The sequence below is a fragment of the Paenibacillus sp. J31R109 genome, assembly GCF_059692055.1.
Genome location: NZ_JCAUAR010000012.1, coordinates 115,343 through 206,800, shown reverse-complemented (window position 1 = coordinate 206,800; position 91,458 = coordinate 115,343). Strand labels below are relative to the sequence as shown.

The window sequence follows — 91,458 nt, the reverse complement described above, 5'->3', positions numbered from 1 at the left end:
GACCCCTTGTAGACGACGAGGTTGATAGGTTCGAGGTGGAAGTGCGGCAACGTATGCAGCTGACGAATACTAATCGGTCGAGGGCTTAACCTAATCCCAACCAAGTGAAGATAAGCTTAGTAGCGAATTCCGAATACTTGATTGGGGCCCAGAAAATCCTAAGTAAAACTTACGTTGAAATTTCGTATCTAGTTTTCAAGGCGCAAACAAAACGCTTTGACTGTTTGGTGATGATGGCGGAAGGGATCCACGCGTTCCCATCTCGAACACGACCGTTAAGCCTTCCAGCGTCGATGGTACTTGAACCGCAGGGTTCTGGGAGAGTAGAACGTTGCCAAGCAGACCCACTTGTGGGTATTTTTTTTGTCTGGGGCCATAGCTCAGCTGGGAGAGCGCCTGCCTTGCAAGCAGGAGGTCAGCGGTTCGATCCCGCTTGGCTCCACCATTATTCCCTGATAGCTCAGTTGGTAGAGCACTCGACTGTTAATCGAGTTGTCACAGGTTCGAGTCCTGTTCGGGGAGCCATTTTCAAGGCCCGTTGGTCAAGTGGTTAAGACACCTCCCTTTCACGGAGGTAACAGGGGTTCGAGTCCCCTACGGGTCACCAATAATCCTTAATCCCATGGAGGCTTAGCTCAGCTGGGAGAGCATCTGCCTTACAAGCAGAGGGTCGGCGGTTCGATCCCGTCAGCCTCCACCATTTATTATGGTAGAGAAGAGATTTCGGCGCTATAGCCAAGTGGTAAGGCAGAGCTCTGCAAAAGCTTTACCCCCAGTTCGAATCTGGGTAGCGCCTTGATATATAAGCCGGAGTGGCGGAATCGGCAGACGCACAGGACTTAAAATCCTGCGGTAGGTGACTACCGTACCAGTTCAAGTCTGGTCTTCGGCATTTTTACACAACTTAGATGCGCCCTTAGCTCAGCTGGATAGAGTATTTGACTACGAATCAAAAGGTCGGGAGTTCGAATCTCTCAGGGCGCGCCATCTTCACTTCAACAAACTACGCGGGCGTAGTTTAATGGTAGAACTTCAGCCTTCCAAGCTGATCGCGCGGGTTCGATTCCCGCCGCCCGCTTACACGAAAAAGACCACCCTAGGGTGGTCTTTTTCATTTTAATACCTGGATCTCATTTGCTATACTAAAGATTATAAGCGGAAGATCAGTGAATGGGGATGAACGTATGGCTCGGCAGCGATATAGTAATTTAGATCCAAATGCGAAAACGAAAACCTGGAAAGAAGTACGTCGTTGGCAGAAGGAGCGGAAGGGTAAAATCAAGGATTTGAGCTTCCGAATCGGTCAATCGGAACATAAGCAGCAAGAGCTGCTGAAGAATAATCAGAGTGAAGTGACGATTACCTGGATCGGACATGCCACCTTTTTACTGCAAATGGGTGGTATGACAATTGTGACAGATCCTGTCTGGGCCACTCGAATGGGCTTTACGCAGAGACTGGAGGCGCCAGGGTTAGCGATAGAGGAGCTGCCGCCAATTGATGTTATTTTGCTATCCCATGCGCATTATGATCACTTGCATGTGGGCTCGTTGAAGAAGCTAAGAGGCACGCCTCTCGTGCTTGTTCCCGAAGGGCTTGCCTCCAAGGTGCGGAAACTGGGATTCAGCACGGTTCATGAATTGCCATGGTGGGGCAGCCACACGATCGGCCAATTAGAGTTCCACTTCGTTCCTGCGCAGCATTGGACAAGACGTACGCTAACCGATACGAATACCTCGCTATGGGGCGGATGGGTATTGAAGAGAACCACAGAGGCTATGCCAGTAGGAGAAGGGGATACCCCTACGATTTACTTCGCTGGCGATAGCGGGTATTTCGAGGGATTCCGAGAGATCGGGGCTAGATTTCCCGGCATTCACTACGCGCTAATGCCAATTGGTGCCTACGAGCCGGAGTGGTTTATGGGGATGCAGCACGTTTCCCCTGAGGAAGCGATACAGGCATTTATAGATATGGGAGGGAACGAGTTCATTCCGATGCATTATGGGGCATTCCGACTTGCCGATGATACGCCAAAGGAAGCGCTAGATCGGTTGTTAGCGGAATGGCAGCGGAGGGAGCTTGAACTTGGCCAAAGCAAACTCCGCTTATTAAAGCATGGAGAAACACTTGTGGCAGAGCGATCAGGGGATTAGGTTGAATATAAAGGTGTAGGTGGATTAGCTCTTGCTAAATGCTGCCGACACCTTTGTTTTGTTCCAAACAACCTCAATGAGATAATCCCCTTTAGGTAAATTATTGAAAGTCTTCGAATGTGGGAGCCTCGGGTCTTAAGGGGGCGGTATATGGTTTGATTTTATTCGCGAATGACAAAAATCAAAAATTGTCATTTGATATTTGTCATTTTGATATTTATAATAAAGTTATATGGTTAGGCGGCGTTCAGGACAGCAGAAAATTAAACCCATTCGAAAGGTGGAGTAGGAAATGGAACGTAAATTAGTAGGTAAAGTAGCACTAGTAACAGGTGCCTCCAGAGGCATCGGTCAGAAGATCGCGGAGGAACTGGCCCTGCAGGGGGCGAACGTTGTCGTGAACTACGCAAGCAGTCCAGCTAAGGCGGAGGAAGTCGTTAACGGCATTAAACAACAAGGTGGGGAAGCTATCGCGATTGGGGCAGATATTAGCCAAGTGGCGCAGGTAGAGCTTTTGTTCCAGAAGACGCTGGAGGCGTATGGGCGGGTTGACATTTTGGTCAATAACGCAGGAATCATGATTACGAAACCACTACTCGCCATTACGGAAGAGGATTTCGATAAGCAGTTTAATATTAATGTGAAAGGGACGTTCTTTGCGATTCAACAAGCAGCACTGCATATGAAAGAGAATGGTCGGATCATCAATTTCTCTACTTCGGTTAATGGGCAAATGTTCCCTGGGTACAGCTCATATGCGGGTACGAAAGGCGCTGTAGAGCAGTTCACACGTCAGTTGGCCAAAGAATTAGGACCCAAAGGCATTACGATTAATGCGGTAGCACCGGGACCGGTGAATACCGAACTGTTCACAGTAGGGAAATCGGAGGAACAAATCAAAGCTGTTGGCAGTATGAATTCGTTCGGTCGTATGGGAGAAGCGGAGGATATTTCTCGGGTTGTGCTTTTCTTAGCGAGCGAGGAATCGCAGTGGGTTACCGGGCAAACACTTCGAGTGAATGGCGGTTTTGTATAAAATGATGAAGAATGAGTTGCCTTTATCGAAAGATGAGATTTTAGATGCAGCTGAGCAAGTGCTTCGGCGTTATGGACCGGACAAAACATCCGTTGTCGATGTTGCCAAGGTGCTGCAAGTGAGTCATGGAACGTTATATCGGCATTTTGAAAGTAAAGCGGCGCTGAGGGAGGCCGTGACGTCACGCTGGTTGCACACGAGCATCGTCGTTCCTTTGGAAGCAATTGCAGGTGAGATTGGCGGTAGTTCGGTTGATCGGTTGCGTTTGTGGTTAGATACGTTGATTCAAACCAAGCAGAAATTCGCTGCCGAAGATGTTGAAATGTTCGCCATGTATGCCAATGTTACGGTTATTGAAGTTGAAATGATAAGCACCCATGTGTATCGCTTAATAGGGCAGCTAGCACGGATCCTTGAGCATGGGATGGCGAGCAAAGAATTGAAGCAAGGCGACTCGGAATCGATTGCTAGAGCTATTTTCTTGGCTACCTCACGTTTCCATCATCCTGCGCATGCTGCAGAATGGGGGATGGGGAGTATGATGGAGGACTTTGAAAATGTTTGGCAGTTATTAGTAGGAGGGTTAACATGATCAAACCTAAACGATTAAGGTCAGGATCCAAAGTAGCTATTATTTCCCCTTCCAGTGGGCTGCCTTCTTTGTTCCCGGATATTTACGAGCTTGGTCTGAAGCAGCTTCAAGAGGTCTTCGGCTGGGAAGTTGTTGAAATGCCATCGGCAAGAATGTCACCAGATGAGTTGTATAAGAATCCGCGGTTGCGTGCCCAGGATATTAATGATTGTTTCGAAAATGAAGAAATAGACGGAATCGTGACTTCCATCGGCGGGTATGAGTCGGTGAGGATTTTACCTTTTTTAAATACGGAAGTGATTTTGAAAAATCCTAAATTTATTATGGGGTTTTCAGATGCCACGACATTCTTAACGTACTTAAGTAATTTGGGAATGGTTACGTTCTATGGGCCATCGGTTATGGCTGGATTTGCGCAACTAAAAAACCTACCAGAAGCGTTTACGGAGCATCTTCATGCGATATTATTTGAAGAGCAGTTCCCTTATCGTTTTGAGCCGTATCAAGCATGGACGAATGGCTATAAAGATTGGAGCCAACTAGAGACGTTGGGCGAGTGTCTGCCATTTTCAGAGAACCAGAATGGATGGACGTTTATACAGGGCGAAGCGATGGAGCAAGGGTATTTGTGGGGAGGCTGCATCGAGGTTCTAGAATTTATGAAATCGACGGCTTATTGGCCGAAGGATGATTTCTGGCAGGATAAAATCTTGATTTTCGAAACATCAGAAGAGAAACCATCTCCCATGCAAGTGGGCTATATGCTCCGAAATTATGGGATGCAGGGTATCTTTTCACGCGTTAAAGGCGTCATATTTGGTAGGGCGAAGGATTATAGTGCAGCTGAGAATGTAGAGCTTAGAGAAATCCTTTTGAATATTATCGGAAAAGAGTTTGGGGCTGCTCATGTACCGATTGTTGTTGATTTTGACTTTGGGCATACAGATCCGAAATTGATTCTGCCTCTCGGCGGGAGGGTGGAGTTAAATCCGCGGACGAATGCGGTTATTTTGTTGGAGAGTCCTTTTGAATGATGGAGATGTGGGAAGAGCGTAATCCATGTATAATTGAAGGGTGATCCTAATAACAACATGAGAGGGTAACAGATTACTATGAGTGAAACGGTCAGTTTGAGTCTCGGAGGCTCGTATGTTGTGGCTCCAGACAACCCCAGAAAGACTAAGAATCGTGGTCGGAAATGTATGATTCTTTCTTTTGAGATGAATGACGAGGAATTGGACATAAGGGTTATTTATTTGGATACGAGCAGAGAGGTACTGCTAAAATTCAGTGATTTGAAGCCAATTACGGAGTGATACATAGTGAGCGGAGGTATTTCGCATGGCTTCCCCTATTGCAGTCGTCGCGTACGATCCAGAATGGGTTGTGATTTTCGAACAGATAAGAAACTTCGTACTTCCCGCTGTAAGTGATCTTGTGATTGGAATTGAACATGTCGGAAGTACTTCTGTTCCTGGATTAGCGGCAAAACCGATCATCGATGTGGACGTGGTGGTTAAAGCACCTGAAGATGTGCGCATAGTTGTTCAGAGGCTCGCTGTGTTGGGGTATGTACATGAAGGCGATTTAGGCGTTACGGGTCGTGAGGCTTTTATCCCTCCCCAGAGCATGATATGGCATCATCTATACGTAGTACCTGTGGATAACTTGGAGTTACAGCGGCATCTTCTTTTTCGAGATTATTTGAGGAGTCATCCAGAAGAAGTTATTGCGTATGGAGAATTAAAGCGTGAGCTTGCACATCGATTCCGCGATGATCGCGGAGCCTATTCGCTAGGTAAGAGTGAGTATGTCACAGGGGTACTGCAACGCGCGGGATGGCATTAGGGAGGAACCGCCAGTGAGAGTATATGGGTTTCTTTTAGTAATCAAGTAGTTTGACCCAAAATAAAACCGCCCTAAAGTAGAAGCATCTACTCACAGGACGGTCTTTTTGATTTAAGCGAGTTATCCGCTAATATTTCCAGCCATTTTAAGTCTCGCCGCGATTTGTTGGAAGTCCTCTGGCGAAATGCCAGGAGCAAATTCCTCATCGACAGCCGGAGCTTCAGCAATGGGGTATCCTTGCGGTGTACCTGGGATGACTTCCAAAGCGGAGCCATCTTCGGGATGGGTACCTTTCCAAATCTGGCCGATTGTGGTGAAGTCATTGTCGCTCCACGTGTAAAGCTTGGTATGCACACCTTTATCTTCATACTTCCTTGCTTCATTAAATGGTTTGTTGTTCAAGGAAGGTATAGGGACTAATTTAGTGACATTTACACCCGTAGCGACTTCCAATGCCTTGGCATATGCGACAACATGAACGCCACCACGAACGAGCAGGTAACCAATTACAGCACGGGCAGCAGGATGGTCGGTCATTTCATATACTTTCATTTTATGGGTACGAGCACCGCATTCTAAGAAGAAGTTATGAAGCAGATCCTCTACCAAGTTACCGCTGTTAAAAACATTTGCACCTGTCCATGGATGGCCCATGGAGTCTACAGGCATCGCCCCTTGCGCTCCTGCCAAAAAGTGATACGAAAGACGAGCATCTTTGACCACATCTAGTGGTGTCTGTTCAGGCTCTTTATAGCTCGTCGAGCCCCTTAAGCATTTATTAATCGCGTGTGATACCAACTCTACATGGCCCAGTTCTTCGGCCGTAATACTCATAATCAAATCGTAAAAGGGCCTGAGCTTTTCCTTTGAACGAAAATTAAAGGATTGATACAGATAATTGTTCAAAGTGGACATTTCACCGAATTTGCCACCTAACAATTCCTGTACAGCGGCCGCGGCATTCGGGTCAGGCCTCTCAATGTCAGGAATCTCAATCGAAATTTCATCCATTCGTTTAAACATGGCTTCAACTCCCTTAGATTTTTCACTCCTGTACATTGTTTACCTTAAGGTCTATATCTAACCATCCCGCAGCACCAATTTGAATGGCAACTTTCCATAAGTAATGTGCGTCTAATTCACATGGGAAATATTTTCAAATTTGAATGGGACTGGTGCTTCGATGATCAGACAAGTAAGTAGTGGATTGCTTATAGCTGTCATACTACTTGAGGGGGAATCTCACCGTTGAATCGACTATATCGAACGGCGCTAGGTATTCTTATCCTAGGTGGATTCACATTTTTCATGTATGTGATCGTTGAATCCCTTGTCTTTGAGAAAGAGCATAGGATTCAAGTGAATGTCGTACAGTTGAATGAACATGATTACTCTGATCACTGGCAGGGGATTGCCACCACGCTGGGGATGGATGAACAAGCCAAGTTGGAAGATTTTCAGTTGTTTTATAACGAGCAGGGCGAAGTTCAGAAGTTATCTTACGAAGTCGTATGGCGTCGTCCGGGGCAGCATGATTTTATTTTTTACTATATAGATTATGACCTTATAACTAGTAAAGCCATTGTCAAAAAGCAAAAGATTGAGGGGCCATGGTTGCAATATGATCGTTCGATGCAAGTGAGCTATTTCTTTAAGCGATTGGATGAGATGGATTTGACGATAATGAAACCGAATAATGACGATCCGATACGTTACATGCGAGTTCATGAGAATGGCGCTCGTATGACTTATGCTATAAAAAGTATGATGAAATACCGCATAGACAAGGATCAAATCCATGAAATTACGGATACCCAACTTCCGGTTGAAGGGTATTGGCTATCTGTATGTGGCATGGCAGAGGAAGCTGCACCCGATTTCGCGTCATCTTGTGAGGATCGAATCGATTATATCTTAGATGCTCGTACGAGCGATAATAGGTAAAAGAGGTTGCCGATGAAGAGAATCGGCAGCTTTTTTTTTCGTGAAATGGAGGAACAATTATTTTATTTCTTTCACAATTTGGACATAATATCCAGAAAAGGGTGTCATTCCTTGCTCTGTCTGAAATAAATTGCAAATGATGATGGCTCCTCTCTGAAAATTTGACACTTTTGTGTAATAAAGCTCAGATTATAAAACAATTGGTGGTTGGGCTTGGATTAACAATAATAAAGTATGTTATCATGAAGTAACATTATATAAGTTAAAGGTAAGTTTATACTTGGAGGTAATTACCATTAGTACCGATACTGTAAAAGATGCAATGACCATGTTAAAACAAACGAGCCGCACCTTTTATATACCGATTAGCGGTTTGGATGCAGGTCTGAAAGAAGCGGTAGCATCTGCCTATCTGTGCATGCGGGCTATTGATGAAATCGAAGATCATGAGGAACTGGCAGACGCTTTAAAAATAGAGCTGTTAGCTGGTGTGCACGGGGCATTCCAGTCTTCGGATATTATTAATGCGATCCAGAAATTATTAACGCCTTATACAGCGCAACTTCCGGAAGTATCTCTGCGACTTGCAGAATGGCTGCGTTTGTGTCCGCCTACCGCGTTACCGATTATTGAAACATACATTGCGAAAATGTCACTCCAAATGTCGGAATGGGTCCAAAAAGGCTGGAGCATCCGTACGGAAGAAGATTTGGATGGGTATACATACAGTGTAGCGGGTATGGTTGGCGAAATGTTATCTGAGCTGTGGCAGTGGAATGATGGCACGCAGTCGGATCGTGATAAGGCTATTGCCTTCGGACGAGGGCTGCAAGCGGTCAATATTCTTCGGAACCAAGCTGAGGATGCAAAACGTGGCGTTAGCTTCTTCCCGGAAGGCTGGGGCTTCAAGGAAATGCAGCAATACACACGCCGTAATCTACAACTAGCCGACGCTTATATCGCAGACCTGAAGCAGGGACCAGCGCTGAAGTTCTGCAAGGTGCCATTGGCGCTCGCGCATGCAACGCTCAATCTGCTTTCTGCGGGTGGCAGCAAATTGACACGAGACGCGGTTTTGAAAATTGTGAGCAAGGTAACGTAGCGAATAGGTTCTACATAAAAGAAACCTGCATCCATTAGACGGATGCAGGTTTCTTTTGGTTGTATCGCTTTTCCATATACCATTGAAAAATCCAAACACACAAGGCGAACCAGAACCCGCTGGCGAAGTAGGCAGCAACAACATCACTAGGGTAGTGGACACCGAGGTAAATCCGGCTTATGCCAATTAGAAGGATCATAAGGATACTACATACAAGGACGATGGTCCTCCCTTTTCTGGTAGGTACATGCCTCCAAAGCAGAAAAGAAAGCGATGCATACATCGCGAAAGCGATCATAGAATGTCCGCTGGGGAAGCTGTAGCCTGCCTCTTCGGCAAGCCTATGAAGGGTAGGGCGATCGCGTTGAAAAAATAGTTTGAGCTGTCGATTCAAAACTGCGGTCCCCGCGATTAGGGTAACAAACAGAATTAATTCCATGCGATGTTTCAGGAACTTGTAAAAAAGAAACAAGCAAATCAGCGTAATGGCGATGACAACGCGTGTTGAACCTATGAAGCTTACTAGCTCCATTATAGAAGTCAGCCAGGGACGTTCCATACCTTGGACGAATGTAATCACGCTGCTGTCAAATCGTGCTATCTGCTGCCCTTGTAACAAGGATGCAATGGTCACGAAACACCCAATAGAAACAAGGCTAAGAATGAGTAAAATGGTTGGTAGTCGTCGTATGTTGTTCATTCTTTGATCAAAGAGCCCTCTCAATCACCTTTTTATAATGCTGCACTGATAGTATACCAAAAACCGAGTAAAGAATGGTATACAGGATCATGACAATCAACATGGGTGTCCAGAGCTCCGTTCCAAAGAAGAACCAACCGGATTGAATCGCAAAATAGCTGTGGACCAGCCCGACAACGAGGGGGATACCGAAATTAAATAGCTGTTTGCGTTTAATGCCTTGTAATAGATCGTTTTGGGTGAAGCCTAGCTTCCTTAGAACGGTGTACGAGGCCTTCTCGTCTTCGCTCTCATCCATTTGCTTGAAGTAAAGGATACAGCCAGACGTGATAAGGAAGGTGAGCCCAAGGAAGGCGACAATGAACATGATCAAGCCCATTCTGTTTTTGGATTCACTAGCCATATCTTGGCGAGAATCACGGGAAGCGCGCTCATCCCATTGGATTTCGTGAAAAAGTTGATTGGCTTTCTCGAGTTCCTTCGCATCCACGATATCAAATCCGAAATAGAGCGATGATGTTCCTTGAATGCGAGGATCGAGATCCTGCTTTAAACGCTGAAAGACAGATTCGTCTACGACGGCAACAGGCAGGCTACTCATCGAGAAGCGTCTTGAGATGAAGGATCTCTCCTCAATGCCGGTATTCGTTAGCGGGAGGGTGCTATTTAGGGTGATAAATTGGGCTTGGCTATTCGCTTTGAACTGAAGAAATTTTTGCATTTCATCGTTTGCCCCGGTAAAAAAGGTTTGCTCCGCAGTCAAATCGATTCCTGCAGCGGTTTCGCTAATAACAGCGATCCGATTGACATCTTGACTCATATAAAGTTCACTTTTCGATTCCATGACTTGGCTAAGATCAATCTTAATTTGAATGACCTCAATGGTTGTATCTCGATGTTTAATGCCACCGGCATCTAAGGCTTTCATAAAGCTCTCCGCATACTGACGTTCCGTCACACCAAAGTGATTCGGCATGTTCATTTCGGCTGTCTTTTGAACGGAATAGTACGTGATATAGCTCAAGGAAAGCAATCCAATCGCAAGGGCAGATACCGTCGTGATCACCATCAAAAGCAAGGCGTTGGATTTCATCCGATACATGATGGAAGCGAGGGAAAGCACCTCTTGCACGTTGATGAAGCCGTTTTGCCTCTTACGAATCACATTCAAAATTAAACGGACAGACCCTTTATAGAATAAATAAGTACCGATGATCACCGAAGCAAGTATGAAGAGCATTCCACTCAATAATTCAGGTGCCGTCGTCATGTTTCCTGAAAACAATTTAGAAGATACGTAGTAGCCTAGGATAACGAGACATAGCCCAATAAACCCAAGGGTTACTTCGGTCCTCGACATCTGCTTTACTTTGGCTTCCGTTGAGGTTGCTACATGGAACAGCGAAAGAATTGTTTGCCTGCGAATGAACAAATAATTGACCAGTAGAATGAATAAGTAAACGGCACTGAAAACAACAATGGTTTGCAGGAACGCTTGCAACGAAAAGTGGAGCGATGCATTCGCTTTTACCCCTGTAAGTTGAAATAAGACCATGAGAATGAGCTTAGATACGGAGAATCCGATGAACGTCCCAACGACGAGAGAACCGAAGTATAGGATGAAGTTTTCGACGCTAAGGATACGAAAGATTTTCGCCTTCGTCATGCCGATGAGCTGCAGAAGTCCGATTTCTTTACTGCGTCTTTTCACAAAAATGTTATTAGCATACAAGTTGAAGATCGTCACAATCGCAATAAGTAAAATAGAGGCTGCACGCATGGAAGCTGCGCCTTTAATCGTACCTTCTGCAGCATCTAGCGCAGGATCGAATTGTAAGGTGACGAAAGCGAAATATAGCGCAACACTAAACATCAAGGCAAACACATATAGGTAGTAATGCTTGATATTGGCCTTTAGATTTTGAAGGATAAGATGATTAATACTCATATTGCACACCACCCAGCACACCTTGGGTTTTCATAATATCTTGAAAGAAAGCCTGTCTCGTTTCTTGCCCTTTATAGATTTGGGAATAGATCTGCCCGTCTTTAATGAAAATAACTCTGCTGCTATAGCTGGCTGCAACGGAATCATGGGTGACCATCACAATGCTTGCTTGTCTGCTTTGATTCAGTGCACTTAACTTGTTGAGCATGTCGGAAGCTGATTTGGAATCCAGGGCACCCGTTGGTTCATCCGCGAAAATAATAGAAGGATCATGAATAAACGCTCTAGCCGCGGACGTTCGCTGTTTCTGCCCACCGGATATTTCGTTTGGATACTTATCCTTCAACTCATAAATGCCAAGCTCTGTCGCAATGTCATGAAACCTTTGATTAGCTTCTACTTTAGAGATCTTCGTAATGGATAAAGGAAGCAGGATGTTTTCTTTCACAGTTAGCGTATCGAGCAAATTATAATCCTGAAAAATAAAACCGAGATGATGCTTCCGAAACTCAGCCAATTGCTTTTCTATCATGTTCGTTGTTTCTGTTTGGTTAATTTGAATGGAGCCATGACTCACTTTATCAATAGAGGAGAGCACGTTGAGCAGTGTCGTTTTCCCAGATCCCGATGGACCCATGATGCTGACGAACTCCCCTTTCTCGATGGTTATATCTAGACCCCGTAATACTTCTTGTTTGTTATGTTTATTGCCGAAGCTTTTATGGATTTTAACAGCTTGTAAGATGGACATAAGCCACACACTCCTTCACATGATAGCTTTATTATAAAAAGCTGCACGGCATTTATCCTTCGATTCACCGAACAAAGTAGAAAGGCATGTGACATTATTGTCACATGCCTGTAATCCGCAAGAGTTCGTTGGGCTGTGGGAAGGCGAGGGTGAACGTACTTCCTACACCAACCTCAGATTGTACAGTCAGCTGGATGTGCAGCGTGTGTGCGGCTTTCTGCGCCAAATACAAGCCCATGCCTGTCGCGGCGCTGTCTTGGTGCCAGGTCGTAGAGGTGAATCCCTTATCGAAGATACGGGGCAGATCCTTAGGGTCAATCCCACGACCGGAGTCGGATATTTCTAGCATCGTACGCTCTTGGACCAAGAAGCTTTTTACGATGATATCGGAAGCGGGTTTGTCGCTATATTTTACTGCATTCGTTAAGATCTGACGAAGGATAAAAGCGAGCCATTTGGCGTCGCTCAACACTTGGGTTACGTTCAAATGAACGTCAAACCCCATACCTTTTTGAATGCACCAAGATTGTAAGGATTTAAGCTCCATATAGAGGAGACTTTCGATGTCTACCTTTTCAATATAGAGATCATTTTCAATCGAGGGAAGTCGAAGTTGGTGAAGCTGTTGGTCGAGAAGATGATGAATGCGCAGCCATTCAAAGGTTAGGGATGCTCGCATCGGATCATTCTCCAAACGGCTAATCATCAAATGCATGGCAGTGAGTGGTGTCTTCACTTCATGGATCCAAGACAACAGCTCATCTTTCTCCTGTTCCAGGGCGATTTGCTGCCGAGAGGCCGTCTGATGGAGGCGCTCGGTTTGATGGACTAAGGCCGATTCCATGATCTTCTCGAAGGGACTTGCTGCATCGGCGACACCAGAGACGTCAAGGCTGGTTTCCCAGTCATTTAACCGCTTGATAAAAGCCGTCTCCTTGTGATAGCGAATGATTAAGAAGATAATGAACAGAATCGTGGATAAGAAAACGATGTACAGCATCGGTTGGAGCGGAATGGAGAGGTCGAGATACGCAATAAGCAGCAGAAGGCATTGGCCGAATAGGAACATCCCAATCCAGCTTATTCGCTCCATCAGAAATGTTTTACTCATAGTGAGGAGACTCTTCGGTTGCCATATAGCCCTGACCGACCTTCGTTTCTATAAAGCGGCCCAAATCGAGCTCGTCCAGCTTCTTTCTGAGCCGATTTACGTTTACCGTCAACGTATTATCACTTACAAAACGCTGGTCATTCCATAAGCTGTTGATGATGTCTTCACGGCTGACGATCATATTCTTACGCTCGATGAGAAGCTTTAAGATGTAAATCTCATTCTTGGTTAGTTCTATGGAAGAACCAGACTCATGAAGAACGATGTTTTTTTCAAAATCAATCGTAGCACCACACCATGTTTTCAATTTCATTGGCTCTGTACTGTAATTGTAGACACGACGGAGAATGGCATGGATTTTTGCGATGAGTACGTCAAAATGAAAAGGTTTTTGGATGAAGTCATCTGCTCCAAGCTGCATGGACATCACGATATCGGTAGGATGGTCGCGCGAAGAGAGGAAAACAATCGGCACATTGGAATGCGTGCGAATCATTCGGCACCAATGAAAGCCATCGAATTTGGGCAGTTGAATATCAATAATGACGAGATCAGGCTTCAGTACGATAAAGGACTCAACTACTTTATTGAAATCGGCGATGCCATGAACCTCGTAAGACCATTGGGCCAAACGCTCTTTGATCTCGGCGAACAAGGTTGCATCATCTTCAATAAGTAAGATCTTGAACAAGGGAAGTCACCCACTTCTGAGCATTCTTTGAGTTGAAAAGGCATTATATTGTAAACTGTGGTAAATACAGCTTCTAGTGCGTTCGTCCATTTTAGCAAATCATACCATAAATTCAAATGAGGAGTCATGGATGCCATGAAACAGAATAAATACGATGAGCTTGGATTTTTTGAAAAATACAGCGAGATGCCTCGTTCCATGGGTGGCCTCAGTGCAGCTGGGGAATGGCCTGTCCTTCGTACGATGCTGCCCACGCTTCAAGGTAAACGTGTTCTTGATCTTGGATGCGGCTATGGTTGGCATTGCAAGTATGCCCGTGAGCAAGGAGCGGAGTCCGTAGTTGGAGTTGATCTCTCGGAGAAAATGCTGGCCTATGCCAGAGCGAATAATAACGATACGGGTATCGAATATCATAGGCTGGCAATTGAGGATATCGACTTCGCGGCGGGTGAATTTGATGTAGCCGTCAGTTCATTGGCTCTTCACTACGTCGAGCAGTTTGAGGCGGTTTGCCGTCAAGTACAGCACTGTCTTGCGGACGGAGGCACTTTCGTACTCTCCGTTGAACATCCAGTCTTTACCGCGCGTGCTGCGCAAGATTGGCACTATGGCCCGGAAGGCGAGCGGATGCACTGGCCCGTCGATGATTATCAAGATGAAGGTCTGCGAGTCGCTAGATTTCTAGATCATGATGTGGTGAAGTATCATCGAACGCTAGCTACTTATATGAATGCACTTATTGATGCTGGATTCCAAATAACGAAGCTCGCAGAACCGCAACCGACGCAAGAAGCATTGGATCAATATCCCGAAATGAGAGACGAAACACGCCGGCCTATTTTCTTATTAATTTCAGCGGTTAAGCTTTCAAAGTGAAAATAAAGTCGAAAAAATGCGAAGATCGCGAAGTTAACAGGGGTCACAGCATTGACAAAGCACCTTGATAAGGCTATGATATCTCTTGTTGATTTATTTAAATGTAACTGGAGGTGTTTTGACTATGGCAGTTCCTCAACGGAGAACGTCCAAAACACGTCGCGATAAGCGCCGTACTCACTTTAAACTGGCTGTGCCAGGAATGGTGAAGTGTGAACAATGTGCTGAACTTAAAAAAGCGCATCATGTTTGCAAAAACTGCGGTTCATATAAGGGTAGAGAGATCGTACAAGCTCAATAATCATATGAATCTTGCAATGAAAATGACACTTCTAATCGAAGTGTTATTTTTTTTGTATTTTACCAGTGTCCAAGTGTAGCAAGTAGTACAAAAAAACTGTAACAAAAAAATTATTTACTTGAATTAAGTAAGTATGTAGACGTATAATGTTCCCTAGGGACGATACAGCGTAGTAGTCACTCGAAATAAACCTAGTTTGCACAAAGATACCTCAATAAACGCGAGGGAGTGGATTCAAATGGAAACAGCGCATACGCATTGTAAATTGGAAACTGTGTTAGAAATCCTTGTTGGCAAATGGAAGCCTGTTGTTTTGTTCCACCTTTTTTCTAAGGGCACGTTGCGATTTAGCGAACTTCAAAAAGAAATTCCAGATATAACGAAAAAGATGCTTACTCAACAATTACGGGAGTTAGAATATCACGATATTGTTCACAGGAAGATCTATTCTCAAATACCGCCTAAAGTCGAGTATTCCATCACCGAATATGGCCAAGGAATGGCTACTGTCTTACAGGCAATGAATGACTGGGGAATGGCGCATGTGAATCATTTGAATGAGATGTATGGGGAAGAACGAGCCGTGGAATCATTTGAAACTAGATTAGATGAAGTCACCCGATAATACGGGAGTTTCTCCAGCAAAAGAAGAAGCCGCGAACGCGGCTTCTTCTTTTTTATAGTCAAGGCGTGACTCTTTAGAAAATGTGGAAAATATTTCAAAATATTGACGTAAACGGGAGGGTGAAAGCGTCTAGAACAGGTGTAACATAGAAAGAAAGGGGAATGACTATGCTGTTAAAGTCGGGAGATGAAAGCATGAAATGGATGAGGTTAATGCCGCTTATGCTAGGTGTGATACTTGTAATACTCTCTGCCAAACCTTTGTATGCAGCGGGGAAAGAGAAGTATATTGGGAGTCGTGTAAACCATCAGTTTAAATTTGAGCATATCTATGTGAATTTTATGGAATTAGGTAAGGTTGAAATTCTTGGCAGAGGTACCCCGATCCCCGTTGATCATATGTCTGTGGAAAATGATTTATCAGACGGCAAAGAAACAAAAACCATTCAGACCATGGCAGATTACGTGAGCATGAATCAAGAAACCAGTGCGGATCGACTCACTTACACGAGAACATATAAATGGGCAGGTCAGAGAATAGAAATTGCAGACCAGTTTCAAGCAGGCGAATTCAATACATCCACCCGTGAACAAGCGAATTTACACATGACGATTAATCACAAGGATTGGTCGGTGGAGGGGCCGGTCCTAGTTCGGCCATTTTTTTTAGATGATAATCGGTACCATGGCTACTTTGGCGTTTTGACAGTCAAGGAGAAAGGGATAGAGAAGTTCGTCATCATTCAACGAATCTCTGGGACGGCATTTACTCCGGATAAAAATCTGTCATGGCGCATACTAAGTATCGATAGCCAAGGTCAGGTTCAAGAGGACCGCTTCACATATGATGAGCTGAATGAGGTGCCGCAGAGGATCAATATGATTAATATTACGTCAGCTTCGCCATTCAGCTTGGGATATCATAGTAACATTTTATTTGTTTGGCCATCTCTTCTGTTCCCATTAGCCTATCCGATCGGCACAGCCATAGTGGGGCTCCTGTTGGTTATCATCGGGTTAGTAAAAGGATTACGCCACTATCGAAAATAATGAGACCAACTGTGAGGCGTTGAAAGGAGCATAAGGATTTGAAGGTCGTGGTTTATTTCATGGTAGTAACTTTCATGGTCGGTTTGTCCGCGTGCCAAGCGGCAGAGCCTACAACCGTTGAACCGAGTGCGATGCCAAGTGAGTCAACAGCTCCTATCAGCGTGCAAATGGAGAGTGCAGCACCAAAGGTTAATGAGGTTAAGGATGTAACCTCGCTTATTCCCCCAGGGTGGCAGCTGCTGGTTCGACAGAATAGTGCGGACAGCGTGGAAGGTGACTTGAACAAAGACGGCATCCAGGACGTCGCCATGGTCATCGAAAAGATAGAGGCCAAGAAAGAGGAAGCACCGGATAGGGCGCTTTTGATTGGTTTTGGCAATAGGGACAGTACGTATACACGCTCCATTATTGCAGAAAAGGCGATTCTAAAAGCCGATGAAGGCGGGATATGGGGCGATCCACTCGACAGTATTTTTATCGATAGAGGCTCCATTGTCGTCAGTTTCTATGGGGGAAGTAACTTCAGGTGGTATGGAAATTATCGGTTCAGATTTCAAAATGGGGACTGGTACTTGATCGGCGCTACCCTTGGATCTTATTTTACGGGGACGATGACAGAGAAAACCGGTGACGAAGAGGACTATAACCTGCTCACAGGTGATTATGTGAAAAGAATCGTCGACGATCCTAAGGCCGAGAAGCCTACAACCCATACGATAACTGGCAACATAGGGAAGAAGCAGCTGCTGAAGCTGAGTGATTTTGTAGCGACGGGTTCGACGGATCAGTTTTTAAAATAAAGCGTGTTCGCGGCCGCGGGAGGGGCAGGTAAGTGCCAGCTGCGAAGACGCGCTTGAGCACAGTATTTGTGCTCGAGCAGTTAACAGCCAGTTGCGAAGATTCGCTTGCGCACAATATATGTGCTCAAGCAGGTAACAGCCAGCCGAGGCGCCGCGCTTGCGCACAATATATGTACTCAAGCAAGTAACAGCAAGCAGAGACGCCGCGCTTGAGACTTCAATCCTCCCTCTTTTTCTCACCTACATATCCATCTCCTTTAATACCCCCAGAAATGCACGCACCTCTAGCCTTTTTACCTTATATCACGTATATTACTACCCCCACCTACGATGACTTTTTTCTATGCTGCACCAGCCCAGCAACCCCTCAGGCTCCACGCAGCCTAACCATTCTTCATTACCTCTGCACACCGCACCGATGCAACCTAGCTCTCTCCCTCTTTTGGCCCCTCTTTTCACTCTCATAATGCCTCATAGCACACTTATCCCCAAACTTACCCACAATATCAACATGTCCACAAATCAGGCTGTGTATAAGATTCTTTCTTGCTTATACACATATCCACAACTGAACTTATCCACAAATGGAGAATCATGTGCCCCTTATTCACGAGGCCGCCTACGAATACTTATCATTGCGCGATCGGTAGGAGAGAGCTGGTGGAGCGGGATTATGCTATTTGATGCCGAAGGATGTGCTTTTCCGCGTGTGATTTGGTATGCTGTATTATGTTGTAATGTTTTCGTAATACTACTGTAATATGAAATGGAACATTAGCTTCTCTTATATGCTTCTAAGAACGTGGACAACTCCGTCTTTAGTCTAGGTTTTATCACGACCTTTGGCTAACGAAAGACAGTACCTTGGGGTGTTCTTTAAAAAGCCTTACTCCTTTATGATAAAGGTAACGTAGAGGAGAGCGAGGATTTGGCATGAGAACAAAAGCTTGGATGTCCTATTTGCTAGCGTGCAGCGGACTTCTTTTGATCCCATTAGTAGGGCTCATTTATATACATTTAAATCAAGACACAGGAACAGCGTACAGTTTAATGACTGATCTGGATCGGCAGATCCCTTTTATCAAAGGCTTTGTGGTTCCGTATTTAGGTTGGTATGGCTTTCTTGCCGTAGGCTTCTTATATTTAGCGTATCGAGATCGCTCGAATTACCTTCAAACACTCGTAGAATTTATCATAGGTTTGCTTTTATGTTATAGCGTCTATGCTATATATCAGACAACAGTGCCGCGGCCGGACCTTGCAGGTAGTGATTGGTTGCTTCGGACAGTGCAATGGGTGTACAGCTCCGATGAACCGTTTAATTGTTTTCCCAGCACACACGTACTAACGGCCTATCTGATGATGAGAGCCTATCTCCGTTCAGTACCTATAGCAATACGCTACAAAATCATAACGGCGGGTATGGCAGTGTTAATTATTGCGTCGACTCTGTTCGTTAAACAACATGTGATTATGGATATCGTGGGTGCAGTGCTTGTAGCTGAGTGCGTCGTCTATGTAGTTAGTAAAAGTAGGAGAGCGTGGTCGATAGGATCGATAGCTGCTGGTGCGCGACAAGATGAGCTCGAAAGGGGACTAAAGCAATGAGAAGAAAAGGGAAGCTTCTGATACTAACGGGCAGTCTTGGGGATGGGCACAACAAAGCAGCGCAGGCGATACTTGAAGCTGTACGTATGTATAGACCTGATATGGAAGTGAAAGTCGTCGACTATTTGGCGTGGACACATCCGTATTTGCATGGGTTCGGTAAGTACTGTTATATGCAATGGGTAAAAAGCTTGCCCTCCGTATATGGTTTTCTCTACAAGAAGACCAGACATGACACCGCGTTATCCCATTTGTTCAAAAGAATGAAGTCTTTCAGCACCGACCGGATGCTGGATTTGTTAGAAGAGGAAGCACCCACGGAAGTTGTGTGTACGTTCCCAGGGGCTGCGGCTGCTATGTCTTATCTAAAATGCAACGGCCTTACGATCGTGCCGACCGTGACGGTCATCACGGACTATACCGATCACAGCTACTGGATTCATCCAGGGACGGATAAGTATCTGGTCGGGGCAGAGCATGTGAAGCAGGCGCTTCTGAAGTATGCGATCCCGGAGCAGCGCATCGTCGTGACCGGCATTCCGATTCGGATGCCATTCACACAATCGTACAATCGCTCCGAACTTCGCGATAAATACGGTTTGCAGCGCAACATGCCAACGGTGCTTGTGATGGGCGGGGGGCACGGCCTGATCGGAAAATCGTTCAAATCGGTGCTGCAATCGGATGAACTGGCAGTGCCTGTGCAATTTGTATTCGTCTGCGGACGCAACGAGAAGCTGAAGCAGCATTTGGAGGAGGAACTTGGCGGCTCGAACACGCATCATCACGTTATGGTGACAGGGTTCGTCGACCATGTGCACGAGCTTATGGCGCTGTCTGACCTAATCGTGACGAAGCCAGGTGGGCTTACCGTATCCGAAGCGCTCGCGTTGGAGCTGCCCATGATGCTGTACAAGCCGATTCCTGGGCAGGAGCAGGCCAACGCCGCGTACCTCGTGGGGATTGGTGCTGCTGTCGAAGTAAAGAACGCCGCTGAGATGAAAAAACAATTGCTCGACGTCATCGCGAATCAGTCCGTTTTGCTCAAGTTGAAAAAAAATGTACAACGACGTCACCAACAACCAGATGTATTGCGTACCTTGGATGCGATTTTGGAAACGGAGCATCATTACCTTCCGATTCAAGATGGTTTGCAATTCTCGTATGCGAATGTGTAGAAAAAGCCAAGACCCCGATTCCTCCCGTTTTATTGAGGGGAATAAGGGGTCTTTTTTGCTGCCAGTTAGCCTGCTACTTATCCTCTTGCATCGTGACAATGATATCTTGTGCGTAGTTGCCGAATTGTTTGCCGAAGAGGGTAACACCGCCACAATTCGCTGCTGTTTCCAAGGAGGCAAGGCGGAAATGAATATCCTGCGAAAATGTAATATTTAGGTCGTGAATCGTGGTGGACGATATTTGTGTGCCATCCAGAAATGAGCCTTGCGGATTCACCGTAATGATTTTTAGCAAACCATACTGTGTATTGCCATTTCCCCACCAATCTGGAGTGAGTACACCTCTATGTTTGCCAAAATCACCAGGGCAGGTCCACTGTCCAAGTGGCTTGTCGTTGATCGAAAAAGAAATATCAGAGGGCCAATTCTCATTAAAGCCAGGAGCTTCCGAGCAAATTTCGAATGAGATTTCCAGTGTACGAAGCTTCTGATTGCTGTGGAAAAAATTCGGGATACGGTACTCCACATAACCGCTGCCAAACCAGAGAATACCTGCTTGTACATGCTGCGGATCGGCAAAATACCGTGGATCATCCAGTACCCCGATCAGTTGGGTTGGGGAAGCCAAGCCACATGTTGGTTTCACATCAAAGGCCGAGTATTGACCGATGGGAATCGCAACCGTCGTGGTTGGAAGCTCATAGGGCTTCTTCGACCTAAACTGAAGAGTGGCTTGATCCAGCTGCAGGTAACAAATCTTCTGTGTACCGCGCACACCAGTCACATTCTCCGAACGCACGATGCCAGCTTGCTCCAGCTTCTGGATATGCTTGGTCACAATGGCCGACGAAATCTCTAGTCGCTGGGAAAGCTGTTTAATATTTAATGGCTCTTCACCTAGTAATTCAATCATTTTCACACGAGTCTCCGAGGAGAAGCACTCCAGGAAGGGCATGTTTTTGGATGTAACCTCAATTTGCATAGGGGGAACCTCAACTTTACGTGCATATTTTCTTTATTGTATAACCTGTAGGTTATTTAAACAACCTGTTTATTAGATTTTTGAGAAATAATAACGTCATTCAGCCTGATTTGTGCAAAAAAAGGACGTTCATCATCAGCCAAATCATGTATCATGGTAAGGAGAAAGAAGCTATCTTTTAACCAAATACAGGTAACGAGGTGTGAAAATGAGCAAACGCTTTCAGCTGCACGCGATCTTCTCTGAAGGAATGATATTGCAGCGAAATCAAGAGAATCCGATATGGGGGAGGGGCCCTGAGGGGATGAGCGTTACCTTGGTGTGCCAAGGACAGCAGGTACATAGCCTCATTACCAACGGCAAGTGGCAGGTGATATTGCCCGCATCCGAAGCGGGAGGTCCTCATATCTTAACCGTTAGCTCGGAGGGGCAGCTACTAATGGAAATCCAAGATGTCTACTTTGGGGACGTTTGGCTAGCTGGCGGTCAATCTAACATGGAGTGGCCGGTAAGGGAGACAGATCACGCGCAGGCGGACATCGCGGAAGCTCATTTTCCGCTTATACGTTACTTCGATGTCCCCCGCGTGGAATGGGCTAACCCTGCCATAGAAACACCGATGAACGCTTCTTGGAAAAAGGCGCTGCCTGAGCATGTGCCGGACTTTTCGGCAGTTGCTTATCATTTTGCCCAGCATATTCAGGCTTCTGAGGGGATACCGATTGGCATCATTGGCTGCAATTGGGGCGGTACCTCGGCTTCTTGTTGGGTAAATGAAGCAACGATTCAACAGTACCCAGAGCTGCAGGTGTATCTGGATACGTTTGCCGAGCAGATCAAGGATTTTGATTGGGTCGCCTATGAGCGTATTGGGCAAGCTTATGATCAAGCGGTTGCTGATTATGAGAAGCGCAAAGCAGCAGGGGCTACCATAGAAGAGTTAGGGGGCTATCCGTGGCCGCCTCCTACGAATCCACATACGCCCATGAGGCCTTGTGGTGTATATGAGACGATGCTGCTCAAAATCGCACCTTACGGCTTAAAGGGCTTCCTGTTCTACCAAGGGGAGAGCGATGTTAAACGAGCGGACGTGTATGACAAGCTGCTGACAGGACTTATCGACTATTGGCGGTCACTCTGGCAAAAGGACAATCTTCCCTTCCATTTCGTGCAGCTTCCTTCATTTAGCTATGAAGGTAATCCCGATGGGGACGAGTGGGCGCTGCTTCGCGAATCCCAAACAATGGTGAATGAGCGTATCCCACATACGGGGATGGCGATTGCCTTGGATTGCGGCGAGCGCGATGACATTCATCCGCGGGATAAGCGTGCGGTGGGGTACAGGCTCGCTTTAACAGTCTTGGAGCATGTCTACGCGCGCGAGCTCACTAGCTCAGGGCCTGTATACCGCGAGCTGCAGATCGAGGAGGGGCGGGTTGTGCTCCATTTTGATCATACCGAAGGCGGATTGGCGCTCGCTGAGGGGAGCGAACGGCTCATCGGCTTCCAGCTTGCTGAAGCGGAGGGGCCTTTCGTGGCAGCAGAGGCGAGCATCGATGGCAGCACGGTTGTGCTGTGGCATCCAGCAGTCGCGAAGCCAACGAGGGCGAGATATGCTTGGACCAATTACACAGAGGCCAACTTGTTGAATGGGCTTGGTTTGCCAGCTGGCACGTTCCGCACGATACGTGAGAATAGATGAGGTTGTGAGGGCGTTCACTCTTGGGAGTGGACGCTTTTTTGCGTGCTGTAAGTCGAAAAATTCGAGTTACAGCAGTGAAAGGCGAGCTTCGGTGTGCTGTAAGTCGAAAAATTCGAGTTACAGAAGTGAAAAGCGAGCTGCTGCGTGCTGTAAGTCGAAAAATTCGAGTTACAGAAGTGAAAAGCGAGCTGCTGCGTGCTGTAAGTCGAAAAATTCGAGTTACAGAAGTGAAAAGCGAGCTTCGGTGCGCTGTAAGTCGAAAAATTCGAGTTACAGAAGTGAAAAGCGAGCTTCGGTGCGCTGTAAGTCGAAAAATTCGAGTTACAGAAGTGAAAGTCGAGCTGCTATGCGCTGTAAGTCGAACTATCCTCCGATCAAGCAAGGATAAACGAAGCCAACTCCGCCTCCCTTGCCTCCGAAACCGGCTGCGAATTGTCCCAGTACATGAGCGACGACGGTGCTATGTGCCACGATACCTCTCTGCGCTGCAGCGCGGGTCGGAATTGTTGCCAATTCTCTAGCTTCCACACATCTAAAGCTGATCCCCTTACACGAATACGCTCCTTGTAAGCCTCCTCGCTCGGCAAATACACATATATCACCCTAACGGTGACATCATGTACCGTTGCTCCGATACGAGCCAACTCTCCTTCCAGCCACAGCGGCTCCCCTTGCTCTCTTGTAAAAGGGCCGATCACGACGGCATCTTGCCCAACGGATAACTGCTCCAGAGCCGCGTCCATGGTGATGCGATATCCTAAATCTCGGCAGTGCGCCTTGTAAAACGGTGAATCCCGGTCGCTTGGGTCTTGCCCGGCAAGCGTCATGATCGCTTCCGCGGCAGGGCGCAGCAAGGTGTCCATATCCAAGAAAGCTCCGCCATGTCGGCGCACCCAAGCTTTTGCTAGTGTTGTTTTGCCCGCACCTGCAGGGCCGATAAAAAAGATTAATTTACGCATAGGTAACCTCCGCAGAATGGCTTTTAAAGCATATGTCATAAGATTGTAACATAAGAGCGTTTACAAGTTCGATTTTCAGGAAACTTTCAGCTGAATTAAAGGTTCCTTTAAGCTTTCGGCTATAATTACATCACATTTTTCTCGTATATTTAGGAGATATAGGGGTTAATTTAAATCGGAAGGATCGATTACATGTTAACGAATGTAACTAGTCCACCTCAAAGTGGATATGGAACAGTATCCCATCCTGCAGATCTTTGGCCAACACAGGGCTGGCCAACTTCAACGCCCGAAGCACAAGGTATATTCTCGGCAACGCTAGCTAAGACTTTCGAGGTTTTTGATAAACAAGGTGTGCATAGTGTAGCCATTATTCGTCATGGTGTGTTGGTTGCGGATGCTTATAAAGAAGGAATTCAAGCGGAAATTCCGCAAGATATGAAATCAGTAACGAAGAGTGTAACATCGGCACTAGTCGGTATTGCTTTAGCAGAAGGTAAGCTGAAAAGTCCAGAGCAGCGTCTAGCTGTATTTTTCCCAGAGTTAGAGAAAGATCCCTTAAAGTCTAAGATTCGATTAAAGCATCTGCTTAGTATGACTTCAGGCCTCTCTTGGGATAATTATCAGGAGCACTCATCGAACGAAATGATGCATGAACCGGATTGGATCCAGTATATCCTAGACCGTCCTGTCAAACATGAACCAGGTGAAGTGTTCAATTATTCTAACGGAGATGCGCACTTACTCTCGGCTGTGCTTGAAAAGGTTACGGGGATGACCATGTTGGACTATGCCAAGTCACGGTTATTCGAACCGCTAGGCATTACAAATGTGAGCTGGAACCATGACCACAACGGAATGACAATCGGTGCTTGGGCGCTTGCTTTAACACTTGAAGATATGGCTAAGATAGGCTTGCTTTATCTCAAAGAAGGGCAATGGGAAGGGAAATCAATTATTCCCCAAGCCTGGATTCGTACTTCATTGGCAAAGCGGATTCACTTGAATTATAGTAACGGTACCCGAGGCACGTACGGCTACTATTGGTGGTCCAAAACGCTTGCCAAAGGAATCGTAAGAGGAAGCCGCAAAGAAATGGATGTTTTCTATGCATCGGGTTCAGGTGGCAGACGCATATTTGTTATACCGGATTTGGATGTGATTGTTGCGCTAACTGCCAATACGGATGATGTGGATATGCCGGAAGGCTTGTTGCTCCATGTGCTTCAGTCAATTCGATCCGACAAAGGGCTCACGGAGAACCCCGTAGCCAATGCGCAATTAAAGCAAGCCATTCAAGCTTTCTCGGCATCAGCTGTTATCTAAACATGGACAAGCCGCACATCGGAAGATGGCGGCTTTTTCTTGTGCTGATTTCTCGGTTGCGAGCGCAGATGAGAACGTGTAGATCCACCCCAATTGTAACGACAAGAAGGTCCGTAAAGCGTTGACAGGCCTTCTCTTTGTGTGCTAAATTTTATATTGATAATGATTCTCATTTACACAAAAAGAAAGGGGCTGCTATCTTGTCTGAAGTATGTACTAAAGATGAAGACACGTTCCTTTGCCTTGATCATACATGGCTTAAATTCCGTACTGCCCAGCTCGTTCAAGAGGGGAAATTGACACAGCAGTTTATGTCTTCCTATTGCATGATGGTTGTCAAGCAAGGTGAAGGCGATTTGAGAATAGATTTGCAAACCTATCGTATGCAGTCGGACACGGTACATGTCGTAGCGCCGGGCCAAACCATAGGCTTTTGTGAGGGACAGAAGTCGGAACTGTATTTAATTACATTTGATATTCATGGCGATACTTCGGACAAAGAAGTGATTTTTCCACTTTTGGGTGAGCTGCCTATTCATATCGAGAGCACACTAAATCAGCTCTGTGAGCAACTCTGTCTGTGCAGTCGAAGTGAAAGTGCGGTAGAGCGATTTCGAGGTCAGCCTGTTTTTTTAGAATTGATATACTGGGTAATGACGCACATACGTCAGAATGCCAAATTGGACTCACGCGCCGCTATGGATCGTACGAAGAGCTATATTGAGGCTAATTTTAGGGAAAGTATGTCGATTGAACAGCTCGCGCGGATGGCCGAAATTAGTCCGAAATATTACGTGAGTTTATTCAAAAAGACATACGGTAAAACAGCCATCGACTATTTGACGGAAGTCAGGGTGAACATGGCGAAGCAGCTTATGCTGCATACCGATGTACGTTTGAAGGATGTCGCCTACCAAGTGGGCTACAATGATGAGTTTTATTTTAGCCGCATGTTTAAGAAAGAGGTTGGTGTCTCGCCGACTGTTTATTTGAAAAACCGCCGACAACGAATTGTTGCCTATTCTGTGGCCGTGCTAGGACAATTGCTTGCGCTCAAAATCATGCCTTTCGCCGCTCCCTTACACCCCAAATGGAGTTCCTACTATTATAATAACTATCGGACAGATATCCCTTTGCACTTGAGTGGGTATCGGTTTAATGAGGATTGGGAGACGAACGTGAACGTCTTGGCACACAGCCAAGTGGATTACATCCTTAGTACGGACCAACTGCAAGTGCAGGAGAAGGAGCGGTTGTCACAAATAGCGCCCGTACATATCATCCCGTTGTATGATAAAACCTGGCAAGAACAGCTCCACGCAACAGCGCAGATCGTTGGTGCTTTAGATGAAGCTGTTGTTTGGATAGATAGCTATAATCGCAAAGTAAAATTGGTGCGAGAACAATTGGATGAAGAGTTGCAGGGTGACACCGTATTATTTGTCAGCCTACTTGGCGATAGCTTCTTTCTATTTCCGACACGCGGGATGCGAGATGTGTTTGAAGATCTGGCTTTGCAGGCACCACGCGGGTTAGAGCAGTTTCAGGCTAATCACTGCTTAACGCTCGAGGAGATGGCTCAATTAGATATGGATCACTTGATGCTCAATATCAGGCAGGAATCTGAGACTTTGCAGCATTGGGAGCGAATCCGAAAGTCCATGGTATGGAAGGATTTAAAAGTTGTACGTAGAAATCGGGTTCACCTCATCTCTTCGGATCCGTGGCGAGAGTACTCTGCCTATGCCATGGAGCGCATGATTCAGGATCTTCGTGAGCATTTATGTGACAATCGTACATGAGATTTTCCGTATATTGTCCATGTTCGGCATGGGCAACTTCTTTTATAATTTAATGAGAATGATTATCATTCGTAGTGGATAGAGAGGGGATTTAAGAAAAATGAAAAAGTTAGCAACGATCGGTATTACGACATTGGTTCTATTAGGGTTGACGGCATGTGGCGGGGGGAAAACAGAAACGGCCCCTGCAGCAGCAGGTACGGTAGCGCCTACAGTAGCTCCAACAGCCGCTCCCGCAGCAACGCCTTCAGGACCAAGGGTCATTAAATACGTTGGCAAAGAATTTACCGTTCCTGCAAAAGCGGACAAAATCGTCATTACAGGTGCACTCGAGTCTTTGGAAGATGCTTTGCTGCTAGATGTGAAGCCCGTGGGTGCATTAACGGTTGGCGGTAAATTCCCAGCGGTATTCGCGCCAATTACGGATAAATCGGAGGGTGTAGGCGAGAAAGCACAGCCGAACCTTGAAACGATTTTGAAATTGAAGCCAGATGTCATTCTCATGAGTACGAAATTCCCGGCGGAGACGATTGAGAAAATCTCCAAGATCGGGCCAACGATTCCAGTCTCCCACATTGCAACGGACTGGGAAAACAACTTAAATTTGCTTGCCGAACTGACAGGTAAACAAGATAAAGCGAAGCAAGTATTAGATAAGTACAAAACAGATTCAGCAGCCTTGAAAGCAAAAATCGGTCCTGTTTTCAAAGATAAGAAGGTATTGGCACTTCGCGTTCGCTCAGGCAGCTTGTTCATCTATCCGGAAGATGTCTTCTTTAATCCATCTATCTATGCCGAATTAGGTGCAACCGTTCCAGCGGAAGTAAAAGCGGCGAAAGCACAAGCTAATATTTCACTTGAAAAGCTTTCCGAGATGAACCCGGATTACTTAATCGTGGAGTTCTCTGAGGAAGAGAATAAGGATACACCGAAGGTATTTGAGGATCTGAAGAACAACCCTATTTTCAAAAATATTAATGCCGTTAAGAATGGTCAATTATATACGAATCTTGTAGATCCACTTTTACAAGGTGGTACAGCTTACAGCAAAATTAAATTCTTAGAAGCAATTAATGGCTCTAAATTAATTGGAGCAAAGTAAAGTGAGTGTAGCGCTATGAAATGGAGAGTTCCCGCACCAACCCTCATCTTATTGGCAGCACCTTTCGCCGTGTTTTTTACGATCGTGCTGTCCATTACGTATGGGGCCAAAAGTATTGATTTTAGCCGGATTATCGAGGCTTTTGTCCACTTTGATCCTGGCAATGTTGATCATCAAATTATCATGCATGCTAGACTACCTAGGGTTATTGGGGCGCTGCTCGTCGGCGCTTTCCTAGCGGTGTCGGGCGCTCTCATGCAGGGGATGACTAGGAATTATCTGGCATCCCCTTCCATCATGGGCATATCTGATGGCTCCGCTTTCGCGGTAACTGTTTGCATGGTTATTGCACCATATTCCTCGATGATGGCTATGATTATGGCCTCTTTTGCTGGCTCGGCGTTAAGTATCGTGATTGTATTCGGGCTAGCTTCGCTATTGCCAGGGGGACTGTCACCTGTTCGATTGGCGATTCTAGGGACGCTTATTGGGACATTTCTGAGCAGTGTGTCTGCTGCTATTGCGATGTATTTTCAAGTTTCCCAAAATATTAGCTTCTGGTATAACGCACGTCTCCATCAATTGGACCCGAAGCTGATTATGCTGGCGGTTCCTTTTGCCGTTGTTGGCCTGGGACTCGCCATATGGATGTCCAAGTCGGTGACCATTTTCTCATTAGGGGACGAAATTGCCGTATCTCTTGGTCAGAAAACGTTGCATGTTAAATTATTAACGACACTAAGTGTTGTGTTACTGACAGGGATTTCTGTGGCTATTGCAGGTAAAATTGGATTCGTAGGTTTGTTAGTTCCTCATATTACTCGGTTTTTAACTGGGATTGATTACAAATGGATTATCCCTTGTTCGGCTGTAATCGGCGCTGTCTTCCTAGGGCTATGTGATGTGCTGAGTCGCTTCCTCAATTATCCGTTCGAGATGCCGATTGGTGTGGTCACCGCCATACTCGGTGTTCCGTTCTTCCTCTATCTTATTCGTACACGAGGAGGGGAGTCTCATCGATAAAAAAAGTGATCGACGTTTCGCGTTGCAAGTCGTTATTGGGATTAGCCTTTTGTTAGTGACGGCGTATGTTTCTCTTACAAACGGTGCGTTTGACATTACGTTGAAAGATGTCGTTAAGACCCTGTTGCGAATTGATCCGCAGCATGATCATGATCTGGTCATCCTAGAGTTCCGGCTCCCACGTATTGTTATCGCTCTCTTGGTGGGTATGGGTTTAGGTATGGCGGGAACGGTTGTGCAGAGTTTGACGAGGAACAATTTGGCCGATCCCGGCATACTGGGCATCAACGCGGGAGCGGGGATGGCGATGGTCATCTTCTTGTTCTTCTTTCAAGGGAAGGTCAAAGGTACAGGATGGGCGGCGATTCTTGCCATGCCGGTCGTGGGCTTGGCTGGAGGGCTGGGTGCAGCGCTTCTCATTTATATCTTCTCTCAAAAGAATGGACGGCTAGATTCGCAGCGCCTTTTGCTCACGGGGATTGCGATTGCATCGGGCTTATCCGCAGTGACGGTGTTCATTACGCTCAAAATGAATGCCAAAGATTTCGAGATGGCGGCCGTCTGGGTATCCGGCAGCATTTATAGCGCGAACTGGAAGTACATCATCTCCATGCTGCCCTGGTTGCTGTTATTGACGCCAGTTCTGATCTGGCGATCCCTTGTGCTGGATGTGTTCCAGCTCAGTGAAGAGAGCGTACGCGGGCTAGGCGCTGCCGTGGACAAAGAGAAGGCGATCCTGCTGCTGAGCAGCATCGGTATTGTCAGTGCCTGCGTATCCGTCTCTGGCAGCATCGGATTTATTGGCCTCATGGCGCCGCATATCGCTCGCCGACTCGTCGGCATCACGCATCGGCGGCTGCTGCCTGTCAGCGCGATCGTCGGCGCGCTCTTGGTGATGATCTCCGATTTCATCGCCAAGATGGCGTTCGCGCCGGTGGAGATGCCCGTCGGCGTCGTGATCGCCATTATTGGCGTGCCGTACTTTGTTTGGCTGCTCTATCGGAATAAGCATCGCCGATAGTGCTTCGTGGCCGCACCTGGGAGAACGATTATCAGTATATGTTCGAAGAAGAGAGGAAACCAAATGACCCGTGTACCCGATCCATCCATCGAGACTCCAACAACTTCGAGTGGAGTTGTCCGTCAGTCTTTTACATTACCAAACACTGAACAGTATCTTCTTCATAGCGCTACACGAGAGCAACCCTATCAAATTTACGTCTTCAAGCCTGCGCAAGAAGCACCACCGGAAGGGTTCCCAGTTATTTATTTGCTGGATGCGAATGCACTTTTTGCCACGATGGTTGAAGCGCTGCGTGTACAATCACGAGTCCCAGAGAAAACTGGCGTCTACCCTGCAGTCGTGGTAGGAATCGGATATCCGACGGATGAGCCGTTCGATTCCTCGCGTTTTTATGACTTTACGATGCCAACGCCTCAAGAAGTGCTGGATGCGCTACCTGTGCGTAACAAGGATGCTGCTCGGCCACAGCTTGGGGGCGCAGATGCCTTCCGAGTCTTTATTGAGCAGGAACTCAAACCACGCATTGAACGCGATTACTTGATTAATACGAGGCAACAAGCGATTTTGGGTCATTCATTGGGTGGACTTTTCGTGCTGCAAACGATGTTCACACAGCCGCAAACGTATCAGACCTATATAGCTGGCAGCCCTTCGATTCACTGGAACAAGGTCATACTGAAGGAACAAGAAGATCAATACTTAGCTAATCTCAGCTCCACAGAGCTAAACCACAAGCTGCTCATGACGACCGCAGAACTAGAGCGGGAGCACCCAAGTAACATGAGTGAGAATGCAAGAGAGCTGTATGAGCGCCTAGCGCTTTTACCAAGAGAGAAGCTTTATGTGGACTATTATGAGTTTGAAGGGGAAGGGCATGTCTCGGTGCTTCCTGCACTGGTCAGCCGTGCTGTTCGCTTTTTGAGAAGGACATAAAATAAGTCCAGCATGGAATTTTCTAAAAAGCTCTATATCTAGCGCTTAGGCGTGAAGAGATATCGGGCTTTTTTGCTTGAAATTTTTTTGAAATGAATTTGCTTCAGAATAGTTTTAAGATGATAATGGGAATCATTATCACTAATAAATGTTAAATCAAGGAAATATAATTGTCAACTACCAATTTTTTAGTGACCCTTTAGGGGGAGGAAATAGGAGGAGCGACGGTTTTGTAAGGGGAAAGTTTTGTATATCTGTCTTATGCGGAGGGGGATCGGCATATCGTCAGATGTAAGTCAATCCTCGTATGGTTTCTCTTCATGTTCGATCAAAGGTCAATAAAAAGAGAAAAATATAGGGTTGCATTGATAATGATTATCATTTACAATGGCGGTGAGTTGTGTAAATTATTACCAAGCCTCTTCGCCAGAATGGAGCAAGAGTCATTTCATGATCATTTTCCTAAAGGAGGAACGATTCATTTATGAAGGGCAATGCGAAATATCTTGAAAGTCAGAGGAGGAGGGAATCTAATGCACGAACGTACCCTCGAAAGATCCCTATTGCTATTACAGAGGCCAGAGGTATTCAGGTAAAAGATGCAGATGGCCGCACTTATTACGATTGCCTTGCAGGAGCAGGAACACTTGCCCTAGGCCACAATCACCCAGTCGTGATCGAGGCGATGAAAGAGGTCTTAACGACAGGTCTGCCGTTACACACCCTGGATTTGACTACGCCGGTTAAAGAGAATTTTGTAGATGAGCTCTTTGATATATTGCCAGCTGAATTTGCGAAAAATGCCCGCATTCAATTTTGCGGACCGACAGGAGCAGATGCCGTAGAAGCAGCGATGAAGTTAGTGAAGACAGCAACGGGAAGAAGCGGAATGATGTCTTTCCATGGGGGATATCATGGGATGACCAGCGGTGCGCTTAGCTTGACGGGGAACCTGGGCCCGAAACGGCAAGTGGGCGGATTGTTGCCAGGTACGCAATTTTTGCCATATCCGTATGATTATCGTTGTCCATTTGGTATTGGTGGAGAGCAAGGCCATCAAATTGGCAGCCGCTATATCGAACATTTGTTAGACGATCCGGAAAGCGGAGTGCTTTCACCAGCAGGGATGATTATGGAGTTAGTGCAAGGGGAGGGCGGTGTTATTCCAGCACCTCATGCATGGGCCAGAGAAATTCGTAGAATGACGAAAGAACGAGAAATCCCTTTAATTATTGACGAAGTGCAGACAGGAATCGGCAGAACGGGCCGGATGTTTGCGTTCGAACATGCGGGCATCATTCCTGATGTGATCGTTATCTCCAAAGCTATAGGTGGGGGTCTGCCGCTGTCGGTCATCGTGTATCGCGAAGAACTGGACAAATGGGAGCCAGGAGCACATGCAGGTACATTCCGTGGCAATCAGTTAGCGATGGCTGCTGGTACGGCAACGCTGCGAATTATTCGGGAAGAGCGGCTAGTTGAACATGCGGCAGTCGTTGGTGAACAGCTCTGCAAGCACTTAGAGCAAACCAAGACGGCTGTGACATGTATCGGTCAAGTCAGAGGCAGAGGCTTAATGATCGGTGCTGAGATTGTGGACACCGAACGGGAAGCTGACCGAATTGGCAGCTATCCGGCTAATCAAGGGCTTGCCCGCGAAATTCAACAGCAATGTCTGAAACGTGGCCTGATTCTTGAACTTGGCGGACGTCATGGCAGCGTTGTTCGCTTCTTGCCGCCGCTCAATGTAACGGAGCAAGAGATTGATCGAATTGCTGAGATTTTCCATGAGGCTGTAATGGCAGCGGATCGTCAGTCGTTAAGCCTTCAGGGGGTGCTCGGTTGAATAGGGATTTCGCATCCGACTTCTTAAACACCACGGTGGAGAGTCAAACGCTCTTCCGTAAGCATATGCAAGCAACAGTCGAGGTGCTCGTTCGTGATTTTGCAGCAGCAGAAAAGCCTTACAGCGGGGCTGCGCCGCAGGATTTGGCAGCGGCTTTTCGCGATCGGCAGGTTTGTCCCGAGCAGGGCGTGAGCATGGAGGAACTGCTTCAATTTATCGGTACGACGGTGGTGAAACATGCGGCAGTTGTGAATCATCCTGCGTGTGTGGCGCACCTTCATTGCCCGCCGCTTCAAGCTTCACTTATGGCGGAGACCATGCTGGCAACGCTGAACCAATCCATGGATTCTTGGGATCAGAGCATGTCGGCAACCATGCTAGAGAAAGAAATGATTGGCTGGCTATGTGAGCTGTTCGGCTATGACAAGGGGATCAGCGATGGGGTATTCACCAGCGGGGGAACGCAGTCTAACTTCATGGGGCTGGGGCTGGCTAGGGATCATTATGCCTATTCAAAATGGAACTGGAACGTGCAACAGTGGGGCTTACCTCCACAGGGGGACCGTCTGCGCATTCTGTGCTCAGAAGCGGCTCATTTTACAGTCAAGCAATCAGCGGCTCTGTTAGGTTTGGGACAACAGGCAGTTATCACAATTCCTGTTGATTCGTTAGGGCGGATGCACGCCCATGTGCTCGAACATACAATCGATCGATTGCATCAAGACGGATTACTTCCCTTTGCCTTGGTGGGGACAGCCGGCACAACAGACTTCGGCAGTATCGATCCGTTGCTTGAGTTAGCGGTTCTTGCTCGCAAACACGACATTTGGTTTCACATTGATGCAGCCTATGGTGGTGCACTTGCCCTAAGCGATAAACACGCAAACCTGCTAGAGGGAATTGCTTTAGCGGATTCGATTACCGTCGATTTCCATAAATTATTTTATCAGTCGATCAGCTGCGGAGCGTTCTTATTGCGAGATTCCGTGCACTATCGCTATCTACGGCTGAACGCCGATTATTTAAATCCACAAGAAGACGATCAGGCAGGGGTACCTAATCTTGTCGGCAAATCCATTCAGACAACGCGTAGGTTTGATGCTTTGAAGCTGTACATGTCACTGCAGCACCTAGGTCGTGAAAAGTTCGCGGCCATGATTGATTACACGCTGGAGCTTGCCTTGCACACAGCGGAACAAATACGGCAAGCAAGAGCACTCGAACTATTGGCGCAACCGACGTTAAATGCCGTCGTTTTCCGCTATCTACCTTCCGGAGAGATCGATTCCTCACAGGTGGATGAGATCAATCACCGTATTCGAGATCGTCTCCTTGCGAGTGGTATTGCCGTTATTGCTCGAACGAAAGTGAAGGAAAAGGCGTGTCTAAAGTTCACGCTGCTCAATCCGTTAACGACACCGCAGGATACGGCTAATATTTTGGCTCATGTCGTTCGCATAGGTATGAAATTAGAACAACAATATGTGATCGAGCAGCATGCTCTGAGGGGAGTTTAATCATGATCCAGGATGGATTACTGGAAAACGTACAAACTTTTGACGAAAAGGGGGGAGACTCGTATCGGACGGCAGCTAGAGCTACGCTACAAAGCTTGCTAAACAGCTTTCTCAGGGAAACTGGACTGGGGGATTGGCGTGAAGTTGAAGGTACATGGGCGTTGGAAGTGCCTTTGGTCAGTCAAGGAGGCAGTATCCTCGTTTCCGTCAAACATAAATCGCTGACAGGAAGACATCTGTTTCAATTCCCCCTGCAGTGGAAGGGAAGCAAGGGGCATGACGGAGATAGGGAAGATGAGCTGGAATTAGCCCGGCGGCTCGTTCATGAATTAGGTCATTTCGTCAAAGTGGATTCGCCGGAACGTATAGAGGATTTGTTACAGCAAATCGAAGAAAGCTGTGCCAGCATTGAGCAGTTTGTCGCTGCCCGTGACGGCGATCGGGACCAGTTATATGGCTTTGATGGCGACTTTATTACAGCCGAGCAATCCTTATTGTTCGGACATTTGCTCCATCCTACACCGAAATGTCGGGACGGGGTTCCAGCCAGCATGCAATCCGTGTTTTCCCCGGAGTTAAAAGGGCAGTTCCAACTGCATTATTTTCGTGCACATCGCAGCATTGTACGTGAGGATTCTGCACTTGAGCATACAACAGCAACGGAATGGATTAAAGCGGATCTCCGTCGCGCAGAAGTTCAGGCACTTTACACAGAGAGTGATGAATATACGTTGATTCCACTGCATCCTTTGCAGGCGGAAGAAGTACTTGGGAAGCCAGCCGTTCAGCAGCTGCTAGAAGCGGGCTTGCTTCAAGATATAGGTCCAATAGGGCGTTATTACTCGGCAACCTCATCGTTCCGCACGATGTATCATCCAGAGTCGCCTTTTATGCCAAAAGGGTCCGTTCCTGTGCGGATTACCAATTCGGTACGAGTCAATCTATTCAAAGAATTGGAACGTGGCGTTGAAGTATCTCGCATGCTGCAAACCAAAGTCGGCGAGGTATCCAAACAATATCCAGCGTTCGCTATTGTGAAGGATCCTGCCTATGTATCGATTGCTTTGGAAGGGCAGGAAGAGTCTGGATTCGAAGTCGTTCTGCGCGAAAATCCGTTTCAAGGGAAGCAAGCTCAGCAAGTGTCACTTGTGGCTTCACTCGTGCAAGATCCGTTGCCTGGCTCTGAATCTCGTCTAAGCACGATTATTCGCCGATTGGCTAAGCAGGAGGCCCGCTCAACGGAAGCGGTAAGTCTGGACTGGTTTCGACTTTATTTGAGTATGTCTCTAAAGCCAATGATCTGGCTGTATGTCACACACGGTATTGCGCTGGAAGCTCATCAGCAGAACAGTGTTGTCCAGCTGAACAATGGATACCCAAGCCGTTATTATTATCGGGACAATCAGGGCTATTATTTCTGTAATTCCATGAAGGAACATTTGAACAAGGAGTTGCCAGGTATTGGCGATAGAAGCCATACGTTTTGCGATGATGCAATTGCCGATGAACGTTTCCGCTATTATGTTATTTTTAACCATCTGTTCGGTCTGATTAATGGTTTTGGTACAGCGGGACTTGCTGATGAACGGGAATTGTTGCGTGAGTTGCGATCTGTGCTTGCGGAGTTCCTTCCGTTGAACAGAGAGCCTTCGATTTTCCTGCAAAGCTTGTTAACGGAAGCTAAGATCCCATGTAAAGCAAATCTGCTCACGCGACTTTACGATATGGATGAGTTAGTCGGTTCTCTCGAAAATCAGTCGGTCTATGTGCTCGTGGACAATCCGCTGGTTCTGGAGGTGTAGCGAAAGTGTCGGGTCATTCCAATCGCAATTTGAAGCAAATTTTTGAAAATCCTTCTCTTGTAGCCTACGAAGATCCCTCGATTGGCAAGACGATTACGTTCCGTCCGGTCGATCTGGAGCGGGATTTGTTGATGCTGCATAGTTGGCAGCAGGAGTCGCATGTCGTTCCGTTCTGGCAACTGAACATATCTTTGGAGGCTTATCAGAGCCACTTGGAGCGTTTCCTGGCCGATCCGCATCAGACGCTATGCATTGGTGAGCTGGATGGAGAGCCGATGAGCTATTTTGAATCCTATTGGGTGAAGTCTGATGTGATTGAACCTTATTATGAGGCAGCTCCGGATGATCAAGGCGTACATCTGCTGATTGGTCCGCCAAGCTATCTCGGGCAGGGTTATGCATTTCCGCTGTTGAAAGCTCTCGTACGTGTGCAGTTTATGCATCCAGGTACCAAGCGAGTCGTGGCTGAGCCAGATATTCGGAATGCGAAGATGCATCATATTTTCGAGAAATGCGGCTTCCGTTTTGGGCAGGAAGTGCAGCTTCCAGATAAAAAGGCTGCGTTGATGCTGTGTGAGCGAGAAGTTTTTGAAGTGATAGATAGAGAAACGAGGGAGATACCTATTGGCTAGGGGAGTTGTTCCAAATCATTCAGAGGAATGGGATGTGCTGGGAGTCGGAGTCGGTCCTTTCAATCTCGGTCTTGCTGCGCTACTAACACGCGTACCCGAGTTGAAGGCTCAATTCTTGGAACGAAAGCCACAGTTCAATTGGCATCCAGGTATGTTGATTGAGGGGACGACCCTGCAAGTTCCTTTCTTCGCGGACTTGGTGACGATGGCCGATCCGACGCATCCGCTCAGCTTTCTCAATTATTTGCATGAGCATGGCAGATTGTATCACTTTTACTTCCTAGAGAAGTTCCAAATTCCTCGTAAGGAATATAACCATTATTGCAAATGGGCGGCGGAACGATTAGCCTCTTGCCGTTTCGGCTACGAAGTGAGCGGAATCCGTTTGGAAGAAGGTGAAGCCAGTTCCCACTTTGTCGTGGAGGCGAAAGAGCTTCAGACCGAGCAAACAAAGACCTATGTTGCCCGTAACTTGGTACTAGGTGTTGGGAGTAGACCACATATTCCGAAACGGTTTCAGCAGGTAAGTGGACCGAATGTTTTTCACTCAGCCGATTATTTAACGAATCGGGAACGATGCCTGAAAGCGCGCTCGATCACGGTCGTGGGTTCTGGACAGAGTGCAGCCGAAGTCGTGCTGGATTTGCTAAGAGCGCAAAGTGACAATGGGTATCGCTTGGATTGGTTTACTCGTTCATCAGGCTTCTTCCCGATGGAGTATTCCAAGCTCGGTCTTGAACATTTTTCTCCAGAATATTCAAAGTATTTCTACGACCTTGATCCCGAACGCAAGGATAGCATCAGGGCTGGGCAAGGCTTGCTGTATAAGGGTATTAGCGCGTACACCATCGCCGATATCTACGATACGCTGTACGAGGCTGGGGTAGGTGGACAGGAAGGGCCAGGTGTTAGGCTGTTGTCCCTAACCGAAGTGGAGGGGCTGCTTCCGACTTCAGATCTTGGGAACGATGGCTACCAACTGCATTGCCGACAATTGCAGCAGGATGCTGCTTTTGAACATACCAGCGAGATCGTCATACTGGCGACGGGCTACGAGCATGCCGAACCGGCCTGCTTAAGTCCATTGGAGCCCTATATTTGTCGAGATGCGAAAGGACGCTTGGACATCGCTGAGAATTATTCACTGAAACTGCGAACCAGCGGGGAGAACCAGATTTTTATTCAAAATGGGGAACTACATACGCATGGTGTAGGCGCACCTGATCTTGGGCTAGGTGCTCATCGGAACAGCGTAATAATTAAGCAGTTGGCTCAGCGTGAGGTTTATCCAATCAGGAGTCGCAATGTGTTTCAACAATTCGGGGTTAACCGATGAAAATACTGAATCCTAAAGCGCCCAGTCGCAGAATGCGAACAGGTATGCAGGCTGCTCTTCTAGGCTGCATGTTCCTAGGACTGTTTACAGAAGTGCTGCTGTCACCTTATTATCCGCAGTTTTTCCACCAGGTTTTTGGAATCGAGGACTACAGTTACACAGGTTTATATTTGTTTGTCTGCCGACTAACAGTCGTTCTCTGCTCGCCGTTGTGGGGGTGGTTGACCCGCAAATGGGAAGCTAAGCGTCTGCTGCTCATCGGTCAGGCAGGAACGGCCTTATCGACAGCGCTGCTGGCGCAAGCGGAGAGTGCGACAGAATTCCTCATTCTGACGATTTGTTTGCTTATTTTTAAAAGCAGCTATATGTTGATTTATCCAATCATTATGGAACTTAGCGACAACGGAGCTCAAGCCGGATCTGCGGCAAAGTTTCATGCCGTTCATCATACAGCGGTTCTGATCGCTGCCTTGGTGGGTGCTCATATGCTTCAGATGGAACATCCATTAACGTTGTTTTATGGGGCAGCAGCTGCGGATGTGATTCAATTGTGCGTTTGTGTTGTGGTTCTTTGGGGATGGAATAGTAATGCAAAGAAGGAAGATCGACGTGATGCTGGTGGTTCAAAAGGGTTGTTACGCAACTTGCTCCATGATCGAACGATTGTGATGCTGGGGCTGCTGTTTCTTACTTTAACGATCGCGAATCAAGTGGTCAGACCCTTTTTTACCCCTTATGTGGAAAAGGACTTTGGCTTATCGATAGAACTAGCGGGTATGTTGTTTCTTCTCCCTCACGTCTGTGCACTCATTCTATTGCCGTTTCTTCGTAGTTTAGCTAAACCAGGGAGACTGCCTGTCGCGTATATGGTTGGCGTGGTAGCCATGGCTATCGGTTTGATCACGCAAGGGATGACGGAGAGTATAGGTGGATTGATCGCAGGACGTATCCTGTACGGGATGTTTCTAGCCATCACGATGGCCGTACTTGATGTCATCTTGTTCCAAAGGGAACAAGGAGAAGGAGCATCAGCGGCAATAGCTTTCAGTGTCATGGTATCTTTTCAGACCGCAGGCGAGTTATTATCTCCGCTGATTTCATCCTTTTTATCGATCCAAGTTGGCTTGTATGCGCCGCTATTGGCAGCTGCCTTGCTATGTCTGGTGAATGGCTTGCTGTTTAAATGGTCCAATATCTATAGCACACCGAAGGAGGCAACCACATGGGGAGTACATGGCAGCAAGACCTCATAGCACTTGAAGCTCTGAAATCCGAGAGCTACATACAAGTGCGTAGAAGAATTTTTCGACAATTGGTGGAATCGGTCATTTATGAAGGCATTGTTGTACCACGTTCAGAACCAGTTGGAGACGCTATGCGATTCGATCTGCAGGGTCAGGATGCCGATGGTCGGAATGTGGTTTATAGGTGCCTAGGACAACGAAAGCTCACATTTGGTCGCATTCGTTTACAGGAAAATGCTCCGCTTCTGCGGCTTGGGAGCGATGGAGAAGCAGAGGCGTTCTCGCTTCGCTTATTTATTCAGGAAGTGCTCAATGTGCCGGGGACAGATGGGAATAAGCTAAGCTCGTTCACAGATGAGCTGGAGCACACGCTTCTCAAGGATACGATGGCGCAGTATGTCCGGATGCTGGGAGATACGGATTTGCATCAACTGAGCGGCGAAGAGCTGGAATCGGCTGTCATGGATGGACATCGCTATCACCCTAGCTATAAGTCACGCATCGGGTTTGACTATGGGGATCATCTCATGTATGGCCCTGAATTTGCCCAAGATGTGAAACCTTTATGGCTGGCAGTAAGCAAAGCGGAGAGCCGAATCGCTGTATTGCCTGATCTTACATTTGACGGCCTGCTGCGTGAAGAATTGGGACATGAGGTTTTAGAGTCGTTTCGTGAATTGCTGCAGAGTGAAGGTTGGGAGCCAGAGGCATATGCGTTCGTACCCGTGCATCCCTGGCAGTGGCGCCGAATTATTGCACCTGCTTATGCAGAGGAGTTTAACAAGGAGCGCATGATGCTTTTGTCGCCTTCGAAGGATGAGTATCGCGCGCAGCAGTCTATTCGAACGCTTTCTAACCGAACAGCACCACAGAAAACCTATGTCAAACTTTCCATGAATTTATTAAATACATCAAGTTCCCGGCAATTGCTCCCGCACTATACGGTCACGGCACCAGTCTTATCAGCTTGGCTGCAGACTTTGGTCGACGAAGACCCTTATTTAAAGAATGAAGCTAAGCTTATCTTACTGCGGGAAATTGCTGCTCTTTCGTATGATCCGCAAGGGAGTACGCCATCCCCATTGTACGCAGCTATCGGCTGCATTTGGCGAGAAAGCTTGCACGGTTATTTACGAGGCGGAGAGGAAACGGTTCCTTTCTATGCACTTTGTACGTTGGAACGCGATGGGACTCCTTACATCGAGCCATGGCTGCAGACCTATGGGATTGAGACGTGGGTTAACCGCCTTCTTGAGCGGTGTATCTTGCCTGTTCTCCATCTGGCTGCTGTTCATGGCGTGGCGACAGAATCACATGCGCAAAATATGGTGATGGTGCATCGAGACGGCTTGCCTGAACGATTAGCATTAAAGGATTTCCACGAGGATGTTCTGTATAATCGATCCTTCCTGAGCAGACCCGATTTGTGTCCGGATTTAACACAAGTTCATGAACGGTACGTGCTGAAGGAGGAAAGGGCGAACTTCGAAGTAGAGGATATAGCGCCGTTGCGTTACTTGACACTTGGTGCGTTATTCTTTGTGAATCTTGGAGAGCTAGCGATGATGCTGCACGATCGTTACGGCTTTGAAGAGGGGCAATTCTGGCAAATGACGGCTGCCTGCATTCATCGCCATATTGAACGAGATGCACGTTGGAAAGAACGCTTTGGCACGTTGGATTTATTTGCCCCGACAACGCGTGTCGAGCAATTGACGCATAAGCGGCTGGCTTTACAAACCAAAGGGTTGTCGCATGAAGTGCCAAATCCATTGTCTGCCTTCCTTCCTAATTCGTACCGCACAAACAGAGAGGGGATTCGTCTTTGAATAAGAAATTGTTTGCTTATAATCAAACGTATTTCGGCCGGGATGATCTAGAAGCTCGCTGGAGAGCATGGAGTCTTTTGCAGTACACAAGGGAAGCATGGAAATCCGGGAAACGGCTTGCTGTATGCATTTCAAATGCTGCTGAGCTGGTTCCACTTGTGCTCTATCTGAAGGAGCTAGGGGTATCTGCACTGCTGCTGCACGGAGAGACACCGCTCGAAACGGCAAAGACGCTTAGCCAAGAAGCCGGTTGCATCGGACTTGTGTACCAATCTGTGGATAGCGGGTACTTGCCGATAGCTGGAAGTGAATCTGATATCACCTCCTCACAGGAGCCTTCCATCTGTATGTTTAGTTCAGGCACGACAGGCAAACCGAAGTTAATCAGCAGAAGCTGGCCGTCTATTGAGGCAGAAATTACTGCCTATAATGCAGCAATTGGTTTGGATAGTTCGATTACGCCAATCGTGATTTCCCCCGTGAGTCATTCTTACGGCCTTATCAGTGGTGTGCTTGCCGCTATGGCGCGTCAAGTCGTACCTCATGTTGCCGCTTATACGAACCCTAAGTTAACGCTCGCTCTTTTGCGGGATACACCAAAGCATATTGTCTATGGCGTCCCTATGACGCTGCATGTTCTGACCTCTTTTCCGTCAGACATTCGGTTCTATCAGTTCATGAGTTCTGGTGCACCGATGCCGCAAGGATTAATAGATAAATTGGCCCCGATGGCGACTGGTGGTTTACTTCAACAGTACGGCTGCTCGGAAGCGGGATGTATCAGTATAAATCGTTCTCTTCGTAACAGCGCTTATATAGGCAAGTTGTTAGGGCACATTCAGTTGGTTGAGGCAGGTGCATCATCTGATGAGCCACGAGAGTTAATCATCTCTGTGGAGAATCAGGTCATCCGTACGGGTGATCTTGCTTATCAAGATCAAGGGGCTTTACACCTTTTAGCCAGAGCGGATGATGTCATAAATGTATCGGGTTTAAAAGTGTATCCCCTTGAAGTGGAGAACGTAATCTCCCAGATGCCAGGTATTAGCGAGTGTGTCGTTTACCGAGGTAGTCACCCCGTGATGGGGGAGATTGCGTGCTGCATGGTCGTGGCAGATCCTGAGATAACGTCGGAGATGATCCGTGAGTGGTGTATACAGAAATTGCCTCCTTATAAAGTGCCATCCAAAGTAGCCTGTGTGACGAAGCTTCCACGAACTGCAACAGGGAAAATTAGTCGTAAATTGCTGGAGGAGGCTGAATTAAGCTAATGACAAGGGAACAACGCATTGAAAAATTGCATGCCATTATGGCAACCAAGTTGCTTTTAGCGCAGCTGCCTGTCCTAGAAGAATCACACCGATTGAACGAGGATCTTCGTATCGATTCTGTCATGATGATGCAGCTGCTAGTCTGGATTGAGGTTGAATTTGGCCTCAGCATTCCAGAGGAAGAAGTCGATCCACGAGTGTTTGACACGGTAGGGACGCTGCTTGATTTTATGGATAGGTTGACTCCAGTCAGTGTAGCAGAGGAACTACGGAAGTGAAGGAAGGGGGCACGGTTATGTTCGGTTGGAAAGATCAACGCATCAAGGTTCATTGTGTGCTCAGCTGCATGTGCGAAGTGGTCAAAAGACATAGCAACGTCGATTATCGCCCTTTTTATTTTAACGTGTGGGAAGAGCAGTTTGGATGGCATGAATCGGGCTTATCCTATTATTCAGACTCATTTAAGCCTACTCGGTTAATGGAGTGGAACGAACGCTTGTTTGGTGTTAAGAGCGTGCAATGGCATGACCCCCATCAAAATCCGGCAACAAATGCGGCTAAACTAATTGAGCTTGTCGAGCAAGCCCCTCGTCATCGACACGTCGTGGTTCAGATCGATATGTCTCTGATGCCAGAACGGGAAAATAAGTTTAATTTGAATCCATTCCCTCATTATGTGATCGTTTCGGCTACGGAACGTGAAGATGAATGGTTCATGCTGGATGCGGATATGAAATGGGAGGGGACAGTTAGCCGCGAGCAGGTGCTCCAAGCTTTTGTTCAAAATGCTTACCCTGACGGGTTTTATATGGATGCTCTAGAAATTAAAACGCCGACGCCGGAAGAAGTCATTGCTTACTTTTATGATGCCTTTCATCTCGATAAGAATGAGTTGGTTACTGGACTTCGAACACTTGTCGTAGGATTAACGGAGGATCCAGCCAAGATTGTCTCTCTAGGGGATGCGCTGAAGCATCTTTACGTCATTGTGATACGCAAATACGGGTATGACTATGCCCTGATGTTTTTTCATGATGAACTGCAATTGCCTAGGGATAATTATGAGTATTGGGCGCAGCAAATCCGTGATTTGGTTCAAGCTTTTAATACGTTGCAATTCATGGCTATTAAGATGTCGCTGACAGGCAGTACGAAGCAGCTTACTTCCATGCTAGAGACGTTGGATAAGGCAGAAGCCATTGAACGGGGCATTAAGTCTGAATTGGAACGTGAGTTGACCTTATGGTCTGCGGCACAGTACGCAAATGTGAAAGGGGGGACTATTTAATGTCAGAATTGGCTAGATTACGATGCTCGCTCTGCACCATTACCTTTCGTCACACGTTGATTTCATTCGAGGAACTGGTCCAATTCGCGCGGGCCGAAGGCTTCGACGGGCTAGAAGTATGGGGAGCTCATGCTGGTCATTTGTATAAGGAACGGGATGGGTCAGAGAAAGCAATCCTTGAGGGGGCTGGTTTGACGGTCTCGATGATCAGCGATTATCTAGATGTGGGCACACAGGTTCATTTCGCAGATACGATTGCCAAGTGCAAGGATTTGCTAGCTATCGCAGGTTGGCTCGGAACAAGCAAAATTCGTACTTTTGCAGGCATGCGCGGGAGCAGAGAGGTGGACGCGGCGGAGTACGAAGAAACAGTCCGTCAATTACGAATTCTTGGAGACCTGTGTATGAATCAGGGCATTGAATTGCTTGTGGAAACACACCCAGGAACATTGGCGGATCATAAGGGTGCTGCTCATAGGTTAATGATGGAGGTTAACCATGAAGCCGTTAGGTTGAACTTGGATTTTCTTCATATGTGGGAAGCCGGTGATGATCCATTAGAAAGTTACGAGTTGCTGTCGCCTTGGGTAGCCTATTTTCATCTGAAAAATGTGATTTCATTGGCCCACTGCAGTGTATTTCAACCTCATCAAGTGTATGCAGCGAACGGTAGCCGGAAAGGTATGGTATCATTGGAAAAAGGGGCGGTAAACTATCGCCCGATTATAGATCGAATTAGTCAGAGCGGTAAGTTCGCATCTGTGGAGTGGTTCGGCGCAGATCCTATGCGCGTGCTTAAAGAGGAAATCGGTTGGCTGCAGGGGCGGCTGAATCGACTGCACTCGGTGTTAGACTAAGTCGGTATTGAATAACTTTGGAGGATGGCTGAACATGATTAGCGACATCGTAACTTCGCTTAAACATTACCATTTACTACTCGATTCCTCAGAGAGCTCAGAGCTTATTAGGGAATATAGGCTGGACGACGAAAAGGGGATCGCGGAGCTGCTAGAACAGTTCGCTGAGCAAATTGGTGCCCCTAATCACAAAGTAGCGAGTTCTTTGTTCGTTAAGCGGTACAGTCATTTCATTACCGGTGCATGGGACGCTTGGGTACGCTATGGACGTTGTTTAAATGTGTCTCCTAGTAATGTTGCGATTTCACTCAAAAATAAGCATCTGTACTACCGTCTGCTGTTTCCGTACTCGCTGGAGAATTGGGCAGGGAGTGGCTCGTACGCTGTGGAAAGAGAGAGCTATGCTCGCCACCTGTTTACGGACCATGCGCAACCCTTTTTGGAGCAAATCGTGGACTGGAGCGGGATCGATGTCCAAACGTTGTGGGCAACGATCTCTTATAATTTGATTTATTATCGAGACGAATGGCGCACAGAAGCTGAAACAGCTTCGGAGAAGGCGTACATTACGGATAATTTCCGCTATTTAATCCACGAAGCCAATCCCAGCCATGTGTTCGCGGCTGGGGCGAACCCGTTAACGGATGCGTTCCGCTGCGTTGATATACCGGGTGTCGATGAGGACAAGATTATGATCCGCTCGAAATGCTGTCTGCATTTCCGCATGCCAGGCGATGATAATTATTGCTACACGTGTCCTACGATCAAGGATGATCGCAGAATAGATAAGTACTTTGCGCATCTGGCGCACCATCATTGAGACAAGGAAGCTCGTGCTCGAGCTAAAAAGCTCCTTAGTTCCTGCAAAAATGCAGGAACTAAGGAGCTTTTTTAGCATTTGACGGGCCCCCCGTAGGCTAGTGCACAAAAAATGTGTGCTGCAAGTCGAAAAATTCGAGTTACAGCAGCAGAATGAGGTCACTTAGGCGCTGCAAGTCGAAAAATTCGAGTTACAGCAGCAGAATGAGGTCACTTAGGCGCTGTAAGTCGAAAAATTCGAGTTACAGCAGCAGAATGAGGTCACTTGGGCGCTGTAAGCCGAAAAATTCGAGTTACAGCAGCAGAATGAGGTCACTTAGGCGCTGTAAGTCGAAAAATTCGAGTTACAGCAGTAGAATGAGGTCACTTGAGCGCTGTAAGTCGAAAAATTCAAGTTACAGCAGCAGAATGAGGCGACTTACAGCAGAGTAGCGGAGCCGTCGCCCGCCGCGCTAGCGTATTGCACCTTAGCTACTCTGATGCCTCTTCACAGGTATCCAGATTTCACTCCGGAACGTAGGCGAAGTAGTATCCTTGTCCGCGTTCCACAGCATTTCTGGTCCAGCGACTTGTTCATAGCCAGAGGAAGGGAACCATTCGGAGTAGATGCGTCCCCAGATATTTTGTAAAGTTTCAGGAAAAGGTCCGACGGATTCGAAAACTGCCCACGTCGAGGCAGACACGTCGAGTTTACTTAGATTCTCGGGACACGGATTTGTTGTAGCAACACCAATATAGTGGTCAAGCTCTCCCTTTTCCTCCATGCGGCCTTCGGAGAAGTTGGTGGAGGCACTTAGCATTCCCATTGGTTCGACATTGGAGAGTTGTTTAAGGGTGTTAATTAAGTCCATGTTCAAGCTTTGCCACATCGCGGCAATCTCAGGATTAACGCCGTTAAAGATAATCGGGACTCTTTTGTAAAGACCAACGATTGAAAAGGCTTCTTTTTCCTCAATACGATAATTCATTTCATTTCCCCCTTGAATGGTAATTTGGAAGGTCATAGGTGGATAGGCTTTCAATGATTGCCCATTACTCCTAGCCTCAGACGGTGTAACGCCATGCAAATTTTGAAATGACCTTGTGAACGAGTCCGGCGAGTTATATCCGTATTTGATGGCTACATCAATGACTTTGACTTGGCTGTCTCTCAGCTCAAAAGCGGCAAGACTTAGCCGCCTGCGGCGAATGTATTCCGAAAGTGGAATGCCTGCGAGAAAGGAAAACATGCGCTTGAAATGATATTCCGAGCATAAGGCAAGCCGAGCTACTTCTTTCGTGTCGATCGTATCCGTCAGGTTGTCTTCGACATATTTGAGCGCATTATTCATATTTTTAAGCAAATCCATCGTTCTGACCTCCTATATCTATAGAATAGCAGGAATCAGTATTCGCTATCCGACATTTCGTGCACAAGTATGCAGGACTTTTCTGAGATGACGAGTGTGGAGATCTGAGATATTATGGTAGTTAAAACAAATAGAAGTAGAGGAGTAGAAACGATGGAGATTACTTGGAACCAATTTGTTATTAGTGATGACAAAGAACGGCTAGATGTAGATGTGATCAAAGGTTTCCTTGCACGAAGCTATTGGGCAAATAAGCGCCCCGAGGAAAGGATATTGCGCTCCATCGAGAATTCCGAATGTTATGGCGTGTATGAGGGACGCAAACAAGTAGGTTACGCTAGAGTGATAACGGATCATGCGACCATGTTTTATTTATGCGACGTATTTATTGATGAAGACTACAGGGGCACGGGCATCGGCAAGAAGCTAGTTGAAAGCTTAGTCACCTCTGATGAATATAAAGATCTTATGGGCTTATTGGGGACGAAAGATGCGCATGAGTTGTATGAGCAGTTTAATTTTGAGCACGATGCCGAACGCTTTATGCGAAGAATGCCTGATTATGTAAGGAATATGAAGCGTTAAGGAGTCTCTTTATGACGGATACAACCAGCATTTATATCATTAGACATGGCCAAACAACATGGAACGTCGAGCAGCGTTTACAAGGTCATCAGGATTCCCCACTAACGGAATTGGGCATAAAGCAGGCTCAATGGTTAAGTGAGGCTCTTCAACATGAAGAGATTGATGTGATGTACTCAAGCTCAAGTGATAGAGCGCTCCAAACAGCAGAAATCGTTCGTGGTCAACGAGACATTGCGATCGTCCAAAGTGATGCCTTGAAAGAGATGAACCTCGGAGTCTGGGAAGGTAAGCTGCAATCGGAAGTGAAGGATGAGTACCCGGAACAATTTGACCATTTTTGGAATCAGCCAGATCGGTTCGGTGTTCCTCACAGTGAAACTTTCGCGGAGGTAGCTGAACGGGCGATGACGATGCTGCAACGCATTCATGAAGCTCACGCAGGGAAGACCATTGCTATTGTGACGCATACGGTGGTAGTGAAGCTGATCATGGCTTATTATGAGCAAAGGTTGATGAAGGATATCTGGCAACCACCTTATATTCATCCAGCTTGTTTATGTAAAATTGTTTTTACAGAAAATGTTCCTCAAATTATTCTTCATGCAGACATCCGTCATTATCAGGAAGCACCCACGATCGATTAAGGACTCGTATATCAATGGTAGAACATACTATACTATACGCAAAAAGTTATAAAGGTTAATGGCATGAAATGTTCTTCCGTATGTTGATATCCTTGGATGCGATTCGTCTTGAACGTTTATGATAAAATAAAGATGCTCGCACTTTTAGAATAAAGAGGGATCCTATGTATCGAATTATGATGATTGAGGACGATGAGAAAATTAGGCGGATTGTCGCGGATACGTTGAAAAAGTGGCAGTACGATGTAGTAGAAGTAACTCAATTTGATCAGGTTCTAAAGGAGTTTCAACAAAGTGATCCGCATCTCATCCTATTAGATATTAATCTTCCTGTGTTTGATGGGTACTATTGGTGTCAGCAAATACGCGCAATCTCGAAGGTGCCGATTATTTTTCTATCATCTAGAAATCAAAATATGGATATCATCATGGCGATAAATATGGGCGGAGATGACTTTATTCAGAAGCCTTTCGAACTGGACATCTTAGTTGCCAAAGTCAGTGCACTCATTCGCCGGAAATATACGTATCAGGAAGAGGAGAGCCCCACATTCATTCATAAGGGCTTGAAATTACATGTAACCAATTCCACGATAGAATATAAAGGACAAGTCACGGAATTAAGCCGAAATGAATTCATCCTTTTACAGTTGATCATGCGGAATATTGGCAAAATTGTTTCACGTGAAGACCTTATGCAGGCACTATGGAATGAGGATCAGTTCGTTGATGATAATACGTTGACGGTGAACGTGAATCGGATGCGAAGGAGAATTACGGGGCTTGGGCTAGAGGACTTCATTGTCACCCGGAAAGGATTGGGGTATTTGATCGAATGACCTTCCTTCGCTATCTCGCCTACGAAAAGTCTTATATGTCTATCTATCTGGCGGGGTTCCTAATCCCGGCCGCTGTATTTTATACGTATAGCCATGGTGCTGACTGGAAATGGGGGACCTTCTCCTATGCCTTTGCCTTGTCCGCTATTGTGTTACTGGGATTTTTATTGTTTCGCTACCAACAGCATGTACGTGTGATCCGAAAGATGAAAAGTGGCGATTATGAGAGCTTGTCCCTGGAAGGCGAATTCGCCCAAGGGCACATCGAGGAGCTCAAAAAGCAGCATATCCACGAAATGAATCAAGTTCAGAACATGCAGCATGAGCATTATGATTTTATCGTTTCGTGGTTTCATGAGATCAAAACACCGATTGCGGTACTTCGTTTATTGCAACAAACCGATATGGACGCTAATAGTTTAAGAGAAGAGATCGGGAAGATTGAAAATTACGTTGATCAAGCACTCTATTACGCGAAGCTGGATAGTTTTAATCAGGATTACGCGATTCAAAATTGTGATGTTATCCAGATTTCGAAAGAGATCGTGAAGTCACATTCGAAAACTTTTTTCTCCAAAAAGATTCGCATTAGCCTACAAGCTGAAACGCTTGTCGTTCAAAGTGATCCGAAATGGCTGCAGTTTATTATTAATCAGCTTTTGACGAATAGTTTGAAATATACAGAGCATGGCGGGGAAATTACGATTTCCATACTCGAAACACCGCAAGAGAAGCAGTTGCTGATTCGGGATAGCGGGATTGGCATTCGTCAAAAAGATCTTCCGCGAATCTTTAATCGCGGGTTTACGGGAGAGACCGGACGATTGCATCCCAAGTCGACTGGCATGGGGTTATATTTGGCTCAGCAATTATCGAATAAACTTGGTCATTATATTGACTGCACGTCGGAGGCCGCTGTGTATACGCAGTTTATCGTTCATTTTTCAAAAGACGACGATCCTTATGTCAGGCGACAAAAAAACACACAATGAGGCGCTCATCGTGTGTTTTTTTCGTTGATAATTTTGTAATAAATAGATGTTGAAGATACGTAAAAGATCATATACGTTAACACATATAATCCCATGACAGAGAAAATAATCGTCGTTAAAGCAGGTAAATCTTTAATGATGAGGATGACCGTATAGTACAAAAGAAACCAACTATGGAGCAATCCAAGCAAAAGAGGCGGTAAAAAGACGAACAGCAATTGTTTCCAAATAATCTGTTTCATCACTTTGTCGTGGACACCCATTTTTCGTAAAATCGCGTAATGTTCTCGCTCTTCCGTCGCTTCACGCAGCTGTTTAAAGTAAATAACGCTTGCTAAAGCAAACAACGCAATAGCTGCAAAAAAAGCAACAGAGAACAATATTAACGAAGACGACTCAATATCAATGGAGTACATATCAATGAAGGCTGAATAATAGGATCCTTCTGTACGCATAACGATATCGTATATTTGTCGGGATACGTTATTGGACGTTTTCGGATCTTCGATTTTATATACTTCATAGGAAGTTATCGTACGAGTTCCTTTTAGTTGCTCAAATGCTTCGTCAGAAATAACGAGTACAGAAGGTTGATGTTCGGAACCTCCACTAGCATCTGTAGGGATACTTAGGAGCGGGAACCGTATTCGTTCGACGACTTGGAATGTATGATCTCCGAAGACGGTCATTGTAGGCAGAGTACTTAAATAAGTTTTCGGTTGATCGATTCCTCTTGTTAAAACAATAGCATCATCGCCTTTTACATCTACTTTTTCACCGACGCCTCGTAAATCAACAATCGCATTGAGCTGCGCCTCAGGAAAAATGGTGAATTCCTCTGTGTAGTAGTCGGGATGATCAAGGAATGTTTTTCGATTTGCGATTTTTTCAGTTTGAATGCCAGTGATTGTTTCATGAGCCAAAATGGGATGTGAGTCGTTCAGAATTTGTTCAATTTGTTTTTGAGTTCTGTTATCTTGTGAGGAAAAGATCATATCGTTCGGGTATTCTTTTCGTACAACATCAGCCTTTACGGCGTAATCTACAGCAATAAATCCAACGCCAAAGATGATAACAGCACTAATCAGTGAGTTAAATGTAAAGTTTACGGTATTCCCTCGAATGGAAAAACGAAGGGAGGAAATCCATAACATTTTGTTGCCAAGTAAATAGTTTTTACTTCGACTCATTCTTTGTAATATCCAACCGGAAAACTGGCGGAAAAATAAATACGTTCCGACAATTAAGGCCACTGTTGTAGCTAGTAAAGTTTCTTTAAAATAATCTTTCCATAGGTTTGAGGTTCCACCCATGGTTATGGTGTAGTAGGACGATGCAATGAGTAGGACGGACAGTATCGCCAAAGGCATGGAGAATTGGAGTGGTTTGTCCATTTTTTCTTTCGCGTGAAACAGTTCAACGATCTGCATGCGGCGAACGTTCCAATAACTCTGAAACGTAATAATGCCGATTAATAAAGCGAATAACAGAATCGTTGAGACGACAGCTTCAAGTGGAAAGGCAAAAGAAATGTCATCCTTATAGTGCATTAAGTTCATTAATATTTTACCGAAAAATTTCGATAGTAATCCACCGATGAATATACCGCTAGTAACAGAAATAGCGCTTAGAAATAACGTTTCGTAAAAGACCATGGCGGCAACTTGTCTTTCTTTCATTCCATAAAGGATGTACATGCCGAATTCTTTTTTGCGCTGCTTCATAAAGAAAGAGTTGGCGTACAAGATAAAGAACACAATAAACATAAAGACGATCATGGACGCAACAAAAATAATGGTTTTGTAGTTTTCTTTATTTTGAATAGCTGTAACGACGTCCTCGTTAAACATTAAACCAGCAAAGGTAAAGTAAATGATAACCCCGACAAGCATGGAAATGAAATAGATGGTATATAAACGGATGTTCCGCTTCATATTCCTCCATGATAAATCAAAGAAACTCATCGTCTGTCGCCCCCTATGGCACTCTGAATCGTCAGGATTCGGTCGAAGAATTCTTTTTCCGATTGTTCACCTTTGAACATTTCATTGACGATTTTGCCATCACGGAGAAAAATGACACGCCGACAGTAGCTAGCTGCATAGGGATCGTGAGTAATCATCAGCACGGTTGTTGCAAGGGTGTGATTGAGCGATTGAATTTGTTCCAGCAACTGGGTAGCGGACCTGGAATCAAGCGCCCCTGTTGGCTCATCGGCAAATACAATCGCTGGATTGGTAATGATCGCCCGAGCTGCAGCCGTACGCTGCTTTTGGCCGCCTGAAATCTCAGACGGATACTGAGGTAAGATAGATGCGATATTTAGCGCTTCAATGATTTTGGCTAATCGCTGCTCCATTTCTGCGACAGGTGTTTTTTGTAACGATAGCGGCAGCAGTATATTCTCTTTCACCGTGAGCGTATCTAGTAAGTTGTAATCTTGAAAAAGGAAGCCCATTCGTTGTTGGCGGAATTGTCGGAGGTCTTTCTTTTTCAAATCTAACAGCGATTTCCCTTCGATCCAAACTTCCCCACCCGTAAAGGCGTCGATCGTGGAGAGCATATTCATTAATGTTGTTTTTCCAGAGCCAGATGGCCCCATTATCGCAGTGAATTCCCCTTGTTCGACGGTCAGATCGATATTTTTTAAAATTTGATTTTTTCCGTAAGATTTTGATAAATTCTTAGTTTGAATAATAGTCGTCATCGTTTCGCCTTCCCTTCATGACTTAACTATACGGCTTCAGCAGCATGCTATCCATCGAACTACCATCAACTAAAGTGACAATTTTGTCATTTTGCAAGAGGACGTCGCGTTTTGGCGCAGTATTAGTTGTTTAGCCTACCCCCGGGTCTGAAAAAAGAAACAATCAACAAACCAGCAGGCAGGAACAGCCCGATGGTTAGGGCAAAGGGAGGCCAGATGTTGGTAGCGAAATCTCGGAAATACACGATGTTAGGGTAAATGAGGTAGGCTAGGGCAAACATCATAAGTGCACTTGGCACAATGAAAATGCGATAGGTACTTAAGTTGAGCAGCTGCGATAATCCCACCAGTGAACTGTAGAAGCAAACGATAAGCTTGAAATAGATGGTTAAGAACCAAATGACAGCGACCAATACTTCAATCCGTTGGATGAATCCCCCGACGTGTATTTTCTTAGCTAGTGTATAACTGGGAAACGTATGGCGTGAGGTGAAATCCCAACCAAGCACGGCGATGCAAAGTATGGTTATGATAAGTATAATAAGTCCACCCATAAGTCCTGCTTGGAGGAAACCTTTACTCGTCTTCAATTTGGTGTGAACCGCTGGAAAGATGATAAGAAAGACGATCATTTCTAAATAGGGAATCGAAAGAACGGACAAGCTTCCATGAATGATGGCTTTGGAACTGGCCTCAAATAGAGGTGGTAAGCGATCTAACTTCACTTGTGGAATCAGAAAGCCAATAAGCACACCGATAAACAGGAGTATCCATGGCAGGAACACTTCCCCAGCACGTGCAACGACCTCTAAGCCAAGTCCTGCTCCTGCCATAATGATGAGTAAGAAAACAAAGTGAATAACTTGGATTGGTGTCTCTGGCATGATGATGGTCGTAATAAAGTCGCCGACATTGCGTAGAACGAGTGAGGCGGTAATGACGAAAAATATATAAAAGATGAGCCCTACACATGTACCCAACCATTTGCCAAGAATGAATTTACTATATTCCATGATCGTATGATTCGGATACCGATTAGCTAGGGCTATGTATAGGCACATCACGCCACAGCCGCTCGCAATACCTAGAATGGCTGACATCCATGCATCTTGATGGGCGAATGCTGCCAGGACAGACGGCACGATTAAGATCGTACTTCCCAAACTAAAAAGCAGGACCAATATTTTAAATTGACGTAGACTAATTTTCTCATTATTAAACATCGCTGACTCCTTTGGCTTACAACTACGTTAATAACGTTGTGATCATTTTGCCCATGGGTTTAAAGAGGTAGGTGATCACATCTATAGGATTGAGTATGCGCAAATGTAAGCTTATTGCCATACTGAATAGGGCAGAAGTGCTGATGGATGCAAGGAAGATCCAGAGTTCTTTATTCCCCTGCTTTTGTCTTAAACGAGGGACTTCAATCTTCAAAGCCCACAGCGATATAAGCAAAATGATCAGACACCATATCATGATTCATCACTCCATTTGATCGATAAAAGATTCAACAACCGAACCCGTACGTCGGATTCTGCTATGTACAGTCACTTGTACAGGTAGATCCACAAAGGCCTTCTCCCAGTTATCTTTAATGGGATTCCATTGCCTGTAATTGGCACGATGGAGGGCTGTTCCGAATCCGAAAATATCGGATTGATAAGATTTCGCTTTGGCTACCGCGTCTAGGATCGACTGCTTAATTTCTTCATTTAACTGTTCTTCGATGTTTTGCAGCGTATATGTGGAATTCAGGTTTAATTCACAGGCGACTTCTCCGATATTCGCCTCAACTTGCAGATTGACGAAAGCCTCCGGGTGTTCATTCATGAACTTTGCTTTGATATTGGCTTTTGTGCTTATCAATTCAATGGACATTAGGCCACCAGATGGACATGAAAGGGGAACAATTGTACTTTGAAGGTTGCCCAACGCATAATTGTAGCCTTTACTTTCTCTGTCCGTCAGCCATCCGACAAACTGATCTTGATGTATGACACCTAGGCTTTGAAACTCCAAAGATGCCGGTGGAAGAACAGAGTTCAAGTTGTTTCGAGATTTTCCTAATTGTGGGTCTCCTTTGATATGAACACTAGAGATGACAGGATCTTTACCTGGATCCACTAAATCATAAATAAGTTGATGCAAGTCAACATCAGTGGTAACTCCCCAATTCTTCTCGGAAGCGATAAGGGAAGAATAGAGCTTATTAGCTGGAATTTTCTCTAGCGGGGTCAGTACTTGTAAGATATCATTCGCCGTAGCATTCCTAGCTAATAAGATATTGAAGTCTGAGCGCAGTTCATGATCTCTCGATAAGACATCCAGTACCTTGGCTATACCTTCTTTGGCCAAGCCTTCTCCCAGAATAAGAATCCGTAAATGGGATGAAAGGATTTTACGCGGTGAGCTCGTTGTTAGCTTGCGAAACGATTCGAATATCGTACTCCCGCTGCTCATCTGCAGTGTCACAACGGGCATTCGTTGGCCGACACCCTTCGTTGACGCAATTTCATCGGAATTGAGTAGTTGGACGGAAATACTATAGTGATCCCCTTTTTTATCAATGCCAATAGCAGTGGCTATGGATATTTGATCAAGCTCTTTTCTGTTCCAACAACCTGATGTGACCACCATGATGAGGATAAATAGTACAGCTCGTTTCAGCATGCGAATACATCCCTTTCCCCTAATTCGGATACATCCAACTAGGATTCTGGTTTCTGTGGGGGATTGTAGGTTTGTTTCTGTCTGTTGTTTGGACTAACAAAGCTGGGACGCTTTAATAGGGCCCATTGAGGGAGGCGAATGACATTATCCTTCTGATCCTCCCAGTTATAGGGAGCAAATGGAGCTAGATAAGGAACACCGAAAGAACGCAAGCTGCATAAATGGAGGATCATGGCAATGACGCCAACGAGTATCCCGAATAGGCCTAAAGAAGCTGCGAGTATCATAAGCAAGAAACGGATCATCCGAATAGAAATCCCCATGTTAAAGGAAGGAATAATGAAGGTAGATATCGCGGTAATCGCGACAACAATGACCATCGCTGGCCCGACTAGTCCAGCTTCAACAGCTGCTTGTCCGATGACAAGCGCTCCTACAATGGACACGGCTTGCCCGATGGCACGCGGCATTCTGATGCCTGCTTCCCGCAGGATCTCGAATGTCACTTCCATGAGAAAAGCTTCAATAAATGCAGGGAAGGGAATCCCCTCTCGATGAGCGGCAATATTGATGAGCAGTGTAGTGGGAATCATCTCTTGGTGATAGGTCGTCACCGCAATGTAGGCAGCAGGAGCCAGCAGAGCAATTAATAAGGCTGCATAGCGGAGAATGCGGATTAATGAGCTAATGTCGGCCCGTTGGTAAGAATCCTCTGCTGCTTGCAAAAAATGTGTAAATACCGCAGGTACCAGGAGGACAAACGGTGTTCCGTCTACAAGGATAGCGATGCGTCCTTCAAGTAATGCTGCCGCAACGACGTCTGGTCGTTCGGTATTAAAAACGGTCGGGAAGGGCGAGTAAGCTTCGTCCTGGATCAGTTCTTCGATATAGCCGCTCTCTAGAATGCCATCAATATCTATCCGCGCCAGGCGGGTGCGTACTTCCTCGATCATGCTGTCGGTCAAGAGACCTTTGATATACATGAGAGCAACATCGGTCTGGGTGACACGGCCAATCTGTCTGGTTTCCATCCATAGATGAGGGTCTTTAATTTTTCTTCGAATCAAAGCAGTGTTTGTGCGTAAGGTCTCGGAGAATCCTTCGCGGGGTCCTCTTACAACCGTCTGAGAGGAGGGCTCAGTGACCCCGCGGTCTTTCCACTCTCGTGTACTTGCGCAGATTCCTTCCTTATAGCCATCAACGAATATGACCGTATCGCCAGACAAAATCATATGATACAGCGTTGTAAAGTCAGAAGTTCCTGTGACTTCACCTGATTTTAATAGGTACTCTTTGATAAGGGATAGTGGTGACAGTTCGTCTAACAAAAGCAAAGCCCCGTCTCCTGTTCGATAATCGATGAGAAGAGAGTCTAGAACTTCTTTGACGTTCGCAAGTCCATCTACGTAGACAATGGCTCCTTTGCAAGGAGGCACAGAGGGGATCATCATTCTTCGAATCATTAGATCCGTGCTATGCCCCAATTCTTCACCGATCGTTTGGAGGATCTCTTCTAGACTATCGGGCATTGCTTGAACCTGCGTTGTTTCGTTACTTGGTACGACTTGTGGTTGGTGCTTTTGTTTCAGTAACCGCTGCATAAAGGAGAATATGGAGTTTTTCATGGATAAGGCCACCTAATTTGTTTTTGTTACTATTTCCCAATGTAGGTTACTTCACTCATCCTTTTTCATTTCCGCTGCCAGATGTAGTAGAATAGAGCCACAGCAATATGAAGGAGAGTCAAATAAGTGACGACAACGACAAGAAGTTTTAGCGATTATTCATTAAGCGAAGAGATTACGCGGGCGTTAACCACATTAGGTTACACGCAGCCGACGGATGTGCAACATAAGGTTATTCCTATTGCGCTGCAAGAGAGGGACCTGACCGTCAAGTCTCGTACGGGGAGCGGGAAAACGGCGGCATTCGGCATACCGATCTGCGAGCTTGTGGAGTGGGAAGAGAACAGGCCGCAGGCGCTCATCCTGACGCCAACGCGTGAGCTTGCCGACCAAGTGAAGCAGGATATGACGAACATTGGGCGTTTTAAGCGGATCAAGGCGGTAGCGTTATATGGGAAGCAGCCTTTTGCGAAGCAGAAGCTGGAGCTTCACCAGAAGTGCCACGTCGTCGTGGGTACCCCAGGACGCGTGCTGGATCATATCCAAAAAGGAACGCTGGACGTAGAGCGTCTGAAGTATTTAGTTATCGATGAAGCAGATGAAATGCTGCGGATGGGCTTCATTGAGCAGGTAGGCGCGATTATTGATGAGCTGCCAACGGATCGGATGACCATGTTGTTCTCAGCGACATTGCCGAAGGATGTTGAGCAATTGTGTCATCAGTACTTGCGGAAGCCAATCGATATCGAGATCGAAACACCGGAAGCTGCGAAGGTTCAAATTGAACATTCTCTGATCACCGTCCGGGAGAACGACAAGTGGACATTGCTTCAGAACGTGCTCGTGATGGAAAATCCAGAGAACTGCATTATTTTCTGCCGGACACAAGAAAATGTGGACAAGCTATTTACGCAGCTCGATCAGTTGGATTTCCCATGTGATAAAATTCACGGCGGCATGGTGCAGGATGATCGCTTCCTCGTGATGAATGCGTTCAAGCGCGGTGAGTTCCGATTCCTGGTCGCTACGGATGTTGCGGCGCGCGGGATCGATGTGGAGGACATCACCCATGTGATCAACTACGATCTCCCGATGGAGAAAGAGAGTTACGTCCACCGGATCGGTCGAACAGGGCGCGCTGGGAAGACGGGCAAAGCGATTTCGTTCGTTACACCGCACGAAGATAAGTTTCTAGCCGAAATCGAGGGCTATTTGGGCTTCGAGATTCCGCGGCAGGATGCTCCTGACTCGGAGGAAGTGGCTGCGAAGCAAGCAGCTTTTGATCAGAAGATGCAGGCTTCGCCTGTCATCAAGCGGGATCGCAGTGACCAGTTGAACAAGGGCATCATGAAGCTCTATTTTAACGGGGGCAAAAAGAAGAAGATTCGCGCCGTCGACTTTGTCGGCACGCTCGCCAAAATTGAAGGTGTCACCGCGGATGATATCGGCATCATCACGATTCAGGATAATGTGTCGTATGTCGACATTTTGAACGGTAAAGGGCCGATGGTTCTCAAAATCATGAAAAGCACTACCATCAAGGGCAAGCTCTTGAAGGTACATGAGGCGAATAAGTAGCGGGGATTGAAACCAGATGGCCATGGAGGCTCTCTGGTTTTTTTGCTGAGGCGTCGCTAAGTCGTCAATTTTTGCCGTCTCAGAGGTGAATAGGTGCTGATGCGTCGCTGAGCCGTCAATTTTTGCCGTCTCAGAAGGCGACCCCCCGTACTAAGCGCAATTGCATGGCTGAGGCGTCGATTTTTGCCGTCTCGGAGGTGAATGGGTGCTGATGCGTCGCTGAGCCGTTAATTTTTGCCGTCTCAGAAGGCGACTCCCCGTACTAAGCGCAATTGCATGGCTGAGGCGTCAATTTTTGCCGTCTCGGAGGTGAATAGGTGCTGATGCGTCGCTGAGGCGTCAATTTTTGGCGTCTCGGAGGTGAATAGGTGCTGATACCTGTCTGATCCGTCGATTTCCGCCGTCGCACGCTGACAAATTAGGGAGATACTGTGTCGAAACTAGGTGTAACTCCTGCCTTTTCTTCATAAAAATCGACGCGGCAGGTTAAAATATTACTCGAAAGGGTCAATTCTGTGACTTATCCATGAATCGCTCGCAAGGTAGACTATAGAAAACACGACATGGGGTGAAGTTCATGGCTAACCATATACAATCTCAAGCAAGTAGTTTGCCAACAACTAAATTGAAGCCAAAACGGTCTAAGCAGCAAATTCGCGAGGATTTGGCCGGATATCTTTTCGTTAGTCCCATGGTGATCGGCTTATTCGTATTCACATTATTTCCAATCATCGCTTCCTTCTTTTTAAGCTTTACCGATTGGAACTTTGTTGCCGGGTTTTCGAAGGTGAAATTCCTTGGATTGGACAACTTTACCAAGCTCATTCACGATAGTGTCTTTCTACTTTCACTCAAAAACAATATGATTCTGATGATCGTTGTTCCGTTAACACTCATTGTTTCACTGGTTTTAGCGGTGCTTATTGATAAGCAAGTGTATTTCAAAGGTTTTTTCAAAGTGATTTACTTCATTCCTTATATTTCGAGTGTAGTTGCGGTAGCAATCATATTTCAAGTTCTCTTCCATCCGACATATGGCCCGATTAATCAAACCTTAATGGATTGGGGATTTGCGAATCCACCCAAATGGTTGGCGGATCCTGATTACGCTTTGTACTGTGTGATGGGACTCATGGTGTGGATCAACATTGGGTACAACATGATTATTTTCATGGCGGGACTTCAATCCATTCCGAAAGATCTGTACGAAGCAGCTGATATTGACGGTGCATCCAAGTGGAAGCAATTTTATAGCATTACCGTGCCTTTACTGTCACCAACAACGTTCTTCTTGCTTGTGTCCGGTATTATTGGAACGTTCAAAGTATTCGACGTGATTTCCGTACTGACCAATGGTGGACCGGCAAACTCAACGAGTGTGGTCGTGTTCCGTTTATACGAAACAGCCTTCATTAATCTGCAATCCGGGTATGCATCTGCGATGGCGATTGTGCTTCTAATACTCGTACTTTTGATCACGTTAATTCAATGGTTCGGCCAACGCAAATGGGTCAACTATTAAACTAGAATGGAGGTTAACACATGGATAACCAAAAAAGTCTCAGAAAGATTATCATTACGATCGTCATGGCACTCTTCGGTATCGTGTTCATGATGCCATTCCTATGGATGATCTCAGCATCTATGAAGCCCGAAGCCGACGTATTCATTTTCCCGATACAGTGGATTCCGAAGCATTTTAACATGATTGAAAATTATAAAACGGTATGGACGACGAAATTTCCGCTGTATTATTGGAATTCGATTAAAGTTACTGTGATCACAACGGCCTTATCCGTTCTGTTTTCATCGATGGCGGCTTACGCTTTTTCAAAAATTAAGTTCCGCGGCTCAAATGTGATCTTCGTTCTCGTTCTTGCTATCTATATGGTGCCGAGTCAGGCGATTCTTGTACCACAATTTCTTTTGCTGCGTTCGATGCACTTGTACGATACACATATTGGACTTATCCTTTTAGGATCTTTCAGTGTTCTGGGTACGTTCATGCTTCGCCAGTTCTATCTAGGTATTCATGATGAGTACATGGAATCAGCAAGAATAGATGGCGCAGGTCATGCCCGCATCTTCTGGACGATCTGTACACCGCTTGTACGCCCTGCGATTGCGACCTATGCCATTCTGCGCTTTATCTGGACCTGGAATGATTACCAGAATCCATTGATTTTCTTAAGAGATAAGTCGTTATTCACGCTTCCGCTGGGTATTCGCTCTTTTGCCGATTTAAATGGCGAGTTCTACTCCCTGATCATGGCTGCATCCGTTTCTGCGATCTTGCCTTTGTTGATTATTTTCATCATTGGTCAAAAGCAAGTTATCGAAGGTATTTCCATGGGTGGCGTTAAAGGTTAATCCAAGTTTACATGCAAAATGTCAAAATAAGAGCATATGAGGTTAAAATAGTGCCTCGTGTGCTCCAACCAAGTTTGTTACGATTCGTCATGTAAAGGTTTTCAGTTTTCGCAAACATACAAATATCTTCTTGGAGGGGTTCATATGAAAAAGAGTTTACTCGTTTTAAGTGGTGTTCTAGCGATCAGCGCGGCGCTTGCAGGTTGCGGTAGTAAATCAGAAGATAAGCCAGCAGAAACTTCTGGTGGTGCAGCTACATCCTCAACGAAAGCACCTGTTACGATTAAAGTACAAGCATGGTATACAGAAGCTCAAGGGAACTGGAACGCAACAGTTGAAGCTTACAACAAGACTCACCCTAACGTAAAAGTCGTTTACGAGAGCATGTCCGAAAAGGGCGATTCCCAAGAAGGTATGAAAAAGCTTGATCTACTAGCTGCTTCCGGCGAGCAAATGGACGTTGTTATGTACTCCAGTGCATCTGATTTTGCACAACGTGTAGGCGCAGGAATTCTTGAGCCGCTTGATGCTTATTTGAAAAAAGATAACATTGTCGTCAAAGACGAATATAAACTTGATCCAGTTGTTAACGGGAAATACTATGCGCTTCCTGGTAAAATGATTGAATGGTTCGTTCTATTGAACAAAGACAAATTGGACGCGGCTAAACTTCCAGTTCCAACTGAATGGACTTGGAATGACTACGCTGATTACGCGAAGAAAATGACTTCGGGTGAAGGTGCGGCGAAACAATACGGTTCCTACTTCCATAACTGGAAAGACTACGCTCTACTTGGTTTGAACAACAACATGGATAACCCATACCTAGTGAAATCAGATGGTACAGAGAACATTGATAATCCACAAGTTCGTTTCTCCTTGAACCTACGTAATCAAATGGAAAACGTGGATAAATCATCTGTTCCTTACTTCGAAGTTGTTTCGCAAAAAATGGCTTACCGTGACGTGTTCTACGCAGGTAAAACAGCTATGCTAGCAACAGGTAACTGGATGGTTGGTGAGCTTGCACAAAATGCGAAGTTCAACACGGTATTTGCTCCGTATCCGAAATATGATGCGAAAGATGCAAACGGTCTAACTGAAGTTGGTGCTGACTTCATGGGTGTTGCTGCGAACTCCAAAAACAAACAAGCAGCTTATGACTTCGTGAAATGGTACACAACAGAAGGTATTCAAACACAAGGTCTGTTCTTCTCCGGTTGGAAGAAAGCCGACATTAATGCTAACGTAGATGCCATTCTAAAAAGCGGTAAACCAGATCAAGTAGCTAAAATTGATAAAACTTCCTTGCTTGCTACTTTGAAAGTAAATAAAGCGACGAAATTGGTAGTTCCTCCAACGTATGCCTTGCAACAAGAGAAAGAATACCTAACGCAAGTTGAGTTATTCTTAACTGGCAAGCAAGATCTGGAGAAAACAATTTCCACAGCGAAAGCGAAAATTGAAGACATCAGAAAAAGTAATGCAAAGTAATCGGTAACGGTTAGACTAGCTTTACTGGTATAATGTGTATAGGAAGCAAGAGGAGGCCACTGGCCCCTCTTTTTTCCCATTTTATTGGAGAAGGCGGGAAACGCTAGTGCTGCAATGGTTTCGCACATTATCACTTCGTAATAAATTAGTACTAACGATTCTGGTTTGTCTGGTTTTGCCATCGATTGTGTCGATGAATGTGTCGAATTTTTTTACACGGGATGCGGTTCGTTCACAAGTGGCAGACAGCGCAAGGCAATCGATGCGTATCACGAGTCAGATTGTAACGGGACAGTTGAAGAACATGGTGTACATGATGAATTTTATTCAATTTGATGAGGAACTGCAGAAGCCAATTCTCAGCCTTGGTCATGTGGATGAGACGTCGACAATAGGGGACATTTTTCAAGCCAAGCTAACCATAAATAAAAGAATTTCAACCGTCATGAATCCATTGGGGAATATGAATGTGACATTATTACTCCCCAATGGGCAATATGTGGCCTCCTATACAACCATTAATTTCGACCCGAAATCATTTTTGAGTAAAGATTGGATGAAGGAAGTTAATCAGATTAAGGGTTATAATGTACATTGGATTGGGACTGAGTTCAATTACAATAGTGAGTCAACGCAACCGTATGTATTAGCTGCAGCGAAGCCACTTGGATTGAATGGTACAACCTACGGCTATGTCATAGTCGGACTTGAGTTGAGTGTTCTTCAGAACTTATTTGCACAATATAAGGAAAATGAAACGATGGTCATCATTGATGAGAATGGCCGCATTTTGGTTGATCAGGATACGAGTCGCATTGGCACGCAATTTGCTAATTTCGATCAGCTTCCTTCCGAGGAGGGTTCCTCTTTTGTCAAGGTAGCAGGTGAAGAGTACATTATGCAGAGTAATCAAATTTCGTCCAATTGGAAGCTCGTCAGCATGGCACCGTACAAGTCTGCTGCTCAACAAATTGAGTCATTCCGCAAGACAGACTTCCTTATTCAACTCTTCTTTTTAATCTTGTTTGCCATTGTGCTCCTTTATGTTGTAAGAACTCTGACGAAGCCCATCGCTAAGCTTGTACAAACGGTTGTCCGTATCGAATCGGGTCAGTTGAGTGAACGATCTAACATTAGTGGCGGTGACGAAGTTGGTCGGTTAGGGTATGTATTTGACCGAATGATTGATCGGATCGAGCTGACGCTTGTTGAGAATAAGAGAGAGCAAGAGCTCAAGCGCAAGGCTGAACTGGCGATGCTTCAGGCACAGATTAATCCACATTTTCTTTTTAACGTATTGAATTCCATCCGGTTGAAAATTATGATGAAAGGCGACGAAGAGAATGCGGAATTGATCAGCTCATTGTCTGCCCTTTTGCGTATGACCATTAATCGTAATAACGAATACATAACGCTCCATGAGGAGATTGGCATCAACGAGCACTACGTTCGTTTGTTGAACTCGCGACACGGCGATCGGGTTGTCTTGCGAGTATCCGCGGCTTCGGACACGCTGCTTATTCAAATTCCGCGTTTCTTGCTGCAGCCACTTATTGAGAATGCGTATATTCACGGCCTCAAAAGTAAAGCAGGTGAGATTACTATTGTTTCTCGGATTGCAGAGGATGGCAGACTGCAGGTAGAGATTCAGGATTCCGGAGTTGGCATGACCCCAGAGCGGTTACTTACGCTTCGCAATCATTTAGAAGCCACACCAACAACGCCTGTAGTGGAAGAAGCAAGCAGTCCTTCGCTATCAGGAATTGGTATACACAACGTGTTTGAACGACTGCGGATGATTTATGGACTTCGATTCGATTATGAAATTGAAAGTAATCTAGGACGCGGCACTCAAATTATTCTTCGCTTTCCACAGCAACCAGAGAAGGAGGTGTAACCTTGTACACCGTCATGATTGTAGATGATGATATCCCCGTGCTTGAATTTCTCAAAACGACGATAAATTGGGAAGAGCTCGGTTATCAATTGACTGGCGTTTATGAGAATCCCTTGGAGGCTTTGAAGGCAGGTCAGCAAGTGAAGACAGATGTATTGATTAGTGATATTGGGATGCCCGGGATTAATGGGCTTGAGCTGATTAAGTCCCTCCGTGAGGAGGATCCCCACGTGAAGGCTGTGATTCTCTCCTGTCACGATGAATTCCACTACGCACAGGCGGCCGTTAAGCTTTCGGTGAGTGAATATATATTGAAGGAAACAATGAACGTCAGTAATATCACGGAGGTATTGACCAGGCTCAAGGAGCAGTTAGACGCTGAGGATCGTCAGCAATCGAAGAGCCGCAAGCTAGAGAAAGAAGTGTCGCAGCACCGCGGCGCATCGAAACGTCAGTTCATCCGAAGCACGGTGAATGAGCCATTATTTGATGCGGACGAGTGGGGAGCCAAAGCGGAGGATTTTGGGATAAGGCTTACGAAACATGCGGTTCTGCCTGTATTCGGCTATGCCAACCGGGTGAAAGAAGCGAATAGCCGGTTTCAATCGAAGGACTTGTTCGAGTATACGATTCAGAATATTGTCGAAGAGATTCTCGTGGATCAAAAGGAAGTGACTTTATTCACCTACGATACAGGTGAAATCGTGCTGCTATTTCCACATTTCTCGGAACTGCATGTGAACAATAGTCAGAAAATGGAGCAGACACTTCGACAGCTGCAAACCTGTTTGCAAAAGTACGCCAAAATCTCCTTCTCGTTCATCACCGGGAATCCAGTGAAGGATGTTCGAGCATTAAAGGATCAATTAATCCGCATGGTCGAGGGCAAGGCTGGCCGATTTTACATGCCAGAGTCCTCAATCAGCAAGCTAGGCAATTTGCGGGAAGGATTCGGGGATGGCGGGGAGTTGCTCGCCCAATATGCGCAAGCGTTGGATGAATTCCGCACTGTGGTGTTCGATGAGCGTATCGAAGGAATCGACTCGTTTGTCTCGAAGTGGGTCGATTTCATCCAGTATAATCGGTTCCGTCCCTTAGAAGTGAAGGATTGGCTGCTCAAAATGATTCTCGATGTACGGATGCGTCTAAAATCGCTGCAGCACTATCAATCGACATTTTCTTCGGAGCTGCTGCATCACGATGTCCACGAGCTGTCCTCTATCCGTGAAATGGAGCTATGGCTAAAGGATTATTTACAGCAGGCCATCGAGTGGGCGGGACAAGTGTATCGGGAGTCGCATAATCGTGAAATCCTGGAGTGTCAGCGCTTCGTGTATAGCCATCTCGATACGAAAATATCACTCGAGGACGCTGCCGCGCATCTTCATTTGCACCCGAGCTACTTGAGCCGCTTATTCAAGCGAGAAACGGGCGAGAATTTCATCGAATATGTGACGCGGATGAAGATGGAGAAAGCGAAAGAGCTGCTTGAGATCACGGATAAAAGCGTGGAACAAATCTCGGATATGCTCGGCTACGAAAATAAAAATTACTTCGGTAAGCTCTTCAAGGCGCACACCGGCTTCGTGCCGAATGCGTATAGGGGGCAGACGAAGGGGAGTTCTTAATGAAGCCGTGAGAAAGCACAAAAGCCTGCTAAAATGCAGGCTTTTGTGTTTTTTTTGGTGGTGGGTAAGGTAATGCCTGCAAATATGCTAATCACGAATTATTCAGACATCGGTTCGTTGGAACTTTCGTAAGCCTGCAGAATGGCATGGAGCAGGCCAGGGAATCTTTCTTCCAAATCATGCTTACGTAGTGACAATAAGCGCTGAGTCCCTTGCACCCGGACATGAACAACACCTGCTTCACGCATGGTTCGCACATGATGAGACTTGGTTGATTTCACGACACTCACATCAATACCACCGCAGGTACGTTCCCCTAGTTTGTGGAGTTCTGAAACGATGGATAATCGGACAGGATCGCTTAACGCATAGAGGACGGATGAGAGATGCATATCCTCTTTGTCTGGGTGAAATAGTACTTTCAGGATGCTTCCTCCTCGTTAAAAGCGTAGTGATTGCATTTTATCATATCTCATGCTATATTTCTAATGTTCGATAACAATCGAACTTATCTTATAGATGGACTACTTAAATTCGTAACGGAAGTCAGCAGTTATACGAAATAGACAAATATGGAGTGGAGGAACAACCATGACAAATTCTAGAACAAATCAAGAGACGAACTCTGTCGAGGCATTGTTCAAGCCTTTTACACTAGGAAATCTTAGCTTAGCCAATCGAGTCGTGATGGCACCTATGACGCGAGCCTTCTCGCCAGAAGCTGTCCCCGGGCAGGAAGTGGTGGACTATTACCGCCGCCGCGCGGAGAATGGCGTTGGTCTTATTATTACCGAAGGTACACTAATCAATCATCCAGCGGCAACGGATAATCCCAATATCCCTAACATTCATGGAGAAGCAGCCCTCGCAGGCTGGAAACGCGTTGTCGACGCAGTTCACGAAGCAGGAGGACGCATTGTGCCTCAGCTCTGGCACGTAGGGATGACACGTAAGAATGGATCACTTCCGCATCCAGAAGCGCTATCGATTGGACCATCTGGCCTCACGTTGACAGGTGAACAAGTGAATGAGCCGATGACACAAGCGGATATCGATCAAGTCGTGCAAGCTTTCGCGCAAGCAGCAGCAGATGCGAAACGAATTGGCTTTGATGGTATCGAGATCCATGGTGCCCATGGTTATTTGATCGACCAGTTCCTATGGGAAAGAACGAATCAACGCACCGATAAGTACGGTGGCAGTATGTTAGCTCGTACGCGATTTGCTGTTGAAGTTATTGAAGCATGCCGCCGTGCTGTAGGGCCGGATTTCCCAATTATCATTCGATTGTCACAGTGGAAATCGGCTGAATATACAGCGAAACTCGCTGATACACCTGAACTGCTGGGTCAATTGCTTGCACCTTTAGTCGAAGCAGGCGTAGATATCTTCCACTGTTCAACTCGCAGATTCTGGGAACCAGAGTTTGAAGGATCTGACCTGAATTTTGCAGGCTGGGTGAAGCAGTTAACGGGTAAACCTACGATCACTGTGGGGTCAGTCGGCTTAGATGATGAATTCATGGGATCTTTCAGAGGAAAAAGCGCAGGCACATCTGACATCAACGAGTTGCTTGTCCGTTTAGAAAAGAACGAGTTCGACCTCGTGGCGATCGGACGCGCTCTGTTGGTTGATCCTAATTGGGTTGAGAAGGTTCGCGACGGACGATTCGATGAATTGCTACCATTCACTGTTGATGCACTAAAACGTTTATACTAATTATTATAAAGCACAAGAAACGGCCTCTTAGGAGGCAGTCACTTGTGCTTTTTCTATTGCGTTAGCGCACGCAGTAGTTCGTACGCGCAAAAGTGGCATCGCTTTTCATGGACACTGTGTTTTATGCTTGGGAACAAGCAGAATCTAAACTCTTTTGGAAATCCCTCTAATTATTTGGTATCTTGCACAAATTTCCATGTCTTTACAATAAAATAGCAAATTTCGCAATTATCCTATGGTAGAATAAGAGCGTTCTTAATAGCTTGTCTGTCCGAAAAAGTAAGCGCTTATGTAGAAAAGATTTTGACTCAGCCAATAAGCTAAGGAGGAATTGCAATGAGTAAGCTCAGAGGATGGAAGACGAGATTATGGAAGACAACGTTGGCGTTGACAGTAGCGATACCGTTCCAAGTGTTAGCTGCAAGCAGCTGGCAGACGGTAATGGCGGAGGGGCCGACAGATCCGGCACCGTTTATTGAAGCCAAGGTCGTTAACGGGAATGCAGGGAAGAAAGTTCTTTTTGACAATACACACGAGCAGACAGCTGGAGCAGCGGATTGGGTCATTGATGGGGCTTTTTCGGATTTTGGCAATGCGTTAGCGAATAATGGTTATTATGTAAAAGAACTGCGCAAAACGACACCAATCACCTTGGCCGATTTGAGCGGTTATGATGTGTTCGTGGTAGCGGAGTCCAATGTTCCGTACAAAACGAGTGAGCAAAACGCCTTAGCCCAATATGTGGCTGGTGGCGGCAGCATTTTCTTTATCGGCGATCACTACAATGCCGATCGCAACAAGAACCGCTGGGACGGCTCCGAGGTATTCAACGGCTACCGCCGAGGTGCTTGGACGAACCCAGCAGCGGGGATGAACGCAGAAGAGACAGCATCTTCTGCGATGCAAGATGTAGCCAGCTCGGACTGGCTGGCTACGCAGTTCGGTCTGCGTTTTCGCTATAACGCCCTCGGCGACATTAATGCGAATAACATCGTAGCGCCTGCGCAAGCTTTTGGGATAACGACAGGTGTCTCCAGTGTCGCGATGCACGCAGGATCTACGCTAGCCATTATTGACCCGACGAAGGCGAAGGGCATTGTGTACTTGCCGCAAACGAATGAAGCTTGGGCAAATGCGGTGGATCAAGGCGTCTACAACGGTGGCGGTGTTGCGGAAGGCCCGTATGTGGCCATTTCAAAAGCGGGCGCAGGCAAAGCGGCATTCATCGGGGATTCCTCACCGGTTGAGGATGCAACACCGAAATATATGCGCGAGGATACAGGCGCGAAGAAGACGACGTATGATGGGTTTAAAGAAGTGGATGACGGCATACTGCTGGTGAATATGGTGAACTGGCTTTCGACCAAAGAAAGCTACACGAGCCTCACTGAAGTAAGCGGCTTGCAGCTGGATCAGCCAACGGCTTTGCTGCCTTTTGAAGCTCCAGCGGCATCGACAGAACCACAGCCAGAACCGTGGGCGGCACCAAATGCCGGCTACAAGTGGTACGACCGCAGCACGTTCAAACCGGGCTCCTACGGTGGCCCAGCGGCAACGGCGAGTGCCACGTACAGCTTTGTAAAACAAGCCGTATTGCCAAATGCTGCGGACTTCCCCATCAGAGTCGTTGTGGATAACTTACCTCCTTCGACAACCGTAACGGGCTTCAGCCTTGGTATCTACTTAGTTACTGGCGGTTCACAAATCGCCAAAGTACAGAACGCAGATGGCACATGGCCGACAGCTAATGGCTACAGTGCAACGTTTAGCGTAACCGCAGACATCAACGGACACGCGACGAAGGATCTGAATGTTCGTGTTGTTCCAGGCACGACCGCACCAGCGAATCTCAGATTGCGTCAGAATGGCTCGAATCTGAAAACGGAAGCCGTCACGCTTGGAAACGTACCTGCGGAGAACTTGCCGGAAGAGGAGAATCCGATTCCTGCGAAGATCGCCATCTCGGAAGCACGTGCCAAAGCAGCAGGTACGTTGGTGACGGTAGAGGGCGTTGTTACGACGGAGCCAGGTGCTTTTGGCGGACAAGCCTTCTACCTGCAAGATACAACAGGCGGCGTGTACGTGTTCCAGAGCTTGAGTGGTTTCCACCAAGGGGATACGGTAAAAGTAACAGCCTCAACAGCGCTATTCAACACAGAGTTTGAGCTTGCTGATCCTGTAGAGATTGCCAAAACAGGCGTCGCTGCACTCCCAACAGCAACCCCTGTATCCGCTGTGACAGCGGATAATCAAGGGCAACTGCTCACATTGAGTGATGTGACAATAAGCAATATCATCACGGCAACACCGACGGGTTCTTTTGAATTCGACGCCATCAAAGACGGCGTAAGCAACCACATTCGTGTCGATACACGAACTGGGTTATCTTTAAGCACCTTCCCGTATACAGCGGGACAAAAGGTGACGATTCAAGGTGTTGGCGCTATTTTCAAAGGTGTATTCCAATTGAAGCCACGGGGCTTGAGTGATTTCAGCGTGGTTGCTGACACAGTGGCACCAGTAACAACTGCAACCCTATCCAGTACACCGAATGCAGCGGGTTGGTTCAAGCAAGACGTAACGGCAACGTTAACAGCTGTAGATGATAAGGCGGGAGCGGTGGTCACGCAATATGCCATCAATGGCGGAACTTCAGAGGTCTACTCAGCACCAATCGCGATTGCTACAGAGGGCACAACAACCGTGAGCTATTCCTCTACGGACGCTGCGGGCAATGCGGAAGCTGTGCAGTCCTTGCAAGTGAAGCTGGATAAAACAGCGCCAACAGCGACCCTTACGGAATCTGGGCATGCCGTCAAGGATGTGACCGAAGCGAATGCGGTGACATTCGATTTGGTGGCCCGTGATGCCATTTCGGGTGTTGTTGATCAATCTCTTACTTTGGATGGTCATGCTATTACAAGTGGTCAAACGATTGCTGCAGGTAGCTTAGCTGTAGGTGCCCACACGGTGGCGTATCTTGTAGCGGATGATGCAGGGAACACGACAAGTGGTACACAGACATTTAACGTGGTTAAGAAGCCATTATCCATCGGGGCTCCTGGTCAGCCTGTTTTAAGCTCTAATGCCGGATACTCCGGTTTAAAAGATGGCAGTTACTCAATCACGATGAACATGTGGTGGGGGAATAATGGCACTATTTTTAACCTATACGAAAATGGTTCACTCATCAGCACGAAAACACTTTCAGATGTTTCCCCAGCAGCTCAAATCGCGAAAGTTGATGTGACTGGCAAACCAAATGGCACGTACACATACACCAGTGAACTTATAAATGTATTCGGGACGACAACCAGCCAGCCTCTTGTAGTCACAATCACAGACGCATCGCCAGGTAAGCCTGTCTTATCGAACAATAACTGGGATGGTGATGGCAACTATCAAGTCACCATGAACATGTGGTGGGGCACGAACGCAACAGGGTACCGCCTGTATGAAAATGATGTACTTATCGATGAGAAAAGTTTGCAAGCCGCCTCACCAAGTGCACAAAGCGCAGTCACTGCCATCGCGGGTCGCGCCATCGGCGTTTATCAGTATCGCGTCGAGCTGTTCAACGCAGCAGGCGTGACATCAAGCGACGTAGTAAGTGTTACTGTAACGAAGTAAGCGAGGTACGGAATGGAGAGCATGAAGAACAGCCCTTCTGGTTGGAGACCAGAGGGGTTGTTCTTTATTTTGGATGGTGCGCACGCGTCAGCGGCAGGTAGTCCCTACATGCTGAATCAACTAGACAAAAACATATCCCAATGGTAGGTTAAATGGATAATTAAGAAAGTGTGTGATTGATGATGTCTATTGCTTCGCAAGCCAAAGAAACAACGGGTGGCAGCCGTTTATGGATGGTGTTGGTGCTCGGTTTACTCGCCTCCTTCGGGCCACTTTCCCTCGATATGTATTTGCCTGCTCTGCCCGTCATTGCCGGTGACCTCCATACGACAACTTCGCTCGCCCAAATGAGCTTAACCGCCTGCATGCTCGGCCTCTCCTTAGGCCAGCTCATAGCTGGATCGGTGAGTGATGTACGCGGAAGACGCATGCCTTTGTTGGTTGGCCTGTTGATTTATGGCATATCCTCTGCGCTATGTATGGTTGCTCCATCAATTTGGGCGTTTCTGATCCTACGCTTCATACAGGGGATGGCAGGAGCTGCGGGGATCGTTATCTCTCGGGCAATCGTTCGTGATATGTATGAGGGCGTTGCGTTGACGAAGTTTTTTGCGTTGTTGATGCTCGTTAACGGTTCGGCTCCAATTCTAGCTCCAATTATCGGCGGCCAGCTGCTGCAATTCACATCCTGGCGCGGGGTATTCCTTGTGCTCAGCTTGATTGGTGTTGTGATGCTTATCATTGTTGTATTTGGGCTAAAAGAAACACACCCGCCTGAACGTCGCTCCAAAGGCGGTCTTACGAATACGCTTCGTATTTTCCGTGGCTTGCTCACAGACCGATTGTTCATGGGCTACGCGTTAACGCAGGGGCTTGTTTTTGCTGGCATGTTCGCTTATATTTCGGGGTCGCCGTTTGTTTTGCAGGATATATTTGATGTGTCTCCACAAATGTTTAGCGTTATTTTCGCGGTTAATGGGGCTGGCGTCATTCTTGCTGGTCAAATTACAGGGCGACTCGCAGGCAAAGTTAGCAATCACCGTCTGCTAGCTGGCGGCTTAGCTATAGCTGTGCTCGGGGGTCTGCTGCTGCTCATTGCGACGCTTAGCGGGGCTGGGCTCGTCTTGATTTTGCCAGCGTTTTTCCTCATCGTCGCTTGTATTGGTCCCGTATCCGTATCGACTTCTTCCTTGGCCCTGCAAAATCAAGGCCAAACAGCCGGCAGCGCCGCAGCCTTGCTAGGACTCATGACCTTCGTCATCGGAGGATTAGTGGCACCGCTTGTCGGACTTGGCGGCAGCCAAACGGCTGTGCCGCTTGGTATTATCATCGCACTCATGGAGCTGGGTGGCGTGCTTTGCTTCGTTTGGATGACGCGAGAAAAAACGTGATCAAGCGCTCACCTTTTTTAGAAAATTCAAAGATTTTTCACAATTATCATTTATACTGAAGAAGAATTGACCAATTTTTGAAAAAGGTGGGTACTACGCATGAAGCGCATCCATAAAACGTTGCTTATCGGCACACTCGCAGCTGGATTATTGATCAGTGGCGGCTTCGTACTTCAGTATAATCAAGCATTTGCTAACGACACAGCTTCGACGACGTCATCAGTACCTAAGAAGTTTCAGGATAAACATAGATTTGATAAACATCCAGCGCCACCAAGAGACGGGTTTGATTTTGGGAAGGGCGGTTTTGGCGGCGTAATCGACTTTGCATCCATACTGGGTATAGATAAAGGCGTCCTCAAAACGGAAATTGAAGCGGGCAAAACGCTCGTTCAAATCGCCCAAGAGAAAGCGAACCTCAGTGAAGATGCGTTGATTGCTAAGCTGACTGAGGCGGAAACGACGAAAATCGATACAGCGCTGAGCTCGGGGAAAATCAAGCAAGAGCAAGCGGATAAGCTTAAAGCAGGTCTTGCTGATCGGTTGAAAAAAATCGTTGAAGCCAAATCTCACGCCATGGATTTTGATAAAAAGCCAATACCTCGCGGCAGTAACATGCCTATGCCTGGTAGTGCATGGGGCAGTCCGAAAGAAATCGCTGCGATTCTCGGCATTACCGAAGAAGAACTTGCGACTGAGCGTAAAGCAGGGAAGTCGCTTGCCGAGATTGCGGCTGCCAAAGGCATCTCGCAAGATCAGTTGATCGCCAAGCTCAAAGATAGCATGACAGATGAACTGAAAAACTTCGTCGAACGCAAAGGCGGCGAACGTCCAGCGCCTCAGCCTCGCGGCGATTTCGGTTCGTTCAAAGGGAAGCCAGGCCATGGCGGCGAGCATAGACCTGCCCCGCCATCACCGCCGTCACCGACAGAGGCGCCTGCGGCTACGTAGTATTTGGAACAGTACAAGGTTGCTACATTCGAGTATATCGAGCGTGGGCAACCTTTTTTGTGTCGAGTGGGGGAAATGGATGAAAGAGAAGAGTAGACCGAAGGAGGAGTAGTTGAATGGAGGAACTCATCGGGCATTGTCGCACATGTGAGAAGCCTATTTATTGTAGAATGGGTTTTCTAGATGGTGTCGTACAACCGGATAAAACTTTGTTATGCTTTGATTGCTCTTCTGAGGTACACGTGATGCATGTGATTGCGGATAAGGAAGAGTGACTGGTAAACGCTGACGCTAAAAGGAAAGGAGCGCTGCTCTAATTGGTTTGCTAGATTTAGCTACATAACAGAGACTGTCGAATAACTGTTTATCCTGAATATCCTATACACCATTTGAAATTTAGAGAAACAACCGGGAACTTCTTCAACTCGAGATAACTTATCGCTTCCATGACATAGAGATGAACCTCGTTTGCAAAATAGCGTTATGAAAACATCTTATTTATTAGTTTAGTAGAGAATATGGGAGAATAACGTTATAAAAAAGCGTTATTCCACTCTAAATGGATATATTCCACTCTATTTGGTCGAAATAGCGTTATTTCGTAATGCTATATTTTCACAGAACTTGCATATGTAGCAAATAACGTTATGCCACACCTTTCGATTCATTAATCGACAGTCTCTAACATCCAGTTATTTGCGTCAAGCGGGATTTGGCTGGCCGCAGCGCAGCCGCACCCAACCGCCGCGTCATCCAGCCGCGGCTAGTACAACACACGCCACAAGTAAAACGTGGCGTACGCCTCCCACCCCCGCCAGCGCTCCGCGAGCTGGCGGATCTCTTCAAGCGAGGGCTTGGCCGTAAGCCCAAGCACATGCTTGAGCGCGTTATGCAGGCCGACATCGGCCAACGGGAACGCGGCGGGGTTGCGCAGACAGCGCATCAGCACATAGTTGGCCGTCCAAGGGCCGATGCCGCGAATGCGCAGCAGCTCTTTTTCCATGGCGAGGAAATCGCCCATCGCAAGCAGCCCAGCCTTGGACAACGTGCCCTCCGCCATGAGATTGGCAACGCCAATGAGGTACTCTGCTTTTTTACCCGTGAACTGTAAAGCGGTGAGATCCTCAGTCGTGAGCGCAGCGATTCGCTCTGGCGTCGGGAACGCCCAATACGTTCGACCCTCCCACTCTAGGGAGGTGCCGAAGGATTCAACTAGACGCCGCTTGAGCGTATAAGCAAAAGTCAAATTAATCTGCTGACCGATAATTCCCCAACTCATCGCTTCAAATAAATCGGGAATCCCCAGTAAACGGAGCCCTCGGAATTCCTCAGTCACTTGCCGCAGGATCGGATCCTCCATCTCATACAATGGCGTCAAATCCGTTCCTAAATCCCACCACTCCCACACATAGCGAGCAATTTCTTCCCGGACCGTAGAAGTCATACTAGCACCAGTATAGTGGACAATTCGGACGTGAAGTACCTTGTCATCCTCACTGTGGACAGCGATCAGCGCGAGGTTATCCCCAACTTGCAGCAGCTTGTAAATGCTGGAGTTATCCACAACGAATAGGCACTCATTAGTGGAGCGGCTTAAATAGCCAATATTGGGCTCATATCGAAAAAGTTCAGGAAGAGCAAGCATGAGCGTGCTCGTTGGTTCGTACCATTTTAGCCTAGATGGGTCAAAAGCTTGCAGGTGTGGCATCGTTATTCTCCTTATCGGTAGGAAGTCGTTACATGCATTATCGCCGAGAGCGGCTTTTGTAATCTTGCTTTCTCATCTCGGAACCCTTACAACCATTGGCCTGTTTGGGTATACTGAGCTTATAAAAGGAACGCAAGGAGAGGGGAATCCGGTATGCAGGAGCGGTTTTGGCAAGCTATCGTTGCGAATGATGCAGCGTATGATGGGACATTTTATTATGCGGTGGCGACGACAGGTATTTTCTGCCGGCCATCCTGTAAATCAAGGCTTCCGAAGCGGGAGCATGTGCGTATTTTTCGTGGTCGACAAGCGGCAATGGCAGCAAGTTACCGTCCTTGTAAAAGGTGTCGGCCTGACGGCATCAGACTCCCCGACGAGGCATGGGTTGCGGAAATAAAGGCGCATATCGAAGAGCACTTCGCAGAACCGCTGTCATTAGCGACGCTTTCGGAGCATTTTTATGCGAGTTCCTATCATCTGCAAAGGACGTTCAAACGTATAGCAGGTGTGACACCGCTTATGTATATAGGGCAGATCCGATTGGAAGCTGCTAAAAAGCTTTTAATCACCACAGACTTGGCTGTGCAGGTGATCGGGTCGCAGGTGGGAATAGCAAATGCGGCGCATTTTGCGACGTTGTTTCAGAAGAAAACAGGGCTTACGCCGACGGAGTTCCGGCAACAGCCCGTTCATTAACGATAACCGAGTTGGGAGGTTGGATGCAACATGGTGAGAGAAGTGACGGAAAGTGCGGTAAACCAAACGGTATACTGGGGTCCGATAAGGTTGCAAGATCGTAATTTTGTCATGGCGGTAACCGATACGGGGTTGGGTTACTTGCAGTTTCAGAAAGGTGACGCGAGAGATGGCGTTGATGTTGAAGCATGGCAATCATTCACCCAATGGGCCAGAAAGATTGGACAACCGAGTGGATGGATTCAGCAAGAGGATAGGTTAAAGCCATATATGCAACAGTTGGATGAGTATTTGCGTGGGGAACGAACAATTTTTGAACTACCATTGGATTTACGCGGGACGGCGTTTCAGCAGTCGGTCTGGAGAGCGTTGCATGAGATTGAACATGGTGAAACGGTAAGTTATTCACAGGTAGCCCAGACGTTAGATAAATCCAGTGCTGTGAGAGCCGTCGGCACCGCCATCGGTGCAAACCCTGTGCTTATTGTTGTACCATGCCATCGCGTGGTAGGGAAGAATGGTGCGCTGACGGGTTACCGTGGCGGGCTTGAGAATAAGGAGAAGCTGTTGCTACTGGAGCGGGCAGGGAAATTCACGCCCATTTGTGCTCCCATGCATAAAATCCTAAATATGGATAAAAATACGGAGAAGGAAATGAATGGGATAAGAAACTAGCATCACCATGAGTGTTTTTACGGGGGCGAATTGCGTGACCATTTGGAGTTGGAAGAAGCTACGGACCAAACATAAGTCCCCAAGTCAACAGCCTCGGATGATACCGTTGAAGAATTCACCTGCCCATCAGGTTATGGAAGCGAATAAAGAGGCAAGTGTCGGCACGCAACTCGAAGCGACGATTACATTCGTTCAGAAGTTACTCGGTGATAATGATGATTTCATCATACGCCGGTTTTGCATATTTGATGATCTACCAGCTGTCACGATGTTTTTTCCTGATCTGATTGATAAACAGTATTTGAACGATCACATTTTAAGGCCTTTGATGTTAACGACCGCACAAGATTATGCAAAAGCAGTAAACCGTTCTATGACAGAGTTTCTTCTGAACGATACGCTTTATGCGTGTGAAGGCAGAACGGAAACAGGGCTGAATGAAATTATCCAAGCCATCGTAGAAGGGAAAACCGTCCTTTTAGTTGATGGCGTGACGGATGCGTTTATTTTCAGTACACGCCATGTGGACAAGCGATCGATTACGCAACCAGAGACTGAACAGGTGATCCGTGGCGCGAGGGAAGGTTTTATTGAAATATTGGGTACGAATTTGGCCCTGCTTCGCTACCGTCTCCCGACGCCGGATTTACGGATAAAAACGATGCGAATCGGGCGTATCACCAAATCCAAAGTGGCTATTTGCTTCATCGATGGCATTGTAAATCCTGCACTCGTGGAAGAGGTGTTCAGGCGTTTATCGTTAATTGATACGGATGGCATTTTGGATGCGGGGTATCTGGAACAATTTATTGAAGATAACCATGTATCCCCATTTCCGCAAATTCAAAATACGGAACGGCCCGATAAAGCGGTCGCCAATCTCTTGGAGGGTAGAGTCATCCTGCTTGTGGATGGATCGCCGTTTGCCCTCATTTTGCCTACCGTATTTAGTCAATTTTATCAAACGGTAGAAGACTACTCAGAACGATATCTCCTCGTCAGTTTCATACGGCTGTCACGCTTGGTAGCCTTGATATTCTCACTGATTTTCCCATCGTTATATGTGGCTTTAATTTCGTTCAATCCAGAGCTGATTCCGACGGAGTTTGCTGTAGCGGTAGCGGGGGGAAGGGCGGGAGTGCCGTTCCCTTCTGTCATTGAAGTATTGATCATGGAGATATCCATGGAAGTATTAAGGGAAGCCACACTTCGGCTGCCGCAGCAGGTTGGCGGAGCACTCTCCATTGTTGGTGTACTTGTGGTTGGGCAGGCAGCGGTTGCGGCAGGATTTATTTCCCCAATCACGGTTGTTATTATCGCTTTAACGACGATCGGCTCCTTTGCCACACCGGCTTACAATGCAGCCTTGGCCCTGAGATTGCTGCGCTTTCCACTTGTCATTTTATCAGGCATATTCGGCTTATATGGGGTAATGATAGGGTTAATTCTGATTGTCAACCATATGCTCTCGTTGAGATCGTTTGGGGTTCCTTACTTGAGCCCGCTAGTCCCAGGTAATTTTCAGGGGATGAAAGATATTCTAGCCCGGCTGCCACTGTGGAGCATGCCTAAGAGGCCGGCACTTTTATACCCACCGAATGACACACGTGTTGGGAAAATAACGCAAGAAATGAGTGAAGAAGCGCCGAACAATACTTTAAACGCTAAGAAGTCAGACATACAGGGAGGAACGTAACCGATGGAGCATCCTCGCCAGATCACAGTTATTCAAGCGGCGATCATACTGATTAGCACAATTATTGGGGTGGGTGTATTAGCCCTCTCATTATTTGCTGTCAGAGCTGCTGATTCCGGGGCACCGCTTGTAACAATGCTAGGTTTTTTGCTTGGTTTATTCGGACTTTGGCTTTTAACCAAGCTCGGTATGCGTTTTCCTAAGCAATCTATTATTGAGTATAGTGAAGATTTGATAGGTAAATGGGCCGCGCGCGGATGCAGCGTTCTGATCATCGTATTTTTTTGCTTGATTACGGGACTGGCCTCACGTGAATTTGGGGAGGTTGTTGTTACTTCCGTCTTAACCAAAACGCCGCTAGAGGTGACGGTGATCGTCATGCTGCTGTTAGCGGCAGTCTCCTCTCGTGCAGACATAACGATCTTTACCTATTTTCACCAATTTTATTTCCCAATTATCGTATTTCCGGGACTCTTAATTGTCGTGCTTTCTCTAAAAAATGCTCAATTAATCAACCTTCTTCCCGTGTGGGGAAATGAACCGACCGGTATGTCAGGGGGGATTCTCACGATGGCAGCCTTATTTCAAGGCTCCTTTGTCATGACGATCGTTATACCTGCGATGCGGAGGCCAGAGAAAGCCATGGTTGCCGGTTATGTTGGTATGATAACATCCGGAGCGCTATATGTTCTTATCGTGATTGCGACAGTAGGCGTATTTGGAGCAGAGGAAATTAAAAAATTAGTATGGCCAACGCTGGAATTAGCCAAGACGACTTCACTGCCTGCTAACGTCCTGGAGCGTTTAGATGGTGCATTTCTTGCGGTATGGGTTACTGCGGTGTTTACGACACTGTTGTCTAGCTATTATTTAGCCATTTATTTTTCAAGCCAGCTGCTGCGCCTACGAGATCATAAAATGTTCGCCTTCTTTCTTGTTCCATTCATCTATGTTCTCGCCATGCTCTCGCAAAATCTGATGCAGATGTATGAGATCATTCAAATTGTTGGCCGATTTGGACTCGTATTCACAGTTGCGTATCCCTTTGTCTTATTGGTGGTGGCTATGATTCGTAAGAAAAAAAGCCGGGGTGATCAACTTGTGGCAAAATCTGATTAAACAGATTCTTGTTGTCGTGTTGGTTGCCCCTTTGCTTACGGGTTGCTGGGATCGCCTAGAAATCGAAGATCGAGCCGTCATCCTGGCTATTGGGATTGATAAGGCGAAGCCCGGTGATGAGAAAGAAAACAGCAATGCTACGCATATACTCAAACAGGATGCACAGACCAATAAGGGCCTCATTCGTATCACTGTCCAGATTGCTATTCCCGGCCGTATTCCGTTAGGCACAGGGGGAGGTGGAGCTGAAAGCGCTGCAGGAGCGAAACCGGTCTGGGTGCTGAGCAGCGTTGGCTATACCCTTGAGGATGCTTTAATGAATCTTCAACAGCAGCTCGCAGACCGGTTGTTTTTCGGCCATTTGCGGGTCATTGTGCTTTCAGAAGCCGTAGCCAAAAATGGTATCGAGAATGAGAATGACTTTTTTAGGCGTCAACCTCAAGTCAGAAGAACCGTTTGGATGGTCGTATCCAAAGGAAATGCAGCTGATATCATGAAAGCTACGCCGCAATTGGAGCGTGTTCCTACGTTATATTTGCTCGCTACCTTGGAACATGCCAGAGAAATGGGCAAGCTGCCCAACATTTTCTTAGGCGTCTTTTTCAGTGCCAGTTCTGCCAAAGGGCAGGAAGGGGTTCTTCCCTATTTGGATTTAAAGAAGGAATCGAATATTGAAATTGCGGGTATGGCCTATTTTAAAAACGATAAAATGGTCGGTACTTCAACCGCTTTGCAAATCGGCCATTATATGGCGATGAAAGAAATTAATCCAGGTGGGTATAGTGTTCTTCAGGAAATTCCAGGTGAGAAAACGACGGCTATGTTCAAAACCACGCACCGGAAGTCGAGAATAAGGACAATCATCCGAAATGGGAACGTACATACGATCATAAAATGCCAAGTTGAAGGGGATTTAACGGAGAAATCCAATGAAAAGGCGCTCATCACAAGGGAAAGTTTGAAGATGTTAGAGGAGAAAATTCAAAAGGACGCTGATATCGGATTTGAGAAGTTTATCCAACAGACGCAGAAGGATGGGAGTGATATTTTCGGGTTCGGGGAATACGTACGTGCGACCCAACCAGCCTATTGGAACAAGGAAATTAAAACCAAAGAAGCATGGGAAGAAAAATATAAAGAGATGTCCGTGGAAGTCTCGATGCGTGTTAAAATTAGACGGATTGGGACGAAAACCGAGTAGGGAAGGATTCGGCCAATGATTACCTTTAACAATTACACCGTTTTGCTATTGTTGATCTCTGGGTTGCTCCTCTTAGTTTTCGATGTAAAAATGTATGCGAAGGCCAACATGCCAAAAGAGAAAAAAGGAGCTTTACTTGCAGGATGGGTCAATATTTCCTTAGGTCTCCTTTCGTATTTCGGCTACATGGTGTATGAAAAATGGTTCTGGAAATAAAACGGAGGTGAAGCCATGACCCATGTGCAGAGGAAGCAATCGAAGTCCCTGCTGACCAAAGCGAGCGGCTTCCTGGAAGGGTACTCACATACGTTGAATCCGTACACGGGCTGCGCCTTCGCCTGCTCCTATTGCTATGTCAGGCAGATGCCTGTGGCGTTGTTCCGCAGCGAAGCTTGGGGCAGCTGGGTTGACGTAAAGGAGAACGCTCCCGCGCTCCTCGCCAAAGAGCTGGCGAGGGCCAAGAGCAAAGGGCCTGTAACGATCTTCTTCTCCTCGGCGACGGACCCGTATCAGCCGATCGAATACAAGGAGCGGCTCACCCGCGCGCTCCTCGAAGTGATGTCCGTGGCGCAACCGGACTTCTTGTTCGTGCAAACCCGCAGCCCGCTCGTGACGCGGGATGCGGACCTGTTGCAGCTGCTCGGTGACCGCGTCCGAGTCAGCATGACGGTGGAGACGGACCGCGAGGATATCCGCCGCGCGTTCACCCCGTCCGCGCCACCGATTGCGGCGCGACTAGAGGCACTCCGCGAGCTCGCCGCGCGCGGGATCCCGGTGCAGGCCACGATAGCGCCAGCGCTCCCTAGCTCGGACGGCTTCGCCGAGCGGCTGGCGGGCATCGTGGATCGGGTGTGCATCGACGATTACTTCATGGGCGATGGCAGTGGGGGAGGGCGCACGGGGCGCATCGGCGTGCGTGCGATCTATGACGCGCTGGGGCTGACCGACTGGTACAGTCGGGATGCGTATAAGCGTGTGCACGAAAGGCTCCTGCGGTATTTTCCGCAGGAGCGTGTTTTCATCAGTCAGGCGGGATTCCTTCCCTGAGACTGAGGCCTATCTATTCACTCGGCTTCTTGCGCGATGGGCTGCTCATCCTGAAGCTCCGTCTGGTCACGCAATCGCTGTTTGAATTCCTTTGGTGAGCACTGATTGTAACGCTTGAACAGCTTGTAGAACTGAGCCATGTTCTGAATACCGGCTTCATAACTAATTTCCATAATGCTGAGATCCCCTGTGAGCAGGAGGCGCTCGGCTTTTTTGATCCGTTTATAATTCACATAATCAATAAAGGATAGTCCCATCACTTTTTTAAAATACTTAATAAAGTAATGATAGCTCAGATTCAAAATACGGCACACATCTTCAACCGTAATTCGTTCGGTCAAATGCTCGTCGATATAATCCAGAGCGGGCCGCAGGCGAGAGATACCAGAGTCCTCGGTTAGCCCAGCAAGAACACGTGTATCATTACGAAGCAGTAGCAACAGGAGGTGCTTAATAGCAGCAACAATCGCTAGTTCGTAGCCGATTTGGCGAGATTGTGATTCCTCATAAATTTGCCGGATGAGCTGGTAAGCGCCTGTTCGTACCGTATCATTTGAACGTAAAAGCGCATTAAACGGTTCAAGCGAGTGCGTCAGCTCTGAAAATAAATGCAAGTAAGCGAGCGAGCTCAGGTCAAAATGCTGCGTAAGATCAATTTGAAAAACGATCTGATGCAAGGGCTCTTCGGCGTATTTATGCGTGCGATGCGGCTGTGAGGAGCCGAGTAACATCACATCTCCTGCCTCCAGTATCGTATAGGCATCCTTGGTTTGGATGGCGAGCTGCCCCTGGGTAACGACCAGAAATTCCACCTGCTTGTGCCAATGCCAAGTCCAGGGGTCCGGTAACTCACAATGGGGGATGTCATGTTTAATTTCCCATATTTTTAAGAAAAGAAGCGGGTTCTGGTACACAACCTTTTCGTTTCTAATTTCTTCGGTTAGGTTCAGGTTCGTTGGGCTAAGAGCAGGGTTCATAGGCATGGAATACCTCACTAAGGCTGGACATTTTTGAATAATCGAATTGTAAATGATACTAAGATTTAGTCCCAATAAGTATAACACTGCCGGGTAGCAGATGACACTATTGAATAAGAACTTGGCACAATTCTGCCTTTCCTTGAGGCCAGGGAAAACCTATACTCAGAAGTAAGAATGAATACGTTATCTTGGAGGCATAAAATAATGAGCAAACCATTAAATGTAACGGTCTGGAACGAATTCCGTCATGAAAAAGAAAATGAAAAAGTTCGCGCAGCCTACCCGCAAGGTATCCACACAGCCATTGGTGAGGGACTAAGCGGTTCCGTCCAAGTTACCTATGCAACACTAGATGATCCTGAGCATGGTTTGTCGGAAGAAGTCTTAAATAATACGGACGTCTTGATCTGGTGGGGGCACAAAGCACACGGTGAAGTACAAGACGAAATCGTAGCTCGTGTTCAAAAGCGAGTATGGGCAGGCATGGGTCTTATCGTGCTGCACTCCGGTCACTTCTCCAAAGTGTTCAAAACGTTAATGGGCACTTCATGTGATCTTAAATGGCGCGAAGCGGACGAGAAAGAACGCCTTTGGGTCGTTGCTCCAGGCCATCCTATCGTGGAAGGTATTGGCGAGTACATTGATCTTGAAGCTGAGGAAATGTATGGTGAGCATTTTGATATCCCACAACCGGATGAGCTTATCATGGTTTCGTGGTTCGAAGGCGGCGAAGTTTTCCGCAGCGGATGCACGTTCCACCGTGGAAACGGGAAGATTTTCTACTTCCGTCCAGGACATGAAACGTACCGTACGTACTACAACGAGCAAATTCGCCGCGTGATCTCCAATGCGGTTCAGTGGGCAGCGCCAACTACGCGCGAGTATCCGAAATACGGTAACCACAAGCCTTTGGAAGTCATTAAAGCAAAGGTTCAAGCTTAATATAGCTGAAAGAGCATGCTTCCCAACTTTGGGGGCATGCTTTTGTTTTATTAAATCCTGCCTATCTATTAGGATTGAGGCTGTCCGCTTCATTGCATATAATGAAGGTACAACCCTTCGGGGAGATCGTTAAGGGAGGCCACGATGAACGAGACCGTATTTGACGAACCATTATTTGCAAGCTTGAAGCCGGGCTTAACCTCGTTCTGTTACCGAATGCTAGGTTCCATGGACGATGCGGACGATGCCGTTCAGGAGACGAGTATTCGGGTATGGCAGAGCTGGAGCACGTTCAGACAGGATTCCTCGTTCAAAACTTGGGTCTATCGGATTGCCTCCAACCTGTGTTTGGACAAGTTGAGACAGTCCAAACGCCGCGCACTACCTGTTGACCTGTTCGATTCGGCCGTCGCCATCGTAGAGCCGCGCGACACGCTGCCGGACTCTGCTTGGATCTGGCCGTCTCCCGACTTTGGAGGCAATCCGGAGGAGCGACTCGTCCGCAGAGAAACCCTTCAACTGTGCTTCATCGCTCTCTTGCAGATCTTGCCTCCGCGGCAGCGCGCGGTACTCATTTTGAAGGATGTATTTGAATGGTCCTCCAAGCAGATTGCAGAGACATTGGCGATGTCGCCGGCAGCGGCGAATAGCGCCTTGCAAAGAGCCCGAGAGACGATGGACCGGGCGCAGCTTCGCTCGGATGAGCTCAGCAGCATGGACGTTCAACCTGACCAGGAGCTGCTGTCCCGGTATGTGGAGGCCTTCGAGCAATTTGATATTGCTGCGCTCGTCGCGTTGTTCCACGAGGAAGGTTGCATGTCGATGCCACCATTCGAGATGTGGATCCGCGGCAAGGAAGATTTGTCAGCCTTCTATTCGCTTACTCGCTGGCATTGCGAAGGTTCGCGATTTGTGCCTACTACGGTGAATGGCGGTTATCCGGCGTTGGCCCAGTATATACCGGACAAAGAGGGCTCTGGCCTGGTACCTTGGGGCATCCACGTCATTGAAACCAAAGAAAATCAAATCCTGCACGTTCAAAACTTCATTCATACGCCATTATTTTCGAGATTTGGGCTGCCCGAGCGAATTGACCGATGAATTTCATCATTGGCTTACGTCTATATTATTGAGAATAACCAAACTACGAATATCAAGAAAGAGGTGTATTTTTAAAATGGAAACGAATCAACCAACGAAAGTAACCGTGCAAGCCATCATTGGGGCCCCTGTCGAGAAGGTATGGAACTATTGGACCGAGCCGGGTCACATCACGAAGTGGAATCAAGCATCCGAGGACTGGCATGCGCCTAGAGCCGAAAACGATCTGCGGGTCGGCGGCAAGTTTCTGACACGGATGGAAGCGAAGGATGGCAGCATGGGCTTTGATTTTGGCGGCGTCTACGATGTCGTGAATCACCATGAGGCGATCGGCTACACCATGGAAGACGGAAGAAGAGTGGATATTGCTTTCGTCGATCAAGGGAATGAGACGAAAGTTATTGAAACGTTCGACGCGGAAAGCACCAATCCCGTCGAGTTCCAGCAAGCAGGCTGGCAAGGGATTATGGACAATTTCAAAACCTATACCGAACAAAACTAATCATCGGGAAGAAGACGCTGGGGAAGATGCCCGGCGTCTTTCTTTTTGAAACCTAGTACGAGCGTGCACTCCGTTAGCCTTAACCTTGTGCCGCATCCATGTTCATGTAGTTAATGGCCCACAGATGGCCGTCCAAATCCACGAAGCCCCAATGATACATGGACCCATGATCTTCAGGTTCAGCGTGCAATTTCCCGCCCAAGGAGACCGCTTTATTCACGATTTCATCGACCTTTTCCCGGCTCTCGAAGGCCAATGCAATCGTCATCTGCGCATACTTGCTCGTATCGACGAGTTCCCTCTCCGTGAGCGTAGTAAAGAATGCTTGATTGATCAGCATGACCTGCAGGTTGTCACCGATCACGATGGCTACCGAATTCTCATTATCGGGGAAATGCGGGTTGAGCTGAAATCCGAGTCCGGTGAAGAACGCTTTCGATTGTTCTACGTTTTTTACAGGCAGGTTGAAGCTCGTGAATACGGACGTTAATGCCATTTTCAAAACACCTCTTCGTTAAATTAGTTTATGTTCATTTATGCCTTCATTTATATAGACGACAGCCGATCCGGGAATTCATCGATTACGGTAGACAATTATAAATCCAACTAGAAACTAGAATTATTGTAAAAGTTATTTCGTCTAAGTTTATGAGGTGAAGAGAAATTGGTTAGGTTATCGTGTGATTGCTGATGGAACTGGACCAAGATTATTGAGATGAGCTTTCAATAAATGGAAGGTTAAAAGGATCTTACTGCGCGTCTCCCACGAGAAGTAGGAGCTAAGCGAGAAAGTCCGCCTAGCTCCTCAGTTTTTATGAAAGGTGTTCTTTTCTGTTCCTGACGTGTGCCCAAATTGCTGGCGGTACCCCTATTAATGCTTATCATTGTTTGTTAAATTGTTAATTGCGTTAGCTGTTGCATCAACAGCATTCATTGCAGCATTTTCAGTTGCTTCTAACCCTTCATGAACAGAATGAAATACAGCTCCTGCAGTATCCTTAATGTTCTCTGAGACATTTTTGGAGTTTCGTTTGTTGTTTTGATTAGACATTTTTTTCACCTCCTAAATGTCTTTAAGTTGTGTAAAATAAAATATGTTATTCAGATGAATAAGACGAAATTGAGCTGCTACTACTTACTTAATAATAGTTGTCACTTGCTTTTACAAAAATAGTGGTCTATAATTCATTACACGGTCGTTGAACGAAATGACGAAAGCGAGATTTGTAGCTTATGAAAAGAATTCCGAAAACAAGCCGAGATCATCAAGCGGCTGAACGCAGAGAGCAAATTCTACTTGGCGCTAAGCAATTGTTTGCCCAGCATGGGTATCACGGGACGTCGATTCGCGCTATGAATAAGCATATCGGGATTACCGATGGCTTGTTGTATCACTATTTTCCTGGGGGGAAACAGGAGATACTGGACACAATTTTCCGTGAGGCTCAACACACGCGTATGGAGCTCATGGATCAGTTGATTAAAGGGATTCATCCCGGTCAGCCGTTAGAAGAAGCGCTGTATCTGTTCATCTCTAGATTGGTGGAAACGATGATCGGAGATCCGGATTTTATGAAGATTATGCTGCGCGATTCGGATAATATTGTATCTGAGGATAAGAATTTTATGTCTCAGCTGATTATGCAGCGCCATTTGGCATTAACAGATGCGCTAGCGAAACGAGCGGAAGCCGGCGAAATTCGGGAAATGGACTTCAGAGCTGCGGCTAAGCAAGTGATTTCCGTAGGTATGATGGCTGTTCTAGGACAATTCACAGCCGTGAATGTGTTGGAGACAGATATCGATAGTTATTTAAGAAGAATGGTCGCTTTCACCGTATCACTTTGGAGAAAGTGATTTCTTTTTTAGTAATTTCGTTCACACAACGTTGAATGAAATAAAGAATTGCATTAGTTTTACGAAATACAATCTAAGGAGGCATTACAATGAATCATTTTTTTAAGCAAAAACACCCGTATATCGCCATTATTGCCGTGTTCCTCGTCATTCTTCTGTTGGGTATTGCTCAACTCGGTTCAACTGTGAACCCAGTGCCTAAGAATTTACCTGTAGTTCTCGTTCAAATGGACGCGGGTGAGAAGCTTCCTACAGGCCAAGAAATGAATTTTGGTAAACTGATTCAGGAGAAAATAACCGCTGCTCCAGCTCAAGCTGACACCGTGTCTCCACTTAAATGGACAACGTTGGCCAGTGAGCAAGAGGCGATCGATGCGATGGACCGCGAGCAAGCCTATGCGGCGATTGTCATTCCAGCTGATTTCAGTAAGAAACTAGCTAGCTTATTATCCCCACAACCGCAGGCATCATCCCTAACTGTTTATGTGAATCAGGGGATGAATAACACCGCGGCTACGATGGCGAACGGAGTTTTGAGCCAGATTCTTAATGGCGTTAACGGTCAAGTGAGGGAGCAGCTGTTAACGCAAGTCAGCCAAAGAGGTGGCACGCTTACGGTTGACCAAACCAAAGCACTCGCATCACCAATCGTTATTACGAGTAAGAATGTGAATGCTGTAGGCACGAGTAGTGCGAATGGTAATGCACCTGTTGTGTTGACTCAACTGGCTTGGTTTGGAGCCATGGTAACAACGTTACTCTTGTTTATGGCAGCTGGAAAAGCAACACAAACGGGCTCACGCTCGCATCGCTTTGGGATTCAAGCTTCCCAATTGCTTAGTGGTGTCGTCATCACCGCGGCTTCTGCTGCCAGTATTCTACTTGTTGCGGGGAAATGGCTGGGCTTATCCATTCCAAATTATTGGGAGATTGGTTTATTCCTTACTTTTGTCGGTTTCGCCTTCTTCTTGTTGCAAACAGCTGTCGTCAGCTGGCTTGGTTTAAAAGGAGTGCCGTTATTCGTGCTCGTGTTCTTCTTCGGCGCCCCGGTGCTTTCTGTACCGGCTGAGCTATTGCCATCATTTAGTCAGGATTGGTTGTACTCTTGGCTGCCGCTTCGCTTCGCTGCGGAAGGACTTCGTGATTTGTTCTACTTCCGTCAAAACTTGAATTTGAGCAGTCCAATGTGGACATTAGTCACTATTAGTGTCGCAGCCGTTGTGGTTATTTTCTTATCTCTGTTGAAAAAGCACGAGCAACCTGCAGCTAAGGTTGAGGCTTCACCTTCTATGTAATACAGGTAGTAAAACAAGCCTCCAACCTGACATCCAGGTTTGGAGGCTTGTCTATTTGAGATATCAACGCAAATCATTATAAGATTGAATCTTCATAAAGTGAATGGTAACCGCAGTCCCTTCCCCTTCAGTACTACGAATGGATAGATCATGCCCCAGCTTGATCGCCATTTGCTTCGCTAAGTAAAGCCCCATCCCCGTAGAGCGGCTGTGTGTTCGGCCATTTTTCCCTGTGAAACCTTTATCAAAAACCCGACTTAGGTCAGCAGCATCAATGCCTATCCCTGTATCTTGTATGATTAATCGCTTCTCGGAATCAGTTTCCTCCGAAAGGAAGCGAATGATGCCGCCATTGTCCGTGTAGGTCACGGCATTCGCCACAATCTGATTTAAGATATAGCTAAGCCACTTACTGTCACTGTTCACGTAGTGAGTAAGCTCTTCAATATCCGGACGAATACGTTTGGCAATAAACAGCTTCGCGACTTTCTTGACACTCTCTTTAACAAGTGTGTTAAGCGACAATTCAGAGATGAAATAATCCCGTGAAAAGGAGTCAATACGTGAGTAGTAGAGTGCTTGCTCGACATAGCTATCGATCTTGCTCAGCTCATCTTCGAGCTTATCTACGAGATATTCAGCTGTTTTGCCTGCACGGTTCTCCATAATAAGGCGGCTTGCGGCGATGGGCAGTTTCACTTCATGAATCCAGGAGAGGATGAAGTCCTGATGATTTCGGATCTCCGTGTGTAGGAGTTTGGTTTCGTTTCTCTGATCCTTTGAAAGCTGAATCAGCAGCTGGAGATAGATCTCTTGTTCGTTGGTTTGGGGTTCAGGCATCGCCGCGGCGACCCAATCTTGTTGATCGCTTTTGCTCTGAAACTCCTGAAGCTCTTTGTAGAAAGACTTTCGGTAGAAGTAACCGATAGTTATATACAAGGCTGCAAATAAAAAACAACCTGCATTCGTGTAGGTGATATTATTAAGGGCAGCTTGACCTTTTACACTGACAAGCATAATGAGTGAAACGAATAACATCGTCAACGCATACATGCCCATGAAGTATCGTTTATCCTTCAGATAAGTGAGAAAGTTCATGGAATGATGTACCCTTGTCCTTTCTTGGTTGTGATGAATTCATCGCGTCCAAGTTCTGCAAGCTTTTTGCGTAGGCGGGTAATATTAACGGTTAACGTATTGTCGTCGACAAAGCTTTCATCTTCCCAGAGCCCTCGCATCATCTGCTCACGACTAACGATTGCGCCTTGATGCTGCATGAGAATGGTGAGAATCTTGAACTCGTTTCGGGTCAGCTCCGTCTTCTGATCTCCACAAGCAATATCACCATCCTTCAAATTCAGGACGATACCATTATGCGTCATCACATTAGCTGAAGTCTCCATATACGAGTAGGTTCTCCGCAGCAGGGCATTGATTTTGGCGACTAGGACATCTGTGTAGAAAGGCTTCTGGATAAAGTCATCGCCACCCATATTCATGGACATGACCATATCCATAGGTGTGTTGCGCGAAGAGAGGAAAATAATCGGTACATTCGATAGTTCTCTGATTTGGCGACACCAGTAGAAACCATCGAACGCAGGTAAATTGATGTCCATCAACACAAGATGTGGATTCTCGTTGACATATAGCGTGAGTACGGCGTCGAATTGATCCGTGATCACCGTCTCAAATCCCCAGCGGCCTAGAGCTTCAGCTACCGTATCCCGTATCGTTTTATCATCTTCCACAATCATAATTTTCACAGAGGGAACCTCCTAAGGCCTGACAAATAGTGCGATACCAGAAATGGTAGCACAATCATGACAAAATTGTAAGGTTGCACGAGGACTTGTAAGTTACTTCGATGGTTGAGGCAATGAGAAGGCTGTAACATAGAGCTATAAGATTCAAACCATGCGTATTGGAGGAACCGATATGAAAATGATTGCCCAAGCAAAGCAACTGAAGAAGGTATATGGGTCCAAAGGAAATGTATTTACCGCGTTGCAGGATATTGATTTAACGATTACGCAAGGGGAATTTGTAGGTATTATGGGGCCATCCGGATCAGGCAAAACGACCCTGCTGAATATGCTAGCTACGATCGATCAACCTACCTCGGGGGAAATTATGGTGGACGGAGTAAGTCTGATGAAGATGAGTGAGGCTGAGCTGGCGACGTTTCGCCGTGAGAAGTTGGGATTCATTTTTCAGGATTACAATTTGCTGGATACCTTGACTGTAAAAGAAAATATCTTGCTGCCGCTCGCTCTAGCGAAGATGAATGTAGCCGAATTAGAACGCCGCGTAGAGGTGATTAGTAAGAAGTTCGGAATCGATCCGCTGCTTGATAAGTATCCGTACCAAATTTCCGGCGGGCAAAAGCAGCGGACAGCTGCATGTAGAGCCATCGTCTCGAACCCTAGCCTTGTGCTTGCGGATGAGCCAACAGGGGCACTAGATTCCAAGTCGGCGACAGAACTGTTAGAAAGCTTGCAGAACTTGAACATGCAGGATCAGTCGACGATTCTCATCGTGACACATGATGCTTTTGCAGCAAGTTATTGTACACGTGTTGTTTTTATTAAAGATGGTAAATTATTTACGGAGTTAAATAGAGGGACGTCCTCACGTAAGGAATTTTTCAATAAAGTCATGGATGTGCTCTCGGTACTAGGGGGTGGGGCAAGTGACCTTATTTAGCCTGGCCAGAAGGAATGTCCTCGGTAATCTGAAGAACTATTTGATTTATTTTATCTCGATGATTTTCAGTGTGGTGATCTATTATACGTTTGTATCCTTGCGGTATAGCGAGGAGATTGCAGCGAATATGCAGAAATGGGAGGGCATGAAGTCGGTTTTTACCCAAGCCTCCATTATTCTTATCTTGTTTGTAGCGGTGTTTATTTGGTATTCCAATTCTTTTTTCACCAAAAAGCGAAAGAAAGAAG

Annotated in this window: 85 protein-coding genes, 8 tRNA genes and 2 rRNA genes (1 of these 95 running past the window's edge); 73 read left to right on the top strand and 22 right to left on the bottom strand. The window is 46.6% G+C overall.

Translation table 11 applies throughout. The features are described 5' to 3' along the window. From AC58QT_RS25670 to AC58QT_RS25600, 15 genes are all read left to right on the top strand, one after another. A 23S ribosomal RNA gene (locus AC58QT_RS25670) occupies positions 1-93 on the top strand; the annotation flags it as partial. Between the two features lie 130 nt (positions 94-223). Next, positions 224-340, top strand: a 5S ribosomal RNA gene (gene rrf / locus AC58QT_RS25665). 29 nt (positions 341-369) lie between these two features. Next, positions 370-445 (top strand) — tRNA-Ala (locus AC58QT_RS25660). Positions 446-449: 4 nt separating this feature from the next. Then, positions 450-525, top strand: a tRNA-Asn gene (locus AC58QT_RS25655). 7 nt (positions 526-532) lie between these two features. After that, positions 533-607, top strand: a tRNA-Glu gene (locus AC58QT_RS25650). 17 nt (positions 608-624) lie between these two features. Then, positions 625-700: transfer RNA gene (locus AC58QT_RS25645), tRNA-Val, on the top strand. Positions 701-725: 25 nt separating this feature from the next. Next, a tRNA-Cys gene (locus AC58QT_RS25640) sits at positions 726-796 on the top strand. A gap of 10 nt (positions 797-806) precedes the next feature. Further along, positions 807-892: transfer RNA gene (locus tag AC58QT_RS25635), tRNA-Leu, on the top strand. Positions 893-910: 18 nt separating this feature from the next. Next, a tRNA-Arg gene (locus AC58QT_RS25630) sits at positions 911-987 on the top strand. Between the two features lie 20 nt (positions 988-1,007). Further along, positions 1,008-1,078: transfer RNA gene (locus AC58QT_RS25625), tRNA-Gly, on the top strand. Positions 1,079-1,184: 106 nt separating this feature from the next. Beyond that, entirely contained in the window at positions 1,185-2,156 is a 972-nt protein-coding gene (locus tag AC58QT_RS25620) for an MBL fold metallo-hydrolase (protein WP_497411474.1), read from the top strand. Positions 2,157-2,448: 292 nt separating this feature from the next. Beyond that, a complete protein-coding gene (locus AC58QT_RS25615; protein WP_497411473.1) occupies positions 2,449-3,192 on the top strand; it encodes an SDR family oxidoreductase in 744 nt (247 codons plus the stop codon). A gap of 1 nt (position 3,193) precedes the next feature. Next, entirely contained in the window at positions 3,194-3,784 is a 591-nt protein-coding gene (locus AC58QT_RS25610; RefSeq protein ID WP_497411472.1) for a TetR/AcrR family transcriptional regulator, read from the top strand. Next, positions 3,781-4,818, top strand: coding sequence for a S66 peptidase family protein (locus AC58QT_RS25605; RefSeq protein WP_497411471.1), 1,038 nt, complete (start codon positions 3,781-3,783; stop codon positions 4,816-4,818). The genes AC58QT_RS25610 and AC58QT_RS25605 overlap by 4 nt, the downstream gene beginning before the upstream one ends. Before the next feature lie 307 nt (positions 4,819-5,125). Further along, complete coding sequence (locus AC58QT_RS25600) at positions 5,126-5,632, top strand: GrpB family protein (RefSeq protein ID WP_497411470.1); 507 nt, start codon at positions 5,126-5,128, stop codon at positions 5,630-5,632. A 120-nt stretch (positions 5,633-5,752) separates the two neighbouring features. On the opposite strand, the gene AC58QT_RS25595 is transcribed toward AC58QT_RS25600, so the two are convergent. Continuing rightward, positions 5,753-6,655 carry a manganese catalase family protein gene (locus AC58QT_RS25595; protein WP_497411469.1) on the bottom strand — a complete coding sequence of 301 codons (903 nt, stop codon included), beginning with the start codon at positions 6,653-6,655 and terminating at the stop codon, positions 5,753-5,755. A 225-nt stretch (positions 6,656-6,880) separates the two neighbouring features. Between AC58QT_RS25595 and AC58QT_RS25590 the strand changes: the two genes are divergently transcribed. Next, on the top strand, positions 6,881-7,576 hold the full coding sequence (locus tag AC58QT_RS25590) for a hypothetical protein (RefSeq protein WP_497411468.1): 696 nt from the start codon (positions 6,881-6,883) through the stop codon (positions 7,574-7,576). Positions 7,577-7,898: 322 nt separating this feature from the next. After that, on the top strand, positions 7,899-8,678 hold the full coding sequence (locus tag AC58QT_RS25585) for a squalene/phytoene synthase family protein (protein ID WP_497411485.1): 780 nt from the start codon (positions 7,899-7,901) through the stop codon (positions 8,676-8,678). A 34-nt stretch (positions 8,679-8,712) separates the two neighbouring features. Here AC58QT_RS25585 and AC58QT_RS25580 read toward each other — a convergent pair whose 3' ends face one another. The 5 genes from AC58QT_RS25580 to AC58QT_RS25560 form a co-directional block, all read right to left on the bottom strand. Further along, on the bottom strand, positions 8,713-9,378 hold the full coding sequence (locus tag AC58QT_RS25580; RefSeq protein WP_497411467.1) for a phosphatase PAP2 family protein: 666 nt from the start codon (positions 9,376-9,378) through the stop codon (positions 8,713-8,715). Positions 9,379-9,385: 7 nt separating this feature from the next. Further along, positions 9,386-11,326: an FtsX-like permease family protein gene (locus AC58QT_RS25575; protein WP_497411466.1), complete on the bottom strand. Its 1,941-nt coding sequence runs from the start codon at positions 11,324-11,326 to the stop codon at positions 9,386-9,388. Further along, positions 11,316-12,077: an ABC transporter ATP-binding protein gene (locus tag AC58QT_RS25570; protein ID WP_497411465.1), complete on the bottom strand. Its 762-nt coding sequence runs from the start codon at positions 12,075-12,077 to the stop codon at positions 11,316-11,318. The genes AC58QT_RS25575 and AC58QT_RS25570 overlap by 11 nt, the downstream gene beginning before the upstream one ends. Before the next feature lie 100 nt (positions 12,078-12,177). After that, the gene (locus AC58QT_RS25565) at positions 12,178-13,188 is read right to left on the bottom strand and encodes a sensor histidine kinase (RefSeq protein WP_497411464.1); all 1,011 of its coding nucleotides are present in this window, start codon (positions 13,186-13,188) and stop codon (positions 12,178-12,180) included. Continuing rightward, a complete protein-coding gene (locus tag AC58QT_RS25560; RefSeq protein WP_497411463.1) occupies positions 13,181-13,879 on the bottom strand; it encodes a response regulator transcription factor in 699 nt (232 codons plus the stop codon). Before AC58QT_RS25560 ends, AC58QT_RS25565 begins: the two co-directional genes overlap by 8 nt. Before the next feature lie 135 nt (positions 13,880-14,014). Between AC58QT_RS25560 and AC58QT_RS25555 the strand changes: the two genes are divergently transcribed. From AC58QT_RS25555 to AC58QT_RS25525, 7 genes are all read left to right on the top strand, one after another. Then, positions 14,015-14,755 carry a class I SAM-dependent methyltransferase gene (locus AC58QT_RS25555; protein ID WP_497411462.1) on the top strand — a complete coding sequence of 247 codons (741 nt, stop codon included), beginning with the start codon at positions 14,015-14,017 and terminating at the stop codon, positions 14,753-14,755. 124 nt (positions 14,756-14,879) lie between these two features. Further along, positions 14,880-15,056: a 50S ribosomal protein L32 gene (gene rpmF / locus AC58QT_RS25550; protein ID WP_047680282.1), complete on the top strand. Its 177-nt coding sequence runs from the start codon at positions 14,880-14,882 to the stop codon at positions 15,054-15,056. Positions 15,057-15,294: 238 nt separating this feature from the next. Beyond that, positions 15,295-15,681: a winged helix-turn-helix transcriptional regulator gene (locus AC58QT_RS25545; protein WP_497411461.1), complete on the top strand. Its 387-nt coding sequence runs from the start codon at positions 15,295-15,297 to the stop codon at positions 15,679-15,681. A gap of 194 nt (positions 15,682-15,875) precedes the next feature. Next, positions 15,876-16,730 carry a hypothetical protein gene (locus AC58QT_RS25540; protein WP_497411460.1) on the top strand — a complete coding sequence of 285 codons (855 nt, stop codon included), beginning with the start codon at positions 15,876-15,878 and terminating at the stop codon, positions 16,728-16,730. A 38-nt stretch (positions 16,731-16,768) separates the two neighbouring features. Further along, on the top strand, positions 16,769-17,530 hold the full coding sequence (locus tag AC58QT_RS25535) for a hypothetical protein (protein WP_497411459.1): 762 nt from the start codon (positions 16,769-16,771) through the stop codon (positions 17,528-17,530). 933 nt (positions 17,531-18,463) lie between these two features. Next, on the top strand, positions 18,464-19,138 hold the full coding sequence (locus tag AC58QT_RS25530) for a phosphatase PAP2 family protein (protein WP_497411458.1): 675 nt from the start codon (positions 18,464-18,466) through the stop codon (positions 19,136-19,138). Beyond that, positions 19,135-20,316 carry an MGDG synthase family glycosyltransferase gene (locus tag AC58QT_RS25525; protein WP_497411457.1) on the top strand — a complete coding sequence of 394 codons (1,182 nt, stop codon included), beginning with the start codon at positions 19,135-19,137 and terminating at the stop codon, positions 20,314-20,316. The genes AC58QT_RS25530 and AC58QT_RS25525 overlap by 4 nt, the downstream gene beginning before the upstream one ends. Before the next feature lie 73 nt (positions 20,317-20,389). Here the strand turns inward: AC58QT_RS25525 and AC58QT_RS25520 are convergent, their stop codons facing one another. Beyond that, on the bottom strand, positions 20,390-21,298 hold the full coding sequence (locus tag AC58QT_RS25520) for an ArsR/SmtB family transcription factor (protein ID WP_497411456.1): 909 nt from the start codon (positions 21,296-21,298) through the stop codon (positions 20,390-20,392). A gap of 208 nt (positions 21,299-21,506) precedes the next feature. Here AC58QT_RS25520 and AC58QT_RS25515 point away from each other — a divergent pair, with 208 nt between their 5' ends. Further along, the gene (locus AC58QT_RS25515) at positions 21,507-23,000 is read left to right on the top strand and encodes a sialate O-acetylesterase (protein WP_497411455.1); all 1,494 of its coding nucleotides are present in this window, start codon (positions 21,507-21,509) and stop codon (positions 22,998-23,000) included. A 374-nt stretch (positions 23,001-23,374) separates the two neighbouring features. Here the strand turns inward: AC58QT_RS25515 and AC58QT_RS25510 are convergent, their stop codons facing one another. Continuing rightward, positions 23,375-23,959: a P-loop nucleotide/nucleoside kinase family protein gene (locus AC58QT_RS25510; protein ID WP_497411454.1), complete on the bottom strand. Its 585-nt coding sequence runs from the start codon at positions 23,957-23,959 to the stop codon at positions 23,375-23,377. Positions 23,960-24,151: 192 nt separating this feature from the next. Between AC58QT_RS25510 and AC58QT_RS25505 the strand changes: the two genes are divergently transcribed. From AC58QT_RS25505 to AC58QT_RS25420, 18 genes are all read left to right on the top strand, one after another. Beyond that, positions 24,152-25,285 (top strand): serine hydrolase domain-containing protein, encoded by a 1,134-nt coding sequence (locus AC58QT_RS25505; RefSeq protein WP_497411453.1) that lies wholly within the window; start codon positions 24,152-24,154, stop codon positions 25,283-25,285. Positions 25,286-25,485: 200 nt separating this feature from the next. Next, a complete protein-coding gene (locus AC58QT_RS25500) occupies positions 25,486-27,087 on the top strand; it encodes an AraC family transcriptional regulator (protein ID WP_497411452.1) in 1,602 nt (533 codons plus the stop codon). Between the two features lie 100 nt (positions 27,088-27,187). Beyond that, positions 27,188-28,189, top strand: coding sequence for an ABC transporter substrate-binding protein (locus tag AC58QT_RS25495; RefSeq protein ID WP_497411451.1), 1,002 nt, complete (start codon positions 27,188-27,190; stop codon positions 28,187-28,189). 15 nt (positions 28,190-28,204) lie between these two features. Continuing rightward, a complete protein-coding gene (locus AC58QT_RS25490; RefSeq protein ID WP_497411450.1) occupies positions 28,205-29,212 on the top strand; it encodes a FecCD family ABC transporter permease in 1,008 nt (335 codons plus the stop codon). Continuing rightward, the gene (locus AC58QT_RS25485) at positions 29,205-30,233 is read left to right on the top strand and encodes a FecCD family ABC transporter permease (RefSeq protein WP_497411484.1); all 1,029 of its coding nucleotides are present in this window, start codon (positions 29,205-29,207) and stop codon (positions 30,231-30,233) included. The genes AC58QT_RS25490 and AC58QT_RS25485 overlap by 8 nt, the downstream gene beginning before the upstream one ends. A 63-nt stretch (positions 30,234-30,296) precedes the next feature. Then, complete coding sequence (locus tag AC58QT_RS25480; RefSeq protein ID WP_497411449.1) at positions 30,297-31,169, top strand: alpha/beta hydrolase; 873 nt, start codon at positions 30,297-30,299, stop codon at positions 31,167-31,169. Between the two features lie 484 nt (positions 31,170-31,653). Then, positions 31,654-33,015, top strand: a complete 1,362-nt coding sequence (locus AC58QT_RS25475) for an aspartate aminotransferase family protein (protein ID WP_497411448.1) — start codon at positions 31,654-31,656, stop codon at positions 33,013-33,015. Beyond that, positions 33,012-34,532 (top strand): pyridoxal phosphate-dependent decarboxylase family protein, encoded by a 1,521-nt coding sequence (locus AC58QT_RS25470; RefSeq protein WP_497411447.1) that lies wholly within the window; start codon positions 33,012-33,014, stop codon positions 34,530-34,532. The genes AC58QT_RS25475 and AC58QT_RS25470 overlap by 4 nt, the downstream gene beginning before the upstream one ends. Positions 34,533-34,534: 2 nt before the next feature. Next, positions 34,535-36,334: an IucA/IucC family protein gene (locus tag AC58QT_RS25465; protein WP_497411446.1), complete on the top strand. Its 1,800-nt coding sequence runs from the start codon at positions 34,535-34,537 to the stop codon at positions 36,332-36,334. 80 nt (positions 36,335-36,414) lie between these two features. Further along, positions 36,415-36,966 (top strand): GNAT family N-acetyltransferase, encoded by a 552-nt coding sequence (locus AC58QT_RS25460; protein WP_497411483.1) that lies wholly within the window; start codon positions 36,415-36,417, stop codon positions 36,964-36,966. Beyond that, the gene (locus tag AC58QT_RS25455; protein ID WP_497411445.1) at positions 36,959-38,302 is read left to right on the top strand and encodes a lysine N(6)-hydroxylase/L-ornithine N(5)-oxygenase family protein; all 1,344 of its coding nucleotides are present in this window, start codon (positions 36,959-36,961) and stop codon (positions 38,300-38,302) included. Before AC58QT_RS25460 ends, AC58QT_RS25455 begins: the two co-directional genes overlap by 8 nt. After that, on the top strand, positions 38,299-39,555 hold the full coding sequence (locus tag AC58QT_RS25450) for an MFS transporter (protein WP_497411444.1): 1,257 nt from the start codon (positions 38,299-38,301) through the stop codon (positions 39,553-39,555). The genes AC58QT_RS25455 and AC58QT_RS25450 overlap by 4 nt, the downstream gene beginning before the upstream one ends. Beyond that, on the top strand, positions 39,525-41,375 hold the full coding sequence (locus AC58QT_RS25445; protein WP_497411443.1) for an IucA/IucC family protein: 1,851 nt from the start codon (positions 39,525-39,527) through the stop codon (positions 41,373-41,375). Before AC58QT_RS25450 ends, AC58QT_RS25445 begins: the two co-directional genes overlap by 31 nt. Beyond that, positions 41,372-42,646 (top strand): AMP-binding enzyme, encoded by a 1,275-nt coding sequence (locus AC58QT_RS25440; protein WP_497411442.1) that lies wholly within the window; start codon positions 41,372-41,374, stop codon positions 42,644-42,646. Before AC58QT_RS25445 ends, AC58QT_RS25440 begins: the two co-directional genes overlap by 4 nt. Further along, entirely contained in the window at positions 42,646-42,924 is a 279-nt protein-coding gene (gene asbD / locus AC58QT_RS25435; protein WP_497411441.1) for a petrobactin biosynthesis protein AsbD, read from the top strand. The genes AC58QT_RS25440 and asbD overlap by 1 nt, the downstream gene beginning before the upstream one ends. A 17-nt stretch (positions 42,925-42,941) precedes the next feature. Beyond that, positions 42,942-43,934 (top strand): DUF6005 family protein, encoded by a 993-nt coding sequence (locus tag AC58QT_RS25430; RefSeq protein WP_497411440.1) that lies wholly within the window; start codon positions 42,942-42,944, stop codon positions 43,932-43,934. Further along, positions 43,934-44,791, top strand: a complete 858-nt coding sequence (locus tag AC58QT_RS25425; RefSeq protein WP_497411439.1) for a sugar phosphate isomerase/epimerase family protein — start codon at positions 43,934-43,936, stop codon at positions 44,789-44,791. Before AC58QT_RS25430 ends, AC58QT_RS25425 begins: the two co-directional genes overlap by 1 nt. Before the next feature lie 34 nt (positions 44,792-44,825). After that, positions 44,826-45,611 carry a hypothetical protein gene (locus tag AC58QT_RS25420; RefSeq protein ID WP_497411438.1) on the top strand — a complete coding sequence of 262 codons (786 nt, stop codon included), beginning with the start codon at positions 44,826-44,828 and terminating at the stop codon, positions 45,609-45,611. 466 nt (positions 45,612-46,077) lie between these two features. Here the strand turns inward: AC58QT_RS25420 and AC58QT_RS25415 are convergent, their stop codons facing one another. After that, positions 46,078-46,959 carry an AraC family transcriptional regulator gene (locus AC58QT_RS25415; protein WP_497411437.1) on the bottom strand — a complete coding sequence of 294 codons (882 nt, stop codon included), beginning with the start codon at positions 46,957-46,959 and terminating at the stop codon, positions 46,078-46,080. Between the two features lie 153 nt (positions 46,960-47,112). Here AC58QT_RS25415 and AC58QT_RS25410 point away from each other — a divergent pair, with 153 nt between their 5' ends. From AC58QT_RS25410 to AC58QT_RS25395, 4 genes are all read left to right on the top strand, one after another. After that, on the top strand, positions 47,113-47,544 hold the full coding sequence (locus AC58QT_RS25410) for a GNAT family N-acetyltransferase (protein WP_497411436.1): 432 nt from the start codon (positions 47,113-47,115) through the stop codon (positions 47,542-47,544). Positions 47,545-47,555: 11 nt separating this feature from the next. Next, positions 47,556-48,191: a histidine phosphatase family protein gene (locus tag AC58QT_RS25405; RefSeq protein ID WP_497411435.1), complete on the top strand. Its 636-nt coding sequence runs from the start codon at positions 47,556-47,558 to the stop codon at positions 48,189-48,191. A 164-nt stretch (positions 48,192-48,355) separates the two neighbouring features. Further along, the gene (locus tag AC58QT_RS25400) at positions 48,356-49,030 is read left to right on the top strand and encodes a response regulator transcription factor (protein WP_497411434.1); all 675 of its coding nucleotides are present in this window, start codon (positions 48,356-48,358) and stop codon (positions 49,028-49,030) included. After that, entirely contained in the window at positions 49,027-50,022 is a 996-nt protein-coding gene (locus AC58QT_RS25395) for a sensor histidine kinase (RefSeq protein ID WP_497411433.1), read from the top strand. The genes AC58QT_RS25400 and AC58QT_RS25395 overlap by 4 nt, the downstream gene beginning before the upstream one ends. A 5-nt stretch (positions 50,023-50,027) precedes the next feature. On the opposite strand, the gene AC58QT_RS25390 is transcribed toward AC58QT_RS25395, so the two are convergent. The 6 genes from AC58QT_RS25390 to AC58QT_RS25365 all read right to left on the bottom strand — a co-directional run bounded on the left by AC58QT_RS25390 (position 50,028) and on the right by AC58QT_RS25365 (position 57,027). Next, positions 50,028-51,986: an ABC transporter permease gene (locus AC58QT_RS25390; RefSeq protein WP_497411432.1), complete on the bottom strand. Its 1,959-nt coding sequence runs from the start codon at positions 51,984-51,986 to the stop codon at positions 50,028-50,030. Beyond that, positions 51,983-52,729, bottom strand: a complete 747-nt coding sequence (locus AC58QT_RS25385) for an ABC transporter ATP-binding protein (RefSeq protein WP_497411431.1) — start codon at positions 52,727-52,729, stop codon at positions 51,983-51,985. The genes AC58QT_RS25390 and AC58QT_RS25385 overlap by 4 nt, the downstream gene beginning before the upstream one ends. A gap of 122 nt (positions 52,730-52,851) precedes the next feature. After that, positions 52,852-53,952, bottom strand: a complete 1,101-nt coding sequence (locus AC58QT_RS25380) for a GerAB/ArcD/ProY family transporter (protein WP_497411430.1) — start codon at positions 53,950-53,952, stop codon at positions 52,852-52,854. A 22-nt stretch (positions 53,953-53,974) separates the two neighbouring features. Beyond that, positions 53,975-54,208 (bottom strand): hypothetical protein, encoded by a 234-nt coding sequence (locus AC58QT_RS25375; protein WP_497411429.1) that lies wholly within the window; start codon positions 54,206-54,208, stop codon positions 53,975-53,977. Positions 54,209-54,214: 6 nt separating this feature from the next. Beyond that, on the bottom strand, positions 54,215-55,402 hold the full coding sequence (locus AC58QT_RS25370; RefSeq protein WP_497411428.1) for a Ger(x)C family spore germination protein: 1,188 nt from the start codon (positions 55,400-55,402) through the stop codon (positions 54,215-54,217). 38 nt (positions 55,403-55,440) lie between these two features. Then, positions 55,441-57,027 (bottom strand): spore germination protein, encoded by a 1,587-nt coding sequence (locus AC58QT_RS25365; protein ID WP_497411427.1) that lies wholly within the window; start codon positions 57,025-57,027, stop codon positions 55,441-55,443. A gap of 126 nt (positions 57,028-57,153) precedes the next feature. Between AC58QT_RS25365 and AC58QT_RS25360 the strand changes: the two genes are divergently transcribed. From AC58QT_RS25360 to AC58QT_RS25335, 6 genes are all read left to right on the top strand, one after another. Continuing rightward, on the top strand, positions 57,154-58,605 hold the full coding sequence (locus AC58QT_RS25360) for a DEAD/DEAH box helicase (protein ID WP_497411426.1): 1,452 nt from the start codon (positions 57,154-57,156) through the stop codon (positions 58,603-58,605). Between the two features lie 577 nt (positions 58,606-59,182). Then, positions 59,183-60,127: a carbohydrate ABC transporter permease gene (locus AC58QT_RS25355; RefSeq protein WP_497411425.1), complete on the top strand. Its 945-nt coding sequence runs from the start codon at positions 59,183-59,185 to the stop codon at positions 60,125-60,127. Positions 60,128-60,147: 20 nt separating this feature from the next. Beyond that, a complete protein-coding gene (locus tag AC58QT_RS25350) occupies positions 60,148-60,975 on the top strand; it encodes a carbohydrate ABC transporter permease (RefSeq protein ID WP_497411424.1) in 828 nt (275 codons plus the stop codon). Between the two features lie 144 nt (positions 60,976-61,119). Beyond that, entirely contained in the window at positions 61,120-62,469 is a 1,350-nt protein-coding gene (locus AC58QT_RS25345; protein WP_497411423.1) for an ABC transporter substrate-binding protein, read from the top strand. A gap of 106 nt (positions 62,470-62,575) precedes the next feature. Beyond that, the gene (locus AC58QT_RS25340; RefSeq protein ID WP_497411422.1) at positions 62,576-64,366 is read left to right on the top strand and encodes a sensor histidine kinase; all 1,791 of its coding nucleotides are present in this window, start codon (positions 62,576-62,578) and stop codon (positions 64,364-64,366) included. A gap of 2 nt (positions 64,367-64,368) precedes the next feature. Further along, complete coding sequence (locus AC58QT_RS25335; protein WP_497411421.1) at positions 64,369-65,994, top strand: helix-turn-helix domain-containing protein; 1,626 nt, start codon at positions 64,369-64,371, stop codon at positions 65,992-65,994. Between the two features lie 98 nt (positions 65,995-66,092). On the opposite strand, the gene AC58QT_RS25330 is transcribed toward AC58QT_RS25335, so the two are convergent. Continuing rightward, positions 66,093-66,419 carry an ArsR/SmtB family transcription factor gene (locus tag AC58QT_RS25330; protein WP_497411482.1) on the bottom strand — a complete coding sequence of 109 codons (327 nt, stop codon included), beginning with the start codon at positions 66,417-66,419 and terminating at the stop codon, positions 66,093-66,095. 166 nt (positions 66,420-66,585) lie between these two features. On the opposite strand from AC58QT_RS25330, the gene AC58QT_RS25325 reads away from it, so the two are divergent. From AC58QT_RS25325 to AC58QT_RS25300, 6 genes are all read left to right on the top strand, one after another. Further along, positions 66,586-67,713 (top strand): NADH:flavin oxidoreductase, encoded by a 1,128-nt coding sequence (locus AC58QT_RS25325; protein ID WP_497411420.1) that lies wholly within the window; start codon positions 66,586-66,588, stop codon positions 67,711-67,713. Positions 67,714-68,049: 336 nt separating this feature from the next. Further along, on the top strand, positions 68,050-71,343 hold the full coding sequence (locus tag AC58QT_RS25320; protein ID WP_497411419.1) for an OmpL47-type beta-barrel domain-containing protein: 3,294 nt from the start codon (positions 68,050-68,052) through the stop codon (positions 71,341-71,343). A 12-nt stretch (positions 71,344-71,355) separates the two neighbouring features. Further along, positions 71,356-71,490, top strand: coding sequence for a hypothetical protein (locus AC58QT_RS25315; RefSeq protein WP_497411418.1), 135 nt, complete (start codon positions 71,356-71,358; stop codon positions 71,488-71,490). A 35-nt stretch (positions 71,491-71,525) separates the two neighbouring features. Then, positions 71,526-72,734: a multidrug effflux MFS transporter gene (locus tag AC58QT_RS25310; RefSeq protein ID WP_497411481.1), complete on the top strand. Its 1,209-nt coding sequence runs from the start codon at positions 71,526-71,528 to the stop codon at positions 72,732-72,734. Between the two features lie 99 nt (positions 72,735-72,833). Beyond that, the gene (locus AC58QT_RS25305; RefSeq protein ID WP_497411417.1) at positions 72,834-73,685 is read left to right on the top strand and encodes a hypothetical protein; all 852 of its coding nucleotides are present in this window, start codon (positions 72,834-72,836) and stop codon (positions 73,683-73,685) included. A gap of 116 nt (positions 73,686-73,801) precedes the next feature. Then, the gene (locus AC58QT_RS25300; protein WP_497411416.1) at positions 73,802-73,960 is read left to right on the top strand and encodes a hypothetical protein; all 159 of its coding nucleotides are present in this window, start codon (positions 73,802-73,804) and stop codon (positions 73,958-73,960) included. Between the two features lie 488 nt (positions 73,961-74,448). Here the strand turns inward: AC58QT_RS25300 and AC58QT_RS25295 are convergent, their stop codons facing one another. Beyond that, positions 74,449-75,393: a DNA-3-methyladenine glycosylase family protein gene (locus AC58QT_RS25295; RefSeq protein WP_497411415.1), complete on the bottom strand. Its 945-nt coding sequence runs from the start codon at positions 75,391-75,393 to the stop codon at positions 74,449-74,451. Between the two features lie 153 nt (positions 75,394-75,546). On the opposite strand from AC58QT_RS25295, the gene AC58QT_RS25290 reads away from it, so the two are divergent. The 7 genes from AC58QT_RS25290 to AC58QT_RS25260 all read left to right on the top strand — a co-directional run bounded on the left by AC58QT_RS25290 (position 75,547) and on the right by AC58QT_RS25260 (position 81,827). After that, on the top strand, positions 75,547-76,089 hold the full coding sequence (locus tag AC58QT_RS25290; RefSeq protein ID WP_497411414.1) for a bifunctional transcriptional activator/DNA repair enzyme AdaA: 543 nt from the start codon (positions 75,547-75,549) through the stop codon (positions 76,087-76,089). Positions 76,090-76,119: 30 nt separating this feature from the next. Beyond that, positions 76,120-76,764 carry a methylated-DNA--[protein]-cysteine S-methyltransferase gene (locus AC58QT_RS25285; protein WP_497411413.1) on the top strand — a complete coding sequence of 215 codons (645 nt, stop codon included), beginning with the start codon at positions 76,120-76,122 and terminating at the stop codon, positions 76,762-76,764. A 97-nt stretch (positions 76,765-76,861) separates the two neighbouring features. Beyond that, a complete protein-coding gene (locus tag AC58QT_RS25280) occupies positions 76,862-78,460 on the top strand; it encodes a spore germination protein (protein ID WP_497411480.1) in 1,599 nt (532 codons plus the stop codon). A gap of 3 nt (positions 78,461-78,463) precedes the next feature. After that, positions 78,464-79,579: a GerAB/ArcD/ProY family transporter gene (locus AC58QT_RS25275; protein ID WP_497411412.1), complete on the top strand. Its 1,116-nt coding sequence runs from the start codon at positions 78,464-78,466 to the stop codon at positions 79,577-79,579. Next, positions 79,560-80,780, top strand: coding sequence for a Ger(x)C family spore germination protein (locus AC58QT_RS25270; RefSeq protein ID WP_497411411.1), 1,221 nt, complete (start codon positions 79,560-79,562; stop codon positions 80,778-80,780). The genes AC58QT_RS25275 and AC58QT_RS25270 overlap by 20 nt, the downstream gene beginning before the upstream one ends. A gap of 15 nt (positions 80,781-80,795) precedes the next feature. Then, a complete protein-coding gene (locus AC58QT_RS25265; protein WP_497411410.1) occupies positions 80,796-80,996 on the top strand; it encodes a CLC_0170 family protein in 201 nt (66 codons plus the stop codon). A 15-nt stretch (positions 80,997-81,011) separates the two neighbouring features. Next, positions 81,012-81,827, top strand: a complete 816-nt coding sequence (locus tag AC58QT_RS25260; protein WP_497411409.1) for an SPL family radical SAM protein — start codon at positions 81,012-81,014, stop codon at positions 81,825-81,827. A 17-nt stretch (positions 81,828-81,844) separates the two neighbouring features. Here the strand turns inward: AC58QT_RS25260 and AC58QT_RS25255 are convergent, their stop codons facing one another. Beyond that, positions 81,845-82,804 carry a helix-turn-helix domain-containing protein gene (locus AC58QT_RS25255; RefSeq protein ID WP_497411479.1) on the bottom strand — a complete coding sequence of 320 codons (960 nt, stop codon included), beginning with the start codon at positions 82,802-82,804 and terminating at the stop codon, positions 81,845-81,847. Between the two features lie 207 nt (positions 82,805-83,011). Between AC58QT_RS25255 and AC58QT_RS25250 the strand changes: the two genes are divergently transcribed. From AC58QT_RS25250 to AC58QT_RS25240, 3 genes are all read left to right on the top strand, one after another. Next, on the top strand, positions 83,012-83,749 hold the full coding sequence (locus tag AC58QT_RS25250; protein WP_497411408.1) for a ThuA domain-containing protein: 738 nt from the start codon (positions 83,012-83,014) through the stop codon (positions 83,747-83,749). A gap of 144 nt (positions 83,750-83,893) precedes the next feature. Then, on the top strand, positions 83,894-84,850 hold the full coding sequence (locus AC58QT_RS25245) for a sigma-70 family RNA polymerase sigma factor (RefSeq protein WP_497411407.1): 957 nt from the start codon (positions 83,894-83,896) through the stop codon (positions 84,848-84,850). Between the two features lie 76 nt (positions 84,851-84,926). After that, a complete protein-coding gene (locus tag AC58QT_RS25240) occupies positions 84,927-85,352 on the top strand; it encodes an SRPBCC family protein (protein WP_497411406.1) in 426 nt (141 codons plus the stop codon). Between the two features lie 79 nt (positions 85,353-85,431). Here AC58QT_RS25240 and AC58QT_RS25235 read toward each other — a convergent pair whose 3' ends face one another. Together AC58QT_RS25235 and AC58QT_RS25230 are read right to left on the bottom strand one after the other, a co-directional pair. Then, the gene (locus tag AC58QT_RS25235) at positions 85,432-85,848 is read right to left on the bottom strand and encodes a VOC family protein (RefSeq protein WP_497411405.1); all 417 of its coding nucleotides are present in this window, start codon (positions 85,846-85,848) and stop codon (positions 85,432-85,434) included. Between the two features lie 375 nt (positions 85,849-86,223). Beyond that, complete coding sequence (locus AC58QT_RS25230) at positions 86,224-86,403, bottom strand: hypothetical protein (RefSeq protein ID WP_497411404.1); 180 nt, start codon at positions 86,401-86,403, stop codon at positions 86,224-86,226. A 182-nt stretch (positions 86,404-86,585) separates the two neighbouring features. Here AC58QT_RS25230 and AC58QT_RS25225 point away from each other — a divergent pair, with 182 nt between their 5' ends. Together AC58QT_RS25225 and AC58QT_RS25220 are read left to right on the top strand one after the other, a co-directional pair. Further along, on the top strand, positions 86,586-87,209 hold the full coding sequence (locus tag AC58QT_RS25225; protein WP_497411403.1) for a TetR/AcrR family transcriptional regulator: 624 nt from the start codon (positions 86,586-86,588) through the stop codon (positions 87,207-87,209). Positions 87,210-87,298: 89 nt separating this feature from the next. Then, positions 87,299-88,504 (top strand): YhgE/Pip domain-containing protein, encoded by a 1,206-nt coding sequence (locus AC58QT_RS25220; RefSeq protein WP_497411402.1) that lies wholly within the window; start codon positions 87,299-87,301, stop codon positions 88,502-88,504. 63 nt (positions 88,505-88,567) lie between these two features. Here AC58QT_RS25220 and AC58QT_RS25215 read toward each other — a convergent pair whose 3' ends face one another. Then, positions 88,568-89,602, bottom strand: a complete 1,035-nt coding sequence (locus tag AC58QT_RS25215) for a sensor histidine kinase (RefSeq protein ID WP_497411401.1) — start codon at positions 89,600-89,602, stop codon at positions 88,568-88,570. Continuing rightward, positions 89,599-90,270, bottom strand: a complete 672-nt coding sequence (locus tag AC58QT_RS25210; protein WP_497411400.1) for a response regulator transcription factor — start codon at positions 90,268-90,270, stop codon at positions 89,599-89,601. Before AC58QT_RS25210 ends, AC58QT_RS25215 begins: the two co-directional genes overlap by 4 nt. A 172-nt stretch (positions 90,271-90,442) precedes the next feature. Here AC58QT_RS25210 and AC58QT_RS25205 point away from each other — a divergent pair, with 172 nt between their 5' ends. Both AC58QT_RS25205 and AC58QT_RS25200 read left to right on the top strand, forming a co-directional pair. Further along, positions 90,443-91,210, top strand: coding sequence for an ABC transporter ATP-binding protein (locus tag AC58QT_RS25205; protein WP_497411399.1), 768 nt, complete (start codon positions 90,443-90,445; stop codon positions 91,208-91,210). Next, positions 91,197-91,458 carry the 5' end (the start) of an ABC transporter permease gene (locus tag AC58QT_RS25200; protein WP_497411398.1) on the top strand. Its footprint extends 1,664 nt past the window's final position, so the window shows 262 of its 1,926 coding nt (coding positions 1-262); it begins with the start codon at positions 91,197-91,199; its stop codon lies off the right edge, out of view. Before AC58QT_RS25205 ends, AC58QT_RS25200 begins: the two co-directional genes overlap by 14 nt.

Coding starts and splice junctions, on each gene's coding strand:
- AC58QT_RS25225 (WP_497411403.1), top strand. CDS start 86,586: ATGAAAAGAATTCCGAAAACAAGCCGAGATCATCAAGCGGCTGAACGC.
- AC58QT_RS25255 (WP_497411479.1), bottom strand. CDS start 82,804: ATGAACCCTGCTCTTAGCCCAACGAACCTGAACCTAACCGAAGAAATT.
- AC58QT_RS25300 (WP_497411416.1), top strand. CDS start 73,802: ATGGAGGAACTCATCGGGCATTGTCGCACATGTGAGAAGCCTATTTAT.
- AC58QT_RS25585 (WP_497411485.1), top strand. CDS start 7,899: ATGACCATGTTAAAACAAACGAGCCGCACCTTTTATATACCGATTAGC.
- AC58QT_RS25600 (WP_497411470.1), top strand. CDS start 5,126: ATGGCTTCCCCTATTGCAGTCGTCGCGTACGATCCAGAATGGGTTGTG.
- AC58QT_RS25265 (WP_497411410.1), top strand. CDS start 80,796: ATGATTACCTTTAACAATTACACCGTTTTGCTATTGTTGATCTCTGGG.
- AC58QT_RS25415 (WP_497411437.1), bottom strand. CDS start 46,959: ATGGATTTGCTTAAAAATATGAATAATGCGCTCAAATATGTCGAAGAC.
- AC58QT_RS25555 (WP_497411462.1), top strand. CDS start 14,015: ATGAAACAGAATAAATACGATGAGCTTGGATTTTTTGAAAAATACAGC.
- AC58QT_RS25305 (WP_497411417.1), top strand. CDS start 72,834: ATGAAGCGCATCCATAAAACGTTGCTTATCGGCACACTCGCAGCTGGA.
- AC58QT_RS25545 (WP_497411461.1), top strand. CDS start 15,295: ATGGAAACAGCGCATACGCATTGTAAATTGGAAACTGTGTTAGAAATC.
- AC58QT_RS25490 (WP_497411450.1), top strand. CDS start 28,205: ATGAAATGGAGAGTTCCCGCACCAACCCTCATCTTATTGGCAGCACCT.
- AC58QT_RS25465 (WP_497411446.1), top strand. CDS start 34,535: ATGATCCAGGATGGATTACTGGAAAACGTACAAACTTTTGACGAAAAG.
- rpmF (WP_047680282.1), top strand. CDS start 14,880: ATGGCAGTTCCTCAACGGAGAACGTCCAAAACACGTCGCGATAAGCGC.
- AC58QT_RS25285 (WP_497411413.1), top strand. CDS start 76,120: ATGGTGAGAGAAGTGACGGAAAGTGCGGTAAACCAAACGGTATACTGG.
- AC58QT_RS25290 (WP_497411414.1), top strand. CDS start 75,547: ATGCAGGAGCGGTTTTGGCAAGCTATCGTTGCGAATGATGCAGCGTAT.
- AC58QT_RS25235 (WP_497411405.1), bottom strand. CDS start 85,848: ATGGCATTAACGTCCGTATTCACGAGCTTCAACCTGCCTGTAAAAAAC.
- AC58QT_RS25375 (WP_497411429.1), bottom strand. CDS start 54,208: ATGATATGGTGTCTGATCATTTTGCTTATATCGCTGTGGGCTTTGAAG.
- AC58QT_RS25595 (WP_497411469.1), bottom strand. CDS start 6,655: ATGTTTAAACGAATGGATGAAATTTCGATTGAGATTCCTGACATTGAG.
- AC58QT_RS25275 (WP_497411412.1), top strand. CDS start 78,464: ATGGAGCATCCTCGCCAGATCACAGTTATTCAAGCGGCGATCATACTG.
- AC58QT_RS25520 (WP_497411456.1), bottom strand. CDS start 21,298: ATGCAAATTGAGGTTACATCCAAAAACATGCCCTTCCTGGAGTGCTTC.
- AC58QT_RS25370 (WP_497411428.1), bottom strand. CDS start 55,402: ATGCTGAAACGAGCTGTACTATTTATCCTCATCATGGTGGTCACATCA.
- AC58QT_RS25230 (WP_497411404.1), bottom strand. CDS start 86,403: ATGTCTAATCAAAACAACAAACGAAACTCCAAAAATGTCTCAGAGAAC.
- AC58QT_RS25420 (WP_497411438.1), top strand. CDS start 44,826: ATGATTAGCGACATCGTAACTTCGCTTAAACATTACCATTTACTACTC.
- AC58QT_RS25405 (WP_497411435.1), top strand. CDS start 47,556: ATGACGGATACAACCAGCATTTATATCATTAGACATGGCCAAACAACA.
- AC58QT_RS25385 (WP_497411431.1), bottom strand. CDS start 52,729: ATGACGACTATTATTCAAACTAAGAATTTATCAAAATCTTACGGAAAA.
- AC58QT_RS25565 (WP_497411464.1), bottom strand. CDS start 13,188: ATGAGTAAAACATTTCTGATGGAGCGAATAAGCTGGATTGGGATGTTC.
- AC58QT_RS25425 (WP_497411439.1), top strand. CDS start 43,934: ATGTCAGAATTGGCTAGATTACGATGCTCGCTCTGCACCATTACCTTT.
- AC58QT_RS25395 (WP_497411433.1), top strand. CDS start 49,027: ATGACCTTCCTTCGCTATCTCGCCTACGAAAAGTCTTATATGTCTATC.
- AC58QT_RS25580 (WP_497411467.1), bottom strand. CDS start 9,378: ATGAACAACATACGACGACTACCAACCATTTTACTCATTCTTAGCCTT.
- AC58QT_RS25510 (WP_497411454.1), bottom strand. CDS start 23,959: ATGCGTAAATTAATCTTTTTTATCGGCCCTGCAGGTGCGGGCAAAACA.
- AC58QT_RS25320 (WP_497411419.1), top strand. CDS start 68,050: ATGAGTAAGCTCAGAGGATGGAAGACGAGATTATGGAAGACAACGTTG.
- AC58QT_RS25245 (WP_497411407.1), top strand. CDS start 83,894: ATGAACGAGACCGTATTTGACGAACCATTATTTGCAAGCTTGAAGCCG.
- AC58QT_RS25450 (WP_497411444.1), top strand. CDS start 38,299: ATGAAAATACTGAATCCTAAAGCGCCCAGTCGCAGAATGCGAACAGGT.
- AC58QT_RS25260 (WP_497411409.1), top strand. CDS start 81,012: ATGACCCATGTGCAGAGGAAGCAATCGAAGTCCCTGCTGACCAAAGCG.
- AC58QT_RS25525 (WP_497411457.1), top strand. CDS start 19,135: ATGAGAAGAAAAGGGAAGCTTCTGATACTAACGGGCAGTCTTGGGGAT.
- AC58QT_RS25480 (WP_497411449.1), top strand. CDS start 30,297: ATGACCCGTGTACCCGATCCATCCATCGAGACTCCAACAACTTCGAGT.
- AC58QT_RS25615 (WP_497411473.1), top strand. CDS start 2,449: ATGGAACGTAAATTAGTAGGTAAAGTAGCACTAGTAACAGGTGCCTCC.
- AC58QT_RS25365 (WP_497411427.1), bottom strand. CDS start 57,027: ATGAAAAACTCCATATTCTCCTTTATGCAGCGGTTACTGAAACAAAAG.
- AC58QT_RS25445 (WP_497411443.1), top strand. CDS start 39,525: ATGGGGAGTACATGGCAGCAAGACCTCATAGCACTTGAAGCTCTGAAA.
- AC58QT_RS25515 (WP_497411455.1), top strand. CDS start 21,507: ATGAGCAAACGCTTTCAGCTGCACGCGATCTTCTCTGAAGGAATGATA.
- AC58QT_RS25325 (WP_497411420.1), top strand. CDS start 66,586: ATGACAAATTCTAGAACAAATCAAGAGACGAACTCTGTCGAGGCATTG.
- AC58QT_RS25295 (WP_497411415.1), bottom strand. CDS start 75,393: ATGCCACACCTGCAAGCTTTTGACCCATCTAGGCTAAAATGGTACGAA.
- AC58QT_RS25350 (WP_497411424.1), top strand. CDS start 60,148: ATGGATAACCAAAAAAGTCTCAGAAAGATTATCATTACGATCGTCATG.
- AC58QT_RS25410 (WP_497411436.1), top strand. CDS start 47,113: ATGGAGATTACTTGGAACCAATTTGTTATTAGTGATGACAAAGAACGG.
- AC58QT_RS25250 (WP_497411408.1), top strand. CDS start 83,012: ATGAGCAAACCATTAAATGTAACGGTCTGGAACGAATTCCGTCATGAA.
- AC58QT_RS25495 (WP_497411451.1), top strand. CDS start 27,188: ATGAAAAAGTTAGCAACGATCGGTATTACGACATTGGTTCTATTAGGG.
- AC58QT_RS25620 (WP_497411474.1), top strand. CDS start 1,185: ATGGCTCGGCAGCGATATAGTAATTTAGATCCAAATGCGAAAACGAAA.
- AC58QT_RS25240 (WP_497411406.1), top strand. CDS start 84,927: ATGGAAACGAATCAACCAACGAAAGTAACCGTGCAAGCCATCATTGGG.
- AC58QT_RS25610 (WP_497411472.1), top strand. CDS start 3,194: ATGATGAAGAATGAGTTGCCTTTATCGAAAGATGAGATTTTAGATGCA.
- AC58QT_RS25400 (WP_497411434.1), top strand. CDS start 48,356: ATGTATCGAATTATGATGATTGAGGACGATGAGAAAATTAGGCGGATT.
- AC58QT_RS25570 (WP_497411465.1), bottom strand. CDS start 12,077: ATGTCCATCTTACAAGCTGTTAAAATCCATAAAAGCTTCGGCAATAAA.
- AC58QT_RS25575 (WP_497411466.1), bottom strand. CDS start 11,326: ATGAGTATTAATCATCTTATCCTTCAAAATCTAAAGGCCAATATCAAG.
- AC58QT_RS25280 (WP_497411480.1), top strand. CDS start 76,862: ATGATACCGTTGAAGAATTCACCTGCCCATCAGGTTATGGAAGCGAAT.
- asbD (WP_497411441.1), top strand. CDS start 42,646: ATGACAAGGGAACAACGCATTGAAAAATTGCATGCCATTATGGCAACC.
- AC58QT_RS25220 (WP_497411402.1), top strand. CDS start 87,299: ATGAATCATTTTTTTAAGCAAAAACACCCGTATATCGCCATTATTGCC.
- AC58QT_RS25475 (WP_497411448.1), top strand. CDS start 31,654: ATGAAGGGCAATGCGAAATATCTTGAAAGTCAGAGGAGGAGGGAATCT.
- AC58QT_RS25605 (WP_497411471.1), top strand. CDS start 3,781: ATGATCAAACCTAAACGATTAAGGTCAGGATCCAAAGTAGCTATTATT.
- AC58QT_RS25540 (WP_497411460.1), top strand. CDS start 15,876: ATGAAATGGATGAGGTTAATGCCGCTTATGCTAGGTGTGATACTTGTA.
- AC58QT_RS25380 (WP_497411430.1), bottom strand. CDS start 53,952: ATGTTTAATAATGAGAAAATTAGTCTACGTCAATTTAAAATATTGGTC.
- AC58QT_RS25205 (WP_497411399.1), top strand. CDS start 90,443: ATGAAAATGATTGCCCAAGCAAAGCAACTGAAGAAGGTATATGGGTCC.
- AC58QT_RS25310 (WP_497411481.1), top strand. CDS start 71,526: ATGTCTATTGCTTCGCAAGCCAAAGAAACAACGGGTGGCAGCCGTTTA.
- AC58QT_RS25345 (WP_497411423.1), top strand. CDS start 61,120: ATGAAAAAGAGTTTACTCGTTTTAAGTGGTGTTCTAGCGATCAGCGCG.
- AC58QT_RS25315 (WP_497411418.1), top strand. CDS start 71,356: ATGGAGAGCATGAAGAACAGCCCTTCTGGTTGGAGACCAGAGGGGTTG.
- AC58QT_RS25355 (WP_497411425.1), top strand. CDS start 59,183: ATGGCTAACCATATACAATCTCAAGCAAGTAGTTTGCCAACAACTAAA.
- AC58QT_RS25215 (WP_497411401.1), bottom strand. CDS start 89,602: ATGAACTTTCTCACTTATCTGAAGGATAAACGATACTTCATGGGCATG.
- AC58QT_RS25430 (WP_497411440.1), top strand. CDS start 42,942: ATGTTCGGTTGGAAAGATCAACGCATCAAGGTTCATTGTGTGCTCAGC.
- AC58QT_RS25530 (WP_497411458.1), top strand. CDS start 18,464: ATGAGAACAAAAGCTTGGATGTCCTATTTGCTAGCGTGCAGCGGACTT.
- AC58QT_RS25390 (WP_497411432.1), bottom strand. CDS start 51,986: ATGAGTTTCTTTGATTTATCATGGAGGAATATGAAGCGGAACATCCGT.
- AC58QT_RS25505 (WP_497411453.1), top strand. CDS start 24,152: ATGTTAACGAATGTAACTAGTCCACCTCAAAGTGGATATGGAACAGTA.